The sequence below is a fragment of the Pseudomonas sp. LY-1 genome (assembly GCF_053502595.1).
Genome location: NZ_CP094353.1, coordinates 5,770,027 through 5,885,369 on the forward strand (window position 1 = coordinate 5,770,027; position 115,343 = coordinate 5,885,369).

The window sequence follows — 115,343 nt, forward strand, 5'->3', positions numbered from 1 at the left end:
GCGTCGCTGCAACACCCCCGCAGCGTCGTCTGTGCGCCACCTACCCGGTTCAGCGCACCCGTCTATTTGGAGATACACAATGTCTACCTCACCCGTCACCCTGATGGTTGCGCGCCGCGTGGCCAAGGGCCGCTATGAAGAGCTGATGGCCTGGCTGCGCGAAGGCGAGCGACTGGCCACTGACTTCCCCGGCTACCTGGGCTCCGGCGTCCTCGCACCACCGCCCCTTGATGATGAATTCCAGATTATTTTCCGCTTTGCCGACGAAAAAACCCTGCATGCCTGGGAATTTTCCGCGTCACGCAGCGCGTGGCTGAGCCGTGGCAGCGAGCTGTTTGCCGACCCGTCCGAGCATCGCGTGCGCGGCATCGATGGCTGGTTCGGTGCAGTAGGTACACGGCCGCCGCGCTGGAAACAGGCGGTGGCGATCTGGCTGGCGTTTTTCCCGGTGTCGTTGCTGTTCAACTTCGGCCTGGGGCCATTGCTCGGCGGGCTGGACCTGTTCAGCCGCGTGCTGGTCAGCACCTTGGCGCTCACTCCGCTGATGGTCTACTTGTTCATTCCACTCTCGACCCACCTGCTGGCCAACTGGTTGCACCCTTCGCCGCCACGCGCCAAGGCCAGCGAAGCCGCGGCGTGAGTACAGGGGGGCTCGTCACTGGTATGATTTGACCCTGCCAGCGACTCGAGCCTCCCATGACTGCAACGAACGCCCCGATCCTGATCACCGGCGCCGGCCAGCGCGTCGGCCTGCATTGTGCCGAACGCCTGCTCGACGAGGGCCACTCGGTGCTTTTCAGCTACCGCAGCGAACGCCCCGGCGTGCAGGCGCTACGCGAGCGTGGTGCGATCGGCGTGTTTGCCGACTTCTCCAGCGAAGCCGGGATTCTTGCGTTTATCGCCGAGTTGAAGCGTCATACCCAAAGCCTGCGCGCGATCATCCACAACGCTTCGGCCTGGATCGCGGAAACCCCGGGCGACGAAAGCCGTGCCTTTACCGACATGTTCAGCGTACACATGCTTGCGCCGTACCTGATCAACCTGCATTGTTCACCCTTGCTGCATCGCTCTTCACCCGCCGACATCGTGCATATCAGCGATGATGTGGTGCGCAAGGGCAGCCGCCAGCACATCGCCTACTGCGCCACCAAGGCCGGGCTCGACAGCCTCACGCTGTCGTTTGCCGCGCAGTTTGCGCCGCTGATCAAAGTCAACGGCATCGCCCCGGCGATGGTGATGTTCAACGAAGGCGACGACGCGGCCTACCGTGCCCAGGTACTGGCCAAGTCGGCACTGGGCATCGAGCCCGGGCCCGAGGTGATTTACCAGAGCGTGCGTTACCTGCTGGACAACCCCTACGTCACCGGTACCACCCTGACCGTCAACGGTGGGCGGCATATCAAGTAAGCCGTTTGTGAGGATGTTGTATGACCTTATCCCTGCCCCACCACTATCGCGAGATCCTTAAAGGCCTGGGTGAAGACCCGGAACGCGAAGGCCTGCTCGACACCCCCAAGCGTGCCGCCAAAGCCATGCAATACCTGTGTCATGGCTACGAGCAAAACCTCGAAGAGATCGTCAACGGTGCGCTGTTCGCCTCCGACAATGACGAGATGGTGATCCTCAAGGACATCGAACTGTACTCGCTCTGCGAGCACCACCTGCTGCCCTTTATCGGCAAGGCTCATGTGGCCTATATTCCGACCGGCAGGGTGCTGGGCCTGTCGAAGCTGGCGCGCATCGTCGACATGTTCGCGCGGCGCCTGCAGATCCAGGAAAACCTCACGCGGCAAATCGCCGACGCCATCCAGGACGTGACCCAGGCCTCCGGCGTGGCGGTGGTGATCGAAGCCAAGCACATGTGCATGATGATGCGCGGCGTGGAAAAACAGAATTCAACCATGAACACCTCGGTGATGCTCGGCGCGTTCCGCGAGTCGAACACCACGCGCATGGAGTTCCTGCAACTGATTGGACGGAGCAAGTAGCAATGCCACAACTTCAACCAGGCATGGCGCGCATCCGGGTCAAGGACCTGTGCCTGCGCACCTATATCGGCATCAACGAGGATGAAATCCTCAACAAGCAGGATGTGCTGATCAACCTGACCATCCTGTATGCCGCCCAGGACGCCGTGCGCGACAACGATATCGACCACGCGTTGAATTACCGCACCATCACCAAGGCGATCATCGCCCACGTCGAAGGCAACCGCTTCGCCCTGCTGGAGCGCCTGACCCAGGAACTGCTGGACCTGGTGATGAGCAACGAGTCGGTGCTGTACGCCGAAGTCGAAGTGGACAAGCCCCACGCGCTGCGCTTTGCCGAATCGGTTTCGATTACCCTGGCGGCCAGCCGCTAACCCCTGGATTTACGTGAGCCCTATGACCGATCAACAACGCCTCGAACTCGAAGCCGCCGCCTTTCGGCGGCTGGTCGCACACCTGGACAGCCGCAAGGATGTGCAGAATATCGACCTGATGAACCTCGCCGGCTTCTGCCGCAACTGCCTGTCCAAGTGGTACAAGGCCGAGGCCGACGAGCGCCAGATCGCGCTGAGCCTCGATGACGCGCGTGAAGTGGTGTACGGCATGCCGTATGCCGAGTGGAAAGCCCAATACCAGCAAGAAGCCAGCGCCGAACAACAGGCGGCGTTCGCCAAAGGAAAACCCCATGACTGACCTGAACACCCTGCGCGCCAGCCTCGACAGCGGCGAACATCTCTTCGCCGACACCTTGGCCTTCGTTGCCGCCGGTTACGACTACCAGCCGCAAGCCTTCACCAACGGCACCGTGGAAAACGCCGCCGGGCAGAACGAAGGTTCGTGCAAGACCCTGGGCCTGGCCTTGCTGGAAGGGTTGAGCGACCAGCACGCCTTGTTGGCGTTTGGCGAGCATTACCGTTCGGTGGTCGCCACGCCTGAGGGCAGTGACCATGGCAATATTCGGGCGTTGATCGCGCACGGGTTGGCGGGTGTGAAGTTTGACCAGCAACCTCTGACTCGCCGCTGATCCAACGTGCAAACCCGATTTAATGTGGGAGCTGGCTTGCCTGCGATGGCGGCGGTAAATCCTGCATAGACGTTGGCTGACACACCGCTATCGCAGGCAAGCCAGCTCCCACAGTGATTGGATTACCAAATTGAGATAGCGATGGATCATCAAATCCCGCGCAAAAAAAACCGGCTTTCGCCGGTTTTTTCATTTCAGCGGGTTCAGACCTAAGCGTTCTGCAAACCGTCGAGGTAACGCTCGGCATCCAGGGCCGCCATGCAACCGGCGCCGGCCGAGGTGATGGCCTGGCGGTACACGTGGTCAGCCACGTCACCGGCGGCGAAGATGCCTTCGATGTTGGTCGCCGTGGCATTGCCTTCGCGACCGCCCTGCACCACCAGGTAACCGTCTTTGGCGTCCAGCACGCCTTCGAACAGCGAAGTGTTCGGCGTGTGGCCGATGGCGATGAACACGCCGTCGACTGTCAGCTCGTCGAAGCTGCCGTCGTTGTTTTTCAGGCGCGCACCGGTCACGCCCATGTTGTCGCCGAGGACTTCATCCAGGGTGGCGTTGAGCTTGAGGATGATCTTGCCTTCAGCGACACGCGCGTGCAGCTTGTCGATCAGGATCTTCTCGGCGCGGAAGGTTTCGCGACGGTGAATCAGGGTCACGGTGCTGGCGATGTTGGCCAGGTACAGCGCCTCTTCCACGGCCGTGTTGCCACCGCCGACCACGGCGACCGGCTTGTTGCGGTAGAAGAAACCGTCGCACGTCGCGCAGGCAGACACGCCCTTGCCCATGAACGCTTCTTCCGACGGCAGGCCCAGGTAACGGGCGCTGGCGCCGGTCGCGATGATCAGCGCGTCACAGGTGTAGACGCCGCTGTCGCCGGTCAGGCTGTAAGGCTTTTTCGAGAAGTCGACCTGGTTGATGTGGTCAAACACGATCTCGGTTTCGAAGCGCTCGGCGTGCTCTTTCATACGCTCCATCAGCACCGGGCCGGTCAGACCGTGGACGTCGCCCGGCCAGTTGTCGACTTCAGTGGTGGTGGTCAACTGACCGCCCGCCTGCATGCCGGTGATCAGCAGTGGCTTGAGGTTGGCTCGGGCTGCGTAGACAGCAGCGCTGTAACCGGCAGGGCCGGAACCGAGAATAATCACTCGCGAATGACGGGTATCAGACATGACTCACTCCTGTCGACCGCCCGGACAACAAGGCGGCTGGAATAAAAAAGGACCGCGAAGCACTTGGGGAAGGCTTGAACTCGCAGATCCTGAAAATAATGGGTGCAGCGTATAGAGGGAGGCAAGATTAAGGAAATACGGAATAACAATCCAGCTCATAGGCAGTATCTATGCAGCAGGCCGAGCTGATCGACGCGTTTGTTTCTGCTGATGTCCTGGCATTGCGCGTGCTTTCGTCCTGAAGGCAAAGCCGGTAAGGTCGGCGCGTTCGTCATTCTGCTCGGAGTTCTCCATGCCCGCCCCTGTTCTTTCCGGTCCGCAATACCTGCGTGAAGGCCTCAAACTGGTGTTGAGCCCCGGCCTGCGCCTGTTTGTGCTGCTGCCGCTGGCGATCAACCTGGTGCTGTTCGTCGGCCTGATCTATTTCGCCGGCCATCAGTTCAGCCTGTGGGTCGACGCGTTGATGCCGACGCTGCCCGGCTGGCTGAGTTTCCTCAGCTATATCCTGTGGCCGCTGTTCGTGGTGCTGGTGGTGTTGATGGTGTTTTTCACCTTCACCATGCTCGCCAATGTCATCGCTGCGCCGTTCAACGGTTTTCTCGCGGAGAAAGTTGAAGTGGTGGTGCGTGGCACCGACGATTTCCCGCCGTTCAGTTGGGCCGAGCTGGTGGCGATGGTCCCGCGCACCCTGGCGCGGGAGATGCGCAAGCTGGGCTACTTCCTGCCGCGGGCCATCGGCCTGTTTATCCTGTCGTTCATTCCGGTGGTCAACCTGATCGCCGCGCCGTTGTGGCTGCTGTTCGGCGTGTGGATGATGGCGATCCAATACATCGACTACCCGGCCGACAACCACAAGCTGGGCTGGAACGAAATGCTCGCCTGGCTGCGCCAGAAACGCTGGCAGAGCATGAGCTTCGGCGGCAGCGTCTACCTGGTGCTGCTGGTGCCGGTGGTCAACCTGCTGATGATGCCGGCGGCGGTGGCCGGGGCGACGTTGTTCTGGGTGCGCGAGCAAGGTGCCGAGACGGCGTTGAACACACCGCGATAACGGTACGCTGGCCGGTCGACCGTTGCCGGAACTGATTGTTTTTTGAGGCCACACAACCTGAGCCGACCTTGGGGCAACCGAGGTCGGCAACCAAACCCGTGACAACAGGAGCCTCACGATGATCAGCACGCTTGCCAACCTGCCAACAAACACAGGACTCAGGATCGACCCGCCTCCCATCGGGCCATCCCCCACCCCGCCAACAAACCCAGCACCCTGGCCCGGCCAGCGTCACAAATGGCAGCCATCCCGCACCCCGCCAAAAAACCGAGCACCCAGGCCCGACGCGCCTCCCAGCGGGCCACCCCGCACCCCACCCAGCGTCCCGCCATCAAAACCAGGACCCTGGTCCGGGCCACTGCTTCCCGACTTTCCATCCAGGGACCAGAATACAAAACCAACAGACAGTAGCTCGATCAGCGTGCCCCCAAACGCGAACGGGACTCTGAACCCTGGCGACCGTGAATTCGGCCCGCAAAATAAAGTGCTCGGTGCGCAAGATCCGAGCTATGTCACGCCGTCTAAAATCACCTTCTGAGCCCCCCCGGCCAGCGATCTGCACAGAGCCGAAGGGCTCTGTGCTTAAAGGATTGGCGCATTGCCGCCCGCCGCCAATGCCCGTCATAAATCCATCATCTGTATGACACATCGGCGACACAGCCCACAGCGACACTGTGGGTCATGACGACAGCTTCGCTTCACATCACTCTGATTACCGAAACCTTCCCGCCAGAGATCAACGGGGTGGCCAATACATTGGGTCGCCTGTGCGAGGGTTTGCGCGCGCGCGGCCATCAGGTCGAACTGGTGCGCCCGCGCCAAGGCATTGACCAAAGCCGCCCCAGCGACAACGAATTGCTGCTGTGCCGCGGTTGGCCGCTGCCCGGCTATCCAGGCCTGCAATGGGGCCAGTCGTCGATGCACAAGCTGCTGCGCCGCTGGACACGCCAACGCCCGGATGTGCTGTACATCGCCACAGAAGGACCGCTCGGGTTGTCGGCACTACGTGCAGCGCGTCGCTTGGGGATCAGCGTGGTCAGCGGTTTTCACACCAATTTCCAGCAGTACTCGAACCAGTACGGCCTGAGCATGTTGAGCCGCGTGGTCACGCACTACCTGCGCTGGTTTCATAACCGCTCGACCTTGACCCTGGTACCCAGCGCCAGCCAACGCCTGGAGCTGGAGCGCCGCCACTTCGAACGCCTGGGGATGTTGTCGCGCGGGGTCGACAGCCAGTTGTTCCACCCGGCCAAGCGCGATAACGCCTTGCGCGAAAGCTGGGGCCTGGGCAATGACGATATTGCAGTGCTGCACGTCGGGCGCCTGGCGCAGGAAAAGAACCTGGGCATGCTCAAGCGCTGCTTCGATGCCTTGCGCAGTACTTATCCACAGCGTCGCCTGCAACTGATCGTGGTCGGCGACGGACCGCAACGCGCACTGCTCGAGCACGACCTGCCGCACGCCATATTCTGCGGCACCCAGCGCGGCGAAGAACTGGCGCGACACTACGCCTCGGGAGACCTGTTCCTGTTTCCCAGCCTGACCGAAACCTTCGGCAACGTGGTGTTGGAAGCCATGGCCTCCGGGCTCGCGGTGGTGGCATATGACCAGGCGGCCGCGACCCAGCATATCCGCCACGGTTACAACGGCGTGCTGGCGATGCCCGGCGATGAGGAAGCGTTCTGCGACGCGGCCAATTGGCTGCTGGAAGATCGCGAGCATTTGCGCAGGGCCCGCCTCAATGCGCGCCATCATGCCAGTCACCAGGGCTGGCCGGCGATCATCGAGCAGTTCGAGAACCAGTTACGCGATGTGTGCGCAGAACCGTTGGCCGCTCCAACGCAGCCTTATGTTCGTTGAACGATCTGCGAATAACGTCAGTTAGTTCGCCGTCCCTCCAGACTTCCCCCTGAATAACGGCTTCATCATTAGGATTTTTTACCTGAAACCATCGGAGTCGGCGCGCCACAACAGGATATTTCCGGAACGTCGCGCGATTTATCGCCACCTACATGACACCTGCCAAGGAAGAGGTGTCTGTCTCTGGACGCCCTCAAAAAAGGCAGGTCATTCATGATGAAACATTAATTAGAGAGCACTATGTCGACACTGATAAATGGATCAATGGCGCTGCGATTCCAACCGTTCAACACGCCCACTCAAGGGCCGACAGACACCTGCCCATCCAACAGCGCCCAGTACGATCACGGACGACCGTCACACCCACAGCCCTATAACGCGAACCACGGCTGGAACCGCCCGCAGCCGGCACGTCCGGGCAACCAGTGGCAACGCCCGCAACCGTCGCGCCCTGGAAACGATTGGCAGCCGCCGCAGAACGACTGGCAGCGCCCGCCACAGAACAGCGGCTATCGCCCGCAACCCACGCGCCCTGGAAACAACTGGCAGCCGCCGCAGAACGACTGGCAGCGCCCGCCACAGAACGGCGGCTATCGCCCGCAACCCACACACCCTGGAAACAACTGGCAGCCGCCGCAGAACGACTGGCAGCGCCCGCCACAGAACGGCGGCTATCGCCCGCAACCCACACACCCTGGAAACAACTGGCAGCCGCCGCAGAACGACTGGCAGCGCCCGCCACAGAACGGCGGCTATCGCCCGCAACCCACACACCCTGGAAACAACTGGCAGCCGCCGCAGAATCAATGGGAACGTCCGCACAACGGCGGCAGCTATCGCCCACAGTTCACTGACCGCCCGTCAACGCATGACGGTCAAGCATCCTACGCCGCCACGCAATATGCAGCGGTCCATTCCGAACGGGCGGAAGATGCCTACTACGGTTAATCCGGATAGGCCAACAACAAGACAATAGGCCTTGAAAAACCCAACGCGCTGAAAACCGGCGGGAGGCCGGGCGCTGTCTACCCGGCCTCCCGCCCGAGCTAGCGGACCGTGTTGCACACCGATTGCCATAGGTTGCGCAAGGTTTACTCGATATTTCCCCCTGGAACGGCGAACGGTGGATGACCAATCATTGATACCTGCTGCTAACGCAGGTCCCTTAGATCAATGGAGCCCCTGAGATATGGCAATTTACGGAATGGGAGTGCGCAATGGCATCAACATGCCAACCGCAGAGTGGATGCGTCAGCAACAATGGCTGGATCAGTCTCGAGCAGCACCGCCCACCTATGACCAGGCTGCGCGCCAAGACGGGCACAAGACCGATCACCGCCAGGAGCTGCGCAAGTCAGTAGAGTATTGACCGCTCCAACTGAACAGCTCCCGGTGGCAACCACCGGGAACCCGGCCCGTTACACCAGGGTCGTCAACGCCTCACGACTGAACGGCAGGATGTCGCCCTCGCGGTGTTCGCGGACCTTCACCGCCCAATCCGGGTCCACCAGCAGGGCACGGCCGACGGCGACCAGGTCAAACTCATCGTTGTTCAAACGCTCCAGCAGCTTCTCCAGGCTGGCCGGTTGCGCAACCTTGTCAGTGTTGACCATAAACTGCAGGAACTCGCCATCCAGGCCGACGCTGCCGACAGTGATGGTCGGCTTGCCGGTGAGCTGGCGGGTCCAGCCGGCCAGGTTGAGGTTGGAACCTTCGAACTCCGGCTCCCAGAAGCGCCGGGTGGAGCAGTGGAAAATATCCACGCCGGCGTCGGACAGCGGCTTGAGAAACTCGCCCAAAGCCTCGGGGGTTTGCACCAGGCGCGCGGTGTAGTCCTGCTGCTTCCACTGGGAAAAACGCAGGATGATCGGAAAATCCGGGCCGACGGCGGCACGAATGGCCTGGATCAGTTCGATGGCAAAACGCGAACGGTTGGCCAGGCTGCCGCCGTATTCGTCGCTGCGTTGGTTGCTGCCTTCCCAGAAGAACTGGTCCACCAGGTAACCATGGGCGCCATGGATCTCCACGCCGTCCATGCCGATGCGCTGGGCGTCCCTGGCCGCCTGGGCGAAGGCGGCAATCACGTCCTTGATGTCCTGATGGGTCATGCCGTGGACAACCACGTTGCCATCCTTGAGTTTTTCCATCGGTCCGTAGGCCGGTACGCTGGCATCCGGCTCGGTACCGATGCGGCGCACGCTGCCCACATGCCACAACTGCGGGACGATCTTGCCGCCTTCGGCATGCACGGCATCGACCACTTTCTTCCAGCCCGCCAGCGCCGCTTCACCATAGAAGTGCGGGACATTGGGATAGCCGTTGGACGCCGGGTGATCGACCACGGTGCCTTCGGTGATGATCAGGCCCACACCCGCCGCGGCACGGCGGCGGTAGTACTCTATGACTTTGGAATTGGGGACACCGCCCGGGGAAAACGAACGGGTCATCGGCGCCATTACCACACGACTCGACAGTTGCAGCGTTCCGAGGTGGAACGGTTTGAACAAGGCTTGGACAGGCATGGCAACACTCCACGAAAGACGGTTTTTATGATGCCGATAATATGGCGCGTGCAGCGTGCTGAGTAGCACTATTGATCAGGGTGATTAAGGCTTAGAAATGCCGGACACCTGTAGGAGCGAGCTGGCTCGCGAAAATCGTCAACGATAACGCGTTCATACTGGATCAACGCGGTGCGCCTGGATTTTTCGCGAGCATGCTCACGCCTACAGGTCAGGGGATCAGCTCAGGGCTTTTTCGATGGCCTGGACGACGGCCGGATCATCCGGTGCCGTTCGCGGCGAGAAACGCGCAAGCACCCGCCCGTCTTTGCCCAGCAGGAATTTCTCGAAGTTCCAGGTGATGTCCCCAGGAAACTCGGCGCCCTCGCCCGCCAACAAGCGGTACAACTGGTGACGCTCAGGGCCGTTCACATCGAGTTTGCTGCCCAGCGGAAAGCTCACCCCGTAATTGAGGCTGCAGAATTCCTGGATGTCTTTCTCGGTCCCCGGTTCCTGGCCCGCAAACTGGTTGCAGGGCAGGCCGAGCACGGTAAACCCCTGGTCCTTGTACTGCTGATAGAGGTTTTCCAACGCCGCGTATTGCGGGGTCAAGCCACATTTGGAGGCCACGTTGACCACCAGCACAACTTTGCCCTTGAAGGGCGCCAGTGGCAGCTCTTGTCCGTCCAACGCTTTGAGTTTCAGGTCGTGGAAAGCACTCATGACGAACTCCAGATATCCCATGTTCTTTGCATTGCGGCTCTTCGAGATTACAACCCGCAAGCCTGCAATCATAGACGCCGATTACAAAACTCGCCTGCGGATCACTGCGCGGTCGGCCACGGCAAAATCGGAATCGCGGTAACGGCGTTCTGCGGGCTGCCTTCGATCAGGCGGTCGCTGTAGACCAGGTACACCAGGGTATTGCGCTTCTTGTCGAGGAAGCGCACCACCTGCATGGTCTTGAACACCAGCGACGTGCGTTCCTTGAACACTTCGTCGCCATCCTTGAGTTCTCCCTTGAAGCGGATCGGCCCGACCTGGCGACAGGCAATCGACGCCTCGGAGCGGTCTTCGGCCAGGCCCAGGCCGCCTTTGACGCCGCCGGTCTTGGCGCGGGACAGGTAGCAGGTCACGCCATCGACCTTGGGGTCATCGAAGGCTTCGACCACGATCCGGTCGTTGGGGCCGACAAACTTGAACACCGTCGACACCTGGCCGATCTCTTCGGCCGACGCCAGCAACGGCATGGCCAACAGCAGGCCGAGCAATCCCTTCATCACACGCATCGTGTATTCCTTTCGTTTAAACCAGAATCAGGTTGTCGCGGTGGACCAGTTCCGGTTCCGCCATGTAACCCAACAGACCGACAATCGCCTCAGACGACTGCCCGATGATTTTCTGCGCTTCCAGCGCGCTATAGTTGGCCAGGCCGCGGGCGATCTCACGACCGTCCGGCGCCACGCACACCACCATCTCGCCACGGCGGAAGCTGCCCTGCACCAACTTGACGCCCACCGGCAGCAGGCTCTTGTGACCCAGGGACAACGCCGTCACGGCGCCATCGTCGAGTACCAGGGTGCCGCGGGTCTGCAAATGCCCGGCCAGCCACTGCTTGCGCGCGGCCAGCATGCCGCGTTCCGGCGACAGCAGCGTACCGATGCGCTCACCGGCCTTGAGGCGGTCGAGCACGCGCTCCAGGCGCCCGCCGACGATGATCGTGTGGGCACCCGAACGCGCCGCCAGGCGCGCCGCACGCAGCTTGGTCTGCATGCCGCCACGGCCCAGCGCGCCGCCGACGCTGCCGGCAACGGCGTCCAGCGCGGGGTCATCGGCGCGGGCTTCGTAGATCAATTTGGCGTCGGGGTTGGTGCGCGGGTCGGCGTCGAACATGCCGTCACGGTCGGTGAGGATCACCAACAGGTCGGCTTCCACCAGGTTGGCCACTAGAGCGGCCAGGGTGTCGTTGTCGCCGAAACGGATTTCGTCAGTGACCACCGTGTCGTTTTCGTTGATCACCGGGATCGCCTTGAGCTCCACCAGCGCGCGCAACGTACTGCGGGCGTTGAGGTAGCGCTTGCGGTCGGACAGGTCGTCGTGGGTCAGCAGGATCTGCGCGGTGTGAAGGCCGTGCTCGGCGAAGCTGGATTCCCAGGCTTGCACCAGGCCCATCTGACCGATGGCGGCAGCGGCTTGCAGTTCGTGCATCGCGCTGGGTCGCGCGGTCCAGCCGAGGCGGCTCATCCCGGCGGCAACCGCTCCGGACGAGACCAGCACCAACTCGACGCCGGCCTCATGCAAGGCCACCATCTGCTCGACCCACACGCTCATGGCTGCGCGATCCAGCCCTTTGCCATCCGCCGTCAGCAACGCACTTCCGATCTTTACGACCCAGCGCTGCGCACCTGTCACTTTGCTCCGCATCATCTTCAACCTTAGTTAGAGGGCGGGACGCGACCCAGCGCCGCCCATAACGTTATTCGTGACTACATTCGTGACTGCAGGTATCCCCAGATACCAAAACGCCGCTCGAGTGAGCGGCGCTTAAGTTTACTGCAACGAATCAGTCGCGCACGTAAATGATTTCCGGACCGTCTTCATCATCCACGTCTTCTTCGTCCCAATCATCGTCGCCGATGTCATGGACCGACTTCACGCCGCTGCGGCGCAAGGCACGCTGGTCGTCCAGGGCTTGCAGCTGGGCGCGGGCTTCGTCTTCGATGCGCTGGTCGAGCTCGGCGAGTTCGGCCTTGAACACCGGGTCGGCCGCCAGGCGGTCGGCGCGGTCTTCCAGGTAACGCATGATGTCGCGGGTCAGGCGCTCGGTGCCTTCTTTGGCGATAGCCGAGATCACGTAGACCGGACCGGTCCACTCCAGGCGATCGACGATTTCCTTGACGCGCTCCTCGTGCTCTTCCTCGAGGATCTGGTCGCACTTGTTCAGCACCAGCCAGCGATCACGCTCAGCCAGGGACGGGCTGAACTTGGTCAGTTCGTTGACGATCACTTCGGCGGCGTCCGGTGCGCTGGTGTCATCCAGCGGCGCCATGTCGACGAGGTGCAGCAGCAAACGGGTACGCGACAAGTGCTTGAGGAAACGGATACCCAGGCCGGCGCCTTCGGAAGCCCCTTCGATCAGGCCGGGAATGTCGGCGATCACGAAGCTTTTCCAACGGTCGACGCTGACCACGCCCAGGTTTGGCACCAGGGTGGTGAACGGGTAGTCGGCGACTTTTGGCTTGGCGGCCGAGACCGAGCGGATGAAGGTACTTTTGCCGGCGTTCGGCAGGCCCAACAGGCCCACGTCGGCCAGTACTTTCATTTCCAGCTTGAGGTCACGCTGCTCGCCCGGCTTGCCTGGCGTGGTCTGGCGTGGCGCACGGTTGGTACTGGACTTGAAACGGGTGTTACCCAGACCGTGCCAGCCGCCCTGCACAACCATCAGCTTCTGGCCGGCCTTGGTCAGGTCGCCGATCACTTCCTGGGTCGCGGAGTCGATGATCGTGGTGCCGACCGGTACGCGCAGCACCATGTCTTCACCTTTTTTACCGGTGCAATCGGTGCTGCCGCCGTTGGAACCACGCTCGGCATCGAAGTGCCGGGTGTAACGGTAGTCCACCAGGGTGTTGAGGTTTTCGTCGGCCATCATGTAGATGGAACCGCCGTCACCGCCGTCACCGCCGTTGGGGCCACCGTTTTCGATGAATTTTTCGCGACGGAAACTCATGCAACCGTTACCGCCGTCGCCTGCTTTTACTCGGATGGAAACTTCATCAACGAACTTCATAACAAAACGCCTCTCGCCGCACGGACGAGCTTAAGAAACCAAGACATAAGACTCTTGCAAAAATGAGCGCAGCGACCTCAATCAACGACCGCAAATCCAGCGCTTGAGCTCATTACAAACAGCTTTGCAAGAGACTCACTCCACAAACGAAAAAGCCCCGTCGCGAGACAGGGCTTTTCCAGCAACTACGTAATTATGCCGCGACGACGTCAGTCTTCGGGACGATGCTCACGTAACGGCGACCGAAGGCGCCTTTTACTTCGAACTTGATCACGCCGTCGATTTTAGCGAACAGAGTGTGATCTTTACCCATGCCAACACCGTAACCGGCGTGGAATTGGGTGCCGCGCTGACGCACGATGATGTTGCCCGGAATGATAACCTGGCCGCCATACATCTTCACGCCAAGGCGTTTGGCTTCTGAGTCGCGACCGTTACGGGTACTACCACCAGCTTTTTTGTGTGCCATGAGTCAATTCTCCTAGTGAGGAATTAGGCTGAAATTAAGCCTGAATACCGGTGATTTTGATCTCGGTGTACCACTGGCGGTGGCCCATACGCTTCATGTGGTGCTTACGACGACGGAACTTGATGATGCGGACTTTATCGTGACGACCTTGGGAGATCACTTCAGCCACAACGGTAGCGCCAGCAACAACTGGAGCGCCAATGTTCACGTCATCGCCATTGGCGACCAACAGAACGCGATCAAAAGTCACGGAGTCGCCGGTAGCGAGTTCCAGTTTTTCGATCTTCAGGTATTCACCTGGGGCGACCTTGTATTGCTTGCCACCAGTAACAATTACTGCGTACGACATGGTATTTCTCCGATAATCCTGCTCACCCAGCGCTTTATAAGAAGAGGTATTGGCTGGCATGGCTGCATGGGATGGACGTCCCGAATGCAATTGCGTAAGGCAGGTGCTGCCCAGGAAGTTCAGGGTGCGCGATTGTACGCAAGGCGCGGATACGTTGCAAGAGGCCGTCTATCGCGCCTTGACACTGCGGGGTCAGGGTCCTAGCATGCCGCGCAACCCTTCTGGAGCGACTGTCGCTGATGCAACCCCAAGCTTTCTACCGCGCGGTCGCGGACGATTTTAGCGCCGTCGACGGCATCATCAAGCAGCAGCTGACGTCTAAAGTGCCGCTGGTCTCCAAAATTGGCGACTACATTACGTCGGCGGGCGGTAAACGCCTGCGTCCTTTATTAGTGTTGCTGTGCGGCAAGGCCCTGGGCCGCGAAGGCGATGACCTGCGCCTGCTAGCTGCCACCATCGAGTTCCTGCACACCGCGACCCTGCTGCATGACGACGTGGTCGACATGTCCGGCATGCGCCGTGGTCGCGAGACCGCCAACGCGATGTGGGGCAACGCCCCGAGCGTGCTGGTCGGCGACTTCCTGTACTCGCGCTCGTTCGAAATGATGGTCGAACTGGGCTCGATGCCGGTGATGAAGATTCTTTCACAGGCCACGCGCATCATCGCCGAAGGCGAAGTGTTGCAGTTGTCGAAGGTGCGTGACGCCAGCACCACCGAAGAAACCTACATGGAAGTGATTCGCGGCAAAACCGCGATGCTCTTCGAAGCCTCGACCCACAGCGCCGCCGCCCTGTGCCAAGCCACGGCCGAGCAGGCCGAAGCCCTGCGCACCTTCGGCGACCACCTGGGCGTGGCGTTCCAACTGGTGGACGACCTGCTCGACTACCGTGGCGACGCCGAGACCCTGGGCAAGAACGTCGGCGACGACCTGGCCGAGGGCAAGCCGACCTTGCCGCTGATCTACACCATGCGCGAAGGCACGCCGGAACAGGCGGCCCTGGTACGCAAGGCGATCCAGAAAGGCGGGATCGAAGACCTGGAAAGCATCCGCGCCGCCGTGGAAGCCTCCGGCGCCCTGGACTACACCGCCCACTTGGCGCGTGACTACGTGGCCCGTGCGATCAAGTGCCTGGACGCCCTCCCCGCCAGCGAATACCGGGACGCCCTGGTCGAGCTGAGCGAGTTCGCGGTCGCGCGCACGCACTAGAAATACCAAATGTGGGAGGGGGCTTGCCCCCGATAGCGGTGGATCAGTCAACTTATGCTTAGACTGAAATACCGCCATCGGGGGCAAGCCCCCTCCCACATTTAGTTTGTATTACCAATCCAAGACCGCGCCCTGTCTTCCTACAATTCCCTATATAATGTGCGACTTTAGCCATCCTGACCTTTAAGGAGCTTTAGTGAGCACGTTGCCACCCTGCCCGAAATGCAATTCCGAATTCACCTACGAAGACGGCGCCCAACTGATCTGCCCGGAATGCGCCCATGAGTGGTCCGCCACTGGCGAGGCCGAAGTGGCCAGCGATGAAACCGTGAAGAAAGACTCTGTAGGCAACGTCCTGCAGGACGGCGACACCATCACCGTGATCAAAGACCTCAAGGTCAAGGGCACCTCCCTGGTGGTCAAGGTCGGCACCAAGGTCAAGAACATCCGCCTGTGCGACGGCGACCACGATATCGACTGCAAGATCGACGGTATCGGCCCGATGAAACTCAAGTCCGAGTTCGTCCGCAAGGTCTGATCCTGCTGCTTCCATCCCGCGCCCGCCGCGGGATGGCGTTTCGCCCTGGCTGTTGATCCCTCGCACGACCCACGCAGAAAAATCCGCAAACCGCCAATAGGCACTTGCTATTCTACGAATAAGAATTATTCTCATTGAAACCCATCAAGGAGAACGACATGACTTATTTGATAGATGCCTGGCTGGACCGCCCACACCCTTACCTGCGCATCCTCCATCGGGAAACCGGGGAAGTCTGTGCGGTGCTGGAGGAAGAAGCGCTGAACGAACTGCAGGACCAGGGCGACCTGGACGTGAATGGCCTGAGTTCCAGTGAACCCGGTGTACTGAAGGAAGTGGTGCGCAACCTGTTTCTGTTCTGCTACGCCCGAGCATTGCGCCCGGCGACGGAACTCAATGGCAAGTTTCACCCATGAGCGACCGCGCAAACCCCTGTAGGAGCGAGCTTGCTCGCGAAGAACGCACAAGCAACGCGTTCATCCAGGATGCTCGCGCCATCGTTGACGTTTGTCGCGAGCAAGCTCGTTCCTACAGGTAATCAAAAGCAGGTCTTACAGAACGTCGAGCAGCTCGACGTCGAATACCAGAACGCTGTGCGGCGGAATGCTGCCAACGCCTTGAGCGCCGTAAGCCAGTTCGCTCGGCACGAACAGGCGCCATTTGCTGCCGGCATTCATCAGTTGCAGGGCTTCGGTCCAGCCGGCGATCACGCCGCCAACCGGGAATTCTGCAGGCTGGCCGCGCTCGTAGGAGCTGTCGAACACCGTGCCGTCGATCAGGGTGCCGTGGTAGTGAGTACGCACTTGGTCTTCACGGGTCGGCTTGGCGCCTTCACCGGCAGTCAGCACTTCGAATTGCAGGCCGGAAGCCAGAGTGGTGATGCCGTCACGCTTGGCGTTTTCCGCCAGGAACGCCAGGCCCTCGCCAGCAGCCGCTTCCGCCTTGGCAGCCGCTTCGGCTTGCATGATTTCGCGGATGACCTTGAAGCTCGCGGCCATTTGCTCTTGATCAACACGGCTTGGCTTGCCGGCGAACGCGTCGGTCAGGCCTGCCAGGATTGCGTCCAGGCTCACGCCCGGTGGCGGGTTGTCGCGCAGTTGGTCGCCCAACTGACGGCCGATACCGTAGCTGACGCGGGTTTCGTCGGTGGACAGATTAACTTCGGACATGAAGAGGCTCCGCTGTAGGGCAGCGCTGAAAACACGGTTTTCCCGCACCGCCCAGAACTAAAAGGGCCAGCAGACTAGCACAGAATGCGCGTGCGGGATGAGCGCCGCCCACGTCATGCCTGCCTGGCGCCGGTAGTCGGTGATGCAGGGCTCCGTGCATCGCGCAGGCTAATTAATCGTTTCAGTTTCCCCTGTGCCCGCCGATATGGCCTAAACACCTTGGCTGGCTCAAACAACAACACCGTCCAGCAGACAAACATCATTTTTGCGGAGCACTCGATGAACAGCTGGTTCGGTAACATCAGCGTCAACCTCAAACTGGGCCTGGGCTTCGGCCTGGTGCTTGTCCTCACCTCGATCCTGGCGCTGACCGGCTGGACCAGCCTCGGCGGCCTGATCGACCGTAGCAACTGGATGAGCGACATCACCCAGCTCAACGCCTCCCTGACCAAGCTGCGCATCGTGCGCCTGCAATACATGCTGGCCAACGGCGATGAAAGCGTGGCGCAGAACGTACAAACCAGCCTGGATGCCTTCGTCGCCCAGCAGCAAAAACTCCTGGACAGCTTCAAGAGCCCGGACAACGTCAAGCTGCTCAACGAGCAGAAAACCGTCATCACGGCGTATCAGCAATCGCTGAACAAAATGCGTGAGGCCTACCGTGCCGGCAATGCTGCGCGCCAGGTCATGGGCGATAAGGCCGACATCGCCAACGCCCAGATCGACGCACTGGACAGCAGTGTGCAGCAGACGCCCGACAACCCCGAGCGCTTCACCCAGTACCAGGCCGTGACTCATGCCAAACAAGAGTTCCAGTTGGCCCGCTACGAAGTGCGCGGCTACACCGGCAACGTCAACGCCGACACCGAAGCCCGCGCCGCCGCCCAGATCGAAAAAGCCATCAACGGCTTGAAAGGCCTCGGCGCGGCGTTCGGCGGCAGCCAACAGGTCGCGCTCAGCGCCCTGGAAAGCGCGCTCGGCGCCTATCGCAGTGCGGTGCAGAACTACAAGGCGGCTAACGCCAATATCGTCGCCGCGCGCGCCGAAATGACCACCCAAGGGGCGGATATCGTCACCATCAGCGACAAGCTCTACGACATCCAGCTCACCCGCCGCGACGCCGAAAGCGCCCAAGCCCGCAGCCTGCAATTGATCAGCACGCTGCTCGCGTTACTGGTCGGCATCGTCGCGGCACTGGTGATCACCCGCCAGATCACACGCCCGATCCAGGAAACCCTGGCCGTGGTCGAACGCATTGCCTCCGGCGACCTGAGCCACAATATCCAGGTCACCCGCCGCGATGAACTGGGCGTACTGCAACAAGGCATCCAGCGCATGGGCACGACCCTGCGCGAGTTGATCAGCGGCATTCGTGACGGCGTGACCCAGATCGCCAGCGCCGCCGAAGAGTTGTCGGCCGTGACCGAACAGACCAGTGCCGGTGTGAACAGCCAGAAGATCGAAACCGATCAAGTCGCCACCGCCATGCACGAAATGACCGCCACCGTGCAGGAAGTCGCACGCAACGCCGAGCAAGCCTCCCAGGCCGCTGCCGATGCCGATGGCCAAGCCCGTGCAGGCGACAAGGTAGTGGCCGAAGCCATCGCCCAGATCGAACGCCTGGCCGCCGAAGTGGCGCGCTCCACCGACGCCATGAGCCATCTGCAACAAGAGAGCAACAAAATCGGCAGCGTGATGGACGTGATCAAGGCCGTGGCCGAGCAGACCAACCTGCTCGCGCTCAACGCCGCGATTGAAGCAGCGCGTGCCGGTGAAGCCGGTCGCGGCTTTGCCGTCGTCGCCGACGAAGTGCGTGGCCTGGCCCAGCGCACGCAGAAATCCACCGAGGAAATCGAAGGCCTGGTGGCCGGCTTGCAGAACGGCACCCAGCAGGTGGCCGCGGTGATGAACAACAGCCGCAGCCTCACCGACAGCAGCGTCGAACTGACGCGCAAGGCCGGCGTATCCCTGGAAAACATCACCCGCACGGTGTCGAACATCCAGTCGATGAACCAGCAGATCGCAGCGGCAGCCGAAGAGCAAAGCGCCGTGGCCGAAGAAATCAGCCGCAGCATCATCAACGTGCGTGACGTGTCGGAACAGACCGCCACCGCGAGTGACGAGACGGCCAAGTCGAGTGTGGAACTGGCGCGCTTGGGCAGCCAGTTGCAGCAGATGGTCAGCCACTTCCGGGTGTAAAAACCAAAAAGCCGCCTCGGTCTGCACCGGGGCGGCTCCACTTCTCAGACCTTAGCGGTCATCGAAGCTGTCTCGCAGGAATGTCCATACGTGATAAACACGCAAGGCATTCATGACGAGGTTCCACGCACGTCGTGCAAACTTAGACATACTCGGCCCTCCATGAGTTGGGCCTTACCTCCAGCGCACTTACCGGAACATGTGAGCCTTTGGATGCACGTCAGTGCTCCTGTGAGGCGGCTGGGTTTATGGTCCTCTTGCATGAATCCGGCACGGATTACTAGCCCGTGGCAGTCGGTCCAAAATTTGCGCGCGAACCCAGCCAACCTACCTCACGATGAACGCAGAACGAGGGCGATACTAGCTCAGTCCCCTACGCCAAGGTGTGACAAGCAACGGCCAATTCCCCTTAAAAGTTGTTGCTGTTTTTTGCGGGGCTCAAGTGAAAGACCACCTATCGTCAGGCCTTGCATAAAGCCCCGAAGCGGCAGTAGTATCGCCAACACGTCAGTGCTTCCTGTGAGATCGCAACCCCAGCCGCAAACCGGGTTTGCACAAAAAAACCGCCCTACTAAGGCGGTTTTTTATTGCCTGCGATTTACCCCTCAGCCCTCGCCTTCCTCGACAAACACCAGCCGATTGCCAAACGGATCGTGGATGCTCATCTCCCGCGAACCCCAGGGCATTTCTTCAACGCCTGGCTTGGCAAAACGATAGTCCTTGCCCTGCAATTGCTGCTGATAGGCGTCTACACCCTGCGCCTGAATCCGCACCGCCGCACCCGGCGATGCATCGCCATGGTGCTCGGACAAATGCAGCACGCACTCACCCAACGACACCTGCAGGTACAACGGAAAATTCGCCTCGAAGCGATGCTGCCAATCGACCTTGAACCCAAGGAAGTCGACATAAAACTCCAACGCCTTGGCCTCGTCGAAAATCCGCAGGATGGGGGTGACTTTTCCTAAGTGCATGGCAACCGCTCCGTGTGTAAGAGCGCCCACTATAGAGTCGAAAACCCACCCCGCAAATCCCCACTGCGCGCCAGGAACCGCCCCGGCCGCTGACCATTCGGCTGCCCGTCGCTGTAGCTCAACACGCCGTTGACCCACACGCCATCAATCCCTTCTGCCGCCTGCTGCGGCGCCTTGAAATCCGCGACATCGCGCACGCGCAGCGGATCGAACAGCACCAAGTCGGCCCAGTGCCCTACACGGATTTCGCCCCGCTCCGACAAGCCGAACCGCGCCGCCGACAAGCCGGTCATCTTATGCACCGCCGTGTGCAGCGGGAACAGCCCGACGTCCCGACTGAAGTGGCCCAACACCCGTGGAAACGCGCCCCACAAGCGCGGATGCGGGAACGGATCTTCGGGCAACCCATCCGACCCAACCATCGACAGCGGATGCGCGAGGATACGGCGCACATCCGCTTCGTCCATGCCGTAATACACCGCCCCCGCCGGTTGCAGCCGACGGGCCGCGTCCATCAGCGAAACATCCCACTCGGCGGCGATCGCCTGCAAGTCGCGCCCGCCCATTTCCGGGTGCGCTGTCGACCAGGTGATGGTGATGCGAAACGCATCGGTGACTTGCTTGAGATCCAGGGTCGAAGAACTCGCCGCATAGGGATAACAATCACACCCCACCGGATGAGTTTTCGCCGCCTGCTCCAGCGCCGCCAACAGCTGCGGACTACGCCCCCAGTTACCCGCGCCGGCACATTTGAGGTGGGAAATGATCACCGGCACCTGAGCATGCCGACCGACCAGAAACGCCTCGTCCATGGCCGCCAGCACCGGCTCGAACTCACTGCGCAGATGGGTGGTGTACACCGCGCCGAACGCCGTCAGTTCTTCGCTCAGTTGCAGCACTTCATCGGTCTCGGCATTGAACGCGCTGGCGTAGGCCAGGCCGGTGGATAAGCCAAGGGCGCCATCCTCCAGGCTCTCGCGCAACTGCGCGCGCATCGCGGCGATTTCATCGAAAGTGGCGCTGCGATGCAGGTCGTCCATATGGTTGCTGCGCAGCGCCGTGTGGCCGATCAGCGCCGCGACGTTGACCGCCGGCTGGGCGCGTTCCACGGCGGCGCGGTAATCGGCAAAACGCGGATAGGTGAACGCTTCACGCGGGCCCAGCAGGTTCATCGGGTCCGGCGGCTCAGCGCGCAAACTCACCGGCGAGGCGCTGATACCGCAGTTGCCGACAATCACCGTGGTCACCCCCTGGCTGAGCTTGGGCAGCATCTGCGGCTGACGGATCACCACCGTGTCATCGTGGGTGTGTACATCGATAAACCCCGGCGCCAACACCCGGCCTCGGGCGTCGATCACGTGCGTGGCCAGCGCGGCCGACAAGTCGCCGATCGCCTCGATACGCCCGTCGCGCAGCCCCACATCGGCGACATACCCCGGCGCGTTGCGGCCATCCATGACCAGCGCCTGGCGGATCAGCGTGTCGTACTGCATATCAGTCTCCCAGCGGCAGGCTGTCGGGCCCACCGCGATAGTCGTCGAGGGCCAGCTTGATGCGGCGCAGGCGTTCCTGGTTGTCGTCCGGCATGGCCAGCGCCAGCTCAGTGGCGAGCAGGTCGATGGCCAGCAGCATGCCGTAGCGCGCCGCCGTGGGTTTGTAGATGAAGCTGGTTTCGGCCGGTTGCAGCGCCAGCACCACATCCGCCAGCCCGGCCAAGGGTGAACCGGCCAGGGTGATGGCGACGATGGGCGTGTCGTAGTTGCGCGCCAGGGCCACCACGTCCAGCAACTCCGGGGTGAGGCCGCTGAGCGAACAGACGATCAGCGCCTGCTCGGGCCCCAGCGTCGCCGCCGTGACGCGCATCATCACCGGGTCATGGCAGGCGGCAATCGGATAGCCCAGGCGCACCAGACGCACTTGCAACTCCTCGCTGCACAGGCTCGACGGGCCGCCCATGCCGAACGCGTGGATCATGCGTGCCTTGCCCAGCAGGCTGACCGCATCGACGAAGCCGGCCTGATCGAACCCCGACAGGTGCTGGCGCAACGTCGCTTCGATATCGCCGAGAATCTGCCGATGAAACCCCGACTGCTCAGGCTTGCCCGCCGGGTCGAGGAAGCGGCTGCCCACGCCACTGGCCTGGGCCAGTTGCAGGCGCAAGTCGCGCAAATCCCGGCACCCGACGCTGCGCGCAAACCGCGACAACGTGGCGGTGCTGACCTCGGCGCGTTGGGACAACGCCTCCAGGCTAGCCGACGCGGCAAAGCCCACGTCATCGAGCATCAGCTTGGCGATACGCCCTTCGCCGGCACTGAAAGACGCCTGGCGGGCGCGGATCTGGTAGAGGATGTCCATGGAGGCTCCGGGTTACAGGACGCAGGACAGACCATACGTCAGACCGAAGGCGACCAGCGAAATCAGGGTCTCCAACACGGTCCAGGTCTTGAAGGTCTGGATCACAGTCATATTGAAGTATTCCTTGATCAGCCAGAAGCCGCCGTCGTTGACGTGGGAAAAGATCACCGAACCCGCCCCGGTCGCCAGCACCAGCAATTCAGGGTGTGGATAACCCAGGCCCAGCGCAACCGGCGCAACCACCCCGGAAGCGGTGGTCATGGCCACGGTGGCCGAGCCGGTGGCGATACGCATCAACGCGGCGAACAACCAGCCCATCACCAGCGGCGACAGGTTGAACGCGTGGGCCAGGCCGAGGATTTCGTTGGTCACGCCGGCGTCCACCAGAATCCGGTTCAACCCGCCGCCCGCGCCCACCAGCAAGGTGATACTCGCGGTCGGCGCCAGGCATTCGTTGGTGAACTTGAGGATCGACTCGCGGTTGAAACCCTGCGCCAGGCCGAGGGTCCAGAAACTCACCAGGGTCGCCACCAGCAGCGCGATCACCGAGTTGCCGATAAACAACAGGAACTGGTTGAAACCGCTGCCGGGCGTGGAAATCAGATTGGCCCAGCCGCCGATCATCATCAGCACCACCGGCAACAGAATGGTGCCCATGGTCAGGGCGAAACTCGGCAAACGGCTGCGTGGCTCGCGCTCGATGAACTGGCGCTCCAGCGGGTTTTCCGCTGGCAGGTGAATGCGCGGCACGATGAACTTGGCGTACAGCGGGCCGGCGATGATCGCCGTGGGAATGCCGATCAAAATCGCATAGAGCACGGTCTGCCCGACCGAGGCGTTATACGCCAGCACCGCCATCATCGCCGCCGGGTGCGGCGGCACCAGCGCATGCACCACCGACAGGCCGGCGACCATCGGCAAGCCGACCATCAGGATCGACACCCCCACACGCCGCGCCACGGTAAAGGCGATCGGCACCAGCAACACAAAACCGACCTCGAAAAACAGCGGCAGCCCCACCAGAAAGGCAATGCACACCATCGCCCAATGGGCATTGCGCTCGCCGAACCGGTTGATCAACGTGCGTGCCACCTGCTCGGCGCCGCCGGATTCAGCCATCATCTTGCCGAGCATGGTGCCCAGCGCAACCACCAGAGCGATATGCCCCAGGGTTTTGCCGACGCCCGCTTCGTAGGAGCCCATGATGGTGTCCGCCGGCATCCCGGCCATCAGCGCCAGGCCGATGGACACCAGGGTGATGACGATAAACGGGTTGAGTCGGTAACGTGCAATCAGCACGATCAAAGCAATGATGGCGATGGCGGCGTATGCCAATAGCCCGAAGCCCGGTGATGCGGCCATGCGGTACTCCTCGGAAAGGGTCACGTCGAATTGGTTGTGAAACTCATAAATCATTACCGAGGAGCATTTTCAATTTTTATGAAAGTAATTTTCGCCCACAGATAAGCGCTGTCGCGTTGGGACATGCCCAACGGCCGTGCATGAAAATTCGGGGGGTGTTCTTACATCAAATTCAGAAAAGACCGGAAACTCAACGCGCACGCTTGAGTCTTAAAATGCGCCCCCACGAATATCCAGGACACTCGATCATGACCCGCACCTCTCTCACCGCCTGCGCCCTGCTGCTCGCCCTGTGCGGCAGCGCATCGGCCGCCGACAACGCCGCACTGAAGAAATGCATGGACAGCGCCAACACGACCGTCGACATGGTCAAGTGCAACACCCAACAGGCCAAGGTGCAGGACAAACGCCTGAACACCGCCTACCAGACCGCCCTCGCCGCCCAGGAAGGCGCGCGCAAGCAGCAATTGCAGGAGGTGCAGCGCCTGTGGATCAAATACCGCGATGCCAATTGCGCCTTTGCCGGCAGTGCCACCGGCGGCAGCATCGATCAGGTCAACGGCTCCGCCTGTGTGCTGGACATGACCCAGACCCGCGCCCAGGAACTGGAAGACCTGGTCGGGCCGTAATGAATGGAAACCCTCGCCCTCCCGTAGGAGCGCGCTTGCTCGCGAAAATCGTCAACGATGACGCGTGTTGTCTGGATAGACGTGGCGCTCTCGGGTTTTTCGCGAGCAAGCTCGCTCCTACAGGGGTTGCGGTCAGTCGTGATGGACCTTGGCGCGCTTGAGCAGCTTCTTGCAGCGCTCGGACAAATGCAGCACGCGCAGATGCTTGCCGGCCTTGCTGTAACGCTCGCGCAAGGTCATCAGCGCGGCAATCGCGGAGTAGTCGACAACGCTCAGGTGGCGGCAATCCAGCGTCACCGCGGCCGGGTCGTTGGCCGGGTCGAATTGATTCAAAAACGGCGTGGTCGAGGCAAAGAACAACGTGCCATGCACGCGGTAGAGTTTGCTGCCGTCCGCTTCCAGATATTCATCGGCGTACAGTTCACGCGCCTGTTGCCAGGCGAAGTTCAGCGCTGCGATTACGATCCCGCAGAGCACCGCCGTGGCCAGGTCGGTGAACACAGTGATCACGGTCACCGCGATGATCACCAGCACGTCATTGAGCGGCACCTTGTTGATCACCCGCAGCGACGCCCAGGCGAAGGTCTGCTGCGACACCACGAACATCACCCCGACCAGCGCCGCCAGCGGAATGCGCTCGATCAGCGGTGACAGAAACAGAATGAACAACAGGATCATCACCCCAGCCAAGACCCCGGACAAACGCCCGCGTCCGCCGGAGCTGAGGTTGATCACGGTTTGCCCGATCATCGCGCAGCCGCCCATGCCGCCGAACAGGCCCGAGAGCATATTCGCCGCGCCCAGGGCCATGCTTTCGCGGTCGGGGTAGCCGCGGCTCTCGGTGATTTCGTCGGTGAGGTTGAGGGTCAACAGGGTTTCCAGCAGGCCGACCATTGCCATCAGAAACGCGTAGGGCGCGATGATGCCGAGGGTATCCAGGCTCCAGGGGATCTGCGGCAGTGCGAAGCTCGGCAGGCCACCGGCGATGTGGGCCATGTCGCCCAGCGTGCGCGTCGGCAAGCCCAGCAGGTACACCGCCAGGCCCACGCCGAGGATCGCCACCAGAGCGGGCGGCACAGCACGGGTCAGGCGCGGCAACAGGTAGACGATGGCCATGGTCACCAGCACCAGGCCGCTCATCACATACAGCGGCGTGCCGCTGAGCCAGGTATCACCGCTCTTGAAATGCTCCAACTGCGCCAGGGCAATGATGATCGCCAGGCCGTTGACGAACCCCAGCATCACCGGGTGCGGCACCATCCGCACCAGCTTGCCCAGGCGCAGCAGGCCGAAGACCAGCATGATCAGCCCGCCCAGCAGCACCGTCGCGAGCAAATACTCCACGCCGTGTTGCACCACCAGCGCGACGATCACCACCGCCATCGACCCTGCGGCGCCAGAGACCATCCCCGGCCGCCCGCCGAACAATGCCGTGAGGGTGCAGATGATGAACGCGCCGTAGAGCCCCATCAGCGGGTTGAGATGCGCCACCAGGGCAAAGGCGATGCACTCGGGCAGCAAGGCAAAAGACGTGGTGAGGCCGGCCAGGGCGTCGGCGCGAAGACGGGTGAGGTTCATGAGGTACCGGGCATTGCGGGGAATAAGGCGGGGAATGGTACGGAAATGCGGTCGGTGGTGCCAGTGAAGCGTCAGGGCAGATTGACCGGGATGCCCCGTTCGCGGGCAAGCCCACTCCCATGGTTTGATCGGTGCACCCGTTATCGAGGTGTGAACACCGTCAAATGTGGGAGTGGGCTTGCCCGCGAAGGGTACACCACGGTCTCACGCCGACATCAGACCATTTCGCGGCGAATCCACTCCACCACCGATGTGCGCTTGGGCACCCACCCCAACAATTCACGGGCATGCTTGCCGCGCACCCGGCTGTTGGAACCCAGGCCGTAGTTGGCCATTTCATAGCCCCATTCGGCTTCTGCGTCGGCCAACGGCCAGTCCTGCGGCTTGCCCAGGTTCAGGGCTTCGGCGATGGCGGTGGTCATGTCGATGAACGCCGCTTCACCGCTTTCCACGAAGTAGAACGTGCCCGGCACATTCTTCTCCAGCGCCAGCCGATAGAGCGCGACCACGTCCTCGATATGCACATTGGACCAGATGTTCTGCCCCGTACCGACATGGCGCACCACCCCGCTCTTGCGCGCCTGCTTGAGCAAGCGCGGCAGTTGCACGCTGTCGCGCTTCACGCCCAGGCTGTGGCCGTAGATCAGGGTGTTGCAGATCACCGCCGAGTTCACCCCGTCTTGGGCGGCTGCCAGGATCAGGTTGTCGATGGCGACACGTGCGGCCTTGTCGACGGTCGGTTCCGGCAGGTGGTCCTCGAAGTAGATGATATCGCTGGCCTTGCCGCCCGATGCATCGCCGACGATGCTCGAACCGCTGGTGTGCAGGAACGGTTTGTTCGAACCTTTCAAGGCGGCCAACAGCGTTTCCACCGCCGCGCGATGGTCGCTGCTGGCGGCGTTGATCACCGCGTCGGCCTGCCGGGCCTGTTCGGTCAACACCGCACGGTCATCCAGGGTGCCGATGACCGGGGTGATGCCCAGGGCCGTCATCTCGGCGGCTTGCTCGGCGCTGCGCACCAGCCCCGTCACATGGTGGCCGGCCTTGACCAGGCCGGTGGCGATGGAGCCGCCGATAAATCCGGCGGCGCCGGTAACGAATACGTTCATGGAGGTCTCTCCTGACTGAGTAAGTGATGGGCCCAGTATCAAGCCCCCATCCCTGGCGAATAAGACCGTGTTGCCCAATTCAATCTTGCGCGCAGGTCACGAATCAGCAGGCGTACCGCGCCAGCTTGGCCTGGATAAAGTCCAGGAAGCATTGGATGCGCAAGGCCAGTTGCGAGTTGCGGTAAAACACCGCGTGGATCGGCTGGCGATAACCGCTGTTGAAGGCTTCCAGCAGCGGCACCAGGCGCCCGGCGTCGATGTCGTCGCTGGTCATGAAGTTCGACAGGCAGCCAATGCCCTGCCCTTCGAGCGCCAGCTGGCGCACGGTTTCACCGCTGGACGCAGCAATGCCGGGCTCGATCAGCCAGCGGTCGCCCGCCACGTGGCGCAACGGCCAGTGGTTGAGCGTCTCGGTCTGGGTGAAGCCGAGCAAGGTGTGCTCGGCCAACTCGGCGACCGTGGTCGGCGTGCCGTACTGCTTGAGGTAAGCGGGGCTGGCGAGGATATGCAGCGGGGTGCAGCCCAGGGATCGCGCATGCAGGGTGGAATCGGCCAGCGCGCCGATGCGAATCGCAATGTCGGTGCTCTGCTCCAACAGGTCGATGATCAAGTCATCGCTGTTCAACTCCAGCTGGATCTCTGGGTACAGCCCGCGAAACTCGGCGATGTACGGCACGATCCCATGCAGCATGAACGGCACGGCGGCGTTGATGCGCAAGCGCCCCGCCGGTTTCTTCTGGCGCGACGACAAGCGCTCCTCCAGATCATCCATCTGCGCCAGGATCACCTTGGCCTGTTCGAAGAAGTACTTGCCCTCCTCGGTCAGGTCCATGCGCCGCGTGGTGCGGTTGATCAGCGTGGTGTCGAGCTTGGCTTCCAGGCGCGACAAGGTGCGGCTGACCGCCGATGGTGTCTGCCCGACCTGCTCCGCCGCTGCCGAAATCGAGCCGCACTCAATCACGTTGACGAAGATCTGTAGCTCATCGGATCGGGCTTTCACAGGCTGTCCTCTTTCTCGGTTCAGCGCAGCTTACACCGAGAGGTCGAACACCTGCGCCAGATGCTGCTCGTAGCGCGCCACATCGGCGTCGATGGCCGGGCGCTTCATGACGTCCACGCAGAGGAACGTCGGCAAGGCCGTCATGCCGAGGAACTCATTGGCCTTGTGAAACGCGAAGTACACCGCGTCCACGCCTTTGCCCTCAAAGAAATCGCTCGGGTCGTCGAAGGCTTGCTGCGGGGCGTTCCAGGTCAGCGACAACATGTATTGCTTGCCGTGGATCAGGCCGCCGCTGCCGTATTTCTGCGAGGCGTCGGAACGGGTACGGCCATCGCTGGCGTAGAGGCTGCCGTGGCCTTCGGTGAAGACTTCGTCGATGTACTTCTTCACGATCCATGGCGCGCCCATCCACCAGCCGGGCATCTGGTAGATGATCACGTCGGCCCAGAGGAATTTGGCGACTTCTTCGGCCACATCGTAGCCTTCATCAATATGCGTGACCTTGACGTCGATACCGCCACGGTCGAGCACAGCCACGGCAGCGTCATGCAGGGTGGTGTTGTAGCGACCGTCGGAGTGGGCGAATTTTTTACCGCCGTTGAGCAGCAGGACTTTTTTCATGGGGGGAGCGCCTTGAGATTAAAAATGTCTGAAGGCAGGGTATCGATGTGCCTTGCGCGGAATAAGCCTTGGCGCGGCAAAATACATTTGACTAAAAATCACGAATCAAACTCTATTATTGCCTTTATCCACTGATCAACAGATGCGCGCCCAACAGCGCCATGCCGATAAAAAACACCCGTTTGAACAACACGGCACTGATCCGTTGGCGCAACGCCTGCCCCAGCCACATGCCCAACAAGGCCGGCGCCAGCGCCAACAACGAGGCATTGATCTCGCCGCCGCCGAGGCTGCCGCGCCAGGCCAACCCGGCCGCCAGCGCCAGTGTCGACACGCTGAACGACAGCCCCAATGCCTGCACCAACTGATCGCGATTCAACCCCAGCGCTTGCAGATACGGCACCGCCGGAATCACGAAGACGCCGGTGGCCGAGGTGATCAGGCCGGTGACCAGCCCACACACCGGCGCCAACCAACGCTCGGTCGCGGGCGTCACCTTGAATGCGGGCAGGAACAGCCCACTCAACGCATACACCAGCAAGGCCGCGCCCAATGCGCGCACCACCCCGGCGCCACTGCCCATTCCCAGCCACAGCGTGCCCAACCCGGTGCCGAGGACAATCAGCAGCAACAGCGGCCACAAGCGCTTGAGCAACACGCTCAAGTGGCCGCCGAAGGCCAGCTGCCAAAGGTTGGTCACCGTCGAAGGGATGAGCAGCAACGCCGCAGCCTGCGCCGGCAACATAGCCAGGCCGAGCAAGCCCATGGCGACGGTGGGCAGGCCCAGGCCGATCACACCTTTGACGGTGCCGGCCAGCAGGAAGGTGCCGATCACCAGCAGGGTCAGGGCGGGGCCGAGGTTTTGGTAGAACGCGAGGAATGTCTGCATGGCGGGATTGTGAGGGCTTTCGCCGGGGTTGGAAATTCGCCATATACTGAGGCAGCCTCTTGTTTTGCATGAGGCTGATGCCGCCATCGCGGGCAAGCCCCCTCCCACTGTTGAAATGCATTCCAAATGTGGGAGCGGGCTTGCTCGCGATAGCGCCAGTCCAGCGAAAGGAAATCTTCCAGCCATGCACTTTGACCTGATCGACCTGCGCCTCTACCTGCACGTCCTCGATGCCGGCAACATCACCGCCGGCGCCAGCCGCAGCCACTTGTCCCTGGCCGCCGCCAGCGCGCGCATCCGCGCGATGGAAGCTGCGCTCGGGGTTGAATGCCTTGAACGCGGCCGTCGTGGCGTCACGCCGACGGCTGCGGGCCAGGCCTTGGCGCGTCATGCCCGGCTGTTGCTGCAACAGGCCGAGCACCTGCAACAGGACCTGGCGGAATACGCCAACGGCGTCAAAGGCCAGGTGCGCCTGCTGTGCAACACCACCGCCCTCAGCGAATACCTGCCGGAACTGCTCGCGGATTTCCTGCGCGACCACCCCAACCTGGACATCGACCTGCAGGAACTGCCCAGCCTGCGCATCACCCAGGCCTTGCGCCAGGGCACCGCAGACCTCGGGATCATCTCCGACGCGGTGGACACCCACGGCTTGCAGACCCTGGCGTTTCGCGACGATCCGCTGGTGCTGGTCATGCCGCTGGAGCATCCGTTGGCGGCAAGTACGGTGAGTTTTATCGACAGCCTGCATTACGACTATGTGGGCCTGGCCGCCCACAGCGCGCTGGCGGTGTACCTGGAAGAACAGGCGTTGCACGCGGGGTTTCGCTTGCACACGCGGATCCGCGCCGAGGGTTTTGACGGCGTGCTGCGCATGGTCGCACGCGGTGCGGGCCTGGGGATCGTGCCCCAGGCGGCGCTGGCGCGCTGGCCGTTGGCGCAGCGCGTCAAGGCCCAGCCGTTGCGAGAAGCTTGGGCCTGTCGAACGCTGCTGTTATGCGCGCGCTCGTTCGAACACCTGCCGGGTTATGCCAGGGCCTTGCTCGACGCCTTGGCCCTGCCCTTGCGGAAAAATCCGTAATACACCGCCGACAGAATCAGCAGGAACGGCACGCCGAACACCAAGGTCATCTTGAACGCATCGGTGAAATACGTGGTGATCATCACCGCGCCCATCAGCACCAGGCCCAGCAGCGTGCTGTAGGGAAACAGGCGCAGCTGGAACGACAACTTCGCCCCGCCATGACACTTGCGATAACGGCGGAAGAACAAGTGCGTCAGGAAGATCATGAACCAGGTGAAGATCGCGCCGAACATCGAGATCGCCATCATCAGCGTGAACGAGCTTTCCGGGTAGACCACGTTAAGCAAAGTCGCCAGGCCGATGCCCGAGCTGGACAGCAACAAAGCGTTCAGCGGGATGCCGCTCTTGCTCAACGCACCCATGGACTTGGGCGCAAAGCCGGCGCGGGACAGGCTGAACATCATGCGTGTGGTGATGTAGAGCTGGCTGTTCATCGCTGACAGCGCCGCGATCAGGATCACGAAATTCATCACCCCGGTGGCGCCGGGAATGCCGAGGGTCTGCATCACAGTGACGAACGGGCTCTGCGTCTGCCCGGCCTGGTTCCACGGCACGATGGCCAGCATCAGCGCCAGGGTCAGCAGGTAAAACACCACCAGGCGCGCGATGGTCGCGCGAAAGGCTTTCTTCACCGCCTGCTCCGGGTCGGCCGCTTCACCGGCGGCGACGGCGATCATCTCTACGCTCAAGTAGCTGAAGATCGAGACGATCACTGCGATCCACATACCGCTCAAGCCATGCGGGAAAAAGCCGTCGTGGGCCGTGTAGTTCTGCACCCCGTACTGCGGGTTGCCGGAGCCGAACACCACGTACACCGCGAGGAGGATGAAACCGACGATGGCGCTGATCTTGATCGTCGAAAACCAGTATTCGAAGTTGCCGAAGGTTTTCACGCTGATGGCATTGAGCAGGATCAGCACGCTGGAGAACGACACGATCCACACCCACTCCGGCACGTTGGCGAACCAGTACTTCATGTACATCGCCACCGCCGTGACCTCGGCGCCCACCGCCAGCACAATCGCCGCCCAATAGGCGTAGCGCACCAGGAACCCGGCCAGCGGGCTGATGTAGAACTCGGCGTAGGCCCCGAAGGAGCCGGAGGTGGAATGGGCCACCGTCATCTCCGCCAGGCAGCCCATCAGCAGCAAGGTGATCAACGCTCCAATGGCGTAACTCAGCAGCACGCTGGGCCCGGCATAACCGATGGCATAGGCGCTGCCCATGAACAGCCCGGTGCCGATGGCGCCACCGATGGCGATCATGCTCATCTGGCCGGAAGTGAGCTGGCGCCTCAGGCCCAGTTCGCGGTGGGTGATTTCTGCAAAGCCGTCGTTTGGCGTGGTCACGTGGTGTGCCCCTTATTGTTGTGATTGCACGATTTGTCTGTTGCCGCAGATCCCTGTGGGAGGGGGCTTGCTGGTGATAGCAGTCGTTCAGTTGATACCTAGGTGACTGACCCGCCGCCATCGGGGGCAAGCCCCCTCCCACATTGAGCCTGCGTCAGGCACTCAATGGATGAACACCGCAGCCCCCATATAGCAGTCTTTCAGCCGATACCTAGGTGACTGATCCGCCGCCATCGGGGGCAAGCCCCCTCCCACATTGAGCCTGCGTCAGGCACTCAATGGATGAACACCGCAGACCCCATATAGCAGTCTTTCAGTCGATACCTAGGTGACTGATCCGCCGCCATCGGGGGCAAGCCCCCTCCCACATTGAGCCTGCGTCAGACACTCAATGGATGAACACCGCAGACCCCATATAGCAGTCTTTCAGTCGATACCTAGGTGACTGACCCGCCGCCATCGGGGGCAAGCCCCCTCCCACATTGAGCCTGCGTCAGACACTCAATGGATGAACACCGCAGACCCCATATAGCAGTCTTTCAGTCGATACCTAGGTGACTGATCCGCCGCCATCGGGGGCAAGCCCCCTCCCACATTGAGCCTGCGTCAGACACTCAATGGATGAACACCGCAGACCCCATATAGCAGTCTTTCAGTCGATACCTAGGTGACTGACCCGCCGCCATCGGGGGCAAGCCCCCTCCCACATTGAGCCTGCGTCAGACACTCAATGGATGAACACCGCAGACCCCATATAGCAGTCTTTCAGTCGATACCTAGGTGACTGACCCGCCGCCATCGGGGGCAAGCCCCCTCCCACATTGAGCCTGCGTCAGACACTCAATGGATGTACACCGCAGCCCCCATATAGCAGTCTTTCAGTTGATACCTAGGTGACTGATCCGCCGCCATCGGGGGCAAGCCCCCTCCCACATTGAGCCTGCGTCAGACACTCAATGGATGAACACCGCAGCCCCCATATAGCAGTCTTTCAGTTGATACCTAGGTGACTGATCCGCCGCCATCGGGGGCTAGCCCCCTCCCACATTGAGCCTGCGTCAGACACTCAATGGATGAACACCGCAGCCCCCCTGTGGGAGGGGGCTTGCCCCCGATGGCGGTGTGTCGGTCGCCGGATTCGCACGCTGATACAGCGCTATCGGGAGCAAGCTCCCTCCCCCCATTGTTGTCTGTGTTTATTCAAGTGACGCTGTTACGGACCTTGAATTGCGCCTGGTCCCAGGTGCGGTTGTCGAGGATCTCACCGAGGATTTCCACGGCGTCCCACACTTCGGTAAAGCAGGTGTACAGCGGCGTAAAACCAAAACGCATGATGCGCGGCTCGCGGTAGTCGCCAATCACTCCACGGGCAATCAGTGCCTGGATCACCGCATAACCTTCAGGGTGTTCGAAGCTCACATGGCTGCCGCGTCTGGCGTGCTCACGCGGGGTGATCAACACCAGGCCGTGGGCGGCGCAGCGGGCTTCAACCAGTGCGATAAACAGGTCGGTCAAGGCCAGGGATTTACCGCGCAGGCTGGCCATGTCGGTCTGTTCGAAAATCTCCAGGCCGCATTCCACCATGGCCAGCGAGGTGATCGGCTGGGTGCCGCACAGGTAACGGGCGATGCCGGCACTCGGTGCATAACGCGTCTCCATGGCGAACTGCCGGGTATGCCCGAACCAGCCCGACAACGGCTGGCGCACCACGTCCACCAGCGCCGGGTTGACCCACACGAACGCCTGGGAACCAGGGCCGCCATTGAGGTATTTGTAGGTGCAACCGATCGCATAATCGGCGCCGGCCTGGTGCAGGTCGATGGGCACCGCACCTGCCGAATGCGCCAGATCCCAGAGGCTCAGCGCGCCGCACTCGTGGCTCAACGCGGTGAGCGCGTGCATGTCGTACATGTAGCCGGTCTTGTAGTTGACGTGGGTGAGCATCACCACCGCCACGTCCGGGTCGATGGCCTGGGGCAGTTCGTCCGGGCTGTTGACCAGGCGCAGCGAATAGCCCTGTTGCAGCAACTCGGCGAGGCCTTCGGCGATGTACAGGTCGGTGGGGAAGTTGCTCGCTTCGCTGACGATCACCTTGCGCTGCGGCGCGCGTTGGCGCTGCACGCTCAAGGCGGCGCTGAGCACCTTGAACAGGTTGATGGAAGTGGTATCGGTGATCACCACTTCGCCCTCCCCCGCGCCGATCAACGGCGCCAGGCGATTGCCCAGGCGCTGGGACAAGTCCGCCCAACCCGCGCTGTTCCAGCTGCGAATCAAGCCATTGCCCCACTCCTCGGCGATCACCTGCTGCGCCCGCGCAAGCGCGGCCACCGGACGTGCGCCGAGGGAGTTGCCGTCGAGGTAGATCACCCCCTGCGGCAAGGCGAACTGGTGACGCAGCGGCGCCAACCGGTCCTGGTCGTCAAGGGCTTGGCAATGGCTTCGAGTGATCATGGGCTGTCCTGGTTTTTATAAGTGAAGATGCCGTAAATAATGAGCGAAGTTTTAGAGAATTTTCGTGCAAAGTTGTGGGCAACAGGCTAATTAAGCTGTAGGAAATTCGAAGTTCAACCGAAAACACGCGGATTTATTCTAAGCATGATTCTCGACGCCACCGACCTGCGCCTCCTGCATTTCCTGCAACAGGACGGCCGTATCAGCAACCAGGAACTCGCAGAAAAAGTCGCGCTGTCGCCCTCCGCCTGCCTGCGCCGTCTGCGCCTGTTGGAAAGCGAAGGCATCATCAGCGGCTATCGGACGGTGTTGAATGCCGAGCGGTTGGGGATCGAACTCGAGGCCATCGTCCACCTGTCGGTGCGCCAGGACGTGGAGGACTGGCACGAGACGTTTATCCAGAAGGTGCAAGGCTGGCCGGAAGTGGCCAGCGCCTACGTGATCACCGGCGCCAGCAACTACGTGCTGCGGGTGCAGGCGCGCAACCTCAAGCACTTTTCGGACTTTATCGTGAACCACCTGAACCGCACGGCGGGAGTGATGGATATCCGTTCGGAGATCGTGTTGCAGAAGATCAAGGATCGCGATGAAGTGTTGGACCTGGTGCTGCGCAAATAGTCAGCCACACCACCAAACAATGTGGGAGGGTGGCTTGCCCCCGATAGCCGTGTGTCAGTCAGTTAAATGTTTACTGATCCGCCGCTATCGGGAGCAAGCTCCCTCCCACATTTTTTTGACCGCGTTGATCAATCTTCCAATGCACGCACGCGCTGCATGCGCTTTTGCTCCAGCGGCGCATCGGCAAGCTGCACCTCGAAGTCAAAATCGATCTGCGCAAAGCGCCCTTCCACACCCAGTTCCCGCGCCAGCTGCTGATCGTCGCTGAAGCGAATTTCGGCAATTAATTCATCCCGTGTCGCGTAGGCAAAATCATCGTGCAGGTACGGGTCGTCCGACAGGTTGATCTGCGTGGTCAGGTGCCGATGCCCCGGCGCCGAGATGAAGAAGTGAATATGCGCCGGCCGCTGCCCGTGGCGTCCCAACTGATTGAGCAACTGCTGGGTCGGCCCGGTCGGCGGGCAGCCATAACCCGACGGCACGATGCTGCGAAAACGGAAGTTGCCCTGGGCATCGGTCTCGATGCGGCGGCGCAGGTTGAATTCCGACTGCGCGGTGTCGAACCAGGAGTAAGTGCCGCCGGTATTGGCCTGCCACACATCGACAATCGCCCCGGCCAACGGCTTGCCCTGCGTGTCCCGTACCTGGCCGCGCATGAACAGCGGCACGCCCGGGTCCTGGCCGTCGTCCAGGCGCGCTTCGTATTTCGACAGCGGCGCCCCCGCCACATACAGCGGGCCTTCGATGGTGCGCGGGGTGCCGCCGGTTTTGCCGGTTTCTTCGTCGGCGGCGTCCATCAACAGGTCCAGGTAATGCTCCAGGCCAAGCCCGGCGGCGAGCAAACCGGCTTCCTGGTGTTGACCCAATTCGTTGAGGTAGTTGACCGCCGCCCAGAACTCTTCGGGGGTGACTTCCAGGTCTTCGATGATGTTCACCGTGTCCCGCAGGATCCGGTAGATCAGCGTCTTGGTGCGCGGGTTGCCGCTTTCGCTGCGGTGGCCGCTGGCTTCTTCGAGAAACTGTTGGGCATGGGCAGTCTGGGACAGTCGGATGGACATGGTGCAATCCTCATCTTGTAATTATTGGGGATAAAACAGGCTCAGCGGTCGTCCGCGTGGATCGACGACGGGTGCCGGCACAGCGCATTCACTTCGATGGCCATGTAGGGATAAAGCGGCAGTTGCATCAGCAGGTCGTGCAGTTCCTGCACGCTGTCGACATCGAACACGCTGTAGTTGGCGTAGAGCCCGGCGATGCGCCACAGATGGCGCCATTTGCCCTCTTGCTGCAGGCGCTGCGCCAGGGCTTTTTCGTCGGCCTTGAGGCTGGCGGCACGTTCGGGGTTCATGTCGACGGGCAGGTGTACGCTCATTTTTACGTGGAACAACATGGCAGGCGCCTCTTAGTGGTTGTCACGACGGAAGAACGCCAGGCGCTCTTCATCGATGGCCAGGCCCAGGCCCGGTGCGGTGCTGACATGCAGCTGGAAATCGCGGTACACCAGCGGCTCGGTGAGGATGTCTTCGGTGAGCAGCAGCGGGCCGAACAGCTCGGTGCCCCACGCCAGTGTGTCCAGGGTGAGAAACGCATGGGCCGAGGCCAGGGTGCCGAGGCCGCCTTCGAGCATGGTGCCGCCGTACAGGCCGATCCCGGCCGCTTCGGCAATCGCGGCCGTGCGCAACACCGCGCGCGGGCCGCCGTTCTTGGCGATCTTGAGGGCGAACACCGAAGCCGCGCCTTCGCGGGCCAGGTTGAAGGCGTCCTCGACACATTCGATGGATTCGTCGGCCATGATCGGCGCCGGGCTCGACAGCTGAAGCCGGGCCATGCCAGCGCGGTTGTTGCGCGAGATCGGCTGTTCGATCAGGTCGATAGCGTTGTCGCCGAGCACCTTGCAGGCGCGCAGGGCGACGGCTTCATCCCAGGCCTGGTTGACATCGACGCGCACACTGGCGCGCTCGCCCAGGGCTTTTTTGATCGCGATCACATGGGCCAGGTCGGCACTGACCTCACCGGCGCCGATCTTCAATTTGAAGACGCGGTGACGGCGCAGGTCGAGCATCTTCTCGGCTTCGGCAATGTCCTGCTCGGTGTTGCCGCTGGCCAGGGTCCAGGCCACCGGCAACGCATCGCGCACACGGCCGCCGAGCAGTTCGCTGACCGGCAGGTGCAGGCGTTTGCCCAGCGCATCGAGCAAGGCGCTTTCGACGGCGGACTTGGCGAAGGTGTTGCCGCGAATGCTGCGCGCCAGGCGCAACATGGCGGCATTGATGTTGTTCGCGTCCTGGCCGATCAGCAGCGGGGCGAAGTGGCGGTCGATGTTGATCTTGATGCTGTCGGGGCTTTCGTTGCCGTAGCTCAGGCCGCCGATGGTGGTGGCTTCGCCGAGGCCTTCGACGCCGTCGGCGCAACGCAGGCGGACGATCACCAGGGTCTGGTTCTGCATCGTGTGCATCGCCAGCTTGTGCGGGCGGATAGTGGGGAGGTCGACGATGATGGTTTCGATCGACTCGATGGCACAAATCGGCATGGCTATACCCGTTGGGTTCTTTATAGATTTGAGCCGATTCTGTGCCGCATTTTTCCTGGCTTCCAATATAGAATTGGTCTCGCACAATACCTTCAAGGTATCAAAGGAGCTGTCATGGAACTGCGACATCTGCGCTATTTCCAGGTGCTGGGCGAGACCCTCAACTTCACCCGCGCCGCCGAACGCCTGCACATCGCCCAGCCGCCGTTGAGTCGGCAGATCCAGCAATTGGAGGATGAATTGGGCGTAATACTGCTCGAGCGCGGCCGACCGCTGCGGCTGACCGAGGCCGGGCGTTTTTTCTATGAACACGCCACTGTGCTGCTGGAGCAGTTGGGCAAGGTCTGCGACACCACCCGGCGTATCGGCCAGGGCGAGAAGACCTGGCTGGGCATCGGCTTTGCGCCGTCGACCTTGTATGGCGTGCTGCCCGAGCTGATTCGGCGGCTGCGCAACCACGACGCGCTGGAACTGGAACTGGGGCTGTCGGAAATGACCACCTTGCAGCAGGTCGAAGCGCTCAAGGCCGGGCGGATCGACGTGGGCTTCGGGCGGATTCGCATCGATGACCCGGCCATCGTCCAGCGGGTGCTGGTCGAGGACCGCCTGGTTGCGGTGTTGCCCGCCGGCCACGCCTTGCTGGGCGCGCCCGCCACCCTCGCCCAATTGGCCGCCGAGCCGTTTGTGCTGTACCCCGGCAACCCGCGGCCCAGTTATGCCGACCATGTGATCGCGCTGTTCGACGCCCACGGTTTGAGCCTCAAGGTGGCGCAGTGGACCAACGAGTTGCAGACCGCCATCGGCCTGGTCGGCGCGGGCATGGGCGTGACGCTGGTGCCAGCGTCGGTGCAGGTGCTGCATCGCGCGGACATCGGCTACACGCCGGTGGTGGAAGCCACCGCGACCTCGCCGATTATTCTCAGCCGGCGGGTGAATGATCAGTCGCCGGGGCTGAATCATTGTTTGCAGTTGGTTGAAGAACTGATCTGAAATCTCCCAGGCACTGCAAATCTAATGTGGGAGGGGGCTTGCCCCCGATGGCGGTGTGTCAGTCAGTATATGTGTGGGCTGTCACACCGCTATCGGGGGCAAGCCCCCTCCTACATTTGATCTGCGGTGTTTTTTAGACAGTGCGCAGGCGCTTACGCTGCAGGGTTTGGCTCGGTGACTCGTCGAACAGCTTTCTGTACTCCGCCGAGAACCGCCCCAGGTGGGTGAAGCCCCAGCCCAGCGCAATCTCGGAGATGGTGCGGGTGGAGCCGTGTTCGAGGATCTCCTGGCGCACCGCCCCCAGCCGATACTTTTTCAGGTAAGCCATCGGCGACAGCGCGAAGTATTTGCGAAACGCATCGAACAGCTTGAACCGCGAGACCCCGGCGGCGGCTTCCAGGTCTTCCAGATGCACCGCTTCGCGGGCGTTGTCGTGAATGTGCTGGCGGGCGCGGATCAAGTAGTGCGGCAGCTTCACGCCAAGTACGTCGCGCAGTTCCTCTGAGTAATTATTCGGCTGGGCAAGGATCAGGCCCTTGATCAACGAGCTTTCCAGGTCGCGGGTAAACGCCGCCTGCTCGTACAACTCGCTGCTGCGCGCAAGCTCTGCGATGAAGTAACGCGCCATGCGCCACCACGAGGCCGGGGCGCCGTCCACCGCATCCATCACCGGTTCGAAACGCAGCGGCGCCTCGATCGGCCGTTGCAGCAAGCCTTCCAGCGACTCGCTCATCGCCGCCCGCGTAATCACCACCTGCAACTTGCGGCAATCGCCGGAAATCGCCAGCACCTGGTGCTCGTTGGGCGAGATGATCACGCCTTGATCGCGGTTGGAACTCAGGCGCTCGCCGTTCTTGCTCAACTCCTGCTCGCCTACCAGAGGCAGGCTCAGGCTGTAGCTGCTGAAGTGTTCGGCGTCCTCTATGTCGATGGTCACGTCGGTGCCGTATTCGATCACGCCCAAGGTGGTGGCGCGGGACTTGAACACGTTGGCGCTGTGATGGAAACGCAGGCGCTCGGGCGTGGCCGTCGCCAGGCGGTGCGGCCCGCAGATGCCGGACATCCAGCTGCGGGCGCCCTCCAGGTCGAAGCGTTCGATACGGATATCGCGTGTATGGCTACTCATCAGGCTGCACCCACGGCGGTTAGGCGGTTGCGCGCTCTGGCGGCGCGTCGTGACAGATCGACAGCAAGTTCTGCGCCACGGCGGCAGTCTCGCTGCTGGGTGGATAACAACGCTCGACTATGTGGATAAACCACCGACTTCTGCGCGCACCACCCTGCATGACAGTAGCGCATTGCGTCACCGCCCTGCACCGGCGTGGGTATTTCATGCCCAACTATCCGGCCCGCCTTCGCCCATTAAGCGGATAGCCCGCCGTCTCGGCGCAGTCGCTTAATGGCTGACCCGTTCAGCCATTATCAAAAGGTGCGTCCCATGAGTGGTGCAAGAAGCGTCGAGCAATGGAAAAGCTTCATCGACAGCTGCCTGGATTTCCGCCCCGCCGATGAAGTGTTCCGCATCGCCCGCGACATGTTCACCGAGCCGCAACTGTTCGACCTGGAGATGGAACTGATCTTCGAGAAGAACTGGATCTACGCCTGCCACGAAAGCGAACTGGCGAACAACCACGATTTCGTGACGATGCGCGCCGGGCGCCAGCCGATGATCATCACCCGCGACGGCGACGGCCAGCTCAACGCGCTGGTCAACGCCTGCCAACATCGCGGCACCACCCTCACCCGCGTCGGCAAGGGCAACCAGTCGACCTTCACCTGCCCGTTCCACGCCTGGTGCTACAAGAGCGATGGCCGGCTGGTGAAGGTCAAGGCGCCGGGGGAATACCCGGAAGGTTTCGACAAGGCCACGCGCGGCCTGAAAAAGGCGCGCATCGACAGCTACAAAGGCTTTGTGTTCATCAGCCTGGACGTGAACGGCACCGACAGCCTGGAAGACTTCCTCGGCGACGCCAAAGTGTTTTTCGACATGATGGTCGCCCAGTCCGCCACCGGTGAGCTGGAGGTGCTGCCGGGCAAGTCCGCCTACACCTACGACGGCAACTGGAAGCTGCAGAACGAAAACGGCCTGGACGGTTATCACGTCAGCACCGTCCACTACAACTACGTGGCCACGGTGCAGCACCGCCAGCAGGTCAATACCGCGAACGGCACCGCGGCCGGCACGACGCTGGACTACAGCAAACTCGGCGCCGGCGACGCGAATACCGACGACGGCTGGTTCGCCTTCAACAATGGCCACAGCCTGTTGTTCAGCGACATGCCCAACCCCACGGTACGCTCCGGCTACGCCACCATCATGCCGCGCCTGGTGGCAGAACACGGCCAGCCAAAAGCCGAGTGGATGATGCATCGCCTGCGCAACCTGAACATCTATCCGAGCCTGTTCTTCCTCGACCAGATCAGCTCGCAGTTGCGCATCATCCGCCCGTTGGCGTGGAACAAGACCGAGATCATCAGCCAGTGCCTGGGGGTGAAGCACGAGTCCGACGCCGACCGGGAAAACCGCATCCGCCAGTTCGAGGACTTCTTCAACGTCTCGGGCATGGGCACGCCGGACGATCTGGTGGAGTTTCGCGAGGCCCAGCGCGGTTTCCAGGGCCGCCTGGAGCGCTGGAGCGATATCTCACGCGGCAGCCACCGCTGGGCCACCGGGCCGACGCCGAACAGCGAAGCCCTCGGCATCCAGCCCGCCATGACCGGCACCGAATTCACCCACGAAGGCTTGTACGTCAACCAGCACCGCAACTGGCAGCAGTTCCTGCTCAACGGCCTCGACCAACGCGCGCTGAAGCTGCGGGAGGTGGAATGATGAATGCGCCATTGCAGTACCGGATCGAGCAATTTTTCTATCGCAAATCCGAGCTGTGCGACGCCCAGGACTGGGACGCCTACGTGCAGCTGTTCGACCCGCAGAGCGAATTCCACCTGCCGCAATGGGACTCCGAACACGTCTACACCCGCGACCCCAAGCGCGAAATGTCGCTGATCTATTACGCCAACCGCTCGGGCCTGGAAGACCGCGTGTTCCGCCTGCGCACTGGCAAGGCGGCGTCGGCCACGCCCATGCCGCGCACCTTGCACCTGATCCACAACGTGCGTATCGCCGAGCAGGCGGACGGCACGCTGGAGGTGCGCTTGAACTGGCACACGCTGTTCTATCGCCTGGCCACGTCGGAGCAGTTCTACGGCCACGCGACCTATCGCCTCAAGCCCCATGGCGACAGTTGGCTGATCACCCGCAAGCACGCGTTGTTGCTCAACGACACCATCAACTCGGTGCTGGATTTCTATCACCTGTAACGCTGGCGAACGCCCCCTTGTAGGAACGAGCTTGCTCGCGAAGGACGTCAACGATGACGCGGGCATCCTGAATGTACGCGGCGTCCTTGAGTTTTTCGCGAGCAAGCTCGCTCCTACAAGGGTTCACACATGAACCCACGGAGTACTGGGGATGAATCACAAAGTGGCCTTCAGTTTTGCCGACGGCAAGACGCTGTTTTTTCCGGTGGGCGCGCATGAGATCCTGCTGGATGCGGCCCTGCGCAATGGCATCAAGATTCCGCTGGATTGCCGCGAAGGCGTGTGCGGCACCTGCCAGGGCCGCTGCGAGAGCGGTGAATACAGCCAGGACTATGTGGACGAGGACGCCCTCTCCAGCCGCGACCTGCAACAGCGCAAGATGCTCAGTTGCCAGACCCGGGTGAAGTCGGATGCGACGTTCTACTTCGACTTCGATTCCAGCCTGTGCAACGCGCCGGGGCCGGTGCAGGTGCGCGGCACGGTGAGCGAGGTGCGGCAGGTCTCGACCGGCACCGCGATCCTGCAAGTGCAGCTGGAGCAAGCGCTGGACTTTCTGCCGGGCCAATACGCCCGCCTGGCGGTTCCGGGCACCGACAGCTGGCGCGCATATTCCTTTGCCAACCGGCCGGGCAATCAGCTGCGGTTTCTGATCCGCCTGCTGCCCGACGGGGTGATGAGCAACTACCTGCGCGAACGTTGCCAGGTCGGCGATCCGCTGCTGATGGAGGCGCCGCTGGGTGCGTTCTACCTGCGCCATGTCAGCCGACCGCTGGTGCTGGTCGCCGGCGGCACCGGGTTGTCGGCGTTGCTGGGCATGCTCGATGAACTGGCGGCCAACGCCTGCGAACGGCCGGTCCACCTGTACTACGGCGTGCGCGGCGCCGAGGACCTGTGCGAAGCGGCGCGCATCGAGGGTTACGCGTCCACCCTCGCGGATTTTCGCTACACCGAAGTACTGAGCGACCCGCCGCCCGCATGGCCCGGCAAGCGTGGCTACCTCACCGAGCATTTCGACCTGGCCGAATGGCGGGACAGTTCGGCCGATATGTACGTGTGCGGGCCCCCTCCGATGGTCGAATCCATCCAACAATGGCTGGTGGATCAGGCACTTGATGGCGTTCAGTTGTATTACGAAAAGTTCACGCAGAGTAATATCTGACCCCTCAGCACTTCTGAGGGGTTGGGCGCGGCGTGCAATCAACCCCAAGAAAAACAAGTAGAAGGGAATGTTAATGGCGGATGACATGGTTAACCCGGTAGGCCTCAAGCGTGGCCTGAAGAACCGGCATATTCAGCTGATTGCCTTGGGCGGCGCGATCGGTACGGGGCTGTTCCTCGGCTCGGCCGGCGTGCTCAAGTCGGCGGGGCCGTCGATGATCCTCGGCTACGCGATTGCCGGTTTTATCGCGTTCCTGATCATGCGCCAGCTCGGCGAGATGATCGTCGAAGAGCCGGTAGCCGGTTCGTTCAGCCACTTTGCCCACAAATACTGGGGCGGTTACGCGGGCTTCCTGGCGGGCTGGAACTACTGGGTACTCTACGTGCTGGTGGGCATGGCCGAACTGACGGCCGTGGGCAAGTACATCCAGTTCTGGTGGCCGGAGATTCCGACCTGGGTCAGCGCGCTGGTGTTCTTTGTCGCGGTGAACCTGATCAACACCCTGAACGTGAAGTTCTTCGGTGAGACCGAGTTCTGGTTCGCGATCATCAAGGTGGTGGCGATTGTCGGCATGATCGTGCTCGGCTGCTACCTGTTGTTCAGCGGCACCGGCGGCCCGCAAGCGTCGATCAGCAACCTGTGGAGCCACGGCGGTTTCTTCCCCAATGGCGGCATGGGGTTGTTGATGTCCATGGCGTTCATCATGTTCTCGTTCGGTGGCCTGGAGCTGGTGGGCATCACCGCCGCCGAGGCCAGCGAGCCGCGTAAAGTGATCCCGAAAGCGATCAACCAGGTGGTGTATCGCATCCTGATTTTCTACGTCGGCGCGCTGACCGTGCTGCTCTCGCTGTACCCGTGGGATCAACTGCTGCAAACCCTCGGCGCGTCGGGCGATGCCTACAGCGGCAGCCCGTTTGTGCAGATCTTCTCGCTGATCGGTAACGACACCGCCGCGCACATCCTCAACTTCGTGGTGCTGACCGCGGCGCTGTCGGTGTACAACAGCGGCGTGTACTGCAACAGCCGCATGCTGTTCGGCCTGGCCGAGCAAGGCGACGCGCCGAAAGCGCTGATGAAACTCAACAAACAAGGCGTGCCGCTGCGGGCCCTGGCGATTTCGGCGCTGGTGACGCTGCTGTGCGTGGTGGTCAACTACGTCGCGCCGCACAGCGCGCTGGAGTTGCTGTTCGCGCTGGTGGTCGCCTCGCTGATGATCAACTGGGCGCTGATCAGCCTGACCCACATCAAGTTCCGCAAGGCCATGGCCGAGCAAGGCGTGGTGCCGTCGTTCAAGACCTTCTGGTTCCCGTTCAGCAACTACCTGTGCCTGGCGTTCATGCTGATGATCATCAGCGTGATGCTGGCGATTCCGGGCGTTCGCGATTCGGTGTATGCGATGCCGGTTTGGGTGGGGGTGATCTACATTGCCTACCGCTTGCGGATCAAAAACGCGAAAGTGGCAGTGACGCAATAACCTAGGTGGGAGGGAGCTTGCTCCCGATGGCGGTGTGTCAGTCAGTGGATGTGTTGGCTGTCACACCGCTATCGGGGGCAAGCCCCCTCCCACATTTTTGATTGCATTCCAAATGAAAAGCCCCGGTGATCCGGGGCTTTTTGTTTAGAGCGTGGAACGTACTCGCCACAGCTCGGGGAACAGCACCGTGTCGAGCATCTTGCGCAGGTAACCCACGCCCTCGGTGCCGCCGGTGCCGGGCTGGAAGCCGATGATCCGTTCCACCGTGGTCACATGGCGAAAGCGCCATTGGCGGAAGGAGTCTTCCAGGTCGATAAACTTTTCGGCCAACTGGTACAGGTCCCAATAACGGCTCGGGTCGCGGTAGACCTCGCGCCACGCCGCTTCCACGGAGGCATCGTGAACCGTCGCCGCCGTCGGGTCGCGTTCGGCGCGTTGCGGGTCGATCGTCAGGCCGGCCTTGACCATCAGGTTGATCGCCTCGTCGTACAGCGACGGCGTGGCGATCGCCACTTGCAGTTCTTGCAACAATTGCGGGCGATGGGCGTGAGGCCGCAACAGCGCCGGGCTTTTGTTGCCGAGGATGAATTCAATCTCACGGTACTGGAACGATTGGAACCCGGACGATTGGCCGAGGAACGGGCGAATCGCCTTGTACTCCGACGGGGTCATGGTCGCCAGCACCGCCCAGGCGTGTACCAGTTGATCGAAGATCCGCGAGACCCGCGCCAGCATCTTGAACGCCGGCGGCAACTCGCCCAGGCGCAGGTGTTCGCGGGCGGCCTTGAGCTCGTGGAGCATCAGTTTCATCCACAGCTCGGAGGTCTGGTGCTGGATGATAAAGAGCATCTCGTTGTGGTCCGGCGACAGCGGGTGCTGGGCGCTGAGGACTTTGCCCAGGTCCAGGTAGTCGCCGTAGCTCATGGACTCGGAAAAATTCAACTCGGCGTTATGCCATTCTTCCGGCGGTTGCTGATCGGCATGCTTATAGTCTGGAGAGAAGGGACATTGGCTCATCGTGCGGGCTCCACAAGCGGGCGCAGGATTGCGCGGACAGGGCTGGCGTCGAGGTGGGCAAACCGCAGCGGCAGCGCGATCAGTTCATAGTCGCCCTCCGGCACGTCATCGAGCACGATGCCTTCGAGTATCGCCATGCCATGGCGGGCCACGGCGTTGTGAGAATCCATGGTCTTGGACTGTTGCGGGTCCAGGGACGGCGTGTCGATACCGACCAGGCGCACGCCCAGGCTGGCGAGCAGCTCGATGGTCTGCGGAGCGATGGCGGTGAAGTTCGCATCCCATTCGGTCAGCGGCGCCTGTGGATAAGTGCGCAGCAACACACGTTCCGGCAAGTTATCCACACGCCCTTGCAACTGCTGCGGCTGCACCAGCGCGCCGCTGTCCAGGCAATGCAACACGCGGCACGGGCCCATGTACACGTCCAGCGACACCTCGCCGATCGGCGCGCCGTCCGCGCTGTAATGCAGCGGCGCATCGACATGGGCGCCGGTGTGCGGCGACAAGGTAACGCGCCCGACATTCACCGGGCACTCCGGGCCGAACTGCCACACGCGCTCTTCCTGGAACGGCGTATCCCCCGGCCAGGTCGGGGTCGCCGTACTCAAGGGCGGGCTGATGTCCCACCACGTTTTTATTGGGTTCATATCAAGGCTCTCGGTCGTGACTGAAGTGAATGATACGAGGGCCAGCCGTGAATTTTCTTGCGAATTCCTGCGACAAGCGGGAAATCTTTCGCACTTAATGCGAGGAAACGGCTTATCTACGCTCAAAAGTGTCGCCTAGCCACAGTGACGCTGCCACCGAGGGTTAATGTGGGAGGGGGCTTGCCCCCGATAGCAGTGTGTCAGTTGACACATGTGCTAGCTGATCCGCAGCCATCGGGGGCAAGCCCCCTCCCACATGAACTTCGCGGTTCCCGGACAATCGCAGCCCCTGCGCTTCTGGGCATCCCGATGTCGAGTTCAGACCATTGCCCCTGCCTGCGACGCTATAGGGTTCGACTCTCGTTCACTTGCCTCGGAGTCATCATGTCCAAGCCCATCACCGTACTGCGCGACACCCACCCCTTGCCGGTCCTGGATGCCTGCAAATGGGAAAAGCTCGAAGGCGACCCGCACACCGTCAACCTCAACGCCTACACCAGCGAAGACGGCAGCAAGATCATGGGCACCTGGATCTGCACACCGGGCAAGTGGTACGTGGAATACGTGAAGTGGGAATACTGCCATTTCCAGGAAGGCTACTGCGTGATCACCCCAGAAGGCCTGGAGCCGATCCATTTGCGCGCGGGGGATATCTTTGTGGTGGAGCCGGGGATGAAGGGGACGTGGGAAGTGGTCGAGACGGTGCGTAAGTATTTTGTGTTTGCCTGAACCGCAATAAATAGTGGCGAGGGAGCAAGCGCCCTCGCCACAGGCGGTATCTATTTGGGCTTGCGGTAGCTGTTGATGATCGCCGAGAAGTCCTTGCCCCCTTCCCCGCGCTGGCTCATCGATTGATACAACTGCTGGGCCACAGCGCCGAGGATCACCGGCTGGTGCGCCTGGCGCGCAGCTTCGGTGGCCAGCCCCAGGTCCTTGAGCATCAGGTCGGCACCGAAACCACCGGTATAACCCCGCGATGACGGCGCGGTTTCGATCACGCCCGGCCACGGGTTGTACGTGTCGGAACTCCAGCAGCGCCCGGTGGAGCTGTTGATGATGCCAGCCAGCACCTGGGTGTCGATGCCCAGCGCATCGCCCAGGGCCATCGCTTCGCTGACGCCGACCATGCTGATGCCCAGCAGCAGGTTGTTGCAGATCTTGGCGATCTGGCCGGTGCCGACGTCGCCGCAACGCACAATGTTGCGGCCCATCTGCGCCAGCACCGGTTGCAGGGTGGCGAACAAGTCCGCGCTGGCGCCGACCATGAAGGTCAGCGTCCCGGCTTGCGCGCCGCCAGTGCCGCCGGAGACCGGTGCATCGGCGACGGCCACCCCTTGCTTGGCTGCCGCCGCCGCGACATCGCGGATGGTCTGCGGGTCGATGGTGCTGCAATCCACCGCCGGCACGCCTTGGCCGATGCCGGCCAAAACGCCGTCTTCACCCAGCCAGACACTGCGCACATGGGCAGCGGCCGGCAGCATGGTAATCACCAGCTCGGCACCGGTGGCCGCATCGCGCGGTGAACCGCTGATGCTGCCGCCCAGTTCGGCCAGTTCCTTGAGTACCGCCTGGTTCAGGTCGAACAGGTTCAGCGCGTGGCCGGCCTTGATCAGGTTGCGGGCCATGGGCGCGCCCATGTTGCCCAAGCCGATAAATGCAATCTTCATGCTCGTCTCCCGGAATCAGCGCAGGTTGATGGTGGTGTTGACGCCATCGTTGACCGTGTCGTCATCGAACCAGCGGCTGGTGACGGTTTTGGTCTGAGTGTAGAACTGCACCACTTGCTTGCCATACGGGCCGAGGTCGCCGAGCTTGGAACCGCGCGAACCGGTGAAGCTGAAGAACGGCACCGGCACCGGGATCGGGATATTGATGCCGACCTGGCCGACGTCGATTTCGCTCTGGAACTTACGCGCCGCCGCCCCGCTCTGGGTGAACAGGCCGGTACCGTTGCCGAACGGGTTGGCGTTGACCAGCGCGATGGCCTCATCGAGGGTGTCGACTTCCAGTACCACCAGCACCGGGCCGAAGATTTCCTGGGTGTAGATCTGCATGTCGGTGGTCACGCCCGAGAACAGCGTCGGGCCGACGAAGTTGCCTTGCTCGAAGCCCGGCACTTGGACATCACGCCCGTCCAGCTCCAGCTTGGCGCCTTCTTTCACGCCGCTTTCGATCAGTTCCAGAATGCGCGCCTTGGCACGCTTGGAAATCACCGGGCCGACATCCGTGCCCGCTTCGCTGCCGGCATTGACCTTGAGCTTCTGCGCCAGCGCCTTCAGATCGGGCAGCCATTGCTTGGAAGCGCCCACCAGCACCACCACCGAAGTGGCCATGCATCGCTGGCCCGCCGCGCCGAAACCGGCACCGACCAGGGCGTTGAGGGTGTGTTCGCGGTTGGCATCCGGCAGCACCACCGCATGGTTCTTGGCGCCCATCATCGATTGCACGCGCTTGCCGTGTTTGCCGGCCAGGTCGTACACATGGGTGCCCACGGCGGTCGAACCGACGAACGACACTGCCTTGATGTCTTTATGCGTGCAGAGCGCATCCACCACGTCCTTGCCGCCGTGTACTACGTTGAGCACGCCGGCCGGCACACCGGCTTCCAGCGCCAGCTCCACCAGCAGCATCGTGGACAGCGGGTCTTGCTCGGAAGGCTTGAGGACGAAGGTGTTACCGCAGGCAATCGCCATCGGGAACATCCACAGCGGAATCATCGCCGGGAAGTTGAACGGAGTAATCCCGGCGCACACGCCGATGGGTTGGCGCAGGGTGTAGGTATCGACACCGCCGGCGACGTTTTCAGCGAACTCGCCCATTTGCAGGGTGCCGATGGAGCAGGCGTGCTCCACCACTTCCAGGCCACGGAAAATATCGCCCTCGGCATCGGCAATGGTCTTGCCCTGCTCGGCACTGAGGACCACGGCGATGCGCTTGGAGTGCTCGCGGATCAAGGCTTGCAGCTTGAGCATGATACGCATGCGTGCGCCGATCGGAGTCAGCTTCCAGGTCTGGAAGGCCCGATGGGCGGCGTCGATGGCAGCGTTGACTTCTTCAGCGGTGGCAAACGGGACTTTGGCCAGCACTTGCTGGGTCGCCGGGTTGACGATGTCTTGCCAGTGGGTGGTCTTGGACTCGACCCATTCACCGTTGATCAACAACTTGACCTGTTGCACGGAAATATCGGCAGATGCGTTCATGTGGTCTCCAATTTGTATTTATAGGCAGAGAACCAAGGCGTTGAATCGCCTTGAGGATGAGGCGTTCGGACTGTTTTTGGAGTATAGATGTGCAAACTTCTAATAAGAACGCACATAAAAGCCGGTCCAATATGCAAAAAAACATCACATCACTGGGTTCCCTGAACTGGGACGACCTGAAGTTTTTCCTCGAAGTGGCCCGCACCCGCAAGGCCAGCGTCGCTGCCAAGCGGCTGGCGGTGGACTACACCACCGTGTCGCGGCGCATCAGTTCACTGGAAGTATCACTCGGCACCCTGCTGTTCGAAAAATCCCGGACCAGCGGTTTCGTCCTCACCAACGAAGGCCAGCGCTTGCTCGGCTACGCCGAATCCATCGAAAGCACCTTGCACATGGCCTGCGAACAAGTCTCCGGCTCCGGCGTGGCGCTGTCCGGGCATGTCCGCATGGGCTGCACCGAAGGCTTCGGCAGCTTCTTCGTCACCCCGCAGTTGAGCCACTTCGTCGACACCTACCCGGCGATCTCGGTCGACATCCTGCCCCTGCCCCACTTCATCAGCCTGTCCAAGCGCGAAGCCGACATCGTCATCGCCCTGGAACGCCCGGAACACGGGCCGTATGTGTGCTGCAAACTGTGCGACTACAAGTTGCAGCTGTACGCGACCCAGGACTACCTCGACCAACACCCACCCATCCACCGCCCGACGGATCTGGCCGAGCATCCGTTCATCAGCTACGTCGACGACCTGGCCTTCAGCTCGGAGCTGTTGTACCTGGCCAACGTAGTCCCCGGCGCCAGCGCCAGCCTACGCAGCACCAGCGTGATCGCGCAGTACGTGGCAGCGCAGCAAGGACGGTCGATGGCGATTCTGCCGTGCTTTTTGGCGGCGCAGGATCCACGGTTATTGCCGGTGCTCGGGGAGCAGATTGCGGTTACCCGGCAGTTTTGGATGTATTGCCGGGAGGATTTGAGGAAGTTGAAACGGATTACGTTGTTGTGGGACTACATCAGGGAAGTGACGGAGCAGAATCGGGGGTTGTTGATGGGGGAGACGCGGGAGATGCGGTTTGCGGATTAAAGGGCCAGCAACGACGATTCGCTTTAAATTGCAGGACGATTCCTAGAGAATCTCCAGCCTATTGCGCCTTAGGGTTCGAGTCACTAGCCTCCGTACTTCGCTGAAATCAGCGAACGGGTTTAGCGACCCGAACCCGGACACAGCCCCCAATGGCAGGAGCTTTGTGCTCTTCGTTCTCGTGTTATGGCGGCTGTGCGTGGGAGATCTTCGGGTCTGCCGGGTCCTGGGTCCGGTTCGCTAACCTGCGTACAGCTGCCACCCTTTCATGTTTAGCGACATGAATGGGTGGTTCCTAAAACTCCCAGGTATAGATCATGACCAAAATCGTCCCCGACCCACCGCTTTCTGCCTTCACCACCCTCGGCGTCGTCACCTTCGGCGACTACGGCGAAAACGAAAAACCACTGTTCCGCGTCAACGCGGGCATGCCGCTCGGCGAGGCGCTGGAACACGCCTCTACCCTGCTTTACTACGCCAAGAAACTCGCGATGGAAGCCGCCATGGATGTGCGCGGCGAGCAATACGCCTGGGCGGCGCATTATCTGTGTGAGATGGGCAAGGCGGTGGTGGATGACTTGACGCAGGCGCTGACGCCGAGCGGTTAAGCGAACACGGTACAAATGTGGGAGGGGGCTTGCCCCCGATAGCAGTGTGACAGCCAACACATCTACTGGATGACACACCGCCATCGGGGGCAAGCCCCCTCCCACATTTGGATTGCATTTCATACATTGGAACGGGCGAAGTCGCTTAGTCGGTACTTACCACAATCGACACCCGCCGATTCTCGGTGCGCCCTGCGGCGGTGTCGTTGGCGGCCACCGGCTGGCTGCTGCCCAGGCCGCGCAGTTGGATGTTTTCCTCCTTCATCCCCACGCGGGTCAGCACCGTGGCCACGCTTTTGGCGCGGCGCAGGGACAGTTGCTGGTTATAGCTCTCTTTGCCCGAGGCGTCGGTGTGGCCGTCTACCCGCACGCGGTCGATGCCCACGCCCAGCAACGCCTTGCCGATGCGCTCGACAATGACCGTGCTGGGGGCGTTGAGGCTTTCGACGTCGCTGCCGAACAGCACTTTGCCCGACAGGCCGAACGCCCAGCCGTCGTCGGTCAGTTCGAAACCTTGTTGCTTGAGGACGGCGACTTGCGCCGGGCTCAGGCCTTTGGGAGGTGGTGTCTGGCAGCCGCTCAGGGCCAGCAGGGCCACGAATAAGGTGATAAACACAACGCGTGCAGTCGAGAACAAGGGATCAACTCCTGTGGTGAACGTTGACGACGGGGAGCTCCGCCTCCGCCGTTTGCTGGCCGCCCAGTGACAACCGTTTGGCTTGGTACATCGCCGCATCGGCGGCGTTGAGCAGGGCGCCGGGGGTGACGCCATGATCGGGGTAGATGGCGATGCCGATACTCAGGGAGGTCAACACGTGGGTGTCGCCCGGCACCGGAATCGGTATGTCCATGCTGGCAATGATCTTGTCGGCGATGCGCTGGGCATCTTCTAGTTTGTGCAGCGGCGAGAGCAGGATGGCGAACTCGTCGCCGCCCAGGCGTGCCACCAGGTCGTCTTCGCGCAATTGCGCGCGCACGCGCGTGGCAACCGCCACCAGCACCGCATCGCCGGCGGCGTGACCGAAGTTGTCGTTGATGTCTTTGAAGCGGTCACTGTCGAGAAACAGCACCGCCACCCGCTCGTTGGCCTTGGCGGCGCTGCGCAGGGCACGGATCAGGCGGCCTTCGAAGAACGCGCGGTTGGGCAGGCCGGTCAGGCTGTCGTGATTGGCCTGGTGGGCAAGGCTTTCGTTTTCGCTTTGCAGGTGGTTTTGCCAGGCTTGCATTTCTTCCAGCAGGGCATTGAAGTCGTTGCCCAGGCTGTCGAGTTCGGCGATTTGTGCCCGTGGCACGCGGCGGTCGAAGTCGCGCTCGATGCGCGCGGCGTGGGCCACCGCCGCGAGGCTATGCAACGGCCCGGTAATCCCCTGCAACAGGCGCCGCGCCAAATGCACGGCGACCCAGGCGCTGAGGACGGTGCAGATCAGAATCCCGGCCAGGCCGCTGAGCAAAAAGCGCAACAGGCTGGCGCCGTGACCGGTCAGGTGAATGCTGCCGATGGTGCGCCCCTGGTGAACGATCGGCTGGCTGATCGGCTGTTCGAGCAGAGAATGGGCCAGTTGCAGCTCGACCCGGGACAACATCCCGGTGTCCGGCCGTAGCCACTGCGCCAGCAGCCGGCCGTTGGCGTCGAAGACTTGGGCCTGGGCCACTTCTTCGGTGGAGGCGATCAGGCTGAGGGCTTCGGTGGCCGCCGCACGGTCGTTGAACACCACCGCCGCTTCCACGGTGTAATTGATGGAGCGTGCGATCAGGTGCAGGTTGTGCTCGGCATACACGCGCAGCGCCAGCACCCCGAGCAAGGTCAGGGACACACTGGCCAGCGTCACCGCCACCAACGCCAGGATCAAGTGCCCGCGGCCGATGACCGAGCGCAGGGTCGGTTGCGCTTTCGTCCATCTCATGACGCAGGCGCTCGACGGCGCGACAGCTGCAACACGCTGGGGTGAATACGCACGCCGCTGCGGGCCACGGAGTCGAGGTTGACCTCGAACGACACCTGCTCATCGCCCACCCGCAGGCAGAACAGACTGCCGACGGTGCATTGGTCGCCGCCTTCGCTGATGCTCAGCACCGGGTGGCCCATCAATGACGCAAACAAACGGCTGCGCTCATCAGTATTGAGTTCGCCGATGTACACAGCGTCGCAGGCATTGACGATATCGGGGTTGTCGGCCAGCAGGCGCTGCACCACCACCGGGCGACCGGTGGCTTGGGTGGTGCCTTTGACCAGGTCGTCGGTGTATTGGGTCGGCCCGACGACGCACAGGCGCAATTGCGCCGGTTCCACCGGCCAGCGCGCATAACTGAGGATACCCAGCACCACCTGGGTCACCGCCTGGGCACGGGAGTCGGCCATGCCCACGGGGCTGGCCGTCTGGGCAAAAGCACGCGGCGCGAGCAGGCACAGCACGGCCACCAGTAACATGCGTCTCCAGCTCAAGCGATGCTCTGTGGACGAGACAGCCACGTTCATGCAGCGATTCTCTCAGGTGTCAACGAGGGGTGATGCCGCAACGATAGCACAGCGGCGGAAAGCCCCGCGAGGCTACGCCTCGAAGGGTCCCGCTATTTTTTCAGAAAAATATGACACTCAAATCCGAAATACCAAATGACCGATCAGTCAGGTTTCCCGGGCTCATGCCCCAACTCCAGCATCAACCCGCTCAAGCGCTTGACCTTGCGCCGCACGGCTTCTTCGAACACCCCGCCGCGTGGCTCGATCAGGCTGAACCAGCGCTTGGCGCGGGTGATGCCGGTGTAGATCAGTTCTTTGGTGAGCACCGGGTTCAGCGCATCCGGCAGGATCAACGCGGTGTGGGTGAACTCGGAGCCCTGGGATTTGTGCACGGTCATGGCGTACACGGTTTCCACATCGTTGAGCCGGCTGGGCAGCACAAAGCGCACGCCGCCCTGGCCGTCGTTACGCGGGAAGGCCACGCGCAACACGTGGGGGCCGCCGGCGCTTTCGGGCAATTTCAGGGCGATGCCGATGTCGCCGTTCATCAGGCCCAGGCCGTAATCGTTGCGGGTCATCAGCACCGGGCGGCCTTCGTACCACTGCTCGTCGCCGTCGATCAGCCGCGCTTTGCGCAAGGCGGCGGTGATGCGCAGGTTCAGCCCTTCCACGCCCCAAGGCCCCTTGCGCACGGCACAGAGCAGTTGGAAGGCGTCGAAGGCGTGCAGCAGTTGTTGCGCCCAATGGGTCCAGGCGGGGTCGTCACGCGGGGTGTCGAGAGACGGGCGCGCGGCGTGCAGCAGGTTCAGGTAGGCACGGTAGCCCTCGGCGCCATCGCCCGGCCCGTCCAGCACCAGGCGTTCCAATGCGTGGTCGTGTTCGCCCTTGAGGCTGACGCAGAACAAGTCGCGGTGGCTGCCCGCGGCCAGTAACCGTCGGGCTTCTTCGGCGTTCTGCTGGTTGACCCAACGCGCCAGTTGGCCGATGCCGCTGCCTTCGCCGAAGCGCCGCGAGTAGCGCAGCATCACCACTTGCTGGGCCAGCGGATGGCTGCCATCGCGGTCTTCCTGCAGGCCGCTGTTGCCCAGGTCTTCACCGCTGACCGCTTGCAGCCATCGGCGGGTGTCGGCGCTGTACCAGCCGGCCTCGGCGTCGCGGCACAGGTCGCCGAGTACGGCGCCGGCCTCGACCGAGGCGAGTTGGTCCTTGTCGCCCAGCAGCACCAAGCGTGCGTGGGGCGGCAAGGCATCAAGCAGGTTGGCCATCATTTCCAGGTCGATCATCGAGGCTTCATCCACCACCAGCACATCCAGCGGCAATGGATTGCCCAGGTGATGACGGAAGTGGCGGGTGCCCGGGCGGCTGCCGAGCAGGCGGTGGACGGTGGTGACCTGGGTCGGGATTTTTTCCCGCACGTTGTCAGGCACATTCAACGACAGCACTTGCTGGCTGATGGACTCGGTAAGCCGTGCGGCGGCTTTACCGGTGGGCGCCGCCAGACGAATGCGCAACGGGCTGCCGGCTTCCACGGCCGGCGCCTGCAACAGCGCGAGCAAGCGCACCACGGTGGTGGTCTTGCCGGTGCCGGGGCCGCCGGTGACGATACTGAACGCCCCGCGAGTGGCCAGGGCGCAGGCGAGTTTCTGCCAGTCGATCACGCCATCGGGCGGCGCTTGGTCGAACAGGCCGTTCAGGCGCTGGGGCAGATCGGCGGCGAGGCTTTCTGCTGTGGCCAGGCGCAGGCGCAAGGCCGTGTCGATGCGCCGTTCATAGGTCCAATAGCGGCGCAGGTACAAGCGTTTGCCAGACAGCACCAACGGGCGACTTTGCGCGGCCTCGCTGCCGTCGACGGCCAACGCGACCAAGGGGCTGGCGGCCAGGGCGTGGCACCAATGCGCGCCGTCCAGGCCCGCGAGCAGTTGCGACGGCAGCAGCATGGCGCCGGTTTGCAGGTCGCCTTCCGGCGGCAGGGACAGGGCGAAATCCGGCGCCTTGAGGGTCTCGAACAGGTCCAGGCACACATGGCCGTGGCCCAGTTGATGGCTGGTCAGGGCCGCGGCCAGCAACACCAAGGGGTCGGCCTGCGGGTCGAGTTCGTGCAGAAAGCCGACGAACGCCTTATCCAGCGCGCGCAGCCAGCCACGCTCGACCCAACGTTCGAACAGTTGCACCAGATCGGCGGCGCGGCTGAGGGGCATCAGTGCCTCCAGCGGTAACGGCGACAGGCTCATAGCAACACTCCTTGTTCCCAGGCGGGCTCAGCCTTGGGCGGTAACGATTGGCCTTGGAACATCAGGTCCAGGCTCTCGATCAGCGCCCGTGGCGGCCGCGTGAAGTACGCCCCCTGGCTGGCGGCCCGAGTGCCGCGCAGGAACAGATAGAGCGCGCCGCCGACATGGCGGTCGTAGTCGTAATCCGGCAGGCGCGCCTTGAGTTGGCGATGCAGGGCCAGCAGGTAAAGCACGTATTGCAGGTCGTACCGATGCTCAAGGATCGACTGTTCCATGGCGTCCTGGGTGTAGGCCGAATCATCGGGGCCGAGCCAGTTGGATTTGTAGTCGGCCACGTAGTAACGGCCGTCGTGCTCGAAGGTCAGGTCGATGAAGCCTTTGAACATGCCGTTGAGCAACACCGGTTCCGCTGCGACGCGGGAGACGCCGTTGTGGGTGTACTGGCACACCAGCTTGTCGAGGGCGAGCACGTCGACTTTATGGCTGGCGAACCAGAACTCCATTTCGATCTGGTAGTGCTGCAGGCCGCTGAGCGTGACCTGATCGTTATCCAGCGGCAGCGGTGTTTGCAGCAGATGGCCGAGCCAACCGCTGAGGGTGATGATCCAGCCTTCCCAGTTGCGGCGGTTGCAGCGCGCGCCCACGGCGTTTTCGATAGCCTGCGGGGTCACGTCGAAGCCGTCTTCGCCCGCCCACTCCAGCAGACCATGGAGGAAGGTGCCGGGGTTAGGGCCGCGTGGGAAACGGTGAATATCGCTGCCGGACGCCGCCGCTTCACGCGGTGCGTCAGGGTCGAGGCGTTCGTCGTCGAACAGCTTCTGGGCTTGCGGGCTTTCCGGCGCTTCAAGGTTGGCGGCGCTCATGCTGTCGCCGATGCGCAAGGCGCTGTAGGACGCGATCCACCAGTTTTCCGCAGCCTTGCGTTTGGGCAGCAAGGGCGCGAGCAGCGTGGCTTCGTTACGCGGCGGGTGGAAAACGCTGGCGTGGGCTTCGGGCATCGGCGCGTAATGCACGGCGGCACAGCCTGCCTGCAGGTCCAGCAACCAGCGCGCCAGGTCGGCGGACTCCGCCAACGCGGCGCCGGCGCCGAGCAAATAGCCCAGCGCCGACAGGTGCAGCACCGAGCTGCTGTTGTTGCCGCGCTTGAGGTCGGCAATGCCCAGCCAGCACGCGTGTTTGGCGCGGGTCAGGGCGACGTAGAACAGACGCAGGTCTTCCGCCAGGCGCTCGTCATCGGCCTGGGCGATCAACTCGGTGGTCGGGCGCAAGCTCACCTGCGACTTGCCGTTGGCATCGTGGTAATGCAGCGGCAAGCGGCTGCCATCCACCGGTTTGGCCGAGCAGATGAAGGGCAGGAACACCAGGTCGTATTCCAGGCCCTTGGATTTGTGGATGGTCACCACCTTGACCAGTTGCTCGTCGCTTTCCAGGCGCAGGATCTGTTCTTCACCGGCCTGCCCCGACAGCGCGAGGTGTTCGGCCAGGTGGCGGATCAAGGCCTGTTCACCGTCCAGTTCGGAGGCCGCCTGTTGCAGCAGTTCGCTGAGGTGCAACAGGTTGGTCAGCACGCGCTCGCCATCGCTGCGGGCGATCAGGGTTTGCGGCAGTTTGAAGTCGTGCAGCAGGCGACGCAGCATCGGCAGCACGCCTTGGCTGCGCCAGATCGCGCGGTAGCCACGGAACTGCATCACGCGGCTTTCCCACGCCAGTTCGTCCTGGTTCAGACGCTCAAGTTCCGGCAGTGACAGGTTCAAGGTGACGCAAGCCAGCGCGGCGCGCAGCGGGCGTTCGACGTCCGGTTCGGCACAGGCCTTGAGCCAGGCCAGCAGGTCGTGCGCCTCTTGGGCGGCGAACACCGAGTCCTTGTCCGACAGGTACACGCTGCGCACGCCACGGGCGGCCAACTCGCCGCGCACGGCTTGGGCTTCCTTGCCGTCGCGCACGAGGATGGCGATGTCCGACGGCAACACGCCATCGAAGCTGCCGTCGGCGTGTAGGAAACCAGCGCGGCCTTGCTGCCCGCCGTTGAGCAATTCGACAATCTGTGTGGCGCAGGCCGCCGCCAGTTGCTGGCGATAAACCGCGTTGGAAATCGGCTGATCGGTGGGCAGGTGCCAGAGGTTCAGCGCGGGCAGCGTCTGACCATCGACCTGCAGTTGCTCCTTGCGGCCTTGGGACAGCACCGGCTGGAACGGCACCGGGTTTTCGCCACTCGGCTTACGGAACAGAAACGCGCCACGCCCGGTTTCCGCACGCTGGAACACATGGTTGACCGCCTCGACCATCGCGTGGCTGGAGCGGAAGTTGGTGCCCAGGGTGTGATGCCGGCCGGTGGTGGATTGGCGCGCGCGCAGGTAGGTGTAGATGTCGGCGCCACGGAAGGCGTAGATCGCCTGCTTGGGGTCGCCGATCAGGAACAGGCCGCTGTCGAGGTGGTTTTCTTCGATGCGGTAGATGCTGTCGAAGATGCTGTATTGCACCGGGTCGGTATCCTGGAACTCGTCGATCAGGGCGACCGGGAACTGTTCGCGGATCACGCTGGCCAGACGCTCGCCGCCGTCGGTTTGCAGGGCGGCGTTGAGGCGGATCAGCATGTCGTCGAAGCCCATTTCGGCGCGCCGGCGTTTTTCATCTTCGAAGCGTTTGCCGACCCACGCGGCGGCGTGTTGCAACACGGCGGCGTCGGGGGTGGGCAGCGCATCCAGGCTGGCCTTGAGGCTGGCCATGGCGTCGATGCCCGGGTGGTGCGGCGGCTCGCCCTTCCAGGCTTCGGCCATGCCGTCCGGGGTCAGGCGGGTGAAGCCGGTGCCGATGTCCAGCTGTTCGAGGGATTCGTCCGCGGCCCAGGCGCTGATTTTTTCGAACCAGGGTTCGAAGTAACGCGCTTGCATCTTGCGCCCATCGACGGCTTTGGCGGCGACGGCTTGCAGGCAGATCTCGCGCAACTCGTCGGCCCATTGCTGCCACGGCGCCTTGAGGGCGACCAGGGCGGCGCGGCGTTCTTGCAGGCACGCAGCGATCAACTCGGCCGGCTCACGGCTTTCGCCGCTGGGCCGTTCGCTGCCGAACAGCGCACGCACCCGTGGCATCAGCGCGGCCGGCCCCCCCCAGTTGTTGCGCACCCAGTTGAGCGCATCGTCGTGCATCGGGTAGCAAAACAGCCGCCAGTAGTCGCGCAGCACTTCGCCGAGCAGGTCGCTGTGGTCGGTTTCCAGGGTCTGGGTAAACAGGCTGCCGCTGTCGAAGGCGTGTTCGCGCAGCATGCGCTGGCACCAACTGTGGATGGTCGAAACGGCGGCTTCGTCCATCCATTGCGCGGCGATGTCCAGACGGTTGGCGCAGGCCGGCCATTGCGCGGGCGGGTATTGATCGCGCAGTTCGGCGATCAGGGCGTCGGGCTGTTGGATCTCATCGCGAAAGAACCGCGCGGCTTCGGCCAGGCGGATGCGGATGCGTTCGCGCAGTTCCTTGGTGGCGGCGTCGGTGAAGGTCACCACGAGGATCTGCGGCGGCAGCAGTTCGCGGCCGAAGCCGGCGTCATCGCCACCGTGGCCGAGCACCAGGCGCAGGTACAGGGCGGAAATGGTGAAGGTTTTGCCGGTGCCGGCGCTGGCTTCAATCAGCTGACTGCCTTTGAGCGGGAAGGCCAGGGCCAAGGGTTTGCTGCTCATGCGCCGGCCTCCTCGCCAGTGAGTGATCGCCAGGCGGCGTTGATCAGGGGCCGGTATAAGGTTTCGCACCAGCCTTCGAATGCTTCGCTGGCCACCAGGGCCGCATAGTCGGGGAATTGCCGGGTCAGCGCGGGGGTTTCGCGGCGCTCGCCATCAGTGTTGATGCCATCACCTTCGTAGGCTTTGCTCGCGGCCGCCGCGGCTTTGGCCGGGTCGGTCTGACCGAGCCAGGCGAACGCGGTTTTAACCGCGACGGGCAGCGGTTTGGCCATGCCGACGTGCCAGGCCAGCAGCAGGTCGCCGAGGATGTCCTGGGCGCTGGAGGGTTCCAACGGGGCCAGCAACAAGGTGTCGTCGCTGGCCAACAGCGCGGTACTCAACGGCAGGCCGCAGGCGCAGGCGACCAAGTGGTTGACCCACGGGCGAATCAGCCGATGCCACTTGCGGGTCTTGATCGAGCCGATGCTGTTGGGGATGGTGGTGACGCTCAACAATCCGCCATCACTGCGCCGATGCAGGCCGCTGATCCAGCCTTCGAGCTGAATGCCTTGATGCTCGAAACTGATCGGTTCCGCGCCGGTGTGCGGAGTGGGCCAGAGGGCCAGCAGTTGTTGATAGCGTTGCAGCAGGCCGGGCAAGGGCTCGATCAGTTCGTTGCGCAGACACTCGCCGAAACCAACCATGGGCAGCAGGCCACTGCCTTGCAGGCGACGGGCCTGGGCGGCGAGCGCCTGGTCGACATGATCGGGCTGGCTCAGCGCGGCGTTCAGCAGGCTGTCGCTCAGGCTGTAGCGTTGCAGGGCGTCGAGGACAAAGGGTTCCTCATCGGCCAGCGGCACTTCGGCAGCCTCGAAGAATACTTTCAGACGCTGGCTGAAGAAATGTTTGACCGGATTGCGCAGAAAGTCCTGCAACTGGCCGAGGCTCAGGGGTTCTTCCTGTCGATGGGCCGCCAGTTCGGTGTTGTCTGGCGGCGCATCCGTGACTTCGTGCAACAACTGCCATTCTCGGGCGTAGCTGAACAGCGGGTCGCCGGCGTGGAAATAGCGCGCGCTGAAGGGTTGGAGCGGGTGTTCCTGGGTCATCGCGTCAAGCAGCGGTGCGTCGCTTTGGCTTGACTGCCAGCCGCTGGCGAGATGATCGCGCAGTTGGCCGATCAATACCGATGCCGGGCGCTCGCTGTTGTCGCGAATGCTGCGGCCGACCCAACTGATGTAGAGCTGATCGCGGGCTGACAACAGGGCTTCGAGCAGCAGGTAGCGGTCGTCTTCGCGGCGTGAGCGGTCGCCGGGGCGGTAGTCGCTGCCCATCAGGTCGAAATCCAGCGGTGGTTGGGCGCGTGGGTAGTCGCCGTCATTCATGCCGAGCAGGCAGACCAGCTTGAAAGGGATCGCGCGCATCGGCATCAGGGTGCAGAAATTGACAGCTCCGGCGAGGAAGCGCTGGGACAGGCGCCCTTGGTCCAGACCGGCTAGCCACGCCTCGCGGACTACAGTTAGCGGTAACTCGTCCTGCAGGCCGACGGATTCGCAGGTTTCCAGCCAGGTTTCGCGGAGCTGTTCGAGCTGGCCCAACAGGTAGTCGTCGTGTTCGCTGCTGGGCAGGAAAAACAGCTGCATCAAGCGTTGCAGGCGCTCGCCCCATTCTTGTGGAGCCGCAGGTTGCGACAAGGCTTGGTGGGCGTCGCTGAGTGCGTCGAGCAACGCGACCAGCGGGCCGATCAAGGCCGCGTCGAGGCCGCCGATTTCGTCGTAGGGCTCGATGCCGTCACAGGCGACACCCGTGCCCACGGCATAACCGAGCAGCATACGGCGCAAACCAAATCGCCAGCTGTTTTGCTCCAGTTCGTTGGGTAGACCGAGACCGGCGCGCTGTTCGGCATTGAGGCCCCAGCGGATGCCGGCGCCTTCGATCCAGCGATGCAGCGTCGGCAGGTCGCGCTCCTTGATGGCGAAGCGTTCGCGCAGGGCCGGGACGTCGAGCAGGTCGAGGATTTCACTGACCGGGAAGCGGCTGTCGGGGAGCTTGAGCAGGTGTTCGACGGCGATCAACAGCGGGTCGCGGCCGCGTTGGCCCTGGTCGGTGAGGGTGAAGGGGATGAAGCGCGGGTCATTGCGGTCCAACTGGCCGAACACCGCGCGAATGTGCGGCGCGTAACTGTCGACGTCGGGGACCATGACGATGATGTCGCGGGGACGCAACGCCGGATCGGCGCTGAAGCGTTGGAGCAATTGGTCGTGGAGGATTTCCACTTCGCGTTGGGCGCTGTGGGCGATGTGAAAGCGGATCGAGGTATCGCGCTGCAGATCGACGGCGGGCCAGAGGTCGCGGGTTTCGTTGAGCGGGCGCAGTTCGAGGATATCGTCTTGGAGCTGGTTGAGCAGTGTGGTCGGTTCGCCGTCGCTGAACAGGTCGATGCGGCCGTCGCGGAAGGCAGCGCGGTAGCTGTTGGGATCGTCGTAGCTGTCGAGCAGGCTGATGTAGTCGCGACCTTGTTTGCCCCAGGCGGCGAGCAACGGGTGAGCATGCTGGTGCAGGGTTTGCGGGTCGATGGTGACCGGCATGCCGGCTTTGCGTGCCTGGCGTTTGTATTCGTTACGCAGCAAGTCCTTGTCGGCCACGATGTCGGACCAGTGGTGGCGACAGGGGTTGTGGACGCAGAGCAGGACCTGACTGAAGCGCGCCAGGCCGGCGAGCGCTTCGAGTGCTTGGGCGGGCAATGAGGAAATGCCGAAAACAATCACTCGGGAAGGCAGCCCTGGCGGCGCTTGCTCAAGGCTATTGATCCGTTCGATAAAGCGCTGATGCACACCGGCACGGCTTTGCGCCATGCCGGCTTCGCCCACATCCAGCAGTAGGGCGCGCCATAACTCGGCTTGCCAGCAGTTGGCGGGGTCGAGGGGTTTGGATTCGCCGCGGCCGTTACGCAGTTGATGGCGGCCGGCGGCCCAATCTTCCAGCCAGTCGGCGCGGTAGACCTGGTATTGGTCGAACAGGTCGGCCAATCGCTCGGCGAGTTGGTAGCGTTTGCGCAGGTCGGAGTCGTCCGTGAGGAAGCGCTGCAGCGGCTCGAAGTGCGGTTGATTGATCAGCTCGGGGAGCAGGCGCATCAGGCGCCAGGTCAGCGGGGCTTTATCGAGCAGGGATTTGGGCGGGATCTCGTCGCGCCCCAGGACCATGCGATAGAGCTGCCACATGAAGCTGCCGGGCAGTTGCACGTCGATCGCCGCAGCAATGCCGCAGCCGCCCATGTCGTCATCTTCCGGATCTTCGGCCAGGGCCAGCTTGAGCCATTGGGCGATGCCGTTGCTCTGGACCAGGGCGATTTCATTTTCCAGAGGGGCCAGGGGATAACGGCGCATCCAACTGACCACTAGGCTGCGCAGTTCGTCCAGGCGGTTACCGTGAACCACCATGAATCCTGCGCTGAGAGGCATCGCATCCGGCATAACGGCTTCCTTGGCAAAAGCAAAATCGAGGCATGGACTTTAGCACTGAAGGCCGTCCGATGAGCCACTTGACCCTTTCCGACCGCCCAAAACAAAACCCCTGTCTGCGTAAGCAAACAGGGGTTCTGGAATTTAATCTTGACGATGACCTACTCTCACATGGGGAAACCCCACACTACCATCGGCGATGCATCGTTTCACTGCTGAGTTCGGGATGGGATCAGGTGGTTCCAATGCTCTATGGTCGTCAAGAAATTCGGGTACTGAGTCGTGGCCAGCTGGCCTCGCTTCAGCAAATTGGGTATGTGATAGCTTTCGGTGTTTTGTAAGAGTCGAACTTTCGGTTCGTTTCGTCTTCACACACCGCAATCTGGTCTCTTTCGAGTTCGCAAATTGCTTGGGTGTTATATGGTCAAGCCTCACGGGCAATTAGTATTGGTTAGCTCAACGCCTCACAGCGCTTACACACCCAACCTATCAACGTCGTAGTCTTCGACGGCCCTTCAGGGGACTCAAGGTCCCAGTGAGATCTCATCTTGAGGCTAGTTTCCCGCTTAGATGCTTTCAGCGGTTATCTATTCCGAACATAGCTACCCGGCAATGCCACTGGCGTGACAACCGGAACACCAGAGGTTCGTCCACTCCGGTCCTCTCGTACTAGGAGCAGCCCCTCTCAAATCTCAAACGTCCACGGCAGATAGGGACCGAACTGTCTCACGACGTTCTAAACCCAGCTCGCGTACCACTTTAAATGGCGAACAGCCATACCCTTGGGACCGGCTTCAGCCCCAGGATGTGATGAGCCGACATCGAGGTGCCAAACACCGCCGTCGATATGAACTCTTGGGCGGTATCAGCCTGTTATCCCCGGAGTACCTTTTATCCGTTGAGCGATGGCCCTTCCATACAGAACCACCGGATCACTAAGACCTACTTTCGTACCTGCTCGACGTGTCTGTCTCGCAGTCAAGCGCGCTTTTGCCTTTATACTCTACGACCGATTTCCGACCGGTCTGAGCGCACCTTCGTACTCCTCCGTTACTCTTTAGGAGGAGACCGCCCCAGTCAAACTACCCACCATACACTGTCCTCGATCCGGATAACGGACCTGAGTTAGAACCTCAAAGTTGCCAGGGTGGTATTTCAAGGTTGGCTCCACGCGAACTGGCGTCCACGCTTCAAAGCCTCCCACCTATCCTACACAAGCAAATTCAAAGTCCAGTGCAAAGCTATAGTAAAGGTTCACGGGGTCTTTCCGTCTAGCCGCGGATACACTGCATCTTCACAGCGATTTCAATTTCACTGAGTCTCGGGTGGAGACAGCGCCGCCATCGTTACGCCATTCGTGCAGGTCGGAACTTACCCGACAAGGAATTTCGCTACCTTAGGACCGTTATAGTTACGGCCGCCGTTTACCGGGGCTTCGATCAAGAGCTTCGCGTTAGCTAACCCCATCAATTAACCTTCCGGCACCGGGCAGGCGTCACACCCTATACGTCCACTTTCGTGTTTGCAGAGTGCTGTGTTTTTAATAAACAGTCGCAGCGGCCTGGTATCTTCGACCGGCATGAGCTTACGGAGCAAGTCCTTCACCCTCACCGGCGCACCTTCTCCCGAAGTTACGGTGCCATTTTGCCTAGTTCCTTCACCCGAGTTCTCTCAAGCGCCTTGGTATTCTCTACCCAACCACCTGTGTCGGTTTGGGGTACGGTTCCTGGTTACCTGAAGCTTAGAAGCTTTTCTTGGAAGCATGGCATCAACCACTTCGTCATCTAAAAGATAACTCGTCATCAGCTCTCGGCCTTAGAATCCCGGATTTACCTAAGATTCCAGCCTACCACCTTAAACTTGGACAACCAACGCCAAGCTGGCCTAGCCTTCTCCGTCCCTCCATCGCAATAACCAGAAGTACAGGAATATTAACCTGTTTTCCATCGACTACGCTTTTCAGCCTCGCCTTAGGGACCGACTAACCCTGCGTCGATTAACGTTGCGCAGGAAACCTTGGTCTTTCGGCGTGGGTGTTTTTCACACCCATTATCGTTACTCATGTCAGCATTCGCACTTCTGATACCTCCAGCAAGCTTCTCAACTCACCTTCACAGGCTTACAGAACGCTCCTCTACCGCATCACTTACGTGATACCCGTAGCTTCGGTGTATGGTTTGAGCCCCGTTACATCTTCCGCGCAGGCCGACTCGACTAGTGAGCTATTACGCTTTCTTTAAAGGGTGGCTGCTTCTAAGCCAACCTCCTAGCTGTCTAAGCCTTCCCACATCGTTTCCCACTTAACCATAACTTTGGGACCTTAGCTGACGGTCTGGGTTGTTTCCCTTTTCACGACGGACGTTAGCACCCGCCGTGTGTCTCCCATGCTCGGCACTTGTAGGTATTCGGAGTTTGCATCGGTTTGGTAAGTCGGGATGACCCCCTAGCCGAAACAGTGCTCTACCCCCTACAGTGATACATGAGGCGCTACCTAAATAGCTTTCGAGGAGAACCAGCTATCTCCGAGCTTGATTAGCCTTTCACTCCGATCCACAGGTCATCCGCTAACTTTTCAACGGTAGTCGGTTCGGTCCTCCAGTTAGTGTTACCCAACCTTCAACCTGCCCATGGATAGATCGCCCGGTTTCGGGTCTATTCCCAGCGACTAGACGCCCTATTAAGACTCGCTTTCGCTACGCCTCCCCTATTCGGTTAAGCTCGCCACTGAAAATAAGTCGCTGACCCATTATACAAAAGGTACGCAGTCACCTAACAAAGTAGGCTCCCACTGCTTGTACGCATACGGTTTCAGGATCTATTTCACTCCCCTCTCCGGGGTTCTTTTCGCCTTTCCCTCACGGTACTAGTTCACTATCGGTCAGTCAGTAGTATTTAGCCTTGGAGGATGGTCCCCCCATATTCAGACAAAGTTTCTCGTGCTCCGTCCTACTCGATTTCATGACTAAGAGATTTTCGCGTACAGGGCTATCACCCACTATGGCCGCACTTTCCAGAGCGTTCCGCTAATCTCAAAGCCACTTAAGGGCTAGTCCCCGTTCGCTCGCCACTACTAAGGGAATCTCGGTTGATTTCTTTTCCTCAGGGTACTTAGATGTTTCAGTTCCCCTGGTTCGCCCCTTACACCTATGTATTCAGTGTAAGGTAACCATCTTATGATGGCTGGGTTCCCCCATTCAGACATCTCCGGATCAAAGTCTGTTTGCCGACTCCCCGAAGCTTTTCGCAGGCTACCACGTCTTTCATCGCCTCTGACTGCCAAGGCATCCACCGTATGCGCTTCTTCACTTGACCATATAACCCCAAGCAATCTGGTTATACTGTGAAGACGACATTCGCCGAAAATTCGAATTTCTCAATTAAGAGAACTCACAAATTTTACCTTAGCCTGATCCGTTACCAGTGAAAGTAACGTTCAGTCTATCTTTCTATCACATACCCAAATTTTTAAAGAACGATCTAATCAAAGACTAGAAATCAACATTCACCATCATCACGATGGAATGCTCATTTCTAAGCTTTTAACTTCTAGAAGCAGTAGTGGTGGAGCCAAACGGGATCGAACCGTTGACCTCCTGCGTGCAAGGCAGGCGCTCTCCCAGCTGAGCTATGGCCCCGTATTTCTACAGGTTCCCACACAAAATTGGTGGGTCTGGGCAGATTCGAACTGCCGACCTCACCCTTATCAGGGGTGCGCTCTAACCAACTGAGCTACAGACCCAATTTCGGGCTGCTTCTTATCGTCTTCTTCAATGAATCAAGCAATTCGTGTGGGAACTTATGGAGCAGCTGATGTCGTCGATTAAGGAGGTGATCCAGCCGCAGGTTCCCCTACGGCTACCTTGTTACGACTTCACCCCAGTCATGAATCACACCGTGGTAACCGTCCCCCCGAAGGTTAGACTAGCTACTTCTGGTGCAACCCACTCCCATGGTGTGACGGGCGGTGTGTACAAGGCCCGGGAACGTATTCACCGCGACATTCTGATTCGCGATTACTAGCGATTCCGACTTCACGCAGTCGAGTTGCAGACTGCGATCCGGACTACGATCGGTTTTCTGGGATTAGCTCCACCTCGCGGCTTGGCAACCCTCTGTACCGACCATTGTAGCACGTGTGTAGCCCAGGCCGTAAGGGCCATGATGACTTGACGTCATCCCCACCTTCCTCCGGTTTGTCACCGGCAGTCTCCTTAGAGTGCCCACCATTACGTGCTGGTAACTAAGGACAAGGGTTGCGCTCGTTACGGGACTTAACCCAACATCTCACGACACGAGCTGACGACAGCCATGCAGCACCTGTCTCAATGTTCCCGAAGGCACCAATCTATCTCTAGAAAGTTCATTGGATGTCAAGGCCTGGTAAGGTTCTTCGCGTTGCTTCGAATTAAACCACATGCTCCACCGCTTGTGCGGGCCCCCGTCAATTCATTTGAGTTTTAACCTTGCGGCCGTACTCCCCAGGCGGTCAACTTAATGCGTTAGCTGCGCCACTAAGAGCTCAAGGCTCCCAACGGCTAGTTGACATCGTTTACGGCGTGGACTACCAGGGTATCTAATCCTGTTTGCTCCCCACGCTTTCGCACCTCAGTGTCAGTATCAGTCCAGGTGGTCGCCTTCGCCACTGGTGTTCCTTCCTATATCTACGCATTTCACCGCTACACAGGAAATTCCACCACCCTCTACCATACTCTAGTCAGTCAGTTTTGAATGCAGTTCCCAGGTTGAGCCCGGGGATTTCACATCCAACTTAACTAACCACCTACGCGCGCTTTACGCCCAGTAATTCCGATTAACGCTTGCACCCTCTGTATTACCGCGGCTGCTGGCACAGAGTTAGCCGGTGCTTATTCTGTCGGTAACGTCAAAACAATCACGTATTAGGTAACTGCCCTTCCTCCCAACTTAAAGTGCTTTACAATCCGAAGACCTTCTTCACACACGCGGCATGGCTGGATCAGGCTTTCGCCCATTGTCCAATATTCCCCACTGCTGCCTCCCGTAGGAGTCTGGACCGTGTCTCAGTTCCAGTGTGACTGATCATCCTCTCAGACCAGTTACGGATCGTCGCCTTGGTGAGCCATTACCTCACCAACTAGCTAATCCGACCTAGGCTCATCTGATAGCGCAAGGCCCGAAGGTCCCCTGCTTTCTCCCGTAGGACGTATGCGGTATTAGCGTCCGTTTCCGAACGTTATCCCCCACTACCAGGCAGATTCCTAGGCATTACTCACCCGTCCGCCGCTCTCAAGAGAAGCAAGCTTCTCTCTACCGCTCGACTTGCATGTGTTAGGCCTGCCGCCAGCGTTCAATCTGAGCCATGATCAAACTCTTCAGTTCAAACATCTTTGGGTTTTTAAGAAACCCTAAACTTGGCTCAGCAATCGTTGGTTACATCTTTGATTTCTCGCGGAGTAACTTGTGATGCTGATAATCTTGTTGACTATCAGTCTGACTCCACAAGCACCCACACGAATTGCTTGATTCAGTTGTTAAAGAGCGGTTGGTTAAGATCTTTCGTCTCAACCGAGGCGCGCATTCTACAGCAGCCTCATTTGCTGTCAAGTGATTATTTTCAGAAGTTTTCAAAGTTTCCTTTGTAACTTCAACCACTTGCGCTTCCGATCTCTCGTTAGCGGGAGGCGAATTCTACAGCGTTACACGCTGCTGTCAACACCTCTTTTTCTCCGCTTTCGACCGAGAAGATCGAAACGTTAATAGAGCCAAACAACCCTGCTCTACCAACTCCTTCCAGGCTTCGATGAACTGAAGCAGGTCGCTGTCGAATCTTGCGTAACTCTTTGTTTACCAAGGAGTTTCCCGTTTCGACTGCGCCGGAAGTGGGGCGAATTATAGACGTCCAGGATTTGCCGTCAAGGGTTAATTACGCTTTTGTTGCAGAAGGTGCTTTTTTCGCAATAAGGCGGGGAATTCGCCGCATCACCGGCGGTATCCGCAGGACAAGAAGCAGCGCACCTATAGAAGCATAGATAGCCCACTCCTTCAGATCCGCCCGCACGATCCACAACATATGCAACAAGCCAAGCCCAAGCACGCCATACACCAGGCGATGCAACTTCTTCCAACGGCTGCCCAACCGACGCTGGCTGTAGCGATTCGACGTCAGCGCCAGCACCAATAAAGACAGGAAACCCAGGGCCCCCACAATAATGTAGGGGCGCTTACTCAATTCCACCCCCAGCTGCGACCAATCCAGCCCCAGGACAAACACACAATATGCCGCCAGGTGCAGCACCACATAAGCAAAGCACCACAACCCCAACTGACGCCGCACCGCGATCCACCCTGCCCAACCGCTCAACTTCTGCAACGGTGTCATCGCCAGGGTAATCAGCAGCAGGATCAACGTGCCCAAGCCCAGCCGGTCAACCAGCACCTTGCCTGGGTCCGGCCCCAAGGCAGAACGCCACGCCTCGTACAGCCAGAGCAACGGCCATACCGCGGTGGCGATAAACACGCCGATGCGCCAGATCGGGAAACGCATCAGTAGTTCTTCCGCAGGTCGAGGCCGGTATAAAGCGCCGCCACCTCATCCGAGTAACCGTTGAACATCTGCGTCTCGCGCACATTCGGGCTGAACAGGCCACTCGGCAAGCGCCGTTCACGCGCCTGGGTCCAACGAGGGTGGTCGACCGTCGGGTTCACGTTCGCATAAAACCCGTACTCATTCGCCGCAATACTTTGCCAGGTGGTTTTCGGCTGCTCGCTCACCAAGCTGATACGCACGATGGACTTCACGCTCTTGAAGCCATACTTCCATGGCACCACCAAACGCAACGGCGCGCCATTCTGGTTAGGCAACTCGCGCCCATACATCCCCACCGCCAGAATCGCCAGGGGATTCATCGCCTCATCCAGACGCAGCCCTTCTACATAGGGCCAATCGATCAAGCCGAAACTCGAGCGCTGGCCCGGCATGCTTTTGGGGTCCTGGAGGGTTTCGAAGCGGATGTACTTGGCTTTGGAAGTCGGCTCAACCTGCTTGAGCAACGCCGAAATGGGAAAACCCATCCACGGAATGACCATCGACCACGCCTCCACACAGCGCAGACGGTAGATTCGCTCTTCCAATTGATACGGCTTCATGAAGTCTTCCAGGGCGTAACGCCCCGGCTTTGCGACCTCGCCATCGATCACCACACTCCAGGGCTCGGTCTTGAGCGAACCTGCATTCGCCGCTGGATCGCCCTTGTCCGTGCCGAACTCATAGAAGTTGTTGTAGTGGGTCGCGTCCTTGAACGGGGTGATGGCTTCGTCCTTGACGGTTACCGCCTGCCATTTCGTACCCGGCAGTTTTTCGGCAAACCAGCCTGGCGCCTTGCCTGGTTCGACATCCGCATAGCGCGCGGCATCGTCAGCGCTGGCCCAGCGCGGCAAGCTGCTGGCGGCAACACCGGCCAGCGCACCACCGAGCAAGCTACGGCGAGACAGGTAGAAGGATTCAGGAGTGACGTCCGATTCATGACAATCGGACGCTTTGGGCAATTTGATTAACATGGCAACTCCGCAGCATTGGAGAACTGATGCACCAATAGACTGCGGAGTATGGGGGAAATTACATTAAGGCAATGTTTTGTCCCGACGCAGTTGCAGCAGATACTGAACCGGCCCGGAAGCGGCATACACCAGGAACACCAGCAGCAGAATACGCGGCGGATCACTGAAGACCACGGCGAACACCAGCACCACCGCAAGGATAGCCACGAAAGGCACACGCCCCTTGAGGTCGAGTTCCTTGAAGCTGTTGTACTTGATGTTACTGACCATCAGCATGCCGGCGGCCGCAACCATCAAGGCCACCAGGAACGACATCTTCGATCCCTGGATGCCGTAGTCACTGAACGCCCAGACGATCCCCGCCACCACGCCCGCAGCAGCCGGGCTGGCCAGGCCGATGAAGTAACGCTTGTCGGCGGTCCCCACCTGGGTGTTGAAGCGCGCCAGGCGCAACGCGGCGCCCGCGACATAGATGAAGGCCACCATCCAGCCGACCTTGCCCATGTCACCCAGGGCCCAGGCAAACGCCAGCAACGCAGGCGCGACACCAAAGGCAACCATGTCCGACAGCGAGTCATACTCGGCACCGAAGGCGCTTTGGGTATTGGTCATGCGCGCCACGCGCCCATCGAGACCGTCGAGCACCATGGCGACGAAGATGGCGATCGCCGCAAAACCGAAGTACTTGCTGGCACTCACCGCATCACCCGCCGCCAGCGCACTCTGGGCGCTCATGGAGTTGATGATGGAGTAGAACCCGGCAAACAGGTTCGCCGTAGTGAACAGATTGGGCAGGAGATAGATGCCACGATGCCGGACCTTGCGACCTTCCGCGTCATGCCCTTCTTCAACATGTTCATCGATCGGTAGCAGGCTATCGGCGTCAGAAGCCTGGTTTGGCTCTTCGGGACGTTCGCTCATGGACTTTACCTTGCAACGGTGTGAAAAAATTCGACAGATACTTGCGGCGAGTGTTCGCCCGCAAACGATGCAGCTTTATACCAGAACCAGCCACCCAAACGAAAAAACGCGGCCTAAGCCGCGTTTTTTCTAGATGCATCCGACTTAGTTTTTGGCTTTGTCGACGATCTTGTTGGCACCGATCCACGGCATCATGGAGCGCAGTTGCTCGCCGATGATTTCGATACCGTGAGCGGCGTTGTTACGACGCTTGGCGGTCATCGAAGGGTAGCCGGTAGCGCCTTCGCTGATGAACATTTTGGCGTATTCGCCGTCCTGAATGCGTTTCAGGGCGTTGCGCATGGCCTGACGGGACTCGGCGTTGATCACTTCCGGGCCAGTCACGTACTCGCCGTATTCGGCGTTGTTGGAGATCGAGTAGTTCATGTTGGCGATACCGCCTTCGTACATGAGGTCCACGATCAGCTTCAGTTCGTGCAGGCATTCGAAGTAGGCCATTTCCGGCGCGTAGCCGGCTTCAACCAGGGTTTCGAAACCGGCTTTGACCAGTTCAACGGTACCACCGCACAGAACAGCTTGTTCGCCGAACAGGTCGGTTTCAGTCTCGTCCTTGAAAGTGGTTTCGATGATGCCGGTACGACCGCCACCAACGCCGGCAGCGTAGGACAGCGCAACGTTCTTGGCGTTGCCCGACGCGTCCTGGTAGATCGCGATCAGGTCAGGAATACCGCCGCCTTTGACGAACTCGGAACGCACGGTGTGGCCCGGGGCTTTCGGCGCGATCATGATCACGTCGAGGTCAGCGCGTGGCACGACTTGGTTGTAGTGGATCGCGAAGCCGTGGGAGAAGGCCAGGGTGGCGCCCTTCTTGATGTTCGGCTCGATTTCGTTCTTGTACAGCGCGGACTGGAACTCATCCGGGGTCAGGATCATGACCAGGTCGGCAGCGGCAACGGCGGAAGCAACGTCAGTCACTTTCAGGCCGTGGGCTTCAGCCTTGGCAACAGTGGCCGAGCCTTTGCGCAGGCCAACAGTCACGTCAACGCCGGAATCTTTCAGGTTGCAAGCTTGCGCGTGGCCCTGGGAACCGTAGCCGATGATGGCGACTTTCTTGCCCTGGATGATCGACAGGTCACAATCTTTATCGTAATAAACTTTCATGAGGTTCCTCTATATATCCAGGCCTTAAGGCCATTCACTAATTTGGGTTAGATGCTGAGTACTTTGTCGCCACGGGCAATCCCGGTGACACCACTGCGTACGGTTTCCAGAATCGAGGCCGTCCCGATCGACTGGATGAAGCTGTCCAGCTTGTCGCTTGTACCGGTCAATTGCACGGTATAAACGCTGGCGCTCACATCGACGATCTGCCCGCGATAAATGTCGGTAGTACGCTTGATCTCGGCACGTTGGGCGCCCGTGGCCTTGACTTTAACCAGCATCAGCTCGCGCTCGATGTGGGCACTTTCCGACAGGTCGACCAGCTTGACCACTTCGATCAGCTTGTTGAGGTTTTTGGTGATCTGCTCGATCACCTCATCGTGGCCCACGGTGGTCAACGTCAGGCGCGACAGGGTCGGGTCTTCGGTCGGCGCCACGGTCAGGCTTTCGATGTTGTAGTTGCGTTGCGAAAACAAGCCGACAACACGAGACAGAGCGCCGGGTTCGTTCTCCAGAAGCAGGGAGATTATGTGCCGCATGATTAGGTACGCTCCGTCTTGTTCAGCCACATGTCACGCATAGAGCCGTCTTTGATCTGCATCGGATAGACGTGCTCGCTGGTATCCACCTGAATATCGATGAACACCAGGCGGTCCTTCATGGCGAACGCTTCTTCCATCTTCGGCTTCAGATCTTTCAGATCGTTGATGCGAATACCGACGTGGCCGTAAGCCTCGACCAATTTGACGAAGTCGGGCAGCGATTCCATGTAGGAATGGGAGTGACGACTACCGTAGCTCATGTCCTGCCATTGACGAACCATGCCCAACACGCCGTTGTTCAGGCACACAATCTTCACCGGAAGGCCGTACTGCAGGCACGTCGACAGTTCCTGGATGTTCATCTGGATGCTGCCTTCGCCGGTGACGCATGCAACGTCGCTGTCCGGGAAGCTCAGTTTGACACCCATGGCCGCTGGGAAACCAAAGCCCATCGTGCCCAGGCCACCGGAGTTGATCCAGCGGTTAGGCTTGTCGAACTTGTAGTACTGCGCGGCGAACATCTGGTGCTGGCCCACGTCGGAGGTCACAAAGGCATCGCCCTTGGTCACTTCGCACAGGGTCTCGATCACGGTTTGTGGCTTGATGATGCTGCCGTCGCCCTTGTCATAAGGGAACAGGCCGCGGTCACCGCGCCATTCGTCGATCTGCTTCCACCAGCTGGCGACAGCTTCTTTGTTCGGCGTCTCGCCGATTTCCTTCAGCGCTGCGACCATTTCGGTCAACACGCTTTCCACCGGACCTACGATCGGCACGTCGGCCTTGATGGTCTTGGAGATGGACGCCGGGTCGATGTCGATATGAATGATCTTGGCATTTGGGCAGAACTTGCTCGCGCCGTTGATCACCCGGTCATCGAACCGCGCGCCCACGGCCAGGATCACATCGGCGTGGTGCATGGTCAGGTTGGCGGTGTAGCTGCCGTGCATGCCGAGCATGCCGACGAACTGACGGTCCGTACCCGGGAATGCGCCGAGGCCCATCAGGGTGTTGGTCACCGGCAGGTTGAGCAGCTTGGCCAGTTCGGTCAACGGTGCGGAACCGCCGCCCAGAATCACGCCGCCGCCCGAGTACAGCACCGGACGCTTGGCCGCCAGGAGCATTTCTGCCGCCTTGCGGATCTGCCCCGAGTGCCCACGAACGGCCGGGCTGTAGGAACGCAGCTTGGCTTTCTTCGGGAAGACGTATTCGAATTTCTCGGCCGGGTTGGTCATGTCTTTCGGGATATCGACCACTACAGGGCCCGGGCGACCGGACTGTGCGAGGTAGAACGCCTTTTTCATGATTTCCGGGATTTCCGAGGCATGCTTGATCATGAAACTGTGTTTCACGATCGGCCGGGAGATACCGATCATGTCGGTTTCCTGGAATGCATCGGTACCGACCATGGTGCTAGCGACCTGGCCGGAAATGATCACCATCGGGATGGAGTCCATATAAGCAGTCGCGATGCCGGTAATGGCATTGGTTGCGCCTGGACCGGACGTTACCAGTACCACGCCGGCTTTACCGGTGGCACGGGCATAACCGTCAGCCATATGGGTTGCAGCCTGTTCGTGGCGAACCAGGATGTGGGTAACAGCCGGTTCCTTGAACAGTGCGTCATAGACGTGCAGCAGAGCACCACCAGGGTACCCGTAGATATAGTCAACGCCTTCGTCACGCAAAAAGCGGACGAGCATCTCACCGCCAGATAAAAGCTCCACGTTGTTCACCTCTAAAACGCCAGAATACCGTCCGTTAAAAACCGACGGGTCTTAATAGGTTTACTTCTCAACAGAGCATGAGCGACGGTGGTCGCCGACTACGTCAGCACTGACTGAGCAAGTATTGGGATCGTCCCAAGTGTTGCGGGCTCTTCCCACCCAGCGCGAGGTAACGCGTTGCGGGTGTAACAGGTCGGCGCGGATGTGCGCCTCATGATCTGCTGAGCGGGCCTGCTTCTGGCAGTCCCGATACAGCGGACTTTGGATTCTTCTGTTTCAGGCCCTTCAAGTCAAGCAATAATTGCGCTTTTTTCCAACTAAGCGCATGAGAACGTAGAAGAAAGGGCTTTGAGGAGGGATAAAACTCGCCTGAATGTCGTCAAGCGGTAGAAATGTGCGCAAGACTGCCGGAAAAACCGGCAGCCAGGCAATTAACGAGCGTCGACGATCAATTGGTCGAACTTTTTCAGCGCATTGCGCAAACCCTGGCTTTCCAGCGGCCGGTCGGTGTAGACCATCTCGGCCATCTCCATGATCCCGGAGGCATTTGGCAACGGCAGGTTCTGTTCGAGGATCTGCTTCATTCGCACCAGGAAGATCCACTGCAGCCACTGGTGGAAGTCCAGGGTGTCGACCGAAAAGGGCTCGACGCTGCTGAGCGCCTCGGCGCTAGGGGACACCTCGTCCCACCAGCCCTGCAGGCGCAATTCGCGCTCAATCAGCAACAACTGTTCGGCAATCGCTGGAAAACGCACATCCATCAGAGGCTGACCTTGGCTTTCTGCCGAGCCTGGGCGGCACCGGCAGCGTCGCCTTGTGCAGCACGCGCATCACCGATCAAGGCCCACAGGCTGGCCTGCAGGTCAGGACGGCCGTTGGCCAGGGTCAGGCCGCGACGGGCGAACTGTTCGGCTTGCGGCGCATCGCCCTGGGCCATCCGCACCTGGGCCAGGCGATACAGCACCTGCGGTTCACGCGGCGCAACGCGCTGGGCGCGCTCGAGGCTCGACGAAGCACCGTTCAAGTCGCCACCGGCCTGCTGTTGCTGGGCAGTGGTGAGCAAGGCCAGTACCGGGCCGTCCAGTTGCTCGTCAGCCGACAGGCCGCCCGCGCTGGAGGACGACGGAATGCCGCTTGGCGTCGACGGCATGGTGTAGGTGTTCTGGTTGATCGGCGCGGCCTGGACCGGCGTGGCGTCAATCGGCCCCGACGTGCTGGGCCCTGGCGTCCACGGCTCGGCGCTGATCGGCGCCGATGTCGCAGCACCGGCGCCCGGCACCATCACCACCACACCCGAATCCTGCGGCACGGCGCGGGTCGCGGCCTGGGCAGGACGCTTGGTCACGGTCTGACGGAAACCGCCATTGGCCGAGATCCGATCGTTATTGGAGACGGTTGTGCTCGAGTCCACCACGGGAATGGAGCCGCGCTGAACGCTGGAGCAACCGCCGAGCAAAGCCAGAGCTGTAATAGCTGGAATCCACCACTTGTTCACTTGAAACCCTCTTTGCTTAATTCATCCAGCCCTTGACCCAATCCATCACCGACTCCGCGCTTGCAGGGGCACTGCCACCGCACGCGGCACCGGGAGGTGGTTCGCTGCCGCGAATATACGGCATCTGCACCGCGCCCGGACAGTTGGCATCGGAGCCCTGGCCGGTGTGCGGATCAATCCAGGCCTGCACGATGTTGTCCGGCTGCGGCATGCTCAGCGGCAACGGATCGGCCTTGCGCATGAAACTGGTCCAGACCTGCAACGCACCGGTCGCGCCGGTGAACGGCGTCTTGCCGTTGTCATCACGCCCCAGCCAGACCACGGCCAGCACATCCTGACCGAAGCCGGCGAACCAACTGTCACGCGAATCGTTACTGGTACCGGTCTTGCCCGCCAGTGTCAGGTTGGAAGGCAGGACCTTGTACACCGAGCTACCGGTACCTTCGCGCATCACACGCTGCATGGCGTTCTGGATCAGGTAGATGGAGCCCGCGTCGAAACGCTGCTGAATCTGGAACGGATAGCGCTTGAGCGGCTCGCCTTCGGCCGTCAGCACGCTGCGAATGCCGCGCATCGGCGTGTTGAAACCACCGTTGGCGAGGGTCTGGTACATGGTCGCCACTTCCATCGGCGTCATGGCACCGGCGCCCAGAAGCATCGATGGGAAGGCCGGGAATTCGCGGGTGATGCCCAGGCGCGCGAGGGTCTTGAGGACGTTCGGCACGCCCACTTCGAGCCCCAGGCGCGAGGTCGAGATGTTGTAGGAATGCGCCAGCCCCTGGTACAGGAACACCGTACCGTGAGAACGACGATCGAAGTTCTGCGGGGTCCAGACCTGGCCGTCAGCACCTTTGACCGACAGCGGGTCGTCTGACAGCCAACTGGTCAGGGTGTATTTGCTCGGTTTTTCCAACGCCGTCAGGTACACCGCCGGCTTGACCAGCGAGCCGATCGGCCGCACCGCGTCCAGCGCACGGTTGAAGCCGGCGAAACTGGCCTGGCGGCTGCCGATCATGGCCTGGACTTCACCGGTTTCCGGGTTGGTCACCACCATGGCTGCTTCGACTTCGTCGGAGCCTTTACGCCCCGCCAGACGCTTGAAGGTGTCGTTGACCGACGCTTCGGCTTTCATCTGCAGGATCGGGTCGAAACTGGTGAAGATGCGCAGGCCTTCCTCGGTCAAGTCTTCGTCGCGGTAGTCTTCACGCAACTGGCGTTTGACCAGGTCGATAAAGCCCGGGAAGGAGCTGTCCGCCAGCTTGCCGCGGGTGGTCACGCCCAGTGGCATTTTCTTCGCCGCAGCAACCTGTTCCGCCGTGGCCACGCCCTGCTGCTCCAGCACGTCGAGCACCAGGTTACGCCGCTCAAGCGCGCGCTCAGGATTGCGCCGCGGGTTGTAGTAGGACGGCCCCTTGACCATGCCCACCAGCAACGCGACCTGATGCAACTTCAGCTCGGACAGCGGCTGGCCGAAGAAGAACTGGCTGGCCAGCCCGAAACCGTGGACCGCGCGCTGGCCGTCCTGGCCGACGAACACCTCGTTGAGGTAGGCCTCAAGGATTTCCTGCTTGCTGTAATGCAGCTCCAGCAGCATCGCCATCATGGCTTCGGTGAGTTTACGGGTCAGGCTGCGCTCGTTGGTGAGGTAGAAGTTCTTCACCAATTGCTGGGTCAGCGTACTGCCGCCCTGGGTCATTTTGCCGCCGGATGTGTTGACCCAGATCGCACGGGCAATGGACTTCGGCGACACGCCCCAGTGGCTGTAGAAATCGCGGTCTTCCACGGCAACCAGGGTTTCAAGCAGGTACGGCGGCACCTGATCGAGCTTGATCAGGATGCGATCTTCCAGGTTCTTCGGGTAAATCCCGCCGATCATCAACGGTTCCAGGCGCACCACGGGCAGCTTCGAGCCATTCAGCGACGACAGCTCGGCCACGTAGTCGCCGGAGAAGCGCACGCGCACCGGCTGGGGTTTTTCCAGGCCTTCATAGAACTGGAAGCCGCGGGTGTTCAAGTCCACGGTATTGCCGCTGACGGCCGCAGCGCCGGGGCCGTTGCTCACAGGTTCGCGGCGGTAGCCCAAGGCGTCGAGTTCGGTGAGGAAGTCATCCTTGCTCAGCTTCTGACCGGTGAACAGCTCCAGCGGACGGGCGTACACCTTGGCCGGAATGGTCCAGCGCTTGCCGGAGAATTTTTCCTGGACCACGGCATCGAGGTACACCGCAAAGCCAGCGAGCACCACAAGACCCACCAGGCTGAGCTTGAGCGCCCAGCCCAGCCACGGGCGCAGGCCGCGGGAAGGAGGTTTTTTACGGGAACGGGGAGATCGGGTTCGAGTCATGGCGGCGGATTATACGCACTTTATCGATGATCAACATGAGCCGGACAGCGGTTTGCACAGCAGGCGTCAGCAGCCATAATGCCCGCCATGATTTCCCCTGACTTTGAAGGATCGCCCGTGAGCCAGCCCCTGATTGCCGCCCTGCAGAACCCGGCTTTATACCCCCATCCGGTTGAAGCGTTCCAAGTCATCGAGACCCATATTTCCTGGGTCATACTGACCGGCCCTTACGCTTATAAACTGAAGAAACCGGTGAACTTCGGCTTCCTGGACTTCACCAAACTGGAAGATCGCGGGCATTTCTGCAACGAAGAGCTGCGCCTGAACCAGCGCCTGACCAAAGATTTGTATCTTGAAGTGTTGCCGATCACCGGCACGGCCGAAGCGCCGCAATTGGGCGGTGACGGCCCGGTCATCGAATACGCGCTGAAAATGCGTCAATTCCCGCAAAGCCAGTTGCTCAGCACCTTGCAAGCCAACGGTGAGCTGACCAGCGCGCACATCGACGAGATGGCCAAACAGATCGCGCACTTCCACCTCACCGCACCGAAAGTGCCGCAAGAGCACCCGGCCGGCACCCCCGACGAGGTGATGGCACCGGTACGCCAGAACTTCGATCAGATCCGCCCGTTCCTCAGCGACAAAGCCGACCTGCTGCAACTCGAAGCCCTGCAAGCCTGGGCCGAAAGCAGCTTCGAACGCCTCAAGCCGCTGCTGGCACAGCGCAAGCGCGATGGTTTCACCCGCGAGTGCCACGGCGATATCCACCTGGGCAATGCCACCTTGATCGATGGCCACGTGGTGATCTTCGACTGCATCGAGTTCAACGAACCGTTTCGCTTCACCGACGTATACGCCGACACCGGCTTCCTGGCCATGGACCTGGAAGACCGCGGCCTCAAATCCCTGGCACGCCGGTTCATCAGCCAGTACCTCGAACTGACCGGCGACTACCAGGGCCTGGAAGTGCTGAACTTCTATAAAGCCTACCGCGCACTGGTCAGGGCCAAAGTCGCGCTGTTCAGCATGCCCAGCGAAGCGAGCCCGGTGCAGCGCGCCACCACCCTGCGCCAGTACCGCAACTACGCCAACCTGGCGGAGAGCTACAGCGTTATTCCGTCGCGCTTCCTGGCGATTACCCACGGCGTTTCCGCTGTAGGCAAAAGCCACGTGGCCATGCGTCTGGTGGAAGCCTTGGGCGCCGTTCGCCTGCGTTCGGACGTGGAGCGCAAGCGCCTGTTTGGTGAACAACAAGTGGAAAACACGCCCCAGGCCGGCATCTATGCTGCCGACGCCAGCGCGAAAACCTACGCCCGCCTGAACGAGATCGCCGAGACCGTGCTGCGCGCCGGGTTCCCGGTGGTACTGGATGCGACCTTCCTGAAACGCGCACAACGCGATGCCGCCGCCAAAGTCGCCGAAGCGACGGGCGCGCCGTTCCTGATCCTGGACTGCAATGCGCCGCAGGCCGTTATCACCAGTTGGCTGGCACAACGTCAGGCAGACAAGAACGATCCGTCTGACGCTACATTGACGATCATTGAAGAGCAGCAGGCCCAACGCGAACCGCTGACAGCCGAAGAGCTGTTGCTGAGCAAGCGCGTCGAGACCAATCAAAGCGGAACCCTCGATGCACTGGTCGAGCAAATTCGCCAGCGCATGCCTGGTCTGTAAGAAAAACTTCTTGGTCGCGTCGTCACCTTAGGCGAGCGGCCAAGCAATAGTGGCACTATAATGGCGCCATAAATCCAACAGGTGTCGCTATCATGAGTCAGCCCAAGCTTCTTGATACCCCGCTCTATTCGCTTCTGCATAAAGACGATATCCGCGGTTTCAACCAGGAACGCCCCAAAGACGGCGTCATCGACATGCGCGGTGGCGACTTCCGCGGGCTGGATCTGCGCGATCTGAACGCCAGCGGCGTGGACTTCACCGATGCGTACTTCCGTTCCGCCGATTTGCGCGGGCTGGACTTGCGCGACTGTTCATTGGAAGGCGCGAGCCTGGCCCATGCGCAGATTTCGGGCACCTACTTCCCGCCGGAACTGACGGCCGACGAGATCCTCATGTCGGTCAATTTCGGCACGCGCCTGCGCTACCGCACCAAGTAACACGCCCTCCCAAGCCCCCGGTCTCGTGCAAGACGGACCGGGGACTTCGCGCCTGCCCGCAATAAAACGTCGACGCCATCCTTATAAGCTTTTGCGCCATTCCTGACCAAAGAACTACGCTTTTCCTACTGAGCGCTACACTCCTTTTCAGGCTTGCCTGGTCACGACACCCACCGCACCATTCGGCCGTCGCAAGGAGGCTCGATGAACGATGAGCTGCAACACCTGAGAAACCTTGGCAAGACCTCGGCGCAATGGCTGCATGCGGCGGGCATCCACAGTGCGTCAGACCTGCGGCGCCTGGGCGCGGTCGATGCTTATCGAGCCGTTCGCACGCGTGGCTTCCGTGCCTCGAAAGTCTTGCTGTATGCAATCGAAGGGGCATTGATGGATGTGCATTGGAACGACATTCCTGCCGAACGCAAGGAAGCGCTGAACCGCCAATTGGATGCTATCTCGGCGCGCCAGAAGAATTAGATCGACGACCCCACCCGCCGCTGACAAAGATTCCGGACAAGGGCCTGTGAAAACAAATCTTGACTCTTAAATGAGAATCGTTATGATTATCACAACTGGTCGCGAGATCAGCCGATAACTGAAAGACCATTGGTTCGGACTCTCAGATTATCTCCTCATCAGGCTAATCACGGTTATTTGACCCGGCTCTTGCCGGGTCTTTTTTTGCCGGTAAAAAGCCTCAGCGCGCAATGATCAACGGATGCCCGCGCTCCGGATGCGGCTGCACCAGCACATCCAGCCCGAAGACCGCTTTGAGCGGCTCAGGCCGCAGAACCTGTGCCGGGGTATCCAGCGCATGGGGGCGGCCCGCGTCGAGCAACAGAATCCGGTCGCAGTAACGCGCCGCCAGGTTCAGGTCATGCAGAATCACCAGCACTGCTGCGCCACGGTCAGCAAAGCGGCGTATCGCCTGCAAGGTCGTGTGTTGATGCAAAGGGTCAAGCATCGAGGTCGGCTCATCCAGCAGCAACGTCTGCCCCGCCTGCCCGGGCCATAACTGCGCCAGCACCCGCGCCAGGTGAACGCGCTGCCGCTCGCCGCCCGACAAGGCCAGGTAACTGCGACCGCTCAAGTGCCCGACATCCGCGGCCTGCAACGCGGCATCGATAATCTCGTCATCCCGCACGCGCCCGGTCTGATGGGGCAAGCGGCCCATGCCGACCACCTCTTCGACACGAAAGGCGAAATCCAGGGTTGAAGCCTGCGGCAACACGGCCAGGCGTTGCGCGCGTTGCGACCCGCTCCAGTCTTTCAGTTCGTGCTGATCCAGCCACACCTGGCCTTGATCCGGGTGCAGTTCCCCGCACAACGCGCCCAGCAACGTGCTCTTGCCCGCGCCATTCGGGCCCAGCACGCCAAGCACCTGGCCGGGCAACAGGTCCAACGTGACATCCGCCAGTACGGTTTTGCGACCGCGACGAATCCTCAGCCCTTCCACTCGCAGCATCAGGCGCGCCCTCGCAACAACAGGTAAAGAAAAAATGGCGCACCAATCAACGCGGTGACGATACCGATCGGCAACTCCGCCGGCGCCAAGGCCAGGCGCGCGACCAGATCCGCCAACAGCAGCAAGCTCGCCCCCGCCAGCACCGAGGCGGGTAACAGCACGCGATGATCCGGCCCGGCCAACAATCGCACCAGGTGCGGCACCACCAGGCCGACGAAGCCGATCATCCCCGCTGCCGCCACCGCCGCGCCCACGCCCAATGCGGTGCAGAACACCAATTCGCGCTTGAGCCGCTCGACATCGACCCCGAGATGAGCGGCCTCGGATTCGCCGAGCAACAGTGCATTCAATGCCTTCGCCCGCCGCGGCAGCCACAGCGCCACGCCAGCGCTCACCAGCAGCAACGGCCACAGGCGCGAATAGCTGGCGCCATTGAGGCTGCCCAGGTTCCAGAAAGTCAGTGTGCGCAGGGTGGCGTCATCGGCCAGGTAGGTAAACAAGCCCACCGCCGAGCTGGCGAGCGCCGTGAGGGCGATACCGGCGAGCAGCATGGTCGCGACATGGGTCTGGCCGTTGCGCCGCCCCAGCCGGTAGACCAGCGCCGTCACCCCCAACCCACCGAGAAACGCGCACAACGACAACAGATACGGACCGAACACCTCCGGCAACCCACCCAGAAACGAGCCACCGACAATGGCGAAGGCCGCACCGAGTGCCGCGCCGCTGGATACCCCGACCAACCCCGGATCGGCCAACGGGTTGCGAAACAACCCCTGCATCGCTACGCCCGACAAGGCCAATACACCGCCCACCGCCAGCCCCAGCAAGGTCCGCGGCAAACGGATCTGCCCGAGAATCAGCTCCGCCTGCTCCAGGCCACTGGCCTCGATCGGCACGCCCATCAGGCGCAAGGCCGCCCTGAGCGTATCCAGCAACGGCAGGCTGACCGGCCCCAGCGCCAATGAAAGCCAGATTGCCAGCACACACAACAGCGTCAGGCCGATAAACAGCGTTCGGGGTTTCACCAGCGTACTCATGGGGCAGACGTGGCCTGGGGCGGATAGAAGCCGGCCGACAACTGCACCAGGCTTTGCGGCAGACGCGGCCCGAGCCCGCCGACCAGCAGCGTCGGGTCCACCTCAAACACCCGTGCCTGTTTAGCCGCCGGCGTGGACGCCAGGATCGGGTTCTCCTTGAACAAGGCCGCACGCGCCGCCTCGCCGGTCAGCGCACGGTCGGCAAACACCAGCACCTCGGGGCTCAACCCGGCCAACGACTCCATGGAAAACGGCTTATAACCGCTGTGGGTCGCCAGATTGCGCCCGCCCGCCTGCCGCAGCATCCAGTCAGCCGCCGTGTCTTTGCCAGCGATCAGCGGTTTGCCGCCGGCATTGCCGAGCAGCATCAACACCCCCGGGGCCTTGTGTGTGGCCTGGGCTGTGGCAACCCAACGTTTCTGCCGGTCAAGCGCCTGTTCATACGCGGTAAACAATGCATGGGCCTTGGCCTCACTGCCCAACAACCTCCCCAGGTGTTCGAGGTTGCCTTTCAACGTCGGCAAATCCGGCTGCGCCGAGAACATTTCCACCTGCACCCCGGCGTTGCGAATCTGCGCCAGCACCGGCGGCGGCCCCATTTCCTCGGTACCCACCAAGACCTGCGGGCGCAGACTGAGAATGCCCTCGGCCGACAACTGCCGCTGATAACCGACGCTCGGCAATGCCTTGAGCGAAGCCGGATGCTGGCTGGTGGTGTCGACGCCCACCAACTTCGACTCACCGCCCAGGGCCGTCACCCACTCCGATAACGCGCCGCCAGCACTCACCCAGCGTTGCGGCAGTTCCGAGGCGTGCGCCCCAGGGTTGAGCATCAGTCCGACAACAAGCGCGATAGCGCTGGCACTCAAGCGCATAACAGGGTTTCCTTCCAGGGGCGGGGCTGCTGAAACACTCATGGATGTGACAGATACCTCTTGCCGGGCATCGTACTGAGCGCCCAGTCAGCTAACGGGCGAAGCCTGCATTTGATAATTGTTTGCATTTGAACGTCAAGGCACTTAAGGATTGGAATGAAGTTTCTCTGCCCCTCCGACACCCTCGCCCCCAACAGCAGCCGTGGTTTTGATATCGACGGGCACAAACTGCTGGCCGTGCGCCGGGATGGCATCGCCTACTTCTATCGCAATCGCTGCCCCCATCGCGGCGTCCCCCTGGAATGGCAGCCCGATCACTTCCTCGACGCCAGCGCCAGCCTGATCCAATGCGCCACCCACGGCGCGTTGTTCCTGATCGAGAGCGGCGAATGCATCGCCGGCCCCTGCGCGGGTCAAAGCCTCACTGCCCTGCCCGGCCGCGAAGACGAACAGGGCCTGTGGGTAGAACTCTAGTCGCCGAGCAGCACGTCCAAGCGGCGTTCGACGTAAATTTCCTCGGCCGTGACGCGCACACCATACGCCAGCACTTCCACGCCCGCGGCCTTGGCCTCGCGCAGGGCAGCAGCGTAGGCCGCGTCGATTTCCACGGCCGGGCGCACGGCCTCGATCCCGGACAGGTTGACGCAATACAGCTGCACCGCCCGCACACCATCCCGGGCCAGGTGCGCCAGCTCGCGTAGATGCTTGGCACCGCGCTGGGTCACGGCGTCCGGAAACGCCGCAATCGAGGTGCCATCGAACCCCAGCGTCACACTTTTGACTTCGACATAGGCCGCCCCCTCGGGGTAATCCAGGCGAAAATCAATGCGGCTATTCTCCTGACCGTAAGGCACTTCACGCTTCAATGCGCTAAAGCCGTTGAGTTCGGTGATGACCCCGGCATGCAACGCCTCCTCAACCAGTTGATTGGCACGCGCCGTATTGACGCACGCGAGGCGGCCTTGAGGCGTCTCGGCAATTTCCCAGGTGCCGGGCAACTTGCGCTTGGGGTCAGTGGAGCGACTGAACCAGACCTGCCCGCCCTCGACCATGCAATTGAGCATCGAGCCGGTATTGGGGCAGTGAATGGTCAACAACTCGCCGGTAACGGTTTCGATATCGGTGAGAAAACGCTTGTAGCGGCGAATCAGCCGCGCCTCTTCGAGGGGAGGATGAAAGCGCATCAGCCCTGCCAGCTCCGCAGCCCACGGGCAATGCGCTCTACCGCCTCTTGCAGCCGATCAAGGTTTTGCGTGTAGGCAAAGCGCACATGGTGGCCGGCTTGATAACGACCGAAATCCAGCCCTGGGGTGAACGCCACATGTTCGGTCTCAAGGAAATGACGGCAAAACGCGAAGGCATCACCGCCGAACGCGCTGATATCGGCGTACAAATAGAACGCCCCTTCCGGTTCGACGGCAATACCGAAGCCCAACTCGCGCAGGGCCGGCAGCAGGAAGTCGCGACGGCGCCCGAACTCGGCACGACGCGCTTCCAGGATGCTCAGGGTTTGCGGGGTGAAGCAGGCCAACGCCGCGTACTGCGCCATGCTGGGAGCGCTGATGTAGAGGTTTTGCGCGAGCTTCTCCAACTCACCGACCGCATCGGGCGGTGCCACCAGCCAACCCAGGCGCCAGCCGGTCATGCCGAAATACTTTGAAAAACTATTCAGGACAAACGCATCATCGTCGACTTCCAGCACGCTGGCCGCCTCGGTGCCGTAAGTGAGGCCGTGGTAGATCTCGTCCACCACCAAATGGCCGTTACGCGCCTTGATGGCGCTCGACAACCCGGCCAGTTCGTCCCGCGTCAGGATGGTGCCGGTGGGGTTGGCCGGCGATGCGACCAGCGCGCCCACGCTGTCCTGGTTCCAGTGCTTGGCCACCAGGTCGGCGGTCAATTGATAACGCACGTCCGGCCCCACGGGCACCAACTGCGCCGCGCCTTCCACCAGGCGCAGGAAGTGGCGGTTACATGGGTAACCCGGGTCGGCCAACAGCCAGTGTTTACCGGGGTCCACCAGCAGGCTGCTGGCCAACAGCAACGCGCCGGAGCCGCCCGGGGTGATCAGGATGCGCTCGGGGTCCACGCTCAGGCCGTAGCGTTGCTGGTAGAAACCGCTGATGGCATGGCGCAGTTCCGGCAGGCCGCGGGCTGCGGTATAGCGGGTCTTGCCATTGGCCAGCGCGGCCTGGCCGGCCTGGATGATCGGCTCGGCGGTGGTGAAATCCGGTTCGCCGATTTCCAGATGGATGACATCATGGCCTGCCGCTTGCAGCTCATTGGCTCGCGCCAGCAACGCCATGACATGAAAAGGTTCGATGGCGCGACTGCGCGCACTGTAGGGCTGAGCCATTAGCCTTCCTTAACGGTGAGGACAAAAACAGCGATTCTACCGAACCCTCGCGGTAAAACATGCTCTATTGCCTGCCAGGCCGTCCACGATGAACCCGGCAAGCGCTTGCAAAACGACTAAAATCAACCTTCGAGACGATTCATACCCAGCCACAGCGGGTTGCTGCTGTTTGCAACCCCTGCGTGATGGGCCTCGACAACCGGGAGTGGCGCACCCTGAATCTATCTGGTAAGTTCGCCCGCTTGCAGCCGCAGGGCCGGCAGGTGTCGGTGACGTTGCAATCCTGCGCAATGGATTAGAAGAGTGAGAGGCGGTCTATTCATGTCCACCCAAGCAAAGCAACAGCAATCCCCAGGCCTCAGCGGCTTCGAACCTTACGTCACGAAGGAAGGTGAGGAGTACATGGGCGAGCCCATGCGCGAGCACTTCACCAAGATCCTTAACAAGTGGAAACAAGACTTGATGCAGGAGGTCGACCGCACCGTTGACCATATGAAGGACGAAGCAGCCAACTTCCCTGATCCGGCCGACCGTGCGAGCCAGGAAGAAGAGTTCGCCCTTGAACTGCGTGCCCGTGATCGCGAACGCAAGCTGATCAAGAAGATCGACAAGACACTGCAGTTGATCAAGGACGAAGAATACGGCTGGTGCGAATGCTGCGGCATCGAAATCGGTATTCGCCGCCTGGAAGCACGTCCTACCGCCGACATGTGCGTGGACTGCAAGAACCTGGCAGAAATCAAGGAAAAACAGGTCGGCAAGTAACCCCTGCCGAGCTGAACGAATGGGGCGTACAAACGCCCCATTTTTGTTTCTGGCGTTTAGCGATTTTCCAGTAGTATCCGGCCCATGACAGCCTCTCCCTATATCGGGCGTTTCGCCCCCACGCCCAGCGGCCACCTGCACTTCGGCTCGCTGGTCGCCGCCCTCGCCTCTTACCTTGACGCCCGCGCCAACCATGGCCGCTGGCTGATGCGTATGGAAGACCTCGACCCTCCCCGCGAAGAACCCGGCGCCCAGGCGGCAATCCTGCATGCCCTGGAAAGCTATGGCTTCGAATGGGACGGTGAACTGGTCCGACAAAGCGACCGGCACGATGCCTACGCCAAGGTGCTGAACGACCTGTTCAACCACGGCCTGGCCTATGCCTGTACCTGCTCGCGCAAACAGCTGGAGCCCTACCACGGGATCTACCCGGGCTTGTGCCGTAATGCCGGTCATGAGCAGCACGATGCGGCCATCCGCCTGCGCGTCCCGGAGCTGGAGTACCACTTTACCGACCGCGTACAGGGCGAATTCCGACAACACCTGGGCCGCGAAGTGGGTGACTTCATCATCCGTCGCCGTGACGGCCTCTACGCCTACCAACTGGCCGTGGTGCTCGATGACGCCTGGCAAGGTGTTACCGACATCGTGCGCGGCGCCGACCTGCTCGACTCCACGCCGCGCCAGCTGTACCTGCAAGAATTATTGGGGCTGCGCCAACCGCGTTACCTGCACGTGCCGCTGATCGTCCAGCCGGACGGTAACAAGTTGGGCAAATCCTATCGCTCCCCACCCTTGACCACAGACCAGGCCACGCCTTTGCTATTGAGAGCCCTGCGCGCGCTCGGCCAGCAACCCGGCGACGAACTGCTGCACGCCAGCCCACGGGAACTGCTGGATTGGGGCATTGCCCACTGGGATGCGCAGTTGATCCCGCGCACACTCACGCTGGCCGAAGCGCAGTTGCGCTGAAGGCGCTTGCAGCCGGCCAGGCATCCGTTACCATCGCCGCAGTTATTCAATCAGAGGCCAACATGTACATCTATCGCTTGGTCCTGCTGCTGGTCGTCGGGATCTACCTGTTTTCCCCCGCCATCATGGATTGGTGGATCGACGCCACGGGCGCCTGGTATCGCCCCTATCTGCTGTGGCTGATCCTGATCGTCGTGACTTTCATCCTGCAGAGCCAAAAAGATGCCGATGAGCTTTAGCCTCACCCAGATGCTGCTGATCAGCGCCGCCTACCTGGCTACGTTGTTCGGTGTCGCCTGGATCAGTGAGCGCGGAATGATTCCGCGGGCGATCATTCGCCATCCGTTGACCTACACCTTGTCCTTGGGCGTCTACGCCAGCGCCTGGGCGTTCTATGGCACGGTGGGCCTGGCCTATCAGTATGGGTATGGCTTTCTGTCCAGTTACCTCGGGGTGTCCGGGGCCTTCTTGCTGGCGCCGGTGCTGCTGTACCCGATCCTGAAGATCACCCGCACCTATCAGTTGTCGTCCCTGGCCGACCTGTTCGCCTTCCGCTTTCGCAGCACCTGGGCGGGCGCGCTGACCACGATTTTCATGCTGATCGGCGTGCTGCCCCTGCTCGCCCTGCAGATCCAGGCGGTGGCCGACTCCATCAGCATCCTGACCCGTGAGCCGGTGCAGTATCGCGTCGCCCTGGCCTTCTGCGCACTGATCAGCCTGTTCACGATTTTCTTCGGTTCACGCCACATCGCCACCCGCGAGAAACACGAAGGCCTGGTCTTTGCGATTGCTTTCGAGTCGGTGATCAAGCTGATCGCCATCGGTGGCGTCGGCCTGTATGCGCTCTACGGCGTATTCGACGGCCCGCAACAGCTGGAGTTGTGGCTGCTGCAAAACCAGACCGCCCTCGCCGCGCTGCACACCCCGCTGCAGGAAGGCCCGTGGCGCACGTTGCTGCTGGTGTTCTTCGCCTCGGCCATCGTGATGCCGCACATGTACCACATGACGTTCACCGAGAACCTCAACCCGCGCTCGCTGGTCAGCGCCAGCTGGGGCTTGCCGCTGTTCCTGCTATTGATGAGCCTGGCGGTGCCGCTGATCCTCTGGGCCGGCCTCAAACTGGGCGCCACCACCAACCCCGAATACTTCACCCTCGGCATCGGTATTGCGGCCAACAGCCCGGCCCTGGCGCTGCTGGCCTATGTCGGCGGGTTGTCGGCGGCCAGTGGCCTGATCATCGTCACCACGCTGGCGCTCTCCGGCATGGCGCTCAATCACCTGGTGCTGCCGCTGTACCAGCCGCCGGCCGAAGGCAATATCTACCGCTGGCTGAAATGGACCCGCCGTGCGCTGATCGTCGCGATCATCATGGCCGGCTACGGTTTCTACCTGCTGCTGGGCGCCGGGCAAGACCTGGCCAACCTGGGGATCGTCGCGTTTGTCGCCACCTTGCAGTTCCTGCCGGGGGTGTTGTCGGTGCTGTACTGGCCGACGGCCAATCGGCGCGGCTTTATCGCCGGGTTGCTCGCCGGGATTCTGGTGTGGCTGGTGACCATGTTGCTGCCGTTGGTCGGCAACCTGCAGGGTTTCTACATCCCGCTGCTGAACATGATCTACGTGCTCGACGACACCAGTTGGCACATGGCAGCGATCGCCTCGCTGGCCGCCAACGTGCTGATGTTCACCCTGATCTCGCTGTTCACCAACGCCAGCCCGGAAGAAACCAGCGCCGCCGAAGCCTGCGCGGTGGACAACGTGCGCCGCCCGCAACGCCGCGAGCTGCATGCCGCCTCGCCCCAAGAGTTCGCCACGCAACTGGCCAAGCCTCTGGGCGCCAAGGCCGCGCAAAAGGAAGTCGAACAAGCGCTGCGCGACCTCTATCTGCCGTTCGACGAGCGCCGCCCCTACGCCCTGCGCCGCCTGCGCGACCGAATCGAAGCCAACCTGTCCGGGCTGATGGGCCCCAGCGTGTCGCAGGACATGGTGGAAACGTTCCTGCCCTACAAGGCGAGCGGCGAAAACTACGTCACTGAAGACATCCACTTCATCGAAAGCCGGCTTGAGGATTACCACTCACGCCTCACTGGCCTGGCCGCCGAACTCGATGCCCTGCGCCGCTATCACCGCCAGACCTTGCAGGAACTGCCGATGGGGGTCTGCTCCCTGGCCAAGGACCAGGAGATTCTGATGTGGAACAAGGCCATGGAAGAACTCACCGGCATTGCCGCGCAACGGGTCGTGGGCTCGCGCCTCAATACCCTGGGCGACCCGTGGAAGGAACTGCTGCAAGGCTTTATCAACCTGCCCGACGAACACTTGCACAAGCAGCACCTGGCCCTCGACGGCCAGACCCGCTGGCTCAACCTGCACAAGGCGGCGATCGACGAGCCCCTGGCCCCCGGTAACAGCGGCCTGGTGTTGCTGGTGGAAGACCTGACCGAAACCCAGATGCTCGAAGACAAGCTGGTGCATTCCGAGCGCCTGGCCAGTATCGGTCGCCTGGCGGCGGGCGTGGCCCATGAAATCGGCAACCCGATCACCGGTATCGCCTGCCTGGCGCAGAACCTGCGCGAAGAGCGCGAGGAAGACGGCGAAATCACCGAGATCAGCGGGCAGATCCTCGAACAGACCAAGCGCGTGTCGCGCATCGTGCAGTCGCTGATGAGCTTCGCCCACGCCGGCGCCCATCAGAACCACGACGAAGCAGTGTGCCTGGCCGAAGTGGCGCAGGATGCCATTGGGCTGCTGGCCTTGAATCGGCGCAATTTCGAAGTACAGTTCTTCAACCTGTGCGATCCGGACCACTGGGTCGACGGTGACTCCCAGCGCTTGGCGCAGGTGTTGATCAACCTGTTGTCGAACGCCCGCGACGCGTCCCCCGCCGGCAGTGCGGTACGCGTCAAGAGCGAGGCTTTCGAGCACACGGTCGACCTGATCGTGGAGGACGAAGGCAGCGGCATTCCACAGAACATCAAGGACCGCTTGTTCGAACCCTTCTTCACCACCAAGGACCCCGGTGAAGGCACCGGTCTGGGCCTTGCACTGGTCTATTCCATCGTTGAAGAGCATTATGGACAAATCACCATCGACAGCCCGGCTGACACAGAAAGCCAACGCGGCACCCGTATTCGGGTGACCTTGCCGCGTCATGTCGAAGCGACGTCCGCTGTGAACTGAGACCGTCGAGAGAATTGAATCAATGCCGCACATTTTGATCGTCGAAGACGAAACCATTATCCGCTCTGCCTTGCGTCGCCTGCTTGAACGTAATCAGTACCAGGTCAGCGAAGCCGGCTCGGTGCAGGAAGCCCAAGAGCGGTTCAGTATTCCCACGTTCGACCTGATTGTCAGCGACCTGCGCCTGCCCGGCGCGCCGGGCACCGAGTTGATCAAGCTCGGCCAGGGCACCCCGGTGCTGATCATGACCAGCTACGCCAGCCTGCGCTCGGCGGTGGACTCCATGAAGATGGGCGCGGTGGACTACATCGCCAAGCCGTTCGACCACGATGAGATGCTCCAGGCCGTGGCCCGCATCCTGCGTGACCGCCAGTCGGCCAGCAGCGCTACGGCCGAACAGCGTCCCGCCGGCAAGGCGGCCAACGGCGCCGACAAGCCGGGCGTCGACAACAGCAATGGCGAGATCGGCATCATCGGCTCCTGCCCACCGATGCAGGACCTGTACAGCAAGATCCGCAAAGTGGCGCCGACGGACTCGAATGTGCTGATCCAGGGCGAATCGGGGACCGGTAAGGAACTGGTGGCCCGCGCCCTGCACAACCTGTCCAAGCGCGCCAAGGCACCGATGATCTCGGTGAACTGCGCGGCAATCCCCGAATCCCTGATCGAGTCCGAACTGTTCGGCCACGAGAAAGGCGCGTTTACCGGCGCCAGCGCCGGACGCGCGGGCCTGGTGGAAGCGGCGGACGGCGGCACGCTGTTCCTCGACGAAATCGGCGAGTTGCCCCTGGAAGCCCAGGCGCGCCTGCTGCGTGTACTGCAAGAAGGCGAAATCCGCCGGGTGGGTTCGGTGCAATCGCAGAAGGTCGACGTGCGCCTGATCGCGGCCACTCACCGCGACCTCAAGAGCCTGGCCAAGATCGGCCAGTTCCGTGAAGACTTGTATTACCGCCTGCATGTGATCGCACTCAAGCTGCCGGCCCTGCGGGAACGGGGTGCCGACGTCAACGAGATCGCCAATGCGTTCCTGTTGCGCCAGAGCGCGCGCATCAACCGTACCGACCTGCGGTTCGCCGCAGACGCCGAGCAGGCGATTCGGCACTACTCATGGCCGGGTAACGTGCGGGAGTTGGAGAATGCGGTCGAGCGTGCGGTGATTCTGTCGGAGAGCCCGGAAATTTCCGCCGAACTGCTGGGTATCGATATAGAGCTCAGTGACCTGGAAGACGACGACTTCATCGGCCTGGCCCCGCAACAGGGCGCCGCCGGCAATACCAGCCATGAACCGACGGAAGATTTGTCACTGGAAGACTACTTCCAGCATTTCGTCCTCGAGCACCAGGACCACATGACCGAGACCGAACTGGCGCGCAAGCTGGGCGTAAGCCGCAAGTGCCTGTGGGAACGGCGCCAACGCCTGGGTATTCCACGACGCAAGACCGGAGTGGCCAGCGAAAGCTGAGGGCGCGCGCCCACAGGTAACACCCGCCAATGTGAAAAAACTGTTACCGCGGATATTTCGCGTAACAAAAGCCGGGGCTTACGGTAACGAAGCCCCGGCTTTTTTTTCGCCGCCAAACAGCCAAAAACCCCTCAACCCCCTGATTTTGCTGGTCGGCGCAAAAGTTGGCACGCACCCTGCTATATGCTTAGTACAAAAACAATAACAAGCTTTGTACAAGACAATAAAAATAAGACGAATCGACTCACGCACAATAAAAACAACACGGCGGAGGCGCAGCTAACTGATTCTTTTGGAGAGGCGTTGCATTTGGGGCTTGCCCCGCAACCAGGCCGAGAACAACAAAAACTGCCCTAAGGCAGAGCCTGAACTGGTTGGATCGTAGATCAGCAACACAGCGACCAAAGCAATCCGTTTGCTCTTGACTCCCGATTGGGAGTGTCATGAAGGTCACACTTCATGGCGAGGGCGATCAACAAAAACAAAAAGCCCGAAACCAATAATAAAAATAGAGCACGCAACTACTTCTGGGGGAGCTTCGGCTCCCCTTGTAGTTTCCGGTATTTGACGTTTTTAGGCTTATGGCGCAAGGCCTGTAGCTTGTTCCTACACCATCCCCCGACTAAATGCTAGAATCCCGGCCCATCATGCGGTCATTCTTCGTTATGGCCGAACATTCCTTCAAACAGTGCATCCCATGCTGAAGAAGTTGTTCCAGTCATTCCGTTCTCCCTTGCGTCGAACGCAACACAAACGCAGCACGCCTGAAGTGCTCAACAGCAGCCAACATTCGCTGCAACGCGCTCAGTTCAGCCGTTATGCAGTGAACATCGTCGAACGTTTGCAGAACGCCGGTTACCAGGCTTATCTGGTGGGCGGCTGTGTACGCGACATGTTGCTCAATATCACGCCCAAGGACTTCGACGTCGCCACCAGCGCCACGCCCGAGCAAGTGCGCGCCGAGTTTCGCAATGCGCGCATCATCGGCCGCCGCTTCAAGCTGGTGCATATTCACTTTGGCCGCGAAATCATCGAGGTCGCGACCTTCCGTGCCGGTCATCCGCAAAACGATGAGGAAGAAGACACCAATCAGTCTTCCCGCAACGAAAGCGGACGCATCCTGCGCGACAACGTCTACGGCACCCTGGAAGAAGACGCGCAGCGCCGCGACTTCACCATCAACGCCTTGTATTACGACCCGGTCAGCGAGCGCATCCTCGATTACGCCAACGGCGTACACGATATTCGCAACAACCTGATCCGCCTGATCGGCGACCCGACGCAGCGTTACCAGGAAGACCCGGTACGCATGCTGCGGGCGGTGCGTTTCGCCGCGAAGCTGAACTTCGGTATCGAGCGCCACACGGCTGCACCGATTCGCGAACTGGCGCCGATGCTGCGGGAAATCCCCTCGGCGCGCCTGTTCGAAGAAGTGCTCAAGCTGTTCCTCTCGGGCTACGCCGCCGATACCTTCGAAATGCTCGTCGACCTGCAGTTGTTCGATCCCTTGTTCCCGGCGAGTGCCGAAGCACTGGAATACAACCCGACGTATACCCACACCCTGATCAGCGAAGCGTTGATCAACACCGACCTGCGCATCAAACAGAACAAACCGGTCACCCCGGCGTTCCTGTTTGCCGCCCTGTTGTGGCCGGCCTTGCCCAAACGCGTACTGCGTCTGCAGGACCGCGGCATGCCGCCGATCCCGGCCATGCAGGAAGCCGCTCACGAGTTGATCGCCGAGCAGTGCCAGCGCATCGCCATCCCGAAACGCTTCACCCTGCCGATCCGCGAGATCTGGGACATGCAGGAACGCCTGCCGCGTCGCAGCGGCAAGCGCGCCGACCTGTTGCTGGAGAACCCGCGCTTCCGTGCCGGCTACGACTTCCTGCTGCTGCGTGAAAGCGCCGGCGAGCAGACCGACGGCCTGGGTGAATGGTGGACCGACTACCAGGACGCCAATGACAGCGAGCGCCGCGAGATGATTCGTGAGCTCGGCAGCAAAGGCGATGGCGTCGGCGAAGGGCCCAAGAAGCGTCGTCGCAGCGGGAGCAAACGCAAGCGCAGTGCCGCCGATGCCTCGGGCGCCGCAGGCGAATAAACGTGGAACGCATCTACATCGGCATGGGCAGCAACCTGGCGGCCCCGGAGCAACAATTGCGCAATGCTATCGAGGCGTTGGCGCAATTGCCGGGCACTACCGTCGCCGGGGTGTCGGCCTTCTATCAAAGCGACTCCCTGCTCCCCGGCCAACCGCGCTACACCAATGCGGTCGCGGCCCTGGACAGCTGCCTGGCGCCACTGGAACTGCTCGATGCGCTGCAAGCCATCGAGAACGACCAGGGCCGCGAACGCCTTGAACGTTGGGGCCCACGCACGCTCGACCTGGATATCCTGCTGTTCGGCGACCGCCTGATCGACGAACCACGCCTGCAAGTGCCGCACTATCAGATGCACCTGCGCGCCTTCGTGCTGTACCCGCTGGCCGAACTGGCCCCAGCCACCCTGCAATTGCCCGATGGCCGGCGCCTCAGCGACCTGCTCGCAGCCTGCCCGTTTGTCGGCCTGGAACGCGTGCCTGCGCTCAGCACCCAGCGTTGATCAGCCACTGCTGAATCGCATCAGTAACAGCGGTAACACCACCGTCGTAACAATGCGGTAACACATGCAATTGACTTCCCGTGTCCTCCTCACGACTATAGGCGTCCCGCTGCCGCCAACCGGCGCTAAAGGGCGCAATCCAGGCCTTATAAGCACTGCTCTCAAGAAAGTGCGCCTGTATAAACGAAGACTCATGCGCGTTACTCGCTGTTTCCAAGCGCCTGAACGAGGACCCTTTTCATGCCAGACGTTACCCTGACCACCTTGCAGAGCCTCAAGCTCAAAGGTGAAAAAATCGCTATGCTGACCTGCTATGACGCCACCTTCGCCCACGCCTGCTGCCAAGCCGGTGTCGAGGTGTTACTGGTGGGCGACTCCCTCGGCATGGTGCTTCAAGGGCATGACAGCACCCTGCCCGTCACCACGGATGAACTCGCGTACCACACCGCCAGCGTCAAGCGCGGTAACGACGGCGCCTTTATCATCGCCGACCTGCCGTTCATGGGTTACGCCACCGTCGAACAGACCTTCCACAACGCCGGCAAATTGATGCAAGCCGGCGCGCACATGGTCAAGGTCGAAGGGGCCGCCTGGCTCGCCGAGTCGATCCGCATGCTGGCTGAACGCGGCGTACCGGTGTGCGCGCACATGGGCCTGACGCCGCAGTCCGTGAACATCCTCGGCGGCTATAAAGTCCAGGGCCGTAACGAAGCCCAGGCGCGCCAGATGCGTGCCGATGCCATCGCCCTGGAACAAGCCGGCGCCGCGATGATCCTGCTCGAATGCGTGCCCAGCGAACTGGCCGCGGAAATCACCCATGCGGTCAAAGTGCCGGTGATCGGCATTGGCGCCGGGTCGGCCACCGACGGCCAGGTCCTGGTGCTGCACGACATGCTCGGCCTGTCGATAACCGGCCGGGTACCGAAGTTCGTGAAGAACTTCATGACCGGCCAGGACAGCATCCACGCCGCGTTGAGCGCATACGTCGCCGAAGTCAAAGGCGTGACCTTCCCAGGCGCCGAACACGGATTCTCTGCATGAACACCGTAAAAACCCTACGTGAACTACGGGCCGCCGTTACCCATGCCCGCAGCGCCGACAAACGCATCGGCTTTGTGCCCACCATGGGCAACCTGCACAGCGGCCACGCGGCCCTCGTGGCCAAGGCGGCTCAACAGGCGGATTTCGTGGTCGCGAGCATCTTCGTCAACCCGCTGCAATTTGGCGCCGGCGAAGACCTGGACAAGTACCCGCGCACCCTCGCCGCCGACCAGGAAAAACTCCTGCAAGCCGGCTGCAACCTGTTGTTCGCGCCAAGCGTCGAGGAAATGTACCCCAGCGGCATGACCGGCCAGACCCGCGTCAGCGTGCCGCAATTGTCCGAAGGCCTGTGCGGCGCCAGCCGTCCTGGGCACTTTGAAGGTGTGGCCACGGTGGTCAACAAGCTGTTCAACATGGTCCAGCCGGATATGGCCGTGTTTGGCCAGAAGGACTACCAGCAACTGGCCGTGATTCGCGCCATGGTCCATGACCTGAACATGCCGATCCAGATCATCGGTGAACCGACCGTGCGCGCCGAGGATGGCCTTGCGCTGTCATCGCGCAACGGTTACCTCACCGCCGAGCAGCGGGCCGTCGCGCCGGCGTTGTACCGCAGCCTGAGTCAGATTGCCGCCGCCATCAAAGGCGGCGACCGCGACTTCGCCAAACTGCGTGCCGAACAGATCCAGCAGATCGAAGCCGCCGGCATGCGCGTGGACTACCTCGAAGTGCGCCAAGGTGTCCACCTGCGCCCGGCCACGGCCGAGGATCGCGATGTAGTGATTCTGGTCGCGGCCTACCTGGGCGCGACGCGCCTGATCGACAACCTGCATCTGCCCCTCGACTGACCCCCCGCCCGTTGCCCAGCCTGATGCGCCGGTATAAAAAAGTACCGGCCACAGCGCAGACAAAGCCAAGACATATCGACACGCTAGGTTTAATGTATTCGCCCTGCGCTATGGTTAGCGCTGTCCGGAACCCAACGCTTGATGAAAGACTGGATGTTTCGGGCTTTGAAGTGTCCTAAAGGCAGTCCCCGTAATAAAAGGAAACCCGCAGCGATGGCGTACTACCGCACCCCTCATGACGTTACCGCTCTGCCCGCCTGGCGAGCGCTCAATCAACATCGCCAAGCCATGCAGGATTTCAGCATGCGCGACGCGTTCAACGCCGATCCTCAGCGTTTTTCCCAATTCACCTTGAGCAGCTGCGGGCTTTTCCTCGATTACTCGAAAAACCTGATCACCAGCGAAACCCGCAACCTGCTCGTGGACCTGGCCAAGGAAGTCGACCTTAAAGCCGCGATCGACGCGCTGTATGCCGGCGAGCCGGTGAACTCGTCCGAGGGTCGCCCTGCCCTGCACACCGCCCTGCGCCGCCCGGTGGGCGACAAGTTGTCGGTCAACGGCGTGAACATCATGCCGGACGTACACAAGGTGTTGAACCAGATCACCGACCTCGTGGGCCGCATCCACGACGGCCTGTGGCGCGGCTACACCGAGAAGCCGATCACCGACGTGGTGAACATCGGCATCGGTGGCTCGTTCCTTGGCCCGGAGCTGGTCTCCGAAGCGTTGCTGTCCTACGCCCACAAAGGCGTGCGCTGCCACTACCTGGCGAACATCGACGGCAGCGAGTTCCACGAGCTGACCATGAAGCTGCGCGCCGAGACCACGCTGTTCATCGTCTCGTCGAAATCCTTCAACACCCTCGAAACCCTGAAAAACGCCCAGGCCGCCCGCGCCTGGTACCTGGCCCAGGGCGGCTCGGAAGCCGAGCTGTATCGCCACTTCATCGCCGTATCAAGCAACAACGCGGCCGCCGTGGCCTTCGGCATCCGCGAAGAAAACATCTTCCCGATGTGGGACTGGGTCGGCGGCCGTTACTCGCTGTGGTCGGCCATCGGCCTGCCCATCGCCCTGGCCATCGGTATGTCGAACTTCAAGGAACTGCTGTCCGGTGCCTACACCATGGACCAGCATTTCCAGAACGCGCCGTTCGAACAGAACATGCCGGTGCTGCTCGGCCTGCTGGGTGTGTGGTACGGCAACTTCTGGGGCGCGCAGAGCCATGCGATCCTGCCCTACGACCACTACCTGCGTAACATCACCAAACACTTGCAACAGCTGGACATGGAATCCAACGGCAAGAGCGTGCGCCAGGACGGTACGCCGGTGTCCACCGATACCGGCCCGGTGATCTGGGGCGGCGTGGGCTGCAACGGTCAGCACGCGTACCACCAGTTGCTGCACCAGGGCACCCAACTGATCCCGGCCGACTTTATCGTGCCGATCGTCAGCTTCAACCCGGTCTCCGATCACCATCAGTGGCTGTACGCCAACTGCCTGTCCCAGAGCCAGGCGCTGATGCTCGGCAAGACCCGCAGCGAAGCCGAAGCCGAGCTGCGCGACAAGGGCCTGCCGGAAGCCGACGTGCAGAAGCTGGCCCCGCACAAGGTGATCCCGGGCAACCGTCCGAGCAACACCCTGGTGGTCGAGCGCATCAGCCCGCGGCGCCTGGGCGCACTGGTCGCGATGTATGAACACAAAGTGTTCGTGCAAAGCGTGATCTGGGGCATCAACGCCTTCGACCAATGGGGCGTGGAGCTGGGCAAGGAACTGGGCAAGGGCGTCTACAACCGCCTGACCGGCGCCGAAGAAAGCCTGGCCGACGATGCGTCGACCCAGGGCCTGATCAACTACTTCCGCGGTCGTCACCGCGGCTGACGTCGGTCACACAGGGCCGGCGTCCATTCGGACGTCGGCCTTGAACCCGCCCCCGACTGGGTGCATCTTTATGACTTGTCGCAAAAACAAGAATAAGGATCGCTCATGTTCGATATCAGCATGTTTCCCATCGCCGATGCCGTCCGCCGGGCTGCGCAACTGAGTCAAGAGGACTATCAGCGCCTCTATCGCCAATCCATCGAACAGCCGGACACGTTCTGGGCCGAACAGGCCGGGCGCTTTCTCGACTGGACCACGCCCTGGCACACCGTCAATACCTCGGACATCCAGACCGGCGCCACCCAATGGTTTGCCGGCGGCCAATTGAACGTCAGCTACAACTGCATCGACCGCCACCTGGCGCAACGCGCCGAGCAACCGGCCTTCATCTGGGAGGGCGATGATCCGACAGCATCTTCCACCATCACCTACCGCCAACTGCATCAAAACGTCAGCCGCCTGGCCAATGTGCTGAAAAGCCGTGGCGTGAAAAAAGGCGACCGGGTGTGCATCTACATGCCGATGATTCCGCAAGCGGCCTACGCCATGCTCGCCTGTACGCGGATTGGGGCGGTGCATTCGGTGGTGTTTGGCGGTTTTTCACCCGACGCCCTGCGCGACCGCATTCTCGACGCCGACTGCCGCACGGTGATCACCGCCGATGAAGGCGTGCGCGGCGGCAAGCCGGTGGCGTTGAAACAAAATGTCGACAAGGCCCTGGCCAGTTGCCCGAACGTCAGCACCGTGCTGGTGGTAGCGCGCACCGGGGCCGCCGCGAACTGGAGCGAAGGCCGCGACCTCAACTATCAACAAGCCGTGGATGCCGCCAGTGATGACTGCCCACCCGAGCCGATGGGCGCCGAAGACCCGCTGTTTATCCTCTACACCTCCGGCAGCACCGGCAAACCCAAGGGCGTGCTGCACACCACCGGCGGCTACCTGCTGCAAGCCGCGATGACCTTCAAGTACGTGCTCGACTACCGCGACGGCGAAGTGTTCTGGTGTACCGCCGATGTGGGCTGGGTCACCGGCCACAGCTACATCGTGTACGGCCCGCTGGCCAACGGCGCCACCTCGCTGATGTTCGAAGGCGTGCCCAGCTACCCGAGTAGCTCGCGCTTCTGGCAGGTCATCGACAAGCACCAGGTCAATATCTTCTACACCGCGCCGACGGCCCTGCGCGCATTGATGCGCGAGGGCCACGCTCCGTTGGAGAACACCTCCCGCGCCAGCCTGCGCCTGCTCGGCAGCGTCGGCGAGCCGATCAATCCGGAAGCCTGGGACTGGTACTTCAACGCCGTCGGCGAACAACGCTGCCCGATTGTCGATACCTGGTGGCAGACCGAAACCGGCGGCATCATGCTCAGCCCGCTGGTCAGCGCCCAGCGCATCAAGCCCGGCTGCGCGACCCAACCGATGTTCGGCGTGCTGCCGGTGCTGCTCGATGAGCACGGCAAGGAAATCAACGGCCCGGGCAGCGGCGTGCTGGCGATCAAATCCAGCTGGCCGGGGCAGATCCGCAGTGTCTATGGCGACCCGCAGCGCATGATCGACACCTATTTCAAACCCTACCCCGGTTATTACTTCACCGGCGATGGCGCGCGGCGTGACGAAGACGGCGACTACTGGATCACCGGGCGCATCGACGATGTGATCAACGTGTCCGGCCACCGTATCGGCACCGCCGAGGTGGAAAGTGCCCTGGTGTTGCATGACTGGGTCGCCGAGGCTGCGGTGGTGGGCTATCCCCATGACGTCAAAGGCCAGGGCATCTATGCGTTCGTCACCCCCATGAATGGCGTGGAGCCCAGCGAGACACTGAAGAAACATCTGCTCGAACTGGTCAGCAAGGAAATCGGCAGCTTTGCCAAACCGGAACTGATCCAATGGGCCCCGGCCTTGCCGAAAACCCGCTCGGGTAAGATCATGCGACGCATTTTGCGCAAAATAGCCTGCAACGAGTTGGACAGCCTCGGAGATACCTCCACCCTGGCCGACCCCAGCGTGGTCGCCGGCCTGATCGACAAACGCCTGAACCGATAGGAACCCGCGCGTCGCCATGGAATTTATCCGCAGCCGTATCGAAACCCAGTTGATGAGCCTCACCGGCTTGTCGCTGGGCCAGTTGGACCTGGAAAACCCCAAGGGCGACCCCGGCCTGTTCGGCCCGGACTCGGTCAGTTGGCAAGTGCATGGCGATTTCAGCAGCATGCTCATCGGCGGCATCAGCGCCTTGATGCTGCAAGCCTTGCACCCATTGGCGCTGGCTGGCGTGTGGGACCATTCGAACTTTCGCCAGGACATGCTCGGGCGCCTGCGCCGCACGTCGCAGTTCATTTCCGGCACCACCTTCGGCTCGCGCAAAGACGCCGACTGGCTGATCGAGAAAGTACGCACCATTCACCAGCAGGTTGTCGGCCATGCACCCGACGGCCGCGCCTACGCGGCCAGCGACCCGCAGTTGCTGACCTGGGTGCATGTGGCGGAGGTCAGCAGCTTCCTCGCCGCACACGTGCGTTATCGCAACCCGCAGCTGTCGGGGCGCGATCAGGATCGTTACTACAACGAAATCGCCCTGGTCGCCGAACGCCTGGGCGCGCGGAATGTGCCGCGCTCACGCGAGGAAATTGCGGATTATCTGGCGCGTATCCGTCCACAATTGTTGTGCGACGCGCGCAGCCGCGAAGTGCTGCGCCTGCTGCTCGAAGCCCCGGCGCCCAGCACCCTGGCCAAACCCTTTGGCGCCCTGATGATGCAAGCCGGGATCGACCTGCTGCCGGCCTGGGCCGCCGACATGCTGGGGCAACACCCGAGCCCGCTGCAACGCCAACTGGTGCGTGCCGGGGTCAAGCGCAGCGCGCCGGTGCTGCGTTGGGCGATGCGCAATGGCTCGGTGCAGCGCGCGCATCGGCGGATGGGGTTGATGTAGGCGACGCTCCATAACTGCTAAACTCCGCGCCCACATTTACCCAGCAAGGCGCGCTCCATGTCTCCCCTGAACCAGGCGCTGCGCGCCGCCCTCGATCATCGTCAAGGCCTGATCAGCGAGTTGCACGCCCAAGGCACCGACTGTTACCGGTTGTTCCACGGCAGCCAGGAAGGCGCCGGTGGCCTGACCATCGACCGCTATGGCCCGCAACTGCTGGTGCAGAGCTTCCACCAACCGCTGGAAAGCGCAGACTTGCTGGACCTGCATCAACTGATCAGCCAGTACATGGGCCTGGAATTGCTGCTGGTGTACAACGACCGTTCCCGTGGCAACTCGCGGATCGACCGCGAAGACACGGTCTACCGCGCCACACCGCAAGCGCTGCAGGACCTGGTCGGCCACGAATGGGGCCTCAATTACCGCGTGCGCGGGCGCCATGCCGGGCAAGACCCGTTGCTGTTCCTCGACCTGCGCAACACCCGCGGCTGGGTCAAGGCGCACAGTGCCGGCAAAAGCGTACTGAACCTGTTCGCCTACACCTGTGGCGTGGGCCTGAGCGCCGCGGCCGGCGGTGCGCGTGACGTGTGCAACCTGGATTTTGCCGAAGGCAACCTGGCGGTCGGCCGCGAAAACGGCCTGCTCAACCCGCAGCTGGCACCCATGACGTTCGTGCAATCCGATTATTTCCCGGCGATTCGCCAACTGGCCGGCCTGCCGATCACTCAGCGGCGCGGGCAGAAACTGCCGAGCTATCCGCGCCTGGAACCGCGTCAATATGACCTGGTGTTGCTTGACCCGCCGGCATGGGCCAAGAGCGCCTTCGGCACCGTCGACCTGTTGCGCGACTATCAAAGCCTGCTCAAGCCGGCGCTGTTGGCAACCGCCGATGACGGCGTGCTGATCTGCTGCAACAACCTGGCAAAAGTGAGCATGGACGATTGGCGTGAGCAGGTGCTACGTTGCGCCGAGAAAGCCGGGCGTCCGGTGCGCGACTGGCAAATCATGCCTCCTGGCGCCGACTTTCCGTCGCAAGACCAGCAACCTCCGTTGAAGACTCTGATCCTGCAGTTATAGGAATTTTCTGAAAGAGGGTGGCTCTTCGGAACCGAAAACCCGTGCCATACTCCAAGGCACTCCTGTTCGACATAGATGGCGCCGCCCCATGCCCAAAGGATTGATTCGCGCCACTGGCGCCTTGTTGACCGCCGTTGCCCTGTACAGCTTGCTGGGCTTTTTGATTTTGCCCGGCATTGCCCTTCGCATAGCCAACCAACAACTGGCCAACTACGCCACGGTGCCGGCCCGCATCGAGCGTATCGAGCTCAACCCGTTCAGCCTGGAAGTGACGCTGTGGGGCCTCAAGATCGGCGACCCCGGCAAGGAACAAGTGGGTTTCGAGCGGCTCTACGCCAACCTGCAGCTCGACAGCCTGTGGACCCGCGCCCTGCACTTGGCCGATGTGCAACTCGACAAACCCAAGACCGAGTTGCTGTTCGACAAGTCCGGCCAGTTGAACCTGGCGCAGTTGTTCAAACTGCCACCCAGCGAACCGACACCGGCAGACCCCAACGCCAAGCCGTTCCCGTTGCGGATCGAGCGGATCAAGCTGGCGGGCGGTTATCTGCACTTTGAAGACCTGCGCCCCAGCGAGCCAATCGAGTTCCTCTACGACAAACTCGACTTCGAGCTGAAAAACCTCAGCACCCTGCCGGAAGACAATGCCGACATGACCCTGGTCGCCGCCGGCCCGGAAGGCGGGCAGATCGACTGGAAGGGTAACGTCAGCCTGGTGCCGATCACGTCCAAAGGCACCCTGAAAATCACCGATGGCAAGATGAAAGCCTGGTGGCCCTATGTGCGCGACGCCCTGCCCCTGGTCCTCGAAAACGGCGTGCTCAACTTCAGCACGGACTACACGTTCAGCCTGGCCAAAGAAACCGAACTCAACCTGACCAACACCGCCGCCAGCATCGCGCCGTTCGCCATCAAGGCGCCGGATGGCCGGCCATTGGTGCGCCTGGAGCGCCTGGACGTCAGCGAAACCACGATCGACCTGGCCAAGCAGCAGGTGGTGGTCGGCAAGATCCGCAGCAACAAGCTGGAAACCTGGGCCGCCCGCGAAGCCGATGGCCAACTGGACTGGCAGAAACTGTTCGCCAGCCAGCCGGGCAAGCCGGCCAAGGCACCGGAAGCGGCCAGCGCGCCAGCAGCTGCCGACTCGCCCAAAGCCGCGCCCGCAGCGCCGAGCAAGCCTTGGCAAGTGCTGCTCAAGGATGTGCAACTGCGCAACTATCAGGTCCACCTGGCCGACCGCCAGGCCAAACCTGCGGTCGCGCTGGAACTCGGCCCGCTGAACGTCGATGTGCAGAACTTCGACAGCCTCAACGGCAACCCCTTCACCCTCAAGGTCGACACCGGCCTGGGCAAGCAAGGCAAGATCCAGGCAACCGGCGAGGTCAACCTCAATCCGGTCAGCGCCAAGCTGAAAGTGAACACCCAGGACATCGACCTGCGGGTCGCACAGTCCTATATCAGCCCGTTCATCCGCCTGGAACTGCGTAGCGGCATGCTCGGCAGCAACCTCGATGTGAACCTCAAAAGCACCGAGCCGCTGGCCCTACAGATCACCGGCCGGGCGCAGGTCGATCAGTTGCATACCCTCGACACCCTCAAGACCCGTGACTTCCTCAAATGGCAGCGCCTGGTGCTGGAAGGGCTGAACTACCAGCATGGCGACAGCCTGTCGATCGACAAGGTCAACCTGCAACAGCCCTATGTGCGCTTCATGATCAACGATGATCGCACCACCAACGTCGACGACCTGCTGATTCCACAGCCGGCCGACAGCGGCGCCAAGTCGGCGGCCAAGCCGGCGGCAAGCAAAGAAAAACCGCTGGGTATTCATATCGGGCAGATCGCGATCAACGACGGTTCGGCCAACTTCGCCGACTTTAGCCTCACGCCCAACTTCGCCACCGCGATCCAACAGCTCAACGGGCAGATCGGCACCATTGACAGCCGCCAGGCCAAACCGGCAGCTGTCGACATCAAGGGCAAGGTGGATCGCTATGCACCGGTGACCATCAAAGGCAGCGTGAACCCGTTTGATCCGATGGCGGCACTGGATATCGCCACCAGCTTCAAACGTGTCGAGCTGACGACCCTGACGCCCTACTCGGGCAAGTTCGCCGGTTTCCGGATTCGCAAGGGTCGCCTCAACCTCGACCTGCATTACGTGATCACCAAAGGCCAGCTGAAGGCCGAGAACAAAGTGGTGGTCGAGCAGCTGCAACTGGGTGAGAAAGTCGACAGTGCCGATGCGGTAGACCTGCCGATTCGCCTGGCGATCGCCCTGCTCAAGGACTCTGACGGCAAGATCTCGATTGAACTGCCCATCAGCGGCGACTTGAACAACCCGCAATTCAGCGTGATGCCGATCATCTGGCAGACCCTGCGCAACCTGGTGGTGCGCGCGGCAACGGCGCCGTTCAAGTTTATCGGTGGGCTGGTGAGCGGTGGCGGTTCGGAAGACCTCGGCAATGTCTCGTTCGCCGCAGGCTCCAGCGAACTGAACAAAGACGCCGAGGGCGCCCTGAACACCTTGGCCAAGGCCCTCAAAGAACGCCCTACCCTGCGCCTGGAAATCGAAGGCACGGCGGCGGCCGACAGTGACGGCAAATTCCTCGCCGAGCAGCGCCTGGAGCGCGAATACCAATATAACTACTACAAGATCCTGCAGCGCCGTGGCGACAAGGTTCCGGCCCAGGCGTCCTTGCTGCAAGTACCGGAAAAGGAAAAAGCCCCCTTGCTCGAAGGTATCTACCGCACCCGCCTGAAACAACAACCACCGGCGGAGTGGAAAAACCTGAGCGACGATGAACGCACGGCCAAACTCAAGGACGGCGTGATCACGTTCTGGAGCAGCAGCGACGTGCTGTTGCGCCAGCTCGGTCAGGACCGCGCAAGCACCATCAAGGACTACCTGGTCGACAAAGGGCAGCTGGAAGATGACCGGGTGTACTTCGTCGACGCCAAACTGGGCCAGGCCGAGAAGGATGGCCGGGTGGTAACGCAGATGCATCTGGACGCCGAATGACCCCACGCGCCAGCGCAAGCTGGCGCGCACTTCGATAGCATTCCTGGCCGGAATAGAACAGGCCCCGACACATGTGCCGGGGCCTGTAATGACCACATCCCTATGGTCGGTCGCATGAACCCGTGAGGTGCATTGAGTGGATATCTAACTCACTCGTTGCCGCCGCCGCCTAGTTCAGCGATTGGTTGAGCGTTACTCTGCTTTCAGGCCATCGGCCGATACAGCTTTCACGCCTTTGATTTTCTTGGTGATGTTCACCGCGGTAGTTTTCTGCGCTTCGGTCACTGCAACGGAAGAAGACAGGGAAACTACGCCCTTGTTGGTTTCGACTTTGATGTCGGTACCCGGAATGCCTTTCTCAGTAACCAGGTCAGCCTTCACCTTGGTAGTGATCCAAGTGTCCGAAGCGGCTTCTTTGGATGTGTCGATGTTGTCGGCTTTTACCGCACCGCCAGCCAGCAGACCGTCAGCGGATACAGCGGTCACACCCTTGATACGCTTGGTGATGGCGACAGCGGTAGCTTTCTGCGAGTCAGAGATGGCAACGGTCGAAGACAGGGAAACCACACCTTTGTTGGTCTCAACCTTGATGTCCGAACCTGGGATGCCCTTTTCGGTCAGCAGGTCAGCTTTGACTTTGGTGGTGATCCAAGTGTCCGAGGTGGACTCTTTGGCTTTGGTCATTTCGCCAGCTGCCAGCGTCATCGGCGCCTGCGCGGTTTGAGCGAAGGCAACGTTGGCCATGGCCAGGGTCAGGGCGGTAGCAGTTGCGGTAGCGAGAGCGAACTTCTTCATACGAGTAACTCCTGTTTTATTAAAAGTCTGCAGTGTGTGAACCTTGATGCTGCAGCATTAACAGGACTGTTGCAGGCACTGTGCCAAGTCGAAGTCTGCAAATAAACCCTTTAAAAACAAAGAGTTATAGATTGAGCGAATTTTCGGATTCGTGCAATTTGCATGAAGCAGAGCGTGCCTGCATGCAAGTTGCGGCTTTTGGCTGTGATTAAGCGTCTGATTTTTCGGCATTTTCCTGCACGCATAAAAAAAGGACTCCGAAGAGTCCTTTTTTCAGCGTGAAGCCTGCGGGTATTTAAGCGCCCGAAGCCTTGGCTGCTGCCACGTCTTTGATGGACAGCTTGATACGGCCGCGGTTGTCCACGTCCAGTACCAGCACTTCCACTTCCTGGCCTTCTTTCAGAATGTCGGTCACTTTCTCAACACGAGCGTCGCTCAGCATGGAGATGTGAACCAGACCGTCTTTGCCCGGCAGGATGTTGACGAATGCGCCGAAGTCGACGATGCGCTCAACTTTACCGACGTAGATCTTGCCGATCTCGGCTTCGGCAGTGATGCCCAGAACGCGCTGACGCGCCGCTTCTGCAGCTTCCTTGGTTTCGCCGAAGATCTTGATCGAGCCATCGTCTTCGATATCGATCGAAGCCTTGGTCTCTTCACAGATCGCACGAATGGTCGCGCCGCCTTTACCGATGACATCACGGATTTTGTCGGTGTCGATTTTCATCGCGATCATGGTCGGAGCATTTTCCGACAGTTCGGTGCGGGACTGACCAATGATCTGGTTCATCTGACCGAGGATGTTCAGGCGCGCTTCCAGGGCTTGGCCCAGAGCGATTTCCATGATCTCTTCGGTGATGCCCTTGATCTTGATGTCCATCTGCAGCGCGGTAACACCTTTAGCGGTACCGGCTACTTTGAAGTCCATGTCGCCCAGGTGGTCTTCGTCACCCAGGATGTCGGTCAGGACGGCGAACTTCTCGCCTTCTTTGACCAGGCCCATGGCGATACCGGCAACCGGCGCCTTCATCGGCACACCAGCGTCCATCAGTGCCAGGGAAGCACCGCAGACCGAAGCCATGGAGCTGGAACCGTTGGACTCGGTGATTTCCGACACTACACGGATGGTGTACGGGAACACGTCGGCGGCTGGCAGCATGGCCTGAACCGAACGACGGGCCAGACGGCCGTGACCGATTTCGCGGCGACCGGCGCCACCCATGCGACCACATTCGCCCACCGAGAACGGCGGGAAGTTGTAGTGCAGCATGAACGGGTCTTTTTTCTCGCCTTCCAGGGTGTCCAGCAGCTGTGCGTCGCGGGCAGTACCCAGGGTCGCAACGACCAGGGCCTGGGTTTCGCCACGGGTGAACAGCGCAGAACCGTGAGTCTTCGGCAGAACGCCGACTTCGATGTTCAGCGGACGCACGGTGCGGGTGTCGCGACCGTCGATACGTGGCTTGCCGTTAACGATGTTTTCGCGAACGGTGCGGTATTCGATTTCGCCGAATGCTGCTTTGACGTCGCTGGCAGAAGGCTGGCCTTCTTCACCGGACAGCTTGGCAACGACCTGATCCTTCAGCTCGCCCAGGCGAGCGTAACGGTCGGCCTTGACGGTGATGGTGTAGGCCTGGGAGATCGCTTCGCCGAACTCGGCACGGATCGCACCCAGCAGTTCGGTGGCTTCGGCTTGCGGAGCCCAGGCCCAGGTTGGCTTGGCGGCTTCGGCAGCGAGTTCTTTAACGGCGTTGATCACAACCTGGAACTCGTCGTGAGCGAACAGTACCGCGCCCAGCATCTGGTCTTCGGTCAGCTCTTTGGCTTCCGATTCAACCATCAGTACGGCTTCCGAGGTACCGGCAACGACCATGTCCAGGCTCGAGGCTTTCAGTTGCTCGTAAGTCGGGTTCAGCAGGTAGCCGGTGCTTTCGTGGAAAGCCACGCGCGCAGCGCCGATCGGGCCATCGAAAGGAATGCCGGAGATAGCCAGGGCAGCCGAGGTACCGATCATCGCAGCGATGTCCGGATCGGTCTTTTTGCTGGTGGAGACGACGGTGCAGACAACCTGCACTTCGTTCATGAAGCCTTCTGGGAACAGCGGACGGATCGGACGGTCGATCAGTCGGGAAGTCAGGGTTTCTTTCTCGGAAGGACGGCCTTCGCGCTTGAAGAAACCGCCAGGGATCTTACCGGCAGCGTAAGTCTTTTCCTGGTAGTGAACAGACAGAGGGAAGAAGCCCTTGCTTGGGTCTGCAGTCTTGGCGCCTACAACGGTCACCAGTACGGTAACGTCGTCGTCAACGGTAACCAGCACTGCGCCGGAGGCTTGACGGGCGATACGGCCTGTCTCGAGGGTAACGGTCGACTGACCGAACTGAAATTTTTTGATAACCGGGTTCACGGTGTCCTACCTTCTTTGTGGCTCTTGGGGAACTTGTCTTCTTGCGAAATTCTTGGGCAATGTCGGGAATCGGCCCAACCCTTGTCCAGGGGTAAAACGTGTATCCAGATAAAACTTGAGGCTGGAAGCCTGCCATGGGCCAGCGGGAATCCCACTGACACACGGCAAACAACCAACCTCTAGCGCAATCGCTTATTAGCGACGCAGACCCAGGCGACCGATCAGAGCCTGATAACGACCCAGATCCTTGCCTTTCAGGTAGTCCAGCAGCTTACGGCGCTGGTTTACCATGCGGATCAGACCACGACGGGAGTGGTGATCTTTACCGTTGGCCTTGAAGTGACCTTGCAGTTTGTTGATGTTGTGGGTCAGCAGTGCAACTTGCACTTCTGGCGAACCAGTGTCACCAACAGCTTGCTGATAGTCAGCTACGATTTGTGCTTTTTCTTGAACGTCGAGAGCCATGAGGCAATCCTTTTTTCAGGAAACCACCCAAAGGGCAGTTTCAACAGGCCAGGGACAAATCCCTGTATCTAAAAATGAGTAGTGACCGTGCCTGTTAACAGCCACCCTCGTTCCAGCTTGCGTAAAGGCTGATACGCTTTTACCACAAACTGGTTTCGGTCATTCTGACCGAATCAGTCGACGCGGCGCGATGCGCCCGTCTTCGCTCACTTCACCGATACCGATAAAGCGACCGTTATGATCCTGTACCCGCACCATGCCGAATTTCGGCGCGTCCGGGGCACGTACCGGCTGGCCGTTGAGCCAGTAGAACGCGCTGTGCTCCGAGAAGTGCAGCAATGGCCAATCGAGCAAACCGCTGTCCGATGGCATCAAGAAGCGATCGACCGCTTCATTGCCGCCTTCGGCGTGTACCGCTTCCAACTCTTCCAGCGTCACCGTCTGGGCCAGGCTGAAAGGGCCGGCCTGGGTCCGTCGCAGTTCTGCGACATACGCGCCGCAACCGAGCTTTTCACCGATATCTTCCACCAGGGTACGGATATAGGTGCCTTTGCTGCAGTCCACGGCCAGGCGTGCGGTGTCGCCTTCACAGGCGAGCAATTCCAAGCGCGCAATAGTAACAGAACGCGGTTCGCGCTCCACTACTTCACCCGCACGAGCCAGCTTGTAAAGTGGTTGCCCATCGCGCTTGAGCGCCGAGTACATCGGCGGTATCTGACTGATTTGCCCACGAAAAGCGGGTAAAGCAGCCTCGATATCAGCACGACCAACGGTCACGTCGCGAACCTGCAAAACATCACCCTCGGCATCGGCCGTGGTGGTGGTCTTGCCCAGTTGCATCAGGGTTTCGTAACCCTTGTCGGAATCGAGCAGGTATTGCGAGAACTTGGTGGCCTCGCCAAAGCACAACGGCAACACGCCGGTGGCCAGGGGGTCGAGGCTGCCGGTGTGCCCGGCTTTCTCGGCATTGAGCAGCCAGCGGACCTTCTGCAAGGCGGCATTGGAGGTAAAGCCAATGGGCTTGTCGAGCAGAATGATGCCGCTGACGTTGCGACGGATACGTTTGACCTGAGCCACCGCTTACTCCTTGGCGTCTTCAGGTGTGGACGGATGCTGATTATCCTCAGCCACGGCGCGCTCGATCAATGCCGACAGGTGCGCGCCACGCACGACGCTTTCGTCGTAGTGGAAGTGCAACTGAGGCACGCTGCGCAGCTTCATTTCGCGGGCCAACTGCATGCGCAGGAAACCTGCGGCCGAGTTGAGCACCTTGATGCTTTGCGCGATTTCTTCGCTGCTGTCCTCACCCATCACGGTGATGAAGATTTTTGCGTGACCTACGTCACGGCTCACTTCAACGGCGGTGATGGTGACCAGGCCAACACGAGGATCTTTGACTTCGCGACGGATCAGTTGGGCCAGCTCGCGCTGCATCTGATCGCCGATACGTTGGGTACGGCTGTATTCTTTTGCCATGTCTTGTTACCTGTTACTGCCACACGGTGAAACCCGTGGGGTCTGAAAGCGGCAAACGCCCGGCCTGACAAAAGCCAGACCGGGCGTTGCGTTTAGAGTCCGGACGTTGCGCGGGGCATTTGCATGCCCACACGCGGCGTGGCTCCTGAAGTGCGCGAGTTAGAGGCTGCGAGCAACCTGAACCTTCTCGAAGACTTCGATCTTGTCGCCAACCTTGACGTCGTTGTAGCTCTTGACGCCGATACCGCATTCCATGCCGGCACGTACTTCGGAAGCGTCATCCTTGAAGCGGCGCAGGGATTCCAGCTCGCCTTCGAAGATAACGATGTCTTCACGCAGTACACGGATCGGACGGTTACGGTGAACGGTGCCTTCGATAACCATGCAGCCGGCGATCGCGCCGAATTTCGGCGAGCGGAACACGTCACGCACCTCGGCGATACCCAGGATGTTCTCCCGGACGTCGCTGCCAAGCATGCCGGTGAGGGCTTTCTTGACGTCTTCGATGATGTCGTAGATGACGTTGTAGTAACGCATGTCCAGGCCTTCCTGCTCGACGATCTTGCGAGCGCCAGCATCGGCACGCACGTTGAAGCCGAACAGTACAGCGTTGGAAGCCAGTGCCAGGTTGGCGTCGGACTCGGTGATACCACCGACACCGCCACCGACCACACGCACTTGCACTTCGTCGTTACCCAGGCCATTCAAGGCGCCGTTCAACGCTTCGAGGGAACCACGGACGTCAGATTTGAGGACGATGTTAAGCGTCTTCTTCTCTTCCTGGCCCATGTTCTCGAAGATGTTTTCCAGCTTGCCGGCGTGAGCACGGGCCAACTTGACTTCGCGGAACTTGCCTTGACGGAACAGAGCCACTTCACGGGCTTTCTTCTCGTCGGCAACCACGCTCATCTCGTCGCCAGCGTCCGGGGTACCGTCCAGGCCGAGAATCTCGACAGGGATGGACGGACCGGCTTCCTTGATGGACTTGCCGTTCTCGTCGAGCATGGCACGTACACGGCCATAGTTCGAACCGACCAGCACCATGTCGCCTTGGCGCAGGGTACCGTCTTGAACCAGAACGGTCGCCACCGGGCCACGGCCCTTGTCGAGGCGGGACTCAACCACAACACCACGGCCAGGAGCCGATGGCGTAGCGGTCAGTTCCAGGACTTCGGCTTGCAACAGAACAGCTTCGAGCAGTTCGTCAACGCCAGTACCGACTTTCGCCGAGACCGGTACGAATGGAGTGTCGCCACCCCATTCTTCGGAAGTCACGCCGTGAACCGACAGTTCGCTACGGATGCGATCGAGATCGGCGCCCGGCTTGTCGATTTTGTTCACCGCAACCACCAACGGTACGCCAGCTGCCTTAGCATGCTGAACGGCTTCGATGGTTTGTGGCATCACGCCGTCGTCTGCTGCAACGACCAGGATCACGATGTCGGTCGCCTTGGCACCACGGGCACGCATCGCGGTAAACGCGGCGTGACCAGGGGTGTCGAGGAACGTCACCATGCCGCGATCGGTTTCAACGTGGTAGGCACCGATGTGCTGGGTAATACCGCCAGCCTCGCCTGCCGCAACCTTGGCACGACGGATGTAGTCGAGCAGGGAAGTCTTACCGTGGTCAACGTGGCCCATTACGGTCACGACCGGCGCACGGGAAACGGCTTCACCTTCGAACTTCAGGGACTCGGCCAGGGAATCTTCCAGGGCGGTGTCGCTGACCAGGGTCACTTTGTGGCCCAGCTCTTCAGCAACCAGTTGGGCAGTTTCCTGATCCAGTACCTGGTTGATGGTGGCCGGAGTGCCCAGCTTGAACATGAACTTGATGATTTCAGCTGCCTTGACCGACATCTGCTGGGCGAGATCGCCCACAGTGATGGTCTCGCCGATCTTCACTTCACGCACGACAGGGCCGGTTGGGCTCTGGAAACCGTGGGCGTTGCGTTTTTTCAGCTTGGCCTTGCCGCGACCACCACGACGGAAGCTGTCGCTTTCTTCGTCGGTGGTACGTGGGGCAACGCGTGGCGCAGGCGCTTTCTCTTTGACCGAAGCACGATGCGGAGCGTTTTTGCGCTCACCATCACCGCCGCCACCGCGACGACTGTTATCGTCGGCACGTGGTTTGTCCGGACGACGAGGTTCGTCGCGTTTACGCGCATCAGCAGCAGGTGCTGGTGCAGCGGCCACCGGAGCGGCCTCACGCGCAGCTTCTACAGGCGCGGCAGCAGGAGCAGCGACCGCATCAGTGGCAGCAGGTTGCGCAGCAGCAGGCTGGCGACGCGCTTCTTCTTCGGCGCGACGCTTGGCTTCTTCTTCAGCCTTCTGACGAGCAGCATTTTCTACTGCGCGACGTTCTTCGAGTTCGCGTTTGCGCTCGGCTTCGATTTCTTCCGGGCTGCGCTGTACGAAGACTTTCTTCTTGCGTACTTCAACGCTGATGCTCTTGCTACCAGCAACACGCAGGGTGCTGGTGGTTTTGCGCTGCAATGTAATCTTGCGCGGTTCTTCCACTTTCGCCTTGTGGCTGCTCTTCAAGTGAGTCAGCAAAGACTGCTTCTCACTATCGCTCACACCTTCATCGGCGGCGGTGTGCGGCAGACCTGCCTCACGCATCTGCTGCAACAGGCGCTCTACCGGTGTTTTGACCTCATCGGCCAGTTGTTTCACCGTGACTTGCGTCATGCACTTCTCTCCTCAGGCCGCGCCTAATTACTCGAACCAATGGGCTCGGGCGGCCATGATCAACTTGCCGGCACGATCATCGTCAATGCCGTCGATGTCGAGCAGATCGTCAATAGACTGCTCGGCCAGGTCTTCGCGGGTAATTACGCCGCGCACCGCCAGTTCCATCGCCAAATCCTTGTCCATACCCTCAAGCGAGAGCAGGTCTTCGGCCGGATGGGCGTCTGCCAGCTTTTCCTCAGTAGCGATGGCTTTAGTCAACAAACGATCCTTGGCCCGAGCGCGAAGCTCGTTGACGGTGTCTTCGTCAAAGCCATCGATGTTGAGCATTTCTTCCAACGGTACGTAGGCAATCTCTTCCAGGCTGGTGAAGCCTTCATCTACCAGCACCTGCGCCAGGTCTTCGTCGACTTCCAGCTCGTCGATGAAGTTGCGCAGGATGTCACCGGTTTCAGCTTGCTGCTTAGCCTGGATGTCCGATTCGGTCATCACGTTCAGGGTCCAGCCGGTCAGTTGGCTGGCCAGACGCACGTTCTGACCACCACGACCAATGGCCTGAGCCAGATTGTCTGCGCCAACGGCGATGTCCATGGCATGGGCATCTTCGTCAACGATAATTGCCGCCACTTCAGCCGGCGACATGGCGTTGATCACGAACTGCGCCGGGTTATCGTCCCACAGGACGATATCCACACGCTCACCGCCCAACTCGCCCGACACTGCCTGGACGCGCGAACCGCGCATACCAATGCAAGCGCCCTGCGGGTCGATGCGTTTGTCCTTGGAACGGACCGCGATCTTGGCGCGCGAACCCGGGTCGCGGGACGCAGCCATGACTTCGATCAGGCCTTCGGCGATTTCCGGCACTTCGATGCGGAACAGTTCGATCAGCATTTCCGGCGCGGTACGCGACAGGATCAGCTGAGGACCGCGGTTCTCGGTGCGGATTTCCTTGAGCAGCGCACGCAAACGCACGCCGACACGGAAGGTTTCGCGAGAAATGATGTCTTCGCGGGCCAGCAACGCTTCGGCGTTGTTGCC

General features: G+C 61.2%; 97 protein-coding genes, 2 tRNA genes, 3 rRNA genes and 3 pseudogenes (1 of these 105 running past the window's edge). 45 read left to right on the forward strand and 60 right to left on the reverse strand.

The features are described 5' to 3' along the window. Positions 1-79 precede the first annotated feature (79 nt). From MOQ67_RS26470 to MOQ67_RS26495, 6 genes are read left to right on the forward strand one after another with little or no spacing between them, the layout of a single operon-like run. A complete protein-coding gene (locus MOQ67_RS26470) occupies positions 80-640 on the forward strand; it encodes an antibiotic biosynthesis monooxygenase (RefSeq protein WP_017847764.1) in 561 nt (186 codons plus the stop codon). 56 nt (positions 641-696) lie between these two features. Next, positions 697-1,407, forward strand: a complete 711-nt coding sequence (gene folM / locus MOQ67_RS26475) for a dihydromonapterin reductase (RefSeq protein ID WP_017847763.1) — start codon at positions 697-699, stop codon at positions 1,405-1,407. Between the two features lie 20 nt (positions 1,408-1,427). Then, a complete protein-coding gene (gene folE / locus MOQ67_RS26480; RefSeq protein WP_017847762.1) occupies positions 1,428-1,988 on the forward strand; it encodes a GTP cyclohydrolase I FolE in 561 nt (186 codons plus the stop codon). Between the two features lie 2 nt (positions 1,989-1,990). Next, on the forward strand, positions 1,991-2,362 hold the full coding sequence (folX, locus tag MOQ67_RS26485; RefSeq protein ID WP_026140129.1) for a dihydroneopterin triphosphate 2'-epimerase: 372 nt from the start codon (positions 1,991-1,993) through the stop codon (positions 2,360-2,362). 22 nt (positions 2,363-2,384) lie between these two features. Further along, complete coding sequence (locus MOQ67_RS26490) at positions 2,385-2,681, forward strand: DUF1244 domain-containing protein (protein WP_017847760.1); 297 nt, start codon at positions 2,385-2,387, stop codon at positions 2,679-2,681. Continuing rightward, positions 2,674-3,012 carry a HopJ type III effector protein gene (locus MOQ67_RS26495; RefSeq protein ID WP_017847759.1) on the forward strand — a complete coding sequence of 113 codons (339 nt, stop codon included), beginning with the start codon at positions 2,674-2,676 and terminating at the stop codon, positions 3,010-3,012. The genes MOQ67_RS26490 and MOQ67_RS26495 overlap by 8 nt, the downstream gene beginning before the upstream one ends. A gap of 209 nt (positions 3,013-3,221) precedes the next feature. Here the strand turns inward: MOQ67_RS26495 and trxB are convergent, their stop codons facing one another. Next, the gene (gene trxB / locus MOQ67_RS26500; RefSeq protein ID WP_017847758.1) at positions 3,222-4,178 is read right to left on the reverse strand and encodes a thioredoxin-disulfide reductase; all 957 of its coding nucleotides are present in this window, start codon (positions 4,176-4,178) and stop codon (positions 3,222-3,224) included. A 292-nt stretch (positions 4,179-4,470) separates the two neighbouring features. On the opposite strand from trxB, the gene cysZ reads away from it, so the two are divergent. The 4 genes from cysZ to MOQ67_RS26520 all read left to right on the forward strand — a co-directional run bounded on the left by cysZ (position 4,471) and on the right by MOQ67_RS26520 (position 8,455). Next, positions 4,471-5,226 (forward strand): sulfate transporter CysZ, encoded by a 756-nt coding sequence (gene cysZ, locus MOQ67_RS26505; protein ID WP_017847757.1) that lies wholly within the window; start codon positions 4,471-4,473, stop codon positions 5,224-5,226. Positions 5,227-5,907: 681 nt separating this feature from the next. Continuing rightward, complete coding sequence (locus tag MOQ67_RS26510; RefSeq protein WP_017847755.1) at positions 5,908-7,086, forward strand: glycosyltransferase family 4 protein; 1,179 nt, start codon at positions 5,908-5,910, stop codon at positions 7,084-7,086. Between the two features lie 264 nt (positions 7,087-7,350). Then, positions 7,351-8,034 (forward strand): hypothetical protein, encoded by a 684-nt coding sequence (locus MOQ67_RS26515; RefSeq protein WP_448125413.1) that lies wholly within the window; start codon positions 7,351-7,353, stop codon positions 8,032-8,034. A gap of 241 nt (positions 8,035-8,275) precedes the next feature. Then, entirely contained in the window at positions 8,276-8,455 is a 180-nt protein-coding gene (locus MOQ67_RS26520) for a hypothetical protein (protein ID WP_104904473.1), read from the forward strand. A gap of 49 nt (positions 8,456-8,504) precedes the next feature. On the opposite strand, the gene MOQ67_RS26525 is transcribed toward MOQ67_RS26520, so the two are convergent. From MOQ67_RS26525 to rplU, 7 genes are all read right to left on the reverse strand, one after another. Then, on the reverse strand, positions 8,505-9,608 hold the full coding sequence (locus tag MOQ67_RS26525) for an NADH:flavin oxidoreductase (RefSeq protein ID WP_017847753.1): 1,104 nt from the start codon (positions 9,606-9,608) through the stop codon (positions 8,505-8,507). 219 nt (positions 9,609-9,827) lie between these two features. Then, positions 9,828-10,310: a glutathione peroxidase gene (locus MOQ67_RS26530; protein WP_017847752.1), complete on the reverse strand. Its 483-nt coding sequence runs from the start codon at positions 10,308-10,310 to the stop codon at positions 9,828-9,830. Positions 10,311-10,411: 101 nt separating this feature from the next. Further along, a complete protein-coding gene (locus MOQ67_RS26535; RefSeq protein WP_017847751.1) occupies positions 10,412-10,876 on the reverse strand; it encodes a CreA family protein in 465 nt (154 codons plus the stop codon). A gap of 16 nt (positions 10,877-10,892) precedes the next feature. Further along, complete coding sequence (gene proB, locus MOQ67_RS26540; protein ID WP_017847750.1) at positions 10,893-12,011, reverse strand: glutamate 5-kinase; 1,119 nt, start codon at positions 12,009-12,011, stop codon at positions 10,893-10,895. Between the two features lie 139 nt (positions 12,012-12,150). Further along, a complete protein-coding gene (cgtA, locus tag MOQ67_RS26545) occupies positions 12,151-13,374 on the reverse strand; it encodes an Obg family GTPase CgtA (protein ID WP_017847749.1) in 1,224 nt (407 codons plus the stop codon). A gap of 193 nt (positions 13,375-13,567) precedes the next feature. Beyond that, complete coding sequence (rpmA, locus tag MOQ67_RS26550) at positions 13,568-13,843, reverse strand: 50S ribosomal protein L27 (protein WP_007901871.1); 276 nt, start codon at positions 13,841-13,843, stop codon at positions 13,568-13,570. Positions 13,844-13,877: 34 nt separating this feature from the next. Further along, positions 13,878-14,192 (reverse strand): 50S ribosomal protein L21, encoded by a 315-nt coding sequence (gene rplU, locus MOQ67_RS26555; RefSeq protein ID WP_017847748.1) that lies wholly within the window; start codon positions 14,190-14,192, stop codon positions 13,878-13,880. Between the two features lie 239 nt (positions 14,193-14,431). Between rplU and MOQ67_RS26560 the strand changes: the two genes are divergently transcribed. From MOQ67_RS26560 to MOQ67_RS26570, 3 genes are all read left to right on the forward strand, one after another. Next, complete coding sequence (locus tag MOQ67_RS26560) at positions 14,432-15,400, forward strand: polyprenyl synthetase family protein (protein ID WP_017847747.1); 969 nt, start codon at positions 14,432-14,434, stop codon at positions 15,398-15,400. A 196-nt stretch (positions 15,401-15,596) separates the two neighbouring features. Further along, positions 15,597-15,938 carry a zinc ribbon domain-containing protein YjdM gene (locus MOQ67_RS26565; protein ID WP_017847746.1) on the forward strand — a complete coding sequence of 114 codons (342 nt, stop codon included), beginning with the start codon at positions 15,597-15,599 and terminating at the stop codon, positions 15,936-15,938. 158 nt (positions 15,939-16,096) lie between these two features. Next, positions 16,097-16,354: a PA4570 family protein gene (locus tag MOQ67_RS26570; protein ID WP_003194088.1), complete on the forward strand. Its 258-nt coding sequence runs from the start codon at positions 16,097-16,099 to the stop codon at positions 16,352-16,354. A gap of 135 nt (positions 16,355-16,489) precedes the next feature. Here MOQ67_RS26570 and MOQ67_RS26575 read toward each other — a convergent pair whose 3' ends face one another. After that, positions 16,490-17,107, reverse strand: coding sequence for an FKBP-type peptidyl-prolyl cis-trans isomerase (locus MOQ67_RS26575; protein ID WP_017847745.1), 618 nt, complete (start codon positions 17,105-17,107; stop codon positions 16,490-16,492). A gap of 279 nt (positions 17,108-17,386) precedes the next feature. Here MOQ67_RS26575 and MOQ67_RS26580 point away from each other — a divergent pair. From MOQ67_RS26580 to MOQ67_RS26590, 3 pseudogenes are all read left to right on the forward strand, one after another. Next, positions 17,387-18,184 (forward strand): annotated as a pseudogene (locus MOQ67_RS26580) (methyl-accepting chemotaxis protein); the annotation flags it as partial. Between the two features lie 120 nt (positions 18,185-18,304). Next, positions 18,305-18,451: pseudogene (locus MOQ67_RS26585) on the forward strand (HAMP domain-containing protein); the annotation flags it as partial. A gap of 258 nt (positions 18,452-18,709) precedes the next feature. Next, positions 18,710-19,306, forward strand: a pseudogene (locus tag MOQ67_RS26590) (methyl-accepting chemotaxis protein); the annotation flags it as partial. 605 nt (positions 19,307-19,911) lie between these two features. Here the strand turns inward: MOQ67_RS26590 and MOQ67_RS26595 are convergent. Genes MOQ67_RS26595 through MOQ67_RS26610 form a run of 4 tightly spaced genes read right to left on the reverse strand, consistent with a single transcriptional unit; the run spans position 19,912 to position 23,997 of the window. Further along, positions 19,912-20,280: a glyoxalase superfamily protein gene (locus MOQ67_RS26595; protein ID WP_017847743.1), complete on the reverse strand. Its 369-nt coding sequence runs from the start codon at positions 20,278-20,280 to the stop codon at positions 19,912-19,914. Between the two features lie 29 nt (positions 20,281-20,309). Then, on the reverse strand, positions 20,310-21,773 hold the full coding sequence (locus MOQ67_RS26600) for an N-acyl-D-amino-acid deacylase family protein (RefSeq protein WP_198718520.1): 1,464 nt from the start codon (positions 21,771-21,773) through the stop codon (positions 20,310-20,312). Position 21,774: 1 nt separating this feature from the next. Further along, positions 21,775-22,635 carry a MurR/RpiR family transcriptional regulator gene (locus MOQ67_RS26605; protein WP_017847741.1) on the reverse strand — a complete coding sequence of 287 codons (861 nt, stop codon included), beginning with the start codon at positions 22,633-22,635 and terminating at the stop codon, positions 21,775-21,777. Positions 22,636-22,647: 12 nt separating this feature from the next. After that, a complete protein-coding gene (locus tag MOQ67_RS26610) occupies positions 22,648-23,997 on the reverse strand; it encodes a GntT/GntP/DsdX family permease (RefSeq protein ID WP_198718519.1) in 1,350 nt (449 codons plus the stop codon). A gap of 248 nt (positions 23,998-24,245) precedes the next feature. Between MOQ67_RS26610 and MOQ67_RS26615 the strand changes: the two genes are divergently transcribed. Further along, on the forward strand, positions 24,246-24,626 hold the full coding sequence (locus MOQ67_RS26615; RefSeq protein ID WP_198717246.1) for a lysozyme inhibitor LprI family protein: 381 nt from the start codon (positions 24,246-24,248) through the stop codon (positions 24,624-24,626). Positions 24,627-24,758: 132 nt separating this feature from the next. Here MOQ67_RS26615 and MOQ67_RS26620 read toward each other — a convergent pair whose 3' ends face one another. From MOQ67_RS26620 to MOQ67_RS26640, 5 genes are all read right to left on the reverse strand, one after another. Beyond that, complete coding sequence (locus MOQ67_RS26620) at positions 24,759-26,204, reverse strand: SulP family inorganic anion transporter (protein WP_079444687.1); 1,446 nt, start codon at positions 26,202-26,204, stop codon at positions 24,759-24,761. 215 nt (positions 26,205-26,419) lie between these two features. Then, positions 26,420-27,313, reverse strand: coding sequence for an NAD-dependent epimerase/dehydratase family protein (locus MOQ67_RS26625; protein ID WP_198717247.1), 894 nt, complete (start codon positions 27,311-27,313; stop codon positions 26,420-26,422). A 103-nt stretch (positions 27,314-27,416) separates the two neighbouring features. Then, complete coding sequence (locus MOQ67_RS26630; RefSeq protein ID WP_017847736.1) at positions 27,417-28,313, reverse strand: LysR family transcriptional regulator; 897 nt, start codon at positions 28,311-28,313, stop codon at positions 27,417-27,419. A 30-nt stretch (positions 28,314-28,343) separates the two neighbouring features. After that, the gene (locus MOQ67_RS26635; RefSeq protein WP_017847735.1) at positions 28,344-28,934 is read right to left on the reverse strand and encodes an NAD(P)H-dependent oxidoreductase; all 591 of its coding nucleotides are present in this window, start codon (positions 28,932-28,934) and stop codon (positions 28,344-28,346) included. 124 nt (positions 28,935-29,058) lie between these two features. Then, positions 29,059-29,823 carry a sulfite exporter TauE/SafE family protein gene (locus MOQ67_RS26640; protein WP_198717248.1) on the reverse strand — a complete coding sequence of 255 codons (765 nt, stop codon included), beginning with the start codon at positions 29,821-29,823 and terminating at the stop codon, positions 29,059-29,061. 184 nt (positions 29,824-30,007) lie between these two features. Between MOQ67_RS26640 and MOQ67_RS26645 the strand changes: the two genes are divergently transcribed. Continuing rightward, positions 30,008-30,904, forward strand: coding sequence for a LysR substrate-binding domain-containing protein (locus MOQ67_RS26645; protein ID WP_126586666.1), 897 nt, complete (start codon positions 30,008-30,010; stop codon positions 30,902-30,904). Here the strand turns inward: MOQ67_RS26645 and MOQ67_RS26650 are convergent. Then, positions 30,850-32,256 (reverse strand): amino acid permease, encoded by a 1,407-nt coding sequence (locus MOQ67_RS26650; protein WP_198717249.1) that lies wholly within the window; start codon positions 32,254-32,256, stop codon positions 30,850-30,852. The two genes, MOQ67_RS26645 and MOQ67_RS26650, sit on opposite strands and share 55 nt — an antisense overlap. 1,200 nt (positions 32,257-33,456) lie before the next feature. Then, positions 33,457-34,707: a kynureninase gene (gene kynU, locus MOQ67_RS26655; RefSeq protein ID WP_126586670.1), complete on the reverse strand. Its 1,251-nt coding sequence runs from the start codon at positions 34,705-34,707 to the stop codon at positions 33,457-33,459. 144 nt (positions 34,708-34,851) lie between these two features. Between kynU and MOQ67_RS26660 the strand changes: the two genes are divergently transcribed. Further along, complete coding sequence (locus tag MOQ67_RS26660; protein ID WP_198717369.1) at positions 34,852-35,325, forward strand: Lrp/AsnC family transcriptional regulator; 474 nt, start codon at positions 34,852-34,854, stop codon at positions 35,323-35,325. Between the two features lie 128 nt (positions 35,326-35,453). Here the strand turns inward: MOQ67_RS26660 and catA are convergent, their stop codons facing one another. The 3 genes from catA to MOQ67_RS26675 are packed head-to-tail and all read right to left on the reverse strand — an operon-like array spanning position 35,454 to position 37,855. Then, on the reverse strand, positions 35,454-36,383 hold the full coding sequence (gene catA / locus MOQ67_RS26665; protein ID WP_177033279.1) for a catechol 1,2-dioxygenase: 930 nt from the start codon (positions 36,381-36,383) through the stop codon (positions 35,454-35,456). Between the two features lie 41 nt (positions 36,384-36,424). After that, on the reverse strand, positions 36,425-36,715 hold the full coding sequence (gene catC / locus MOQ67_RS26670; protein ID WP_017849468.1) for a muconolactone Delta-isomerase: 291 nt from the start codon (positions 36,713-36,715) through the stop codon (positions 36,425-36,427). A gap of 12 nt (positions 36,716-36,727) precedes the next feature. Beyond that, complete coding sequence (locus tag MOQ67_RS26675; protein ID WP_193040562.1) at positions 36,728-37,855, reverse strand: muconate cycloisomerase family protein; 1,128 nt, start codon at positions 37,853-37,855, stop codon at positions 36,728-36,730. 114 nt (positions 37,856-37,969) lie between these two features. On the opposite strand from MOQ67_RS26675, the gene MOQ67_RS26680 reads away from it, so the two are divergent. Beyond that, positions 37,970-38,845, forward strand: coding sequence for a LysR family transcriptional regulator (locus tag MOQ67_RS26680; RefSeq protein ID WP_017849470.1), 876 nt, complete (start codon positions 37,970-37,972; stop codon positions 38,843-38,845). 133 nt (positions 38,846-38,978) lie between these two features. On the opposite strand, the gene MOQ67_RS26685 is transcribed toward MOQ67_RS26680, so the two are convergent. Next, positions 38,979-39,971, reverse strand: a complete 993-nt coding sequence (locus tag MOQ67_RS26685) for an AraC family transcriptional regulator (RefSeq protein ID WP_046382074.1) — start codon at positions 39,969-39,971, stop codon at positions 38,979-38,981. 312 nt (positions 39,972-40,283) lie between these two features. Between MOQ67_RS26685 and antA the strand changes: the two genes are divergently transcribed. The 4 genes from antA (at position 40,284) to MOQ67_RS26705 (ending at position 44,799) form a co-directional block, all read left to right on the forward strand. Then, positions 40,284-41,675 (forward strand): anthranilate 1,2-dioxygenase large subunit, encoded by a 1,392-nt coding sequence (antA, locus tag MOQ67_RS26690; RefSeq protein ID WP_046382073.1) that lies wholly within the window; start codon positions 40,284-40,286, stop codon positions 41,673-41,675. Continuing rightward, positions 41,675-42,166 carry an anthranilate 1,2-dioxygenase small subunit gene (gene antB / locus MOQ67_RS26695; RefSeq protein ID WP_017849473.1) on the forward strand — a complete coding sequence of 164 codons (492 nt, stop codon included), beginning with the start codon at positions 41,675-41,677 and terminating at the stop codon, positions 42,164-42,166. Before antA ends, antB begins: the two co-directional genes overlap by 1 nt. A gap of 151 nt (positions 42,167-42,317) precedes the next feature. Continuing rightward, positions 42,318-43,325, forward strand: coding sequence for an anthranilate 1,2-dioxygenase electron transfer component AntC (antC, locus tag MOQ67_RS26700; RefSeq protein ID WP_017849475.1), 1,008 nt, complete (start codon positions 42,318-42,320; stop codon positions 43,323-43,325). Between the two features lie 73 nt (positions 43,326-43,398). Then, positions 43,399-44,799 carry an amino acid permease gene (locus tag MOQ67_RS26705; protein WP_046488225.1) on the forward strand — a complete coding sequence of 467 codons (1,401 nt, stop codon included), beginning with the start codon at positions 43,399-43,401 and terminating at the stop codon, positions 44,797-44,799. 144 nt (positions 44,800-44,943) lie between these two features. On the opposite strand, the gene kynA is transcribed toward MOQ67_RS26705, so the two are convergent. Beyond that, positions 44,944-45,816 (reverse strand): tryptophan 2,3-dioxygenase, encoded by an 873-nt coding sequence (kynA, locus tag MOQ67_RS26710; RefSeq protein ID WP_169884502.1) that lies wholly within the window; start codon positions 45,814-45,816, stop codon positions 44,944-44,946. Further along, the gene (gene kynB / locus MOQ67_RS26715; protein WP_104904462.1) at positions 45,813-46,463 is read right to left on the reverse strand and encodes an arylformamidase; all 651 of its coding nucleotides are present in this window, start codon (positions 46,461-46,463) and stop codon (positions 45,813-45,815) included. Before kynB ends, kynA begins: the two co-directional genes overlap by 4 nt. Positions 46,464-46,847: 384 nt before the next feature. Between kynB and MOQ67_RS26720 the strand changes: the two genes are divergently transcribed. After that, on the forward strand, positions 46,848-47,192 hold the full coding sequence (locus MOQ67_RS26720; RefSeq protein ID WP_010566207.1) for a cupin domain-containing protein: 345 nt from the start codon (positions 46,848-46,850) through the stop codon (positions 47,190-47,192). A 50-nt stretch (positions 47,193-47,242) separates the two neighbouring features. Here MOQ67_RS26720 and mmsB read toward each other — a convergent pair whose 3' ends face one another. Together mmsB and MOQ67_RS26730 are read right to left on the reverse strand one after the other, a co-directional pair. Continuing rightward, a complete protein-coding gene (gene mmsB / locus MOQ67_RS26725) occupies positions 47,243-48,130 on the reverse strand; it encodes a 3-hydroxyisobutyrate dehydrogenase (protein ID WP_017849480.1) in 888 nt (295 codons plus the stop codon). Between the two features lie 15 nt (positions 48,131-48,145). Then, positions 48,146-49,663 (reverse strand): CoA-acylating methylmalonate-semialdehyde dehydrogenase, encoded by a 1,518-nt coding sequence (locus tag MOQ67_RS26730; RefSeq protein WP_017849481.1) that lies wholly within the window; start codon positions 49,661-49,663, stop codon positions 48,146-48,148. 131 nt (positions 49,664-49,794) lie between these two features. Here MOQ67_RS26730 and MOQ67_RS26735 point away from each other — a divergent pair, with 131 nt between their 5' ends. Together MOQ67_RS26735 and MOQ67_RS26740 are read left to right on the forward strand one after the other, a co-directional pair. After that, positions 49,795-50,742, forward strand: a complete 948-nt coding sequence (locus MOQ67_RS26735) for a LysR family transcriptional regulator (protein ID WP_046382067.1) — start codon at positions 49,795-49,797, stop codon at positions 50,740-50,742. A 314-nt stretch (positions 50,743-51,056) separates the two neighbouring features. After that, complete coding sequence (locus MOQ67_RS26740; protein WP_046382066.1) at positions 51,057-51,347, forward strand: DUF3077 domain-containing protein; 291 nt, start codon at positions 51,057-51,059, stop codon at positions 51,345-51,347. A gap of 145 nt (positions 51,348-51,492) precedes the next feature. On the opposite strand, the gene MOQ67_RS26745 is transcribed toward MOQ67_RS26740, so the two are convergent. From MOQ67_RS26745 to mrcB, 20 genes are all read right to left on the reverse strand, one after another. After that, complete coding sequence (locus MOQ67_RS26745; RefSeq protein ID WP_079444696.1) at positions 51,493-51,984, reverse strand: OmpA family protein; 492 nt, start codon at positions 51,982-51,984, stop codon at positions 51,493-51,495. Positions 51,985-51,988: 4 nt separating this feature from the next. Next, positions 51,989-53,251 (reverse strand): diguanylate cyclase domain-containing protein, encoded by a 1,263-nt coding sequence (locus MOQ67_RS26750; RefSeq protein ID WP_046382064.1) that lies wholly within the window; start codon positions 53,249-53,251, stop codon positions 51,989-51,991. Further along, positions 53,248-53,823, reverse strand: coding sequence for a YfiR family protein (locus MOQ67_RS26755; RefSeq protein WP_046382063.1), 576 nt, complete (start codon positions 53,821-53,823; stop codon positions 53,248-53,250). The genes MOQ67_RS26750 and MOQ67_RS26755 overlap by 4 nt, the downstream gene beginning before the upstream one ends. Before the next feature lie 143 nt (positions 53,824-53,966). Beyond that, positions 53,967-56,036 carry an exodeoxyribonuclease V subunit alpha gene (gene recD, locus MOQ67_RS26760; protein ID WP_177030511.1) on the reverse strand — a complete coding sequence of 690 codons (2,070 nt, stop codon included), beginning with the start codon at positions 56,034-56,036 and terminating at the stop codon, positions 53,967-53,969. Beyond that, entirely contained in the window at positions 56,033-59,707 is a 3,675-nt protein-coding gene (gene recB / locus MOQ67_RS26765) for an exodeoxyribonuclease V subunit beta (RefSeq protein WP_448125415.1), read from the reverse strand. The genes recD and recB overlap by 4 nt, the downstream gene beginning before the upstream one ends. Further along, complete coding sequence (gene recC, locus MOQ67_RS26770; RefSeq protein WP_198717371.1) at positions 59,704-63,156, reverse strand: exodeoxyribonuclease V subunit gamma; 3,453 nt, start codon at positions 63,154-63,156, stop codon at positions 59,704-59,706. The genes recB and recC overlap by 4 nt, the downstream gene beginning before the upstream one ends. A gap of 136 nt (positions 63,157-63,292) precedes the next feature. Then, positions 63,293-63,408 (reverse strand): 5S ribosomal RNA (gene rrf, locus MOQ67_RS26775). A gap of 156 nt (positions 63,409-63,564) precedes the next feature. Next, a 23S ribosomal RNA gene (locus MOQ67_RS26780) occupies positions 63,565-66,456 on the reverse strand. Between the two features lie 247 nt (positions 66,457-66,703). Next, positions 66,704-66,779: transfer RNA gene (locus MOQ67_RS26785), tRNA-Ala, on the reverse strand. A 27-nt stretch (positions 66,780-66,806) separates the two neighbouring features. Continuing rightward, a tRNA-Ile gene (locus tag MOQ67_RS26790) sits at positions 66,807-66,883 on the reverse strand. Positions 66,884-66,965: 82 nt separating this feature from the next. Beyond that, positions 66,966-68,502 (reverse strand): 16S ribosomal RNA (locus tag MOQ67_RS26795). The 16S, 23S and 5S rRNA genes sit together here with 2 tRNA genes alongside, the layout of an rRNA operon. Positions 68,503-69,046: 544 nt before the next feature. Then, on the reverse strand, positions 69,047-69,667 hold the full coding sequence (gene msrQ / locus MOQ67_RS26800; RefSeq protein WP_046382059.1) for a protein-methionine-sulfoxide reductase heme-binding subunit MsrQ: 621 nt from the start codon (positions 69,665-69,667) through the stop codon (positions 69,047-69,049). Further along, positions 69,667-70,680, reverse strand: a complete 1,014-nt coding sequence (gene msrP, locus MOQ67_RS26805) for a protein-methionine-sulfoxide reductase catalytic subunit MsrP (RefSeq protein WP_017847455.1) — start codon at positions 70,678-70,680, stop codon at positions 69,667-69,669. Before msrP ends, msrQ begins: the two co-directional genes overlap by 1 nt. A gap of 63 nt (positions 70,681-70,743) precedes the next feature. Beyond that, complete coding sequence (gene pssA / locus MOQ67_RS26810) at positions 70,744-71,601, reverse strand: CDP-diacylglycerol--serine O-phosphatidyltransferase (protein ID WP_017847454.1); 858 nt, start codon at positions 71,599-71,601, stop codon at positions 70,744-70,746. Between the two features lie 144 nt (positions 71,602-71,745). Beyond that, a complete protein-coding gene (gene ilvC, locus MOQ67_RS26815) occupies positions 71,746-72,762 on the reverse strand; it encodes a ketol-acid reductoisomerase (protein WP_003212125.1) in 1,017 nt (338 codons plus the stop codon). Between the two features lie 47 nt (positions 72,763-72,809). After that, positions 72,810-73,301, reverse strand: a complete 492-nt coding sequence (gene ilvN, locus MOQ67_RS26820; RefSeq protein ID WP_003176102.1) for an acetolactate synthase small subunit — start codon at positions 73,299-73,301, stop codon at positions 72,810-72,812. A 2-nt stretch (positions 73,302-73,303) separates the two neighbouring features. Then, a complete protein-coding gene (locus tag MOQ67_RS26825) occupies positions 73,304-75,028 on the reverse strand; it encodes an acetolactate synthase 3 large subunit (protein ID WP_026140092.1) in 1,725 nt (574 codons plus the stop codon). Between the two features lie 431 nt (positions 75,029-75,459). Next, positions 75,460-75,789, reverse strand: a complete 330-nt coding sequence (locus MOQ67_RS26830; RefSeq protein ID WP_017847451.1) for a YqcC family protein — start codon at positions 75,787-75,789, stop codon at positions 75,460-75,462. After that, a complete protein-coding gene (locus tag MOQ67_RS26835) occupies positions 75,789-76,523 on the reverse strand; it encodes a tetratricopeptide repeat protein (protein WP_169884842.1) in 735 nt (244 codons plus the stop codon). Before MOQ67_RS26835 ends, MOQ67_RS26830 begins: the two co-directional genes overlap by 1 nt. 16 nt (positions 76,524-76,539) lie before the next feature. Continuing rightward, entirely contained in the window at positions 76,540-78,864 is a 2,325-nt protein-coding gene (gene mrcB / locus MOQ67_RS26840) for a penicillin-binding protein 1B (protein ID WP_026140090.1), read from the reverse strand. 117 nt (positions 78,865-78,981) lie between these two features. Between mrcB and MOQ67_RS26845 the strand changes: the two genes are divergently transcribed. The 3 genes from MOQ67_RS26845 (at position 78,982) to MOQ67_RS26855 (ending at position 81,452) form a co-directional block, all read left to right on the forward strand. Further along, positions 78,982-80,538, forward strand: coding sequence for a bifunctional aminoglycoside phosphotransferase/ATP-binding protein (locus MOQ67_RS26845; RefSeq protein WP_193039612.1), 1,557 nt, complete (start codon positions 78,982-78,984; stop codon positions 80,536-80,538). A gap of 92 nt (positions 80,539-80,630) precedes the next feature. Continuing rightward, entirely contained in the window at positions 80,631-80,975 is a 345-nt protein-coding gene (locus MOQ67_RS26850; protein WP_017847447.1) for a pentapeptide repeat-containing protein, read from the forward strand. 204 nt (positions 80,976-81,179) lie between these two features. Next, positions 81,180-81,452, forward strand: coding sequence for a TfoX/Sxy family protein (locus MOQ67_RS26855; protein WP_017847446.1), 273 nt, complete (start codon positions 81,180-81,182; stop codon positions 81,450-81,452). Between the two features lie 220 nt (positions 81,453-81,672). On the opposite strand, the gene MOQ67_RS26860 is transcribed toward MOQ67_RS26855, so the two are convergent. From MOQ67_RS26860 to MOQ67_RS26870, 3 genes are read right to left on the reverse strand one after another with little or no spacing between them, the layout of a single operon-like run. Then, positions 81,673-82,440 carry a heme ABC transporter ATP-binding protein gene (locus MOQ67_RS26860; RefSeq protein ID WP_046382057.1) on the reverse strand — a complete coding sequence of 256 codons (768 nt, stop codon included), beginning with the start codon at positions 82,438-82,440 and terminating at the stop codon, positions 81,673-81,675. Next, complete coding sequence (locus MOQ67_RS26865; RefSeq protein WP_164887008.1) at positions 82,440-83,423, reverse strand: FecCD family ABC transporter permease; 984 nt, start codon at positions 83,421-83,423, stop codon at positions 82,440-82,442. The genes MOQ67_RS26860 and MOQ67_RS26865 overlap by 1 nt, the downstream gene beginning before the upstream one ends. Positions 83,424-83,473: 50 nt before the next feature. Next, a complete protein-coding gene (locus MOQ67_RS26870) occupies positions 83,474-84,352 on the reverse strand; it encodes a heme/hemin ABC transporter substrate-binding protein (protein WP_057005454.1) in 879 nt (292 codons plus the stop codon). A 156-nt stretch (positions 84,353-84,508) separates the two neighbouring features. On the opposite strand from MOQ67_RS26870, the gene MOQ67_RS26875 reads away from it, so the two are divergent. Further along, the gene (locus tag MOQ67_RS26875) at positions 84,509-84,826 is read left to right on the forward strand and encodes a Rieske (2Fe-2S) protein (protein ID WP_046382054.1); all 318 of its coding nucleotides are present in this window, start codon (positions 84,509-84,511) and stop codon (positions 84,824-84,826) included. Here MOQ67_RS26875 and sfsA read toward each other — a convergent pair. Beyond that, positions 84,823-85,536, reverse strand: coding sequence for a DNA/RNA nuclease SfsA (sfsA, locus tag MOQ67_RS26880; RefSeq protein WP_017847441.1), 714 nt, complete (start codon positions 85,534-85,536; stop codon positions 84,823-84,825). The two genes, MOQ67_RS26875 and sfsA, sit on opposite strands and share 4 nt — an antisense overlap. Continuing rightward, on the reverse strand, positions 85,536-86,708 hold the full coding sequence (locus MOQ67_RS26885) for a pyridoxal phosphate-dependent aminotransferase (RefSeq protein ID WP_046487535.1): 1,173 nt from the start codon (positions 86,706-86,708) through the stop codon (positions 85,536-85,538). Before MOQ67_RS26885 ends, sfsA begins: the two co-directional genes overlap by 1 nt. Before the next feature lie 321 nt (positions 86,709-87,029). Here MOQ67_RS26885 and dksA point away from each other — a divergent pair, with 321 nt between their 5' ends. From dksA to MOQ67_RS26955, 14 genes are all read left to right on the forward strand, one after another. Continuing rightward, a complete protein-coding gene (gene dksA / locus MOQ67_RS26890) occupies positions 87,030-87,473 on the forward strand; it encodes an RNA polymerase-binding protein DksA (protein ID WP_017847439.1) in 444 nt (147 codons plus the stop codon). An 84-nt stretch (positions 87,474-87,557) separates the two neighbouring features. Continuing rightward, a complete protein-coding gene (gene gluQRS / locus MOQ67_RS26895; RefSeq protein ID WP_017847438.1) occupies positions 87,558-88,445 on the forward strand; it encodes a tRNA glutamyl-Q(34) synthetase GluQRS in 888 nt (295 codons plus the stop codon). Between the two features lie 62 nt (positions 88,446-88,507). Further along, positions 88,508-88,684 carry a hypothetical protein gene (locus MOQ67_RS26900; RefSeq protein WP_003176118.1) on the forward strand — a complete coding sequence of 59 codons (177 nt, stop codon included), beginning with the start codon at positions 88,508-88,510 and terminating at the stop codon, positions 88,682-88,684. Beyond that, positions 88,668-91,622, forward strand: coding sequence for a sensor histidine kinase (locus MOQ67_RS26905; protein WP_162231511.1), 2,955 nt, complete (start codon positions 88,668-88,670; stop codon positions 91,620-91,622). Before MOQ67_RS26900 ends, MOQ67_RS26905 begins: the two co-directional genes overlap by 17 nt. Before the next feature lie 22 nt (positions 91,623-91,644). Next, positions 91,645-93,084: a sigma-54-dependent transcriptional regulator gene (locus MOQ67_RS26910; protein WP_017847436.1), complete on the forward strand. Its 1,440-nt coding sequence runs from the start codon at positions 91,645-91,647 to the stop codon at positions 93,082-93,084. 697 nt (positions 93,085-93,781) lie between these two features. Next, positions 93,782-95,185 (forward strand): polynucleotide adenylyltransferase PcnB, encoded by a 1,404-nt coding sequence (locus MOQ67_RS26915; RefSeq protein WP_017847435.1) that lies wholly within the window; start codon positions 93,782-93,784, stop codon positions 95,183-95,185. Between the two features lie 2 nt (positions 95,186-95,187). Beyond that, the gene (folK, locus tag MOQ67_RS26920; RefSeq protein ID WP_198717765.1) at positions 95,188-95,685 is read left to right on the forward strand and encodes a 2-amino-4-hydroxy-6-hydroxymethyldihydropteridine diphosphokinase; all 498 of its coding nucleotides are present in this window, start codon (positions 95,188-95,190) and stop codon (positions 95,683-95,685) included. Positions 95,686-95,925: 240 nt separating this feature from the next. Then, positions 95,926-96,726, forward strand: coding sequence for a 3-methyl-2-oxobutanoate hydroxymethyltransferase (panB, locus tag MOQ67_RS26925; protein WP_046487560.1), 801 nt, complete (start codon positions 95,926-95,928; stop codon positions 96,724-96,726). After that, positions 96,723-97,574: a pantoate--beta-alanine ligase gene (panC, locus tag MOQ67_RS26930; protein ID WP_198717766.1), complete on the forward strand. Its 852-nt coding sequence runs from the start codon at positions 96,723-96,725 to the stop codon at positions 97,572-97,574. The genes panB and panC overlap by 4 nt, the downstream gene beginning before the upstream one ends. 213 nt (positions 97,575-97,787) lie before the next feature. Continuing rightward, complete coding sequence (gene pgi, locus MOQ67_RS26935) at positions 97,788-99,452, forward strand: glucose-6-phosphate isomerase (RefSeq protein WP_017847431.1); 1,665 nt, start codon at positions 97,788-97,790, stop codon at positions 99,450-99,452. A gap of 105 nt (positions 99,453-99,557) precedes the next feature. Then, complete coding sequence (gene acs / locus MOQ67_RS26940) at positions 99,558-101,495, forward strand: acetate--CoA ligase (RefSeq protein WP_448675716.1); 1,938 nt, start codon at positions 99,558-99,560, stop codon at positions 101,493-101,495. 16 nt (positions 101,496-101,511) lie between these two features. Next, the gene (locus MOQ67_RS26945) at positions 101,512-102,381 is read left to right on the forward strand and encodes an oxygenase MpaB family protein (RefSeq protein WP_198717768.1); all 870 of its coding nucleotides are present in this window, start codon (positions 101,512-101,514) and stop codon (positions 102,379-102,381) included. A gap of 57 nt (positions 102,382-102,438) precedes the next feature. Then, complete coding sequence (locus tag MOQ67_RS26950; RefSeq protein ID WP_017847428.1) at positions 102,439-103,455, forward strand: class I SAM-dependent rRNA methyltransferase; 1,017 nt, start codon at positions 102,439-102,441, stop codon at positions 103,453-103,455. 88 nt (positions 103,456-103,543) lie between these two features. After that, positions 103,544-106,477 carry a DUF748 domain-containing protein gene (locus MOQ67_RS26955; RefSeq protein WP_198717769.1) on the forward strand — a complete coding sequence of 978 codons (2,934 nt, stop codon included), beginning with the start codon at positions 103,544-103,546 and terminating at the stop codon, positions 106,475-106,477. A 192-nt stretch (positions 106,478-106,669) separates the two neighbouring features. On the opposite strand, the gene MOQ67_RS26960 is transcribed toward MOQ67_RS26955, so the two are convergent. The 7 genes from MOQ67_RS26960 to nusA all read right to left on the reverse strand — a co-directional run. Further along, positions 106,670-107,272 (reverse strand): BON domain-containing protein, encoded by a 603-nt coding sequence (locus MOQ67_RS26960; protein WP_017847426.1) that lies wholly within the window; start codon positions 107,270-107,272, stop codon positions 106,670-106,672. Between the two features lie 295 nt (positions 107,273-107,567). Continuing rightward, positions 107,568-109,673, reverse strand: a complete 2,106-nt coding sequence (gene pnp / locus MOQ67_RS26965; protein ID WP_017847425.1) for a polyribonucleotide nucleotidyltransferase — start codon at positions 109,671-109,673, stop codon at positions 107,568-107,570. 195 nt (positions 109,674-109,868) lie between these two features. Continuing rightward, complete coding sequence (gene rpsO, locus MOQ67_RS26970) at positions 109,869-110,138, reverse strand: 30S ribosomal protein S15 (protein WP_003176135.1); 270 nt, start codon at positions 110,136-110,138, stop codon at positions 109,869-109,871. Between the two features lie 159 nt (positions 110,139-110,297). After that, positions 110,298-111,215 (reverse strand): tRNA pseudouridine(55) synthase TruB, encoded by a 918-nt coding sequence (gene truB / locus MOQ67_RS26975; RefSeq protein WP_014719950.1) that lies wholly within the window; start codon positions 111,213-111,215, stop codon positions 110,298-110,300. A gap of 3 nt (positions 111,216-111,218) precedes the next feature. Continuing rightward, on the reverse strand, positions 111,219-111,614 hold the full coding sequence (rbfA, locus tag MOQ67_RS26980) for a 30S ribosome-binding factor RbfA (RefSeq protein ID WP_017847424.1): 396 nt from the start codon (positions 111,612-111,614) through the stop codon (positions 111,219-111,221). Between the two features lie 159 nt (positions 111,615-111,773). Beyond that, the gene (infB, locus tag MOQ67_RS26985; protein ID WP_017847423.1) at positions 111,774-114,302 is read right to left on the reverse strand and encodes a translation initiation factor IF-2; all 2,529 of its coding nucleotides are present in this window, start codon (positions 114,300-114,302) and stop codon (positions 111,774-111,776) included. A 27-nt stretch (positions 114,303-114,329) separates the two neighbouring features. After that, on the reverse strand, positions 114,330-115,343 hold the 3' portion of the coding sequence (gene nusA / locus MOQ67_RS26990; protein WP_008057419.1) for a transcription termination factor NusA. 468 nt of this gene lie beyond the right edge of the window; 1,014 of the gene's 1,482 nt are visible here — the last part of the coding sequence; its start codon lies off the right edge, out of view; it ends in the stop codon at positions 114,330-114,332.

What these genes read in the sequence shown, in the direction of transcription:
- dksA (WP_017847439.1), top strand. Translation starts at nt 87,030, where the DNA reads ATGTCCACCCAAGCAAAGCAACAGCAATCCCCAGGCCTCAGCGGCTTC.
- MOQ67_RS26520 (WP_104904473.1), top strand. Translation starts at nt 8,276, where the DNA reads ATGGCAATTTACGGAATGGGAGTGCGCAATGGCATCAACATGCCAACC.
- MOQ67_RS26885 (WP_046487535.1), bottom strand. Translation starts at nt 86,708, where the DNA reads ATGGCTCAGCCCTACAGTGCGCGCAGTCGCGCCATCGAACCTTTTCAT.
- folX (WP_026140129.1), top strand. Translation starts at nt 1,991, where the DNA reads ATGCCACAACTTCAACCAGGCATGGCGCGCATCCGGGTCAAGGACCTG.
- rpsO (WP_003176135.1), bottom strand. Translation starts at nt 110,138, where the DNA reads ATGGCTCTCGACGTTCAAGAAAAAGCACAAATCGTAGCTGACTATCAG.
- MOQ67_RS26615 (WP_198717246.1), top strand. Translation starts at nt 24,246, where the DNA reads ATGACCCGCACCTCTCTCACCGCCTGCGCCCTGCTGCTCGCCCTGTGC.
- MOQ67_RS26535 (WP_017847751.1), bottom strand. Translation starts at nt 10,876, where the DNA reads ATGCGTGTGATGAAGGGATTGCTCGGCCTGCTGTTGGCCATGCCGTTG.
- ilvC (WP_003212125.1), bottom strand. Translation starts at nt 72,762, where the DNA reads ATGAAAGTTTATTACGATAAAGATTGTGACCTGTCGATCATCCAGGGC.
- MOQ67_RS26875 (WP_046382054.1), top strand. Translation starts at nt 84,509, where the DNA reads ATGAAGTTTCTCTGCCCCTCCGACACCCTCGCCCCCAACAGCAGCCGT.
- MOQ67_RS26860 (WP_046382057.1), bottom strand. Translation starts at nt 82,440, where the DNA reads ATGCTGCGAGTGGAAGGGCTGAGGATTCGTCGCGGTCGCAAAACCGTA.
- MOQ67_RS26600 (WP_198718520.1), bottom strand. Translation starts at nt 21,773, where the DNA reads ATGCAGTACGACACGCTGATCCGCCAGGCGCTGGTCATGGATGGCCGC.
- trxB (WP_017847758.1), bottom strand. Translation starts at nt 4,178, where the DNA reads ATGTCTGATACCCGTCATTCGCGAGTGATTATTCTCGGTTCCGGCCCT.
- proB (WP_017847750.1), bottom strand. Translation starts at nt 12,011, where the DNA reads ATGCGGAGCAAAGTGACAGGTGCGCAGCGCTGGGTCGTAAAGATCGGA.
- MOQ67_RS26685 (WP_046382074.1), bottom strand. Translation starts at nt 39,971, where the DNA reads ATGAGTAGCCATACACGCGATATCCGTATCGAACGCTTCGACCTGGAG.
- MOQ67_RS26945 (WP_198717768.1), top strand. Translation starts at nt 101,512, where the DNA reads ATGGAATTTATCCGCAGCCGTATCGAAACCCAGTTGATGAGCCTCACC.
- catA (WP_177033279.1), bottom strand. Translation starts at nt 36,383, where the DNA reads ATGTCCATCCGACTGTCCCAGACTGCCCATGCCCAACAGTTTCTCGAA.
- kynU (WP_126586670.1), bottom strand. Translation starts at nt 34,707, where the DNA reads ATGATCACTCGAAGCCATTGCCAAGCCCTTGACGACCAGGACCGGTTG.
- MOQ67_RS26610 (WP_198718519.1), bottom strand. Translation starts at nt 23,997, where the DNA reads ATGGCCGCATCACCGGGCTTCGGGCTATTGGCATACGCCGCCATCGCC.
- sfsA (WP_017847441.1), bottom strand. Translation starts at nt 85,536, where the DNA reads ATGCGCTTTCATCCTCCCCTCGAAGAGGCGCGGCTGATTCGCCGCTAC.
- panB (WP_046487560.1), top strand. Translation starts at nt 95,926, where the DNA reads ATGCCAGACGTTACCCTGACCACCTTGCAGAGCCTCAAGCTCAAAGGT.
- rplU (WP_017847748.1), bottom strand. Translation starts at nt 14,192, where the DNA reads ATGTCGTACGCAGTAATTGTTACTGGTGGCAAGCAATACAAGGTCGCC.
- MOQ67_RS26755 (WP_046382063.1), bottom strand. Translation starts at nt 53,823, where the DNA reads ATGAACGTGGCTGTCTCGTCCACAGAGCATCGCTTGAGCTGGAGACGC.
- MOQ67_RS26595 (WP_017847743.1), bottom strand. Translation starts at nt 20,280, where the DNA reads ATGCACTTAGGAAAAGTCACCCCCATCCTGCGGATTTTCGACGAGGCC.
- antB (WP_017849473.1), top strand. Translation starts at nt 41,675, where the DNA reads ATGAATGCGCCATTGCAGTACCGGATCGAGCAATTTTTCTATCGCAAA.
- recB (WP_448125415.1), bottom strand. Translation starts at nt 59,707, where the DNA reads ATGAGCAGCAAACCCTTGGCCCTGGCCTTCCCGCTCAAAGGCAGTCAG.
- MOQ67_RS26495 (WP_017847759.1), top strand. Translation starts at nt 2,674, where the DNA reads ATGACTGACCTGAACACCCTGCGCGCCAGCCTCGACAGCGGCGAACAT.
- MOQ67_RS26510 (WP_017847755.1), top strand. Translation starts at nt 5,908, where the DNA reads ATGACGACAGCTTCGCTTCACATCACTCTGATTACCGAAACCTTCCCG.
- MOQ67_RS26490 (WP_017847760.1), top strand. Translation starts at nt 2,385, where the DNA reads ATGACCGATCAACAACGCCTCGAACTCGAAGCCGCCGCCTTTCGGCGG.
- recC (WP_198717371.1), bottom strand. Translation starts at nt 63,156, where the DNA reads ATGCCGGATGCGATGCCTCTCAGCGCAGGATTCATGGTGGTTCACGGT.
- MOQ67_RS26570 (WP_003194088.1), top strand. Translation starts at nt 16,097, where the DNA reads ATGACTTATTTGATAGATGCCTGGCTGGACCGCCCACACCCTTACCTG.
- rpmA (WP_007901871.1), bottom strand. Translation starts at nt 13,843, where the DNA reads ATGGCACACAAAAAAGCTGGTGGTAGTACCCGTAACGGTCGCGACTCA.
- MOQ67_RS26635 (WP_017847735.1), bottom strand. Translation starts at nt 28,934, where the DNA reads ATGAAAAAAGTCCTGCTGCTCAACGGCGGTAAAAAATTCGCCCACTCC.
- folM (WP_017847763.1), top strand. Translation starts at nt 697, where the DNA reads ATGACTGCAACGAACGCCCCGATCCTGATCACCGGCGCCGGCCAGCGC.
- ilvN (WP_003176102.1), bottom strand. Translation starts at nt 73,301, where the DNA reads ATGCGGCACATAATCTCCCTGCTTCTGGAGAACGAACCCGGCGCTCTG.
- MOQ67_RS26720 (WP_010566207.1), top strand. Translation starts at nt 46,848, where the DNA reads ATGTCCAAGCCCATCACCGTACTGCGCGACACCCACCCCTTGCCGGTC.
- MOQ67_RS26640 (WP_198717248.1), bottom strand. Translation starts at nt 29,823, where the DNA reads ATGCAGACATTCCTCGCGTTCTACCAAAACCTCGGCCCCGCCCTGACC.
- antA (WP_046382073.1), top strand. Translation starts at nt 40,284, where the DNA reads ATGAGTGGTGCAAGAAGCGTCGAGCAATGGAAAAGCTTCATCGACAGC.
- MOQ67_RS26910 (WP_017847436.1), top strand. Translation starts at nt 91,645, where the DNA reads ATGCCGCACATTTTGATCGTCGAAGACGAAACCATTATCCGCTCTGCC.
- panC (WP_198717766.1), top strand. Translation starts at nt 96,723, where the DNA reads ATGAACACCGTAAAAACCCTACGTGAACTACGGGCCGCCGTTACCCAT.
- MOQ67_RS26735 (WP_046382067.1), top strand. Translation starts at nt 49,795, where the DNA reads ATGCAAAAAAACATCACATCACTGGGTTCCCTGAACTGGGACGACCTG.
- folE (WP_017847762.1), top strand. Translation starts at nt 1,428, where the DNA reads ATGACCTTATCCCTGCCCCACCACTATCGCGAGATCCTTAAAGGCCTG.
- pssA (WP_017847454.1), bottom strand. Translation starts at nt 71,601, where the DNA reads ATGAGCGAACGTCCCGAAGAGCCAAACCAGGCTTCTGACGCCGATAGC.
- MOQ67_RS26730 (WP_017849481.1), bottom strand. Translation starts at nt 49,663, where the DNA reads ATGAACGCATCTGCCGATATTTCCGTGCAACAGGTCAAGTTGTTGATC.
- pgi (WP_017847431.1), top strand. Translation starts at nt 97,788, where the DNA reads ATGGCGTACTACCGCACCCCTCATGACGTTACCGCTCTGCCCGCCTGG.
- MOQ67_RS26960 (WP_017847426.1), bottom strand. Translation starts at nt 107,272, where the DNA reads ATGAAGAAGTTCGCTCTCGCTACCGCAACTGCTACCGCCCTGACCCTG.
- recD (WP_177030511.1), bottom strand. Translation starts at nt 56,036, where the DNA reads ATGAGCCTGTCGCCGTTACCGCTGGAGGCACTGATGCCCCTCAGCCGC.
- MOQ67_RS26750 (WP_046382064.1), bottom strand. Translation starts at nt 53,251, where the DNA reads ATGAGATGGACGAAAGCGCAACCGACCCTGCGCTCGGTCATCGGCCGC.
- rbfA (WP_017847424.1), bottom strand. Translation starts at nt 111,614, where the DNA reads ATGGCAAAAGAATACAGCCGTACCCAACGTATCGGCGATCAGATGCAG.
- msrP (WP_017847455.1), bottom strand. Translation starts at nt 70,680, where the DNA reads ATGTTAATCAAATTGCCCAAAGCGTCCGATTGTCATGAATCGGACGTC.
- MOQ67_RS26680 (WP_017849470.1), top strand. Translation starts at nt 37,970, where the DNA reads ATGGAACTGCGACATCTGCGCTATTTCCAGGTGCTGGGCGAGACCCTC.
- MOQ67_RS26575 (WP_017847745.1), bottom strand. Translation starts at nt 17,107, where the DNA reads ATGTCCGAAGTTAATCTGTCCACCGACGAAACCCGCGTCAGCTACGGT.
- gluQRS (WP_017847438.1), top strand. Translation starts at nt 87,558, where the DNA reads ATGACAGCCTCTCCCTATATCGGGCGTTTCGCCCCCACGCCCAGCGGC.
- MOQ67_RS26830 (WP_017847451.1), bottom strand. Translation starts at nt 75,789, where the DNA reads ATGGATGTGCGTTTTCCAGCGATTGCCGAACAGTTGTTGCTGATTGAG.
- MOQ67_RS26560 (WP_017847747.1), top strand. Translation starts at nt 14,432, where the DNA reads ATGCAACCCCAAGCTTTCTACCGCGCGGTCGCGGACGATTTTAGCGCC.
- cgtA (WP_017847749.1), bottom strand. Translation starts at nt 13,374, where the DNA reads ATGAAGTTCGTTGATGAAGTTTCCATCCGAGTAAAAGCAGGCGACGGC.
- MOQ67_RS26955 (WP_198717769.1), top strand. Translation starts at nt 103,544, where the DNA reads ATGCCCAAAGGATTGATTCGCGCCACTGGCGCCTTGTTGACCGCCGTT.
- MOQ67_RS26740 (WP_046382066.1), top strand. Translation starts at nt 51,057, where the DNA reads ATGACCAAAATCGTCCCCGACCCACCGCTTTCTGCCTTCACCACCCTC.
- MOQ67_RS26705 (WP_046488225.1), top strand. Translation starts at nt 43,399, where the DNA reads ATGGCGGATGACATGGTTAACCCGGTAGGCCTCAAGCGTGGCCTGAAG.
- MOQ67_RS26620 (WP_079444687.1), bottom strand. Translation starts at nt 26,204, where the DNA reads ATGAACCTCACCCGTCTTCGCGCCGACGCCCTGGCCGGCCTCACCACG.
- MOQ67_RS26850 (WP_017847447.1), top strand. Translation starts at nt 80,631, where the DNA reads ATGAGTCAGCCCAAGCTTCTTGATACCCCGCTCTATTCGCTTCTGCAT.
- MOQ67_RS26855 (WP_017847446.1), top strand. Translation starts at nt 81,180, where the DNA reads ATGAACGATGAGCTGCAACACCTGAGAAACCTTGGCAAGACCTCGGCG.
- MOQ67_RS26915 (WP_017847435.1), top strand. Translation starts at nt 93,782, where the DNA reads ATGCTGAAGAAGTTGTTCCAGTCATTCCGTTCTCCCTTGCGTCGAACG.
- cysZ (WP_017847757.1), top strand. Translation starts at nt 4,471, where the DNA reads ATGCCCGCCCCTGTTCTTTCCGGTCCGCAATACCTGCGTGAAGGCCTC.
- mrcB (WP_026140090.1), bottom strand. Translation starts at nt 78,864, where the DNA reads ATGACTCGAACCCGATCTCCCCGTTCCCGTAAAAAACCTCCTTCCCGC.
- MOQ67_RS26870 (WP_057005454.1), bottom strand. Translation starts at nt 84,352, where the DNA reads ATGCGCTTGAGTGCCAGCGCTATCGCGCTTGTTGTCGGACTGATGCTC.
- catC (WP_017849468.1), bottom strand. Translation starts at nt 36,715, where the DNA reads ATGTTGTTCCACGTAAAAATGAGCGTACACCTGCCCGTCGACATGAAC.
- kynA (WP_169884502.1), bottom strand. Translation starts at nt 45,816, where the DNA reads ATGAGCCAATGTCCCTTCTCTCCAGACTATAAGCATGCCGATCAGCAA.
- MOQ67_RS26515 (WP_448125413.1), top strand. Translation starts at nt 7,351, where the DNA reads ATGGCGCTGCGATTCCAACCGTTCAACACGCCCACTCAAGGGCCGACA.
- MOQ67_RS26470 (WP_017847764.1), top strand. Translation starts at nt 80, where the DNA reads ATGTCTACCTCACCCGTCACCCTGATGGTTGCGCGCCGCGTGGCCAAG.
- MOQ67_RS26905 (WP_162231511.1), top strand. Translation starts at nt 88,668, where the DNA reads ATGCCGATGAGCTTTAGCCTCACCCAGATGCTGCTGATCAGCGCCGCC.
- MOQ67_RS26660 (WP_198717369.1), top strand. Translation starts at nt 34,852, where the DNA reads ATGATTCTCGACGCCACCGACCTGCGCCTCCTGCATTTCCTGCAACAG.
- kynB (WP_104904462.1), bottom strand. Translation starts at nt 46,463, where the DNA reads ATGAACCCAATAAAAACGTGGTGGGACATCAGCCCGCCCTTGAGTACG.
- antC (WP_017849475.1), top strand. Translation starts at nt 42,318, where the DNA reads ATGAATCACAAAGTGGCCTTCAGTTTTGCCGACGGCAAGACGCTGTTT.
- MOQ67_RS26525 (WP_017847753.1), bottom strand. Translation starts at nt 9,608, where the DNA reads ATGCCTGTCCAAGCCTTGTTCAAACCGTTCCACCTCGGAACGCTGCAA.
- MOQ67_RS26675 (WP_193040562.1), bottom strand. Translation starts at nt 37,855, where the DNA reads ATGCCGATTTGTGCCATCGAGTCGATCGAAACCATCATCGTCGACCTC.
- infB (WP_017847423.1), bottom strand. Translation starts at nt 114,302, where the DNA reads ATGACGCAAGTCACGGTGAAACAACTGGCCGATGAGGTCAAAACACCG.
- msrQ (WP_046382059.1), bottom strand. Translation starts at nt 69,667, where the DNA reads ATGCGTTTCCCGATCTGGCGCATCGGCGTGTTTATCGCCACCGCGGTA.
- MOQ67_RS26625 (WP_198717247.1), bottom strand. Translation starts at nt 27,313, where the DNA reads ATGAACGTATTCGTTACCGGCGCCGCCGGATTTATCGGCGGCTCCATC.
- MOQ67_RS26900 (WP_003176118.1), top strand. Translation starts at nt 88,508, where the DNA reads ATGTACATCTATCGCTTGGTCCTGCTGCTGGTCGTCGGGATCTACCTG.
- MOQ67_RS26530 (WP_017847752.1), bottom strand. Translation starts at nt 10,310, where the DNA reads ATGAGTGCTTTCCACGACCTGAAACTCAAAGCGTTGGACGGACAAGAG.
- acs (WP_448675716.1), top strand. Translation starts at nt 99,558, where the DNA reads ATGTTCGATATCAGCATGTTTCCCATCGCCGATGCCGTCCGCCGGGCT.
- MOQ67_RS26645 (WP_126586666.1), top strand. Translation starts at nt 30,008, where the DNA reads ATGCACTTTGACCTGATCGACCTGCGCCTCTACCTGCACGTCCTCGAT.
- mmsB (WP_017849480.1), bottom strand. Translation starts at nt 48,130, where the DNA reads ATGAAGATTGCATTTATCGGCTTGGGCAACATGGGCGCGCCCATGGCC.
- MOQ67_RS26605 (WP_017847741.1), bottom strand. Translation starts at nt 22,635, where the DNA reads ATGGACATCCTCTACCAGATCCGCGCCCGCCAGGCGTCTTTCAGTGCC.
- MOQ67_RS26950 (WP_017847428.1), top strand. Translation starts at nt 102,439, where the DNA reads ATGTCTCCCCTGAACCAGGCGCTGCGCGCCGCCCTCGATCATCGTCAA.